Source organism: Parasphingopyxis marina, from assembly GCF_014237875.1.
GTDB classification, from domain to species: domain Bacteria; phylum Pseudomonadota; class Alphaproteobacteria; order Sphingomonadales; family Sphingomonadaceae; genus Parasphingopyxis; species Parasphingopyxis marina.
Genome location: NZ_JACJVJ010000002.1, coordinates 57,672 through 171,404, shown reverse-complemented (window position 1 = coordinate 171,404; position 113,733 = coordinate 57,672). Strand labels below are relative to the sequence as shown.

Sequence of the window (113,733 nt, the reverse complement as noted above, 5' to 3'; positions counted from 1 at the left end):
CGCCTGGGAGGTGGCTTTTTCGGCGGGGACGCGGGCTCGGCAATCCGCGGCGCAGCCCGGGAAATCGCCACCTATGCGGTCGACAATTTCGGCGGCCCATCGCAATAGCATGTTCGGGCGTCGGTTTTCGAACCGGCGCCCGGTCCTGCAGGGCTATCTAGCGGCTTGCCCGCGCAGCGCGCTCTGCCTACATGCCGCGCATGACATCGACCAACGATATACGCCGTTCCTTCCTCGATTATTTCGGGAGCAAGGGCCATGCGGTGGTGCCTTCGGCGCCGCTGGTTCCGCACAATGATCCGACGCTGATGTTCGTCAACGCCGGCATGGTGCCGTTCAAAAATGTTTTCACCGGGCTGGAAACGCGCGATTACTCGACCGCGACGAGTTCACAGAAATGCGTCCGTGCCGGCGGCAAGCACAACGATCTCGATAATGTCGGCTATACCGCTCGCCATCACACCTTTTTCGAAATGCTCGGAAATTTCTCGTTCGGCGACTATTTCAAGGACCATGCGATCGAGCTCGCCTGGGATCTGATCACGAAAGAATGGGGTATCAGCCCCGATCGGCTGACCGCGACCGTCTATCATACCGACGACGAAGCTTTCGATCTCTGGAAGAAGATATCGGGTCTTCCGGAATCGCGGATCATACGGATTGCGACCAAGGATAATTTCTGGGCGATGGGGGATACCGGCCCCTGCGGCCCCTGTTCGGAGATTTTCTATGATCATGGCGATCATATTCCCGGCGGGCCGCCCGGATCGCCGGACGAGGACGGCGATCGCTTCGTCGAAATATGGAATCTCGTCTTCATGCAATATGAGCAGGAAGACAATGAAATCGCCCGGGATCTGCCGCACCCGTCGATCGACACCGGCCTGGGGCTGGAGCGGATGGCCGCCGTCCTTCAGGGCACGCACGACAATTACGAGATCGACCTATTCCGCGCGCTGATCCATGAATCCGTCGAACTAACAGGGGCCAAGGCCGAAGGCGATGCCGCCGCCTCCCACCGGGTGATCGCCGATCACCTGCGCAGTTCGAGCTTCCTGATCGCCGACGGCGTGCTGCCGGCCAATGAAGGCCGTGGCTATGTGTTGCGCCGGATCATGCGACGCGCAATGCGCCATGCCCATATCCTTGGCGCCCGGGATCCGCTCATGCACCGGCTCGTGCCGTCGCTCGTTGCCGAAATGGGCGGCGCCTTTCCCGAATTGGTCCGCGCCCAGGCCCTGGTCGAGGAAACGCTGAAGCTGGAGGAAATCCGGTTCCGACGCACGCTCGACAACGGCCTCAAACTGCTCGACGAAGCGCTTGTCGGCATGGAAGAAGGCGGTACGCTACCCGGCGAAACCGCGTTCAAGCTCTATGACACCTTCGGCTTTCCTTATGATCTGACCGAGGACGCGCTACGCAGCCGCGGGCTAGGGGTAGACCGCGAAGGCTTCGATGCCGCAATGGCCGAACAGAAAGCCGCCGCGCGGGCCGCCTGGAAGGGATCGGGCGACGCTGCCTCGGACGCCGTCTGGTTCGATATTGCGGAGAGTCATGGCGGAACCGAATTCACCGGCTACACTGCCAGCGAAGGCGAGGGGCAGGTGATCGCCATCGTCAAGGAGGGCGAAAGCGTCGACACGGCATCGATCGGCGATACGGTCGCCATCCTGACCAACCAGACGCCCTTTTACGGCGAGAGTGGCGGCCAGATGGGCGATACCGGCACGATCCGCAGCGATAGCGGATTCGAGGCCAAGGTTTCCGACACGGCGAAACCGCTTGGCCGCCTCCATGCCCATCATGCCACCGTCACATCGGGCGAAATTGCCGTCGGCGATGTCGTCGCACTGGCGATCGATGCGGAGCGCCGTGACCGGCTGCGCGCCAATCACAGCGCGACCCATCTCATGCATGCTGCGCTGCGCCACCGGCTGGGCGAACACGTGACCCAGAAGGGCAGCCTCGTCGCCGAAGACCGGCTGCGCTTCGATTTCTCACATCCCAAAGCGCTGACCGATGAGGAAATCGCGTCGGTCGAGGCCGATGTAAACGCCCAGATCCGCGGCAACGCGCCGGTCGCCACCCGCCTCATGACGCCGGACGAGGCGATCGAGGCCGGCGCGCTGGCGCTGTTCGGCGAGAAATATGGGGATGAGGTCCGCGTACTCTCGATGGGCCAGTCGGGCCCGAAAGACTATTCGGTCGAATTGTGCGGCGGCACCCATGTTCGCGCACTCGGCGATATCGGCCTGTTCGTCATCATATCGGAAAGCGCCGTGTCGTCGGGCGTTCGCCGGATCGAGGCGCTGACCGGCGAAGCCGCGCGGCTCTGGTATCGCGGCCGGGAGGAAATCCTCACGACCGCCGCCGATGCCCTCAAGACGACCGCCGACGAACTGCCGGCGCGCGTCGCCGCGCTGGTCGACGAACGCAAGCGGCTCGAGCGCGAGCTCGCCGATGCGAAAAAGGCTCTCGCGATGGGCGGCGGCGGATCGCAACCGACCGCCGAGATCGAAGAAGCCGGAGGCATCAAGTTCATCGGGCAGGCGGTCGACGGGCTCGACGCCAAGGAATTGCGCGGGCTGATCGACGAGGCGAAGACCAAGCTCGGATCGGGCATCGCGGCGATTGTCGCGGTCAACGACGGTCGCGCGAGCGTGGCGGTTGGCGTCACCGACGATCTGACAGGCGATCTCGACGCCGTCGCGCTCGTGCGTGCCGCCGTCGAAGCGCTGGGCGGCAAGGGCGGCGGCGGGCGTCCGGACATGGCCCAGGGCGGCGGACCCGAAGGGGACAAGGCTGAGGCCGCCCTCGCGGCGATCCGCGACTCCATCGCGAGCGTTTCGGCCTAGCTGTTTTTCGAGTTTCTCAGCTTTTCGCGCGGCAGTTCCGGTAGGCGGTCGAGCTCGCCGAGTTTCATGATCGCCTCGCGCAGTTGCGCGCGTTTCTCATGGATCGAAGCGATCACGGGCCCCATCGGCACGCCGATATCGACGAGCGCGGCCTCTGAGAGCTGAAGCGAGGATTCCACGGTTTCGGGAACGGCGTCGGTGACGCCCGCGCGGTAAAGCTCTGCGGCATGATCCGGATCGCGGGCGCGGGCAACGATGGTGAGATCCGGATGCGCTTCCCGAACCTTGCGGGTGAGCTGAACCACGCTGACCGGATCGTCCATGGTAAGGATCAGCGCGCTCGCATTGTCGAGATCGAGATGTTCGATCAGTTGCGCCCGGGCGACATCGCCGAAAATAGTCGGGAAGCCGTCGCTCCGTCCCCGCGCGACGGTGTCTATGTTCGAATCCACGGCGACGAAGGGCTTGCCATGCTCGCGAAGCATCTCGGCGACGACACGTCCCACCCGGCCGAACCCGACGATAATAGCGCGTTCCTCCTGGTCGTCGTCCTGGCCTGGAATATGCACAACGGCCTCGCGCATCTCGACACGGCGGGCGGCGACGCGACCGGCCATTGCCAACAACGGCGTGATGGTAAGGCCGATCGCCGTCACGGTTTGCCAGAAAGCAGCGGTCGAGGCCTGGATGACACCGGCCTGAAACGCGGCCGCCAGCACGATCAACGTCGTTTCCGAAGGCGAGGCCATGAGCAGACCGGCTTCGGCCGCGGTGGCCCGGCGCGCACCCGAAAAGCGCAGCAGCAGTCCGGTCACAATCGTCTTCACGACCACGACGCCGACAACAGCAAGCAGCAGCGACGTCCAGTGCTGAAGAATCTGCACGAGATCGAGACTCATGCCGACGGTGATCAGGAACACGCCGAGCGCCAGCCCCTTGAACGGTTCGGTAATCACCTCGACTTCGCGATGATATTCGGTTTCTGCAATGACGAGCCCGGCGACCATCGCGCCGACGATGGGGGAAAGTCCTACCGCCGTCGTCGCCAGGCTGGCGAGGATGACGATGAGAAGGCTGGCGGCGAGGAATACCTCCGGGCTTTTCGTCCGCGCGGCCTGGGCGAAAAGGCGCGGGAGCAGTATGCGTCCGCCGACGAGCATCGCGAGGACGGTGGCTACCCCGTAAAGCAATGTCTGGCCAAGATCGGCGAGGCCGGCTCCAGCGGTCGGCGCCATCGCGCCGAGCAGGAAGATGATCGGCACGATCGCGACATCCTCGAACAACAACATGCCCAATGCGGCGCGGCCGACCGGGCTCTTCGTGCCGGACATCGGCAGAACGAGCGCCGTCGAGGAAAGCGCCAGCGCGAGCCCCAGTCCAAGCGCGCCGACGCTGTTCTGACCCATGGCGTAAAGCGCGCCTGCGATCAGGACGCCGCAAATGATCAGTTCGGCGGCACCGATCCCGAACACCATGACGCGCATCGCCCAAAGCCGCTTGAACGAAAGTTCGAGGCCGATCGAAAATAGCAGCAGCACGATACCGAATTCGGCGAAAGGCGCGATCGCCTCCGGATCGGAAATCGTAACGTGGTAAAGCCAGGGCACACGATCGACGAGCGAACCCAAACCTGCCGGACCGACCAGCGCGCCGACGATGATGAAACCGATAACCGGCGTGATCCGGAAGCGCGCGAACAGCGGAATAATGATCCCGGCCACGCCCAGAATGACGAGCGCATCGCTGAAACCTGTCGATTCGATGCCATGGTGCATACTTCACTTCTTAGCGGCAATGCTGGTAATGGGCAGGGGTGAAAGCGGATATACCCACGCAAATCTGCATTGTTGGCGGTGGGCCCGCAGGGCTTGTCGCCGGAATGCTGTTCGCGCGCGCCGGCGTGGAAACGCTGGTTCTGGAAAAGCATGCCGACTTCCTCCGCGATTTTCGCGGCGATACCGTCCACCCCTCGACGATGGAATTGTTCGATCAACTGGGGCTGCTCGACGAGCTGTTACAGCTGCCTCACAACAAGGTCGACCGCATCAGGGCGCGGGTTGCCGGCCGGTTCATCGAGATCGCCGATTTCAAGAGGCTGAAGACCCCCGCACCCTTCATCGCGATGATGCCGCAATGGGATTTGCTCGATTTCATCGCCGACAAGGCCAAGCGCTATCCGACCTTTCGGCTGATGTTGAGCAGCGAGGCGACGGGTATCGTCGCGGGTGAGGGGGGGCGGATCGCCGGCGTGACCCTTGCCGATGGCCGCACGATCGGTGCGAGCCTCGTCATCGCGGCGGACGGACGGCGTTCCATCCTGCGCCGGGAAGCCGCGTTACCCCTCGAGGAACTCGGCGCACCGATGGATGTCTTCTGGTTCCGCGTGCCCAAGCATCGGGAGGAGGAAACCTTCGGCGTTTTCGAGAACGGCCGGATCATCGTCCTCATCGATCGCGGGGACTATTGGCAATGCGCCTTCGTCTTTCCCAAGGGCGAGGGGGAGCGCGTGCGATCGCGACCGATCGAGGCGTTTCGCCAAGAGCTCTCCACGGCCGTGCCGTTGCTCGCGGAAGGCATCGGGGAGATCGCCAGCTGGGACGATGTGAAACTGCTCTCCGTCGGGCTCGACCGGCTTACCCGCTGGTACAAGCCCGGATTGCTGGCGATCGGCGATGCCGCTCATGCGATGTCTCCGATCGGCGGCGTCGGCATCAATCTGGCGGTGCAGGACGCGGTTGCCGCCGCGAATATCCTCGCTAGCCCGATGGCCAAGGGCGAAGCGCCCGACCCGCTTCTGGCCAAGGTCCAGGCGCGCCGATGGAAACCCACGGCGCGCATCCAGGGGCTTCAGAAGATAGCGCAGGATAATATCATCGCGCCGCTCGTCTCCGGGAAATCGGGCCTTACCAGGCCGCCCCTGCCGCTCCGTCTGTTCAACAGGTTACCGTTCCTGCGCTGGATACCGGCGCGCGTCATCGGGCTCGGCTTTGCGCGCGAGCGGATTGAAAGTCCCGACGCTTTCGGAACGGGCTAGCGGCCTATTGCCACTCGCCCATCGCGGTTTCCAGATTGGTGCGGATCGCTTCGAAGAATTGCTCGCTCGTCATCCAGGCCTGATCCGGGCCGATGAGGATCGCGAGATCCTTCGTCATCTGACCATTTTCCACCGTCTCGATACAAACCCGCTCCAGCGTCTCGGCGAAGCGCGTCACTTCGGGCGTTTCGTCGAACCGGCCGCGATAGATCAGGCCGCGCGTCCAGGCGAAGATCGAGGCGATCGGATTGGTCGACGTCGCCTTGCCCTGTTCGTGCATGCGGAAATGCCGGGTGACGGTACCGTGCGCCGCTTCGGCTTCGATCGTCTTGCCATCGGGCGCCATCAGCACCGATGTCATCAGGCCGAGCGAACCGAAGCCCTGTGCGAGCGTGTCCGACTGGACGTCGCCATCGTAATTCTTGCAGGCCCAGACGAATTTGCCCGACCATTTGAGCGCGCTGGCGACCATATCGTCGATCAGGCGATGCTGATATTCGATACCCTTGGCCTCGAAATCCGACTTGAATTCGGATTCGAACACTTCTTCGAAAAGGTCTTTGAAGCGGCCATCATATTTCTTCATGATGGTGTTCTTGGTCGACAGATATACCGGCCATTCGCGCTGCAGGCCGTAATTGAGGCTCGCGCGGGCAAAATCCCGGATACTGTCATCAAGGTTGTACATAGCCATCGCGACGCCGGGCGAGGGGAAGTCGAACACTTCGAGATCGATCGAGGTGCCGTCGTCGCCGTCATAAACGAGCCGCAGCTTGCCGGGGCCGGGGATCAGCGTGTCGGTCGCGCGATACTGATCGCCAAAGGCATGGCGGCCGATAACGATGGGATCGGTCCAGCCAGGCACGAGCCGGGGCACATTCTCGATCACGATCGGCTCGCGGAAAACGACGCCGCCCAGGATATTGCGGATCGTGCCGTTCGGCGATTTCCACATCTTCTTGAGATCGAACTCCTCGACACGGGCTTCGTCGGGCGTGATCGTCGCGCATTTCACGCCGACGCCATATTCCTTGATCGCATTGGCGGAATCGACGGTGATCTGATCGTCGGTTTCGTCGCGCTTCTGAATCGAAAGATCGTAATATTTCAGATCGATATCGAGATAGGGCAGGATCAGGCGCTCGCGAATCCATTCCCAGATGATCCGGGTCATCTCGTCGCCATCGATTTCTACGACAGGGGTCTTCACCTTGATCTTGCTGGCCATGCAGTTTGCTTTCCGAAATGGGGAGGAATCCGACTTTTCATGCCGTCTAGGGCGCAAAGGCCGCGCAATCAACCGGCGGGCAACCGGAAAATGCGCCGATTGTCACCCTCGCAAGCCGACTGTATCAAGCCCGTATGACAGAGCTTCAAAAGCCGCCGGGCGACGATCGCAATGTGCGATGGCAATGGCCGTCCGTCCATCCTGAAAGTTACAAATATCTGGCCGTCACCGGGGTCGCCATCATCATCTTTATGTGGCTTGGCTGGGGGCTGATCGCCTGGCCGCTGATCGGGCTCGCGATCTGGATCGCCACCTTCTTTCGCGATCCGGTGCGCGTGACGCCGACCGAAGAAGGCGTGATCGTCGCCCCGGCCGACGGATTGATCACCCTGATCCGCGAAGTGGCGCCGCCCCGTGAAATGGCCGGACCCGACGGGCTGGGCGACGAAGTGATGACGCGTGTCTCGATCTTCATGAGCGTATTCGACGTCCATATTAACCGCGCGCCGGTCGGCGGCACGATCCGCGAGGTCATCTATATTTCGGGAAAGTTCGTGAACGCCGATCTCGACAAGGCCAGCGAGGACAATGAACGCCAGCACATCCTGGTGGAAATGCGCGACGGCTCCCGGATCGGCTTTACGCAGATCGCCGGGCTGGTCGCGCGGCGGATCGTGCCCTGGGTGAAGCCCGGCGACATGGTCGTCGCCGGGCAGCGGATCGGCCTGATCCGCTTCGGCAGCCGCGTCGATGTCTACCTGCCTGCCGGCACGGCGCCGCTGGTCGCGCTCGGCCAGAAAACGGTCGCGGGCGAAACGATTGTCGCCCGGATCGGCCAGGACAGCCGCGCGTTCGGCGTCTCGCAGTGAAGCGTGTCCGCCCGAAGCGCGTGCGGCGCGGATTGCCGTTGCGCGCGATCATTCCCAACGCGATCACCGTGCTTGCGCTATGCATGGGATTGAGCGCGGTGCGTTTTGCGCTGGCCGGCCGCTGGGAGACGGCGGTGACCTTCATCGTCATCGCCGGCGTACTCGACGGTTTCGATGGACGGATCGCGCGGCTTCTGAACGGCGCGACACGATTCGGGGCGGAATTGGATTCCCTATCGGACGTAATCGCCTTTGGCGTCTCGCCGGGGCTTATCGTCTATCTCTGGTCGTTGCAGACGATGCCGCGTTACGGCTGGATCTTCGCGCTCGCCTTTGCGGCAGCCTGCGCCCTGCGGCTCGCGCGCTTCAATGCGCAAATCGATGTCGACGAGCAGCCGCATAAATCCGCGGGCTTTCTCACCGGCGTACCCGCGCCGACCGGCGCCGGGCTGTTGCTGTTGCCGATTTTTCTGTGGCTGGTGACCGAACAACCGATCCTGCGCGAATTCTATATCGTCGCGCCCTGGACGGGCTTTATCGCCTTCCTGCTGGTATCGAACATCGCGACTTTCAGCTGGTCGTCGATCCGGCTCCGGCGCGGCGTACGCTTCGGCGCGCTTGCGGCCATCGCCGGCATGATCGCGGCCGTGGTCACCATACCCTGGATCGCCTTTTCGGCGCTCGCCATCGCCTATCTCGCCAGCATGCCCGTCAGCATATTCAATTATGCCAAGGTCAGGCGACGGCGCGCGCAGACCGCGCAGGAGGCTGCGCCACGCGATGGCTGACCTGCCGTTCGCGCAGGCGGGCAGGGCGGTTATCGGGAATCGGTGCGACATAATGTTTGCCGGTCAGAGCATTGACGATCTGGAGCCAATGGCTTTCGAGGGTCAACACGATCACCGCGAGCGGGGCGACCAGCGCGACAACGAAGAACAGGGCGGCGGCTAACTGCAACATCTTTCGATCTCCTCTAGCGTCGATCTCAACGTCCAAAAGCCGCTGGCGATCCACAATCTTATCCACAAGGCCGCCAAATGGCTTTCCCTTGCGACGAGTGACTGTTGTTCACTATTTGTTCCGTAACTGTCAAGGGTTGATTTATCAGTCCGGCCCGCCTAAATGCGCGTCCATTCCACATGGAAGGCGTTTACATACCGGTGTCGGGGCCGAGCCCCGATCCTTGCTTTCCAGAGGTATAACCGGAAGGAGAAATATCATGGCGGACATTTCCGTCACCATGCAGCAATTGCTCGAGGTCGGGGCGCATTTCGGCCACCAGACCCATCGCTGGAACCCCAAGATGAAGCCGTATATTTTCGGCGATCGCAACGGGGTCCATATCATCGATCTCTCGCAGACGGTGCCGCTGTTCCAGCGGGCGCTCGATTTCGTCGGCCAGACGGTCGCCGGAGGCGGCAAGATCCTGTTCGTCGGCACCAAGCGCCAGGCGCAGCAGCCGATTGCCGACAGTGCGCGTTCGTGCGGCCAGCACTTCGTGAACCATCGCTGGCTCGGCGGCATGCTGACCAACTGGAAGACGATTTCCAACTCGATCCGCCGGCTGAAAAGCCTCGAAGAACTGCTTTCGGGCGACAAGGCGGGCCTCACCAAGAAGGAAATCCTCCAGCAGACACGCGAGCGCGACAAGCTGGAGCTGTCGCTGGGCGGTATCCGCGATATGGGCGGCTTGCCGGACGTGATGTTCGTGATCGACGCCAACAAGGAAGATCTTGCGATCAAGGAAGCCAACACGCTCGGCATTCCCGTGGTCGCCATTCTCGATTCGAATGTGAGCCCGGATGGCATTGCCTTCCCGGTTCCCGCGAATGACGATGCGGCCCGCGCGATCCGCCTCTATTGCGAAGCGATCGCCCAGGCCGCTGGTGCCGGTGCCGTCGAGGCCGCCGCCGCTTCGGGCGCGGATATCGGCGCTGCCGTCGAACCGCCGGTCGAACCGGCCGTCGCCGACGCGTAGCGGACTGCGCTTACCAGACAAAACGCCGCCGGGTCCGCAGCCCGGCGGCGTCTGAAAGACCCATTGCAAACCAATAAGGACGGACAGATGGCTGAATTTTCTGCCAAGGACGTGAAGGAACTGCGCGAGCGCACCGGCGCCGGCATGATGGATTCCAAAAAGGCGCTCGAGGAAAATAACGGCGACATGGAAGCCGCAGTCGATTGGCTGCGCACCAAGGGTCTCGCCGCTGCCGCGAAAAAGGCGAGCCGCACGGCTGCTGAAGGCTTGGTCGGCGTCACCGTCGACGGCGTCGAAGGCGCTGTCGTCGAGGTCAATTCGGAAACCGACTTCGTCGCCAAAAACGAGCAGTTCCAGGATTTCGTCGCCAAGGTGACGACGCTGGCGCTCGGTACCGAGCAGACGGTCGAGGCGCTGAAGGCCGCGCCCTATCCCGAAGGCGGCACGGTCGAGGAAAAGCTGACCGAGAACATCTCCACCATCGGCGAGAACCAGGGCATCCGCCGGGTCGCCAAGGTGGCCGTGGATAATGGCGCCGTGGTTTCCTACGTCCACAACGCCGCCGCGCCCAATATGGGCAAGATCGGCGTTCTGGTTGCGCTGGAGAGCGAAGCCGGGGCGGATGTACTGGAACCGCTCGGCAAGCAGTTGGCCATGCATATCGCCGCTGCCGCGCCGCTTGCGCTGACCGGCGAAGAGCTCGATCCGGAAACGGTCGAGCGCGAACGCGCCATCGCAACCGAAAAGGCCGCGGAATCCGGCAAGCCGGCGGAGATCGTCGAAAAGATGGTCGATGGCGCGATCGCCAAATATCGTAAGGAGAACGCGCTGCTCAGCCAGGTCTTCGTGATGGACAATAAAACCAAGATCGAAGACGTCGTCGCCCAGGCCGCCAAGGAAGCCGGTTCGCCGATCGCATTGAAGGCGTTCGTCCGCTTCCAGCTCGGCGAGGGCATCGAAAAGAAGGAAGACGATTTTGCGGCAGAGGTCGCCGCGGCTGTCGCGGGCTAATTCACATCCGCTCAATCAAATACTTGGCAGCGGCGTGCGCCCTTACTAGGGTGCGCGCCGCTTGCATATCCACCCTGAGGAAAGGCCGGACCGGCAATGTCGCGCCCGCGCTATAACCGCATACTCTTGAAGCTTTCCGGCGAAGCGCTGATGGGCGAAGGCCAGTTCGGCATCGACCCGGAAACGACCGCGCGCCTGGCCGGCGAAGTGGCGGCCGCCAAGGAGGCTGGCCATGAGCTCTGTCTCGTGGTCGGCGGCGGCAATATCTTCCGTGGGCTTGCCGCAGCGGCCAGGGGCTTCGATCGCACCAGCGCCGATTATATGGGCATGCTGGCGACAGTTATGAATGCGCTCGCCGTGCAGAATGCGCTCGAACAGATCGGTCAGGACACACGGGTGCTCTCGGCCATCCCCATGGATACGGTCTGCGAGCCCTATATCCGCCGCCGCGCCGTGCGGCATATGGAAAAAGGCCGGATCGTGATTTTCGCGGCGGGCACGGGCAATCCCTATTTCACAACCGACACCGCTGCCGCGCTGCGCGCCGCTGAAATGGGGTGCGATGCGCTGCTCAAGGGGACGAGCGTCGATGGCGTCTACGATGCCGATCCGCACAAGGTGGAAGGGGCGACGCGCTACGAAACCTTGAGTTACGACCGCGTTCTTTCCGATAATCTCAAGGTCATGGACGCGGCTGCCGTCGCGCTGTGCCGCGATAACACCATACCGATCGTCGTCTTCAACATCCGCGAACAGGGCAATCTTGCCAAGGTGCTCGCGGGAGGCGGAGTTTCGACGACCGTCGGAAGCTAGGGAGAGGCCTGATGGCACAATATGACAAGGGCGACGTCGAGCGCCGAATGGCTGGCGCTGTGGATTCGCTGAAAGGCGATCTGGGCGGTCTGAGGACGGGGCGGGCTTCGGCATCCTTGCTCGATCCCGTCACGGTGGAAGTTTATGGCGCAAATATGCCGCTCAACCAGGTGGCGACCGTCAATGCGCCCGAACCGCGCATGCTCTCGGTCCAGGTGTGGGACAGCTCCAACGTCCAGCCCGTCGAAAAGGCGATCCGCGCGGCGGGCCTCGGCCTGAACCCGCAACTGGACGGTACGACGATCCGCCTGCCGATTCCCGATTTGACCGAGGAACGCCGCAAGGAACTGGCCAAGCTCGCCGGCCAATATGCGGAAAAGGCCAAGGTCGCGGTCCGCAACGTCCGGCGCGACGGCATGGACGATATCAAGACCGACGAGAACAAGAAGGAAATCAGCGAGGACGACAAGAAGCGCCTAGAAGCCGAAGTCCAGAAGATGACCGACGACAAGATCGCCGAGATCGACGCCATCGCGACCGACAAGGAAAAGGAAATCCTAGAGCTGTGACCGCCGAACCGGCCCGACCCGTGGACGACGCGGCGGCCGGCAAGGGCGGTGGTGATACCGCTCCGCGCCACGTCGCGATCATCATGGACGGCAACGGACGCTGGGCGAAGCAGCGCGGCCTGCCGCGCGTCGCCGGCCACCGCAAGGGGATAGAAGCCGCGCGCGAAATCGTGCGGGCCGCAGGCGAACTCGGGATCGAAGTCCTGACGCTGTATGCCTTTTCTTCGGAAAACTGGAGCCGGCCGGCGGACGAAATCGCCGACCTGATGAACCTCTTGCGCCGCTTCATCCGCAAGGAGCTCGACGCGCTGGCGCGGGAAGGTATCCGTATCCGCGTCATCGGCGATTATCGCGCCTTCGATGCCGATGTCGTCGAACTGATAGACAATGCGGTCGAGCGCACGAAGAATAACGGGCTGGCAACGCTGGTGGTTGCGCTCAACTATGGTTCGCAGTTCGAGATCGCGAGCGCCGCGCGCACCATCGCCGAGGATGTGGCCGCGGGGCGTCTGACGGCGGATGCGGTGGACGGCGCGGCAATCGAGGAGCGGCTTGAAACCCACGGGCTGCCGCCGCTCGATCTCCTGATCCGCACGTCGGGCGAAAAACGGCTCTCCAATTTCCTTTTGTGGCAGGCGGCCTATGCCGAACTGCTGTTCACCGACACGCTCTGGCCCGATTTTGGCGGCGAGGCGCTTGCCGAGGCCGTCGCTGAATTCGGCCGGCGCGAACGCCGCTTTGGTGGCCTGTGACCGAAACCGCAGCGCGCAGCGATTTCCGTAACCTCTGGGTCCGCACCGCGACCGGCATCGTGCTGCTCCTGGTCGCCATCGGCGCGCTCTATGCGGGGAAGGGCGCCTTCTGGCTACTCGCCACCTTTCTCGCCGCCGCGATGATGGTGGAATGGGGCGGCCTGATGAGAGCCGGCGCTGCAAAATCGGTCATCGCCGCAGCGCTTATCCTGGCGCTGTTGATCTATGCCCATCCCTCGGTTCGGCTCATCGACATGACGACGCTGGCGGCGCTGCTGGGTGGTGCAATTGCGACCGCCGCAGTGACCATGAACCCCAAAATCGGGGGCGGATTTCTCTATATCGGGCTCGGCTCTCTCGCGATCGTCTTTCTGCGCGAACAAGGCGGCCTCGTGTTGACGCTCTGGGCGCTGGCGGTTGTCTGGGCGACCGATATCGGCGCCTATTTCTCGGGCAAGTCGATCGGCGGGCCCAAGCTCGCCCCGGCGCTCAGCCCCAACAAGACATGGGCAGGGTTGATCGGCGGCATGATCAGCGCCGTCCTCGTCAGCGCGATTTTCGCCTGGTTCGGCAGCATTCCGATGGCCTTCGTCCCATTCGCCGCCGGCCTTGCTGTCCTTGCCCAGCTTGGCGATCTATATGAGAGTTGGCTCAAAAGGCGCGCGGATGTGAAAGACAGCTCGAACCTCTTCCCCGGTCATGGCGGGGCACTCGACCGGCTCGACGGCCTGTTGCCGGTGGCGATCTGCGTCGCCGGACTGGCGGCCGCGGGAGCAATCGCATGAGCGCGCGCAAGAGCCTTACCATCCTCGGCGCGACCGGATCGGTGGGTCAGTCAACCCTCGATCTCGCCATGCGTAACCCGGACGCCTTCGAAATCGTCGCGCTGACGGCGCATTGCGACGTCGAAGGGCTCGCTGATGCGGCGCGCAAGACACGCGCCAAACAAGCGGTCATCGGCAATGTTGACCGCAAGGCCGCGCTCGAAGAAGCGCTCGCCGGCAGCGGCGTTGCCGTATCGGCGGGCGCGGAGGCGATCTGCGACGCTGCGGGGGCGGGGGCCGATCTCGTAATGGCGGCCATCGTGGGGGCGGCCGGCATTCGTCCGGTCATGGCCGCGATCGAGGCCGGCTCGACGATCGCGCTCGCCAACAAGGAATCGCTGGTGTCCGCCGGTTCGCTAATGACGGAAGCCGCGCGGAAAAAAGGCGTTACGATCCTGCCGGTCGATTCCGAGCATAATGCGATCTTCCAATGCTTCGATCATGACCGGCCGGAGGGTATTTCGAGCATCATCCTGACGGCATCAGGTGGCCCCTTTCGCGAATGGACGCGGGAGCAGATGCGCTCTGTAACGCCGGAACGCGCCGTTCAGCATCCGAACTGGTCGATGGGCGCGAAAATCTCCATCGATTCGGCGACCCTGATGAACAAGGGCCTGGAGCTGATCGAGGCCAAGCACCTGTTCGGCCTTCCGGCCGAGGATTTTCGCATTGTTGTCCATCGCCAGTCTGTGATCCATTCCCTGGTCGAATATCGTGACGGGTCGGTGCTCGCGCAGCTCGGCAGCCCCGATATGCGTATACCAATCGCCCATATACTGGCCTGGCCCGACCGGATGGAGACCCCGTGCGAGCGGCTGAATCTCGCTGAAATCGGGCGTCTCGATTTCGAGGAACCGGATACCGAGCGGTTTCCGGCGCTGGCGCTGGCACGTGCCGCCATGGAGGCGGGTGGCGCCCGTCCCGCGATCCTCAATGCCGCCAACGAGGAAGCGGTGGCCGCTTTCCTCGCCGGGCGCATCGGTTTCCTCGATATCGCAATGATTGTCGAAGCGGTGCTGGACGTCTATGACCCCGGCTCCCCCCAGCAGCTTGACGATATATTCGCGATAGACGGCGCCGCTCGCGCTTACGCCCAGGACCTTATGGAGAAGCAAGCCGCATGATCGAAAGTCCCGGTTTCCTTTTCACCGTCATGGCCTTTCTGCTCGTCATCGGGCCGCTCGTCTTCGTTCATGAAATGGGCCACTATCTGGTCGCCCGCTGGTTCGGCACCAGGGTCGAGAAATTCTCGATAGGCTTCGGACGCGAAATCGTCGGCTGGACCGACAAGCGCGGCACGCGGTGGAAAGTCGGCTGGATGCCGCTCGGCGGTTATGTACAGTTCAAGGGCGATATGAACGCCGCGAGCCAGCCCGACCCGGAGCTGGCGAAGCTTCCCGAGGCCGAGCGCGACGGCCTGTTCCAGTTCAAGCCGGTCTGGCAGCGTTTCCTGATCATCCTGGCGGGACCGATGATCAACCTCGTGTTCGCCTTCGTCCTCTTCATGGGCCTGCTCGGCACCTATGGTCAGGCGCAAAATCCGGCTGTGGTGACGGCATTGCAGGAAGGCCTGCCCGCCGACGAAGCCGGCTTCGAACTGGGAGACCGGGTCGTCGCCGTCGACGGCCGCGCCGTCGAGCGGTTCGCGGATCTTGCGACCTATGTCAGCTTGCGGCCCGGACAAGAGATGGCCTTCGACGTCGTTCGTGACGGTATGCCGGTGGAAATCGTGGCGACGACCCTGGACGTGACCGAAGCGGACCGGTTCGGCAACGAAGCCCGGATCGGCCGGATCGGAATATACGGCACGGCGATCGAGATGCAGCCGCTCGGCATTGCCGAGCTGCCCGGCGCAGCGATGGACCAGACCGTGGGCGGACTCGAGATGATCGTCGTCGGCCTCGGCCAGATCGTCAGCGGCCAGCGATCAATCGAGGAGCTTGGCGGCCCGCTCAAGATCGGCCAGATCTCCGGACAGGCGGCTTCGCTGGGCCTTTATGCCTTCCTCGTCTTCATGGCGATGATCTCGATTAATCTGGGATTCATCAACCTGTTGCCAATCCCCATGCTCGACGGGGGTCACCTGGTGTTCTATGCGGCCGAGGCTGTTCGCAGGAAACCGATAAAGCCAGAGGCACAGGAATGGGCTTTCCGCATGGGTCTTGCCGTCTTGCTCGGCTTCATGGTGATGGTGACGGTCATAGATCTGCGATCATTCGACCTGTGGTAAAGATTGAACGGCTTGATCGGCACGCGCCGATAGGGCAGGGCAGTCCGACATTTTTCGTGCCGGAACATAAGAATAAGGGCGGTATTGCGTGCATCTGAGTAACCCCAAAAAATCGAAGCAAAGGCGGCTGTCCGCGCTGATGCTGGGAACCATGCTGGGCGGCTTCAGCGCGCCCGTTTACGCCCAGGCCACACCGTTCGACACTTCGGCGTCTCCGGTGACCGAAAGCGAAGCCACGACCACGGCGGCGTCCGCCTTGCCCGTCATCCGCGCGATCGACGTCGAAGGCTCGCAGCGTATCGAACCCGATACAGTGCGCTCCTATATCGATCTGCGGCCCGGCAGCACCTATACACGCGCCCAGCTGGACGAATCCCTGCGCGACCTGTTCGAGACCGAGCTGTTCCGCGATGTCGAAATCCGCATCGACCCGGCAGACAATGCGCACCTGACGATCGTCGTCCAGGAAAATCCGGTTATCAACCGCATCCTTCTGGAGGGAAACCGCCGGCTGGAAGATGACGATATCCGGCAGGAAATCCGCCTTGCGCCGCGCCAGATCTTCACGCGCTCGCGCGTCCGGGCCGATGTCGCGCGCATCATCGAACTCTATCGCCGCCGTGGCCGCTTCGCAGCGATCATCGAGCCGCAGATGGTCGAGCTTGATCAGAACCGCGTCGATATCGTTTTCGAAATCAGCGAAGGGCCTGCCTCGCGCGTTCAGGCGATCAACGTCATCGGCAACGAGGTTTTCTCCGACGGCCAGCTGCGCTCGGAAATGGCGACGAAACAGTCCCGCTTCTTCCGTTTCTTCTCGTCGAGCGACACCTTCGATCCCGACAGGCTCGCCTTCGACCAGCAGCGTTTACGCCAATTCTATCTGACCGAAGGCTATGCCGATTTCCGCGTGATTTCCGCCGTCGCCGAACTGACGCCGGATCGCCGCGATTTCATCATCACCTATCTGGTCGAGGAGGGCGAACGCTATCGTTTCGGCGACCTCGAACTCGACAGCGATCTGCGCGATTTCGACGAAGCCCAGTTTTCGAACTATATCCCGATGCAGACGGGCGACTGGTATAACGCGCAGCAGATCGAAGACACGATCGACCGGCTGAACGAAACGGCCGGCTTGCTCGGCTATGCCTTCGCAGAAGCGCGTCCGGATTTCCGGATCAACCGTGAAGACCGGACGATGGCGGTCACCTTCCGCATCGAACAGGCACCGCGCGTTTATGTCGAGCGGATCGATATCAGCGGCAATACGCTCACTCAGGACAAGGTCATCCGCCGCGAATTCCGCCTGCGGGAAGGCGATGCGTTCAACAGCTTCTCGCTTCGCCGCTCGCAAAGCCGCATCCAATCGCTCGGTTTCTTCCAGGAAGATTTCGAGATCGATCAAACCCCGGGATCGGCGCCCGACCGGATCATCCTCACTGCGAATGTCGAGGAAAGCGCCACGGGGGAACTCCAGCTTTCGGCTGGTTTCTCCAGCCTCGAACGCTTCATCATCAATTTCTCCGTGCGCCAGCGCAATTTTCTGGGCCGGGGCCAGGAACTGCGGGCGGGCATCAATTATTCGAGCTATTCGAACTCGATCGAGCTCGGCTTTACCGAGCCCTATCTCTTCGATCGCAATATCGCGGTCGGTGTCGACGTGTTCCGCCGGGATTTCGACTCGTTCAACTTCATCGGGAACGAGCGCAACACGACCTATCAGCAGGTTTCCACCGGCTTCCAGATTCGCGCCGGCGTGCCGCTTACCGAATATTGGACGCTCGCGCTGCGTTATGGCCTCAACAATGAAGACGTGTCGCTCGATCAGAACACCTTCTTCATCAACGGCCAGTGCAGTCCGCTCCTGGCCGGCCGCTTCCTTTGCGACGCGATCGGCCAGCGGCTGATTTCGAGCGTCGGCTATTCGCTCGTCTACAACACGCTCGACAACAGCTTCCGTCCGAGCCGCGGACGCCGCGTGATCCTTAGCCAGGATTTCGCCGGCCTGTTCGGCGACGTCACCTATCTGCGCTCGCGGATCGATGCCGATCAATATTTCAACGTCGGATCGGGCTTCATTTTCAGCCTCAGCGCCGAGGCCGGCTATGTCCATTCGTTCGAAAATCGCGGCCTGGCGGGGGTCGACGACGTCCGCCTTACCGACCGCTTCTTCCTTGGCGAACCGCAGATCCGCGGTTTCGATATCCGCGGCGTCGGCCCGCGCGTCCAGCGCTTCTCCTACCAGCCCGGCACGAATACGCTGATTACCGACCAGCAGTTCGTTGTCGACGATGCCATCGGCGGCCGGGCTTATTATCTAGGACGCGCCGAACTTGAAATTCCGCTCGGGGCGGGCGCACGCGAACTCGGCTTCCGGCCGTCGATCTTCGTCGATGCGGGCGCGGTGTTCGGCGTCACGAACCCGACGCTCCAGACTTTCCCGTGCATCGATTCGACTGGCGCGACCGTTGGCCAGACGCCGTGCACCGGCGACAGCGTCCCGGGCCCGATTGTGATTCCGCTGCTCGACAATGCAGGCAACGCGCTGTTCATCGCGGCAGACGGAACCCTGACAACAGATCCGACAGATGGTATGGGCAACGCTAATACGGCGGCAAATCGTACCATCGCCCCGTTCCTCGAACGCTTTGTCGGCGATTCGCCTATGCCCCGTGTGACGATAGGTGCCGGTGTTTCGTGGAACTCGCCCTTCGGTCCGTTCCGGATCGACCTCGCCTATGCCCTTCTGTCCGAAGAAGGGGACGAGGAAAAACTTTTCTCATTCAACATAGGAACGCAATTCTGATGTTTTCAAAAACCAAAACCTTCTTCGCGGGCCTCTTGCTCGCGCTTCCGATGGTGGCAACGACGCCCGCCCATGCGCAGGCTCGCGGCGTCGGCGTAATCAGCGTCGATGGCGCGATCCAGGCCACGACCGCCTATCAGGCCGCCGTGGGCCAGATCCAGTCGACCTATGCAACGCAGATCCAGCAGGCCCAGGCTCGCGCCGTCGCCCTGCAGACCGAATTGCAGCCGTTGCAGACCGCGGCGCAGGCAGCGCAGGCGGCCAACACCAACCCGCAGGTAACGCCGCCCGCCGTGACAACCTTCGTCCAGCGCCAGCAGGCTGCCGAGCAGGAACTTGCCACGCTGAACCGTCCGATGGTCCTCGCGCGCCAGTATATCCGCGAACAGATTGGCATCCATTTCAACGATGCGATGACTGCGGCAATGACGGCTTCGAACGTCGATCTCGTGCTGTCGCCCGAAGCGATTACGAGCATCGCGCCGAACTCGCCGGCGAACATCACCGCCGCCGTAACCGCACAGCTCAACACGCGCGTGGCCAGCGTACAGGCGATTCCGCCGGCCGGTTGGAACCCCGGCGACACGCTTCGCGCCGCGCAGGCTGCCGAGCAGAGCACCGCGCAGCCTGAGGGCCGGTGAGCGAGCCCGAAATGACGGAAACGGCCGCTATCGGCCCGTTCGGTATCGAACGGGTGATGGCGGCCATTCCGCATCGCTATCCCTTTCTGCTCGTCGACCGGGTCGAGGAAATCGTCCCCGGGGAATCGATTACCGCGATCAAAGCGGTGTCGATGAACGAGGAATTCTTTCAGGGGCATTTCCCCGGCCGTCCGATCATGCCCGGCGTCCTTATCGTCGAGGCGATGGCGCAGGCGGCGGCAATCCTCGCGGTCGACGAGCTCGACCTGCTGGACAGCGGCAAGCTCGTCTATTTCATGGCGATAGACGGGGCGAAATTTCGCGCGCCGGTCGAACCGGGCTGCATGCTCAGCCTGAAGGTCGGTTTCGCGAAGAAGCGTTTCCCGGTGTGCAAGTTCGCCGGGCAAGCCTTTGTCGACGGCAAGCTCGTCGCGAGCGCCGATTTCACCGCGATGATCGCGGACCCACCGGAATCCTGAGCTTCCGGGCCTAGGCCCTTATCCAGAAATCCTGCTTCCGCCGGATACCGAACACGCGCTCGACGATCATGTCGGAGAGCGCTTCGGCCGGTGGCCCGTCGGCCGCGATCCGGCCATCCTCGATGACGATCACGCGGTCGCCGTGGCGTCGGGCAAGGTCGAGATCGTGGATCGACAGCGCAACAACCGCGCCGGCCTGCGCTTCGGCGCGGAGCCGGTCCAGCACAACAAGCTGCCATTTCGGATCGAGATTGGCGCAGGGCTCGTCGAGCAGGACGACGCCGGCGCCGGGAGCGAGCGCCCGGGCGATCATGATCCGCGACCGTTCTCCGGTCGATAACCGGTCCAGCCTGCGCGCGCCAAAACCTTCGGCGTCGACCAAGCCCAGCGCGCGTTCTACGCGATTCGGATCGGCCGACCCCATCAGGCCCAGCGCCACGAAATCGCGGGCCGACAAGGGCCAGCGAATATCGCGCGATGCCCCCAAGAAAGCGAGCCGGGCCGCGCGGCGAGAGGGCGGCAACGAACCAAGTGCTTCGCCGTCGATTTCAATATCTCCGTCGCCCCCGATCCCGGCGAGAACGCGCAATAGGCTCGTTTTTCCGGCTCCGTTCGGGCCGACGATCATCGTCATACATCCCGCCTCGAGAGCAAGATCGCAACGCTCGAGCCTGTCGCCGAGCGCAATCGCGGAAGCATGAAGCCGCGCCGTCATGGTTTCGCGTCCCAGCGCATGCGCGCGACAAGCCACAGGAAGAAGGGCGCGCCCAGCATCGCGGTGAGCACACCGACCGGAATGGACCGGTCGGGCGGCGCGAACCGGATCGCAAGATCCGCCGATAGCAGGAGCACTGAACCGATCAGCGCGGCGGGCAGGATGGCGCGGCCGGGATGCCCGGCCGTAAGTCTGCGCGCGAGCACCGGGCCGACAAGCCCGATAAAGCCGACCGCGCCGCACACCGAGACCGCAGCGCCAACTCCGAGCGCGGTCGCGGCTACGACGCCATATCGCAGGCCGGTGATGTCATGGCCCATCGCCGCCGCGGTATCTTCGCCAAGCGCCAGCGCATCGAGCGGCCGGGCGCGGGTCGCAAGGTAGACCAGGGCTGCCAGCGCGGGGACTGCGGCAAAAAGCAGCTGCGGCAGGCTACGGTCCACCAGCGATCCCATCAGCCAGTCATAGGCATCGTAAAAGGCGAAGGGCGACGGGGCGAGAGCGAGGGCGAGGGCCGTCGTCGCGCCGGTGATTGCGCTGATCGCGATACCGGCGAGGAGCAGTGTGGCCGTCTCGGCGCGCGGCCCGGCAAGCAGCAACAGCAGGCCGAGCGCCAGCCCGGCCCCAGTCACGCCACCCAGCGCGACCGCCACCGGTCCGGCCAGGCCCAATATATAGGCGGTGAAGACGGCGCCCAGCGCAGCGCCACCGGTGGCGCCGGTGATATCGGGCGAGGCGAGGGGATTGGCGAACAGTGCCTGGATCGCGGCGCCGCTCGCGCCAAGCACCGCGCCATAGACCAGCGCGAGCAGGGCGCGCGGCAGCCGCAGTTCGGTAATGACGATGCCCGCCAGCTCGGGATCGCTGCCCCACAGTGCAGGAAGCGATTGCAGCGGCAACAATAGCGCTGCCGCGAAAAGAGCCAGCACCGCCGCGGAGAAAGTGAAATACAGCCGGGGGTTCACAAGGCCAGCGCCTCTCTGATCCGCACGATTTCCGGCATCAGCGCAGGGCCGCCGCACGTCCAGCGGCGTCCGTCCGTCCAGATCGTCCGCGTGCGATGCGCATTTTCAATGAAACGATAACCCGGCCAGAAATGCCCCCGCGACGTTTGCGCTCGCCGATAATCGCTGCGGATGACGACAGATGGCGGCGCGACCAGCACGCGTTCCGCAGGCACCCGTCCTCCAAGATCGTCAGGTGCCGTCACACCCGCAAGTTCAAGCCACTGCGCGCCCAGGCTGCCGGGATAGTGCGTCTCGCCACCCCCGCTCAGAAACAGCGCCGGTATCGCGGCATCCGGCTTTGCGCTCCGCAACCGGTGAAGTGCCGCAACGAAATGGCGCCCCCGCTCCCGCCTCCCCAGCCGATCGGCGAGCGTCGTAACCGAGCGCTCGATATCGTCGAGGCTGGCGGGGAAGGGCAGGACCAGCAGATCCGCGCCCAAACGCCGGGCAAGTCTCTCGCGATCCCGCGCCAATCCCCCCATCGTCACGATCAGGTCGGGCCGCAATCCGGCCACCGACGCGACGCTGCTGTCGTTCGCCGGATAACGGCGCGCCGTTCGCCAGAAAGCAAATTCATGCGGGCTGCGCGCAAGATGCGTGACCGATACGACCTGTTCGGGCGCGGCGAGCAGCAACACCAACTCGTCGGTACACATGTTGAGCGAGACGACACGGCGGGGTGCCGCCGCATCGTCCGCTGCCACGGCCGTCACCGGACCGCTAATCGCCGAAACGAAAGCGCAGGCCCGCATAAGCAGCCATGCCCGGCGTCGAATAGCCGACCACATCCTGATACTCCTCGTCGAAAAGATTGGTGACGCGTCCATAGACCTCGATCCCCGGTATCACCGCATAGGCGATCCGCGCCGATGCGAGAACATAGGCGCCGAGCGTCACATTTTGCGCAGGGAAAAGATCGAAATCGGTATCCTGGCGTTTGCCGACATAGGCCATCGATCCGCCTATCGTCAGCCGGTCGCTTTGATAGTCGAAGGCAATGTTCGCACTATGACGGGGTCGGCGGACCTCGCGCAGCCGCGCGTCGCCCGAAACCTGCTGATCCTCGGCGTCCAGATAAGTGTAGTTTGCATCGATCCTCAAGCCGGGCAGCGGCGCGATGGCGAATGCCGCCTCGATACCGCGCCGCTTGCTCTCGCCCGTGGCATTGGCGGTCGAGGACAGGAAGGTCGCGGAATCGAACACCGAGACGATCTCGTTTTCGAGATTGCTCTCGAAGGCCGTCAGCGAGACGTGAAAATCGTCTTCCTGCCACGTGGCGCCGACCTCATATCCATGCGCCGTTTCGGCTTGGAGCGCCGGATTGCCGACGAAACTTCCGGGAAAGAAGCCGAACAGATCGAAGAAGCTCGGCTGGGCGATGCCCTCGCCATAGGAGGCGTGCAACGAAAGCTGTGCGCTCACCCTGGCGACAAACGTTCCGCGAATTGTCGTTGCATCCTCAAACGCCTCGAAATCATCGTGCCGGACTGCGATGTCGGTAGAGATCACCGGTCCCCAATGGGCGCGCCATTCGCCGACAAAACCGGTGCGGCCGCGATCCCGGTCCTGGTCGGTCGCACCGAAATATTGCTGGTCGCGCGCCTGGAAGCGTTCGTCCTCACGTTCGACGGCGGCGATCAATACATGGTCGGTAGCGCCAAGGGAAAGCCGCCGCTCCACTTGCCCGGAAAGGCGCCAACGCGACCCTTCCGTCCGGTTGAGCGGATTGCCGGCGTTGAGGTTGCGGTTTTCGCTCGACAGATATTGGGCTTCGGCCCGCACCGCCCAGGGGCTGTCGGGATCGATGCCGAGCGCGCCCCAGAGGCGCAATGCCGCCGTCTCGCTTTCCGACGTGTCGAGTGTGTCGGCGCGGGTGAAGGAGAGGGGATCGGAGCCGTCAAATTCGGATTCCGCCGCGATCAGCCGCGCGGCCAGTCCGATTTCGCCGTTGGCGCCGGGCCGGGCGACCGCAAGCAGGCCGGCGCTCGTATTTTCGAAACCGTCGCGGTCCCCGGTTCCGCCGCCGACAATATCGATGCCGTCGCTTTGCGCATGGCTTGCCGTCGCGGTGATGCCGTAACCATTGCCGGTCACGGTTGCCGAACCGCCGGCGCGGATGCTTTCATGCGCCCCATATTCGCCGAAGCCCGTTACGCGCGTACCCCCAAGCGGATCTGCGCTCGACATGGCGATCACGCCGCCCAGTGCTTCGGGGCCCCACAAGGCCGATTGGGGGCCACGAATAACCTCGATCCGCCCCAGGCCGTCGGCCGTCAGCGTTTCGAACCGCGATTCATTCCCCGAAGCGGGATCGGTGAAGGCAATGCCGTCGATGAAGACGAGCGAGTGGTTTGCCTCGCCGCCGCGGATCCGCAATTGCGCTTGGGTACCCCGCGCGCCGGAGACCGACACCGAGATGCCGGGCGTAAGCCGCAGAAGATCGATGGATTGGCTTTCGCCGAGCGCATCGATCCGGTTCTCATCGATCACCGTCGCCGAGACGCCGGCCTCTTCGGAGGAAATCGCCGCGCGCGACGCCGTCACGAGGATCTGGGGATTGGAGGAAGAGAGAGCGGCCGCTTCGGCCGTAATCAGCAATAACAGGGACATATAGAGCTCCTTCGTTCACGACACATGTCGTCACGAAGGAAGCTGTCGCTTCCCATGCTTACGGCTGGTCCCGGCCGGGCACGGACGACAGCAAAGGCAGGTCTCCTGACTTGCGGATCGATGCCCATTCCCCGCCTTCCCGAACCAGTTGGTCCAGTGGCGCAAGGGGAGGGGCTCACCGCTTACAGTTGCGGGCACAGCGCCGGATTTTCGCCGGCTTCCCTTTTCACCGCCCGTTACGGCGGCACCTTTGCTTGAGGCCGCGCTAGCCGCCGAAAACCGGCCTTGTCAAGCGGAGCCGTAACCGCTAGACGCGCGCCTTCGCTTGAAACGGCTGGTCGGTAACCAGCCCAAAGGAAAGCAAAGACAATGAAATCCGAGATTCATCCCGAATATCACATGATCACGGTCAAGATGACCGATGGCAGCGAATTTCAGACGCGCTCCACCTGGGGCGCCGAGGGAGAAACCCTCAATCTGGACGTCGATCCGAAGTCGCACCCGGCCTGGACCGGCGGCAATCGCAACCTGATCGATACCGGCGGCCGCATCGACCGCTTCAACAAGCGTTTCGGCGGCCTTACGCTCGGCAAGAAATAAGCGCTTTACGCGCTTTCGGGCATTTCCAAAAAGGATGAGGCCGCGTTTCCCCCGAGACGCGGCCTCAAACTCGTTTTGAACCGGGCGGACAGCCGCGCCGGTTCAGCGATCTTTCGCTACATGCACCAGGCGGATTTCTGAAGCGTCGCCATTTCCTCGGACGAAAGCGGGCGCTCGAACTCACAGCCTACAAGAATATCGTTGATCCAGATGACCCGCGCCACCATCGAATTCAGGCCGGGAAATTGCAGCAGAAGCAGGGTTCCGACCTCCACGGAGGAGTTGCGGTCGAGCATGAAGCCGGACGGTGAAAGATCGCGGACGGTCGCGAGCTTCGGCTTGCGCTCATATTGCGAGACGCGCGCCCATATGTCGATCGAGCCGGCCGCAACCGAACCGGTGCCTAGGCCTTCGTCACAATATTCTGTGCTCAATCGCATTCGAAGCATCCCCCCCGGAACTGCTGAAATCGGTCATTACGCGATGCATACTAAAGAAATCCGTACCGCCATGGTTAATCTGGGCCTAACGGTTCGGGCGGTCGGATTTGCCGCGCATCGCTAGGCCGCAATCGCGGAAGCGCGGTTCGCCCCGCCATTTTCGGCCAACATCTCGAAAGCGGTCGCCTCCATCGGCCGTCCGATGAAAAAGCCCTGGGCGATATCGCAGTCGAGCTCCTTCAGGGCTTCGAGGCATTCGAGATTCTCGATGCCTTCGGCCACCACTTTCAGGCCCAACTCATGCGCCAGCTCGATGGTCGAGCGGATCAGGATGCGATCGCTGGCATTTTCAGTCAGGCCCTGCACGAAGCTCTTGTCGATCTTGATCTCGTGTACGGGAAGTTTCCGCAGATACGTCAGCGTCGATTGGCCGGTGCCATAATCGTCGACCGAAAGCCGAATGCCGCGCTCCCGCAATTCGTTCATCGCCGCGATCGCCGCCTCGGGATCTTCCAGCGCGGCGGATTCGGTGATCTCGATGGTCAGCGCGTCCAGGCGCACCCCGGAGGATTCGATCTTTTCCCACATGGCGTCCAGGAAATCGCGCTTCTTGAGCAATGTCGCCGAGATGTTGACGGCAACGCTCATGTCGAGACCAACCCCTTGCCATTTGCGCAAGGCCTCGAGCGCGCGATCGACCGTGAACAGCGAAAGATCCGCAATCCGGCCGCGCTTTTCGACCAGCGGGATGAAGCTGTCCGGCGGGATCGGCCCGCGGACCGGGTGATTCCAGCGGATCAGTGCCTCCGCACCGAGGATACCGCCGGAAACGATATCGAGCTGGGGCTGGAAGGCGACCCACAGGGCCCCCGATCGCAGCGCTTCGTCAAGCTCTCCGAGCAACGCAATCCGCCATTTTCCGCCATCCTCGTCGCCCTCGAAATAGCGTTCCCAGCGATAACCGGCCTCGGTGGCGCGCGTCGCGGCCAATGACGCCCCCGAAATCAGGTGATGCGCGTCGGCGCCCTTGCCTTCGGCGACACCGAAGAACAGATTGGTGTCCACGCGCTGGCCTTCGACCGAGATCGGCGCCTTGAACAAGGCATCGATCGCGTCGAGATGATCGCCCAGCTCCTCATTGCCGAAACCGTCGCATAACCAGGCCAGGAGATTATCGTCGATCCGGTACAAGGTCGAATGTGTCGCGACCCCCAAACGGCGCGCAATTTCCCGGAAATAGGTTTTGATATCGCCGGCGGAAATGACCGTCGCAATGTCCGGATATTCGGCAATGCGAGCGATCACGAGCTGCGTATCGGGTTTGCGGCCCATGGCGCGCAGCAGCGCCGCGCGATTGTGCAGTCCCGATTCCCGTTCGAGCAGCGCCGTCCGCAGATATTTGCGCAGCACCATCGCGCAAAGTCCGGCCGACCCGGCCGCCGCCAGCATCGCCAGAGCCGGAGCGATTTCGTAGCTCGCATTGAAGCGCGATTCCGCGACGAGCGGGAGACCCAGGACGAAGAGGCCGCCAATAGCCGCCGAGACGCACCGTACCCAAAGCGTCCCCCGAGAAATCAGCAGCAGGACGCTGAGAAAGGCGATCCCGAGACCGGCAAGCGGCCCGAATTCACGCGGGATCCCCTGTGCCAGCAGGGTTTCCGCCGCTAACGCCTGGATGACCACCCCCGGGATTACGCCATGCCCCGGCACCGCGTAGCGATCCCCGAGCTCGATGGCGGTTGCTCCGACCATAACGGATTTTCCCTCGACCATCGTCAGGTCGGCCCGTCCGGCAACCACATCGGCATAGCTCAGCCGGGGAATGCTACCGGGATCGATCGAATAGTCGATGGGAAAGGAGGTATCCGCCGATCCGGTTACGCCCGATAGCATGGCGGGCAGGGAAGGGCGGGGCACACCGTCGGTATAAACGCCGAGAAGCGCCCGCCGCACCTGGCCGCTGGCGTCCGGCTGGATGTTGACTGCGGCCAGGAAAGAAGCTTCGCGCAGCGGCGCAATCGGTTCGCTCTCGATCACCTGCCTGCTGCCCGAACCGGCAAATTGCCGAAAAGCGGGAAGCAATATCAGCGAATGGCTCTCGGTGAGCGCGGCTGCGAAGGCTTGATCTTCAGCGGGATCGGACGCGCTGGAAAAATCGACGTCGAACGCGACCATATCGGCGCCGGCGGCTTCCAGCCGGCGCACGAGTGTCGCATGATTGCTGCGCGGCCAGGGCCAGCGGTCAATCTCGGCAAGACTGCGCGCATCGATTTCGACGAGGACGATGTCGCCGCTCGCCTCATGGGTTCGAATATTGTCCCTGACAATACGCAGTTGGTCGTCGAGGGGGGCCGCAACCTGTGTGGTGGACGCGATGGCGCCTGCCGCCAACGCGATCAGGAAAACCGCGATGCGATATCCTGGCCGATATCTGGCGAGAGAAGGGAGGCCCCACATCCCGCCAGTTTAGCGGCTATCGGTTACGATTGAGTAAGCCTCCAAGGCCGCCGCCCGAAGAGCCCGATCCGGATCCGGCGTTCAGATTGACATTGAGGCCACCGATCCCGATTCCCACGCCGCCGCCGCCTACTCCGACTCCAACATCGACACCGCCGCCGCCGACACCTACGCCGACACCGACATCCACGCCGCCGCCACCGACGCCTGCACCAACGCCGACATCAACACCGCTGCCGCCACCGACACTCGCGCCACCGCCAACACCGACATTCACACCGTTGCCGCCGCCGACACTCGCGCCGCCGCCAACACCGACATTCACACCGTTGCCGCCGCCAACGCTCGCGCCACCGCCGACGCCGACATTCACACCGTTGCCGCCGCCAACGCTCGCGCCGCCGCCGACGCCGACATTCACACCGTTGCCGCCGCCAACGCTCGCGCCGCCACCGACGCCGACATTCACACCGTTGCCGCCACCGACACTCGCGCCACCACCGACGCCTAAGCTGTTCCCCGGATTGCTCGAGTCGAACCCACCAGGATCGTTTCCGTGACCGTTGTTTCCGTCGCCAATACCGACACCGACACTCACGCCGCCTCCGACGCCGTTACCGCCACCGACACCGACATTCACGCCGCCTCCGACGCCGTTACCGCCACCGACACTCGCGCCACTGCCATCAACAAGATCGTTTCCGAGATTTCCGGCATCGAGCGATGCGTAGTCGGCTTCGGAGAATTCGGCGCGGATATCGTTCGCGCCGCCCACGATCCCGCCGGTCAACGCGCCAAGCTCGACCGGGTTTGCCCGAATTTCATCGACAATCTGATCCGCATATGGGCTGTCCGAAGGGGTAAGGAGGGCCGTCGTTACATGGCCCTGATCGTCGCCCGGTTCGGCCTCGCCGCCATTTTCGGGCGCGTTCGGAGAATCGATGACTTCGGTTCCATTGCCTTCGACCGTCAGCTGGTAACGATTGCCGGCCGCAACGAGCGCGACCGAGCCGGGCTCGACAAGCTGGGTCGCCCCGCCATCGAGCGTCGATACCTCGACAAGGCCTTCGAGGACCTGGACCGACGAGCCTTCCGGGCCGACAGTAACCGAGAAGGTCGTCCCTTTGACGACCGCCGCAAGATAGGGCGTTTCGACGCCGAAATGCTCATGATTTCTTCGCTGAACGTTGTAAACAACGTTTCCAACCTCTTCAATAATACGGGTTATTCCTCCCGCGCGGGTATCACCGGGAAGCCGCAAGCGGGTGCCCGGCGAAACGATCATATATTCTTCGCCGCGAGTCACGACCGCCCGGCCGCGATCGCCGGTGGCTACGATATCGCCCGAATAGAGCATGCTGCCGCGGGTCGCGGTGCGCGAAAGCCCGGACCGCATCACCTGCACATCTCCGCTCGTTTCGGTAACCCGCCAACGCGGTCCATCGGCTAGCGCCGCCTGACTGGAAAGGAGAAGCGCCGGAATGAGGCAATATCTGATGGTTTTCATGGGTAATATCCCCGGTCGTTATTCGCCCCCCTTTTTGTTCGGGCGATCTTCGACGTAAGGAATTAGTTGACACTGATTAGCGCTTTCCTTGCGAAAGCAGTTAACACCGTCTTTACGCGCCGCTCCAACGAAACCGAATATTAGCGATATCGGCTGTAGGGCCTCGGATCGAACCGTTTTTAGCTGTCCCGGCGGAGATCGATGCGCGCTTCCCCCCTCCTTATTGCCTTGAGCGGATTAACGATGCTTTGCCCGCCTGTTGCGGCGCAAAACGCGCTGGATCGCGCCGATCCGGCCATTGCGACCGAGAGTCTCGACATGCAATCCCCGTTCGAAAGGCCTGACGACGTCGCATTGCCGCCGACGTCGATTCCGGTCGATATCCGGGATATGGACGCCGATGACGGCGTGTTTGTGGGGGCCGTACGCGTCGAAAACACGGTATTGCCGGCCGCAAGCTTCGTTCCGGCCTATCAGGGCTTTGTAGGCCGAACGCTCTCGGCGGAAGATCTCCGGACCCTGACAACCGCGGTTGCGGCCGTGCTCCAGAACGAAGGCTATGTTTTCGCAACCGCCTGGATCGAGCGCCAACGCATCCAATCCGGCATATTGCAGATTTCCGTCGATCCGGGCGTGGTCGGTCAAATTCGCTATGTCGGCGATCGCAACAGCGCTGCCGAAGCGTTCATCGATGCATTAAGCGACGGTGAGCCCGTCACCCGGGCGCGGCTGGAGCGGCAATTGCTCCTCGCCGCCGATATTCCGGGCGTCCGGATCGCCAATCCCCAATTCTTCCGCCAGGAAGGCGAGGGCGTTCTCCAGGTGGCGATCGTCGAAGACGCCGTCGCCGGTTGGGCGCAGCTCGACAATAACGGCAGCGAATCCGTCGGTCCCTGGCGTGTCCAAGGCGGCGTACATCTCCGCAACATAGTCGGCGGCGGCGACCAGCTGTCCCTGTCAGCGGTCGCCACACCCTTCGAACCGGGCGATCTGGGCTTTGCAAGCGCCCGCTACGAGGCCGGTATCGGGCAGACCGGCACACGCTTTGCCCTTGGCGGCTTCTTCGCGCGATCGAACCCGGATATCAGGTCGTTCCGCGGCGATATCGAAGGCGACAGCCTCAGCGCCTATCTCACCATTTCTCACCCGCTGGTCCGTACCAGCGAAGCAAGTCTGTGGGGATATGCCAATCTGCGGTATCGGGAGACCACGCAGGACGCGGAAACCCTGCGTATCCGCGAGGATCGCGTGACCACCGCGGAGCTTGGCCTTAACGGCTATGCCTGGATCGCCGGCTCGCATCTGAGCGGGGGCGTTCAGCTGACCCAGGGAATCGCGATTTTCGACGCAACCCGAGGGAACGATCCACTGTCCTCGCGCTTCGACGGCAGCGGCGTGTTCACGAAAGTCCAGCTTTTCGCGCGCGTCTATCGGCCGCTGGGAAGCGGTTTCAGCGTCGAGGCCACCGGCCAGGCGCAGATGGCCTCGCGCCCGTTGCTGGCGGCCGACGAAATGGGGATTGGCGGCCCTGCTTATGGGCGGGGCTTCGATTTCTATGAACGCTCGGGCGAAAACGGCATCGCCGGGGCGATGGAGCTGCGATACGATATCGAAAATACTTCCGATAGCCTGGATGGCCTGCAAATTTACGGTTTCGTCGATGGTGCCGGGGTTCGCAATCGCGGGGCCGGACTGGGCGGAGGGCGCCTCGTTTCCGCAGGCGCGGGTGCGCGGGCTACGATTGCCGATCGGTTCCGCTTGGCCGTGGAAGCCGCCGCGCCGCTGAACGAGGACCGCTTCGACAGCGGCGATCGCTCCCCGCGCGTGCGGCTCGTTCTGGGAGCCGATTTCTAGGCCCCTTCGCCCCGGACGGCTTGTGCCGCTGCGCCTGCTCCCATATGCCGCGCAAAACTGCTCAGGAGCGCATCATGGACGATTGGGAACAGGACGCCGAGGGCAACCTCGTGATCCATGCGATTCACGGTTATCAGACGGCGACGTCGCCCGATCGGGTGTTGACCCGCATGACCTATTTCACGCCCGATTCCACCCTGCCGCCGAACACGCCGGAGGCGCTGCAGCTGCATATGACGCCGGCGCTGGCGCGAAAGCTGGGTGAAGACCTGATCGCCAACGCGGACCGGATCGAGAACAACCCGGGCGCATAACGCCTTCACCGTTAGTCCCGGCCGTAAATATCCGGGAAATAGCCGATGGTGCCGTCGGCCGCCGGTTCCGCCGTGAAATAGCCGATATAGACCGGGAGGGGGGCGTCGAAGGGCACGGTGCGCGTCTCGCCGACCGCGATCACCGCATCGACGCGTTCGCGAGTCCATTCGGGTTGGCGGGACAACAGCGTCGTCGCGAAACCCAGCGCGTCGTCGATCCGGACACAGCCATGGCTGAGCGCGCGATCCTCGCGATCGAATAGCTGCCGGCTGGGCGTATCGTGGATACCCACGCTGTGCGCATTGGGCATGTCGAGTTTCATCAGGCCCAGCGCGTTGCCGGGGCCGGGGCGCTGCCGATAGCGGCCGCCCTGTACGACATAACCGCGGCGACGCGCTTCGGCGGGGCGGTTGCGGACGAGCGCACCGACGCTTTCCGCGACGATGCTCGCGGGAATCTCCCACCAGGGGTTCAGGATCACGCCGCGCGCCTCGGTATGAAAGATGGGCGTCTGCGTGCGCGTCCGGCCGACGATCACGCGCCATTGCGAAACCGGGCTACCATCCTCCCACAGGGTCGCGCGGAATGCCGCCGCGTTCACGAGCAGATAGCGATCGCCAAGCCGGTGCGGCATCGCTTCCCAGCGCCGGATATTGGCCGCCAGGGTCGCCCGCCGGCCGGGGTCGGTCTCCTGCGCATAGGCGCGCTGCAGCGCCGCATAATGGGGATGGGCCGGGTGCGCAGGCTCGGCAGCGGGATCGGCGCCGGGCCATTGGGTCTCGGCAAAGGTGCATACCGGATCGACCTCCTCCTGCGCCACGGCAGGCGCCGAAAACAGCAAGATCAGGAGAAGGAGAAACTTTCTCATCCGATACACACCTTTAAACGCACCTTTGGCGGGTCTAGGTTAGGCTTTGGGGAAGACGTCGGCAATCTGCGCAATATATGCTAGGATCGCCACAATCGTGGAGTATCCGAAGTGACGAAGACCCCCACGCTATCCCGCCGCCAGATTCTTGCTGGATGCGGCATTATGGCGCTTGGAATGCCTAGCATCGCCAAGGCGACCGCCGCAGACCGTTCCAACCTTGCAGAGCCTCCTGAGGAGCTCGTTGCCCGTGCGATGGAGGCTTTTCGCCGGCATCGTGATCAGATCATCGCAACCGACGTTATCGGCATCGCCGATTATGCGGCCCATTCCCGGCTTCCACGCTTTTACATTCTCGATCCCGTTAGCGGCCGCAGCCAGACGCTGCTCGTCGCCCATGGTCGAGGATCGGACCCTGCCCATAGCGGCTTCGTCCAACAATTTTCGAACCGGCCCGGATCCGCCGCATCCTCCTCTGGCGCCTATCTGGCGGCGAACCGCTATGTCGGCTCGCACGGAGAGTCGCGACGTCTCGCGGGGCTCGATCCCCAAAACAGCAACGCGATGGACCGCGCCATCGTCATCCATCCCGCCTGGTATGTCGGGCCCGATATTGTCGCCCAACAGGGCAAGCTCGGCCGCAGCGACGGATGTTTCGCCTTTTCCGAAAGCGATATCGGCACGGTGCTGAACCGCCTTGGCGAAGGCCATCTAATTTACGCGGACAAGATCTAGGCAACTGGCGGACAGGGTGGGATTCGAACCCACGGTGAGCGCAAACCCACGCTGGTTTTCAAGACCAGTGCCTTAAACCACTCGGCCACCTGTCCGCTTCGAGTGCGCGCTTATCCTGCCAGCGCCCCCCCGTGCAAGACATGCGATGAAATGCCTTTCCCTTATTCCGGCGGCTATGGCAGGAAGAGCGGTGAAGGGAAGCATATGCGTATCATGTACAAGATGTTGGGAATATTGACCGCTTTCGCCGTTTTTGGAACAGCAGGAACGGCCCGTGCCCAGACGGATGAGGGCTTTCGTCAATATATGCAGCAGTTGAGGGCGCAGGCGATCGCCGAAGGCGTGAGCCCGCAGACGCTCGACCGCGTGATCCCGACGCTGACCTACAATCCGCGCGTCATCCAGCTCGACCGCAGTCAGCCCGGCGGCAGCTTCGATTCCCCGATCCCGCCTTTCGCGCCTTATCAGGCACGTCACGTCAATTCGACGCGGATCGCAGGTGGCCGCAGCACCTATAACCGGGTGCGCGCCCAGCTCCTCGATATCGAGCGGCGCACCGGCGTTCCCGGCAAGATCGCTATCGCAATTTACGGTCATGAGACGGGGTATGGCCGGATTACCGGCGATTTCGACCTTCCGCGTTCGCTGGCGACGCTGGCCTATGAGGGCCGCCGCCGCGATCTGTTCGCAGGCGAATTCATCGCCACGATGAAAATGATCGATCGCGGCGTACCGCGCGAACAGCTGGTCGGAAGCTGGGCCGGGGCCTTCGGCTATCCGCAGTTCCTGCCGAGCGTTTATCTGCGCCTCGCAATCGATGGCGACGGCGACGGACGTTCAGAAATCTGGCGCAGCGAGCCCGATGCGCTCGCCTCGATCGGTAACTATCTCCACAATGCCGGCTGGCGAGCCGGCGAGCCCTGGGGCATCGCCGTCAATGTGCCGTCCTCGCTCGATCGTAGCGCTGTCGCCAACCGCACGGACGCCGCGCGCTGCCCGCGCGTGATGGAACGACACAGCCGGTGGATGAGGATGGCCGAGTGGCGTGCGCTCGGCATCCGACCGCAATCGGGCGCCTGGCCCGACGACGACATTATGGCGACCCTGTTGGAGCCCGACGGCCCGGGCAGCACGGCCTATCTTCTCACCAACAATTATCGCGTGATCCTCGACTATAACTGCTCGAATTTCTATGCGCTGTCGGTGGGATTGCTGGCTGATGAAATCGTTCGATAAACGGATAACCCTTGCATTGGCGGCGCTTGTCGCACTGGCCGGGTGCGGCGGCGGCAATCTGGCGCCTGCGCCGCAAAGCGCGTCGACCGGGCAGGTTTATGGCGCCGCCGTGTCCGACACGCCCGTCATTATCGGCGATCCCTACACGATCGAGGACCGGACCTATGTGCCCGCCGATCCCCAGCATTATGACGAGGTCGGGCTCGCCTCCTATTATGGAAACGAGCTTTCGGGCCGTCCGACGGCCAATGGCGAGCGGTTCAATCCGTCGGGGATTTCCGCGGCTCACCGCACCTTGCCGCTTCCCTCCTATGTCGAGGTCACTGCGCTTCAGACCGGCCGGACGATCCTTGTCCGGATTAACGATCGTGGGCCGTTCGCGGGCAACAGGATCATCGACCTTTCGGTCGGCGCGGCGCGCCAGCTCGGAATCGTCGAACAGGGAACGGCGCCGGTGCGCGTCCGCCGCATATCGCCGGTCGAGAGCGACCGGGCGCGCCTGAGGATAGGGCAACCCGCCGAACCCCGACTGGACACCTCGCCGCAGCTTTTGACGGCGCTTCGCGCGCGGTTCGAACAGGGCGGTGGGGCTATTCCGCAAGCCGTGCCTTCTCCGGACGTTCCTGCCGCCGCCAATGCGGCCTATGCTCCGGCAGCGGCGCCTATTTCCACACCCGCACCGCCGTCTTCAGCAAATCCCGGTGTTACCTTTCAGGTCGAAGACGAAGCGCGGCCTGTACGGCCCACCCAGCCACGGCCTCCCGCCGCAAGCCCGCCGCCGGCCGCAAGCGGAACCTATTTCGTCCAGCTTGGGGCCTTTTCCAATGCGGCCAATGCCCGGCGGCTCGCCAATCGGGCCAGCGCACTCGGACAAATCCAGGTGACCACGATCGACAATATCCGGCGTGTGCGGATCGGTCCCTATCCCAGCGAAACGGCGGCGCGCGAAGCGCTGTCACGGGCGCATTCCGCCGGATTCGGCGATGCGCGGATATTCCGCGACACCGGTCGCTAGCAAACTCCCTGAAGGAAAGTCAGATGAAACGCGTATCCGTATTCCTGGCCCTCGCCGCAACGGCCCTTGCGGCCACGGGCTCGGCCGAAAGGCCGGTTTATGACGGCGAAGCGCCGGTCGCCTTCCTCTACGATATGAGTTCCGGCGCCGTGCTGTTCTCGCGCGATGCGGACCGGCGAATCCCTCCCGCCTCGATGGCGAAGATGATGACCGCGCACGTTGTGTTTGACCTGATCGACGAAGGCGAGCACGCGCTGGACGAAGAATGCACGGTGCGGCCGGAAACCTGGCGGCAATGGCACGGGCCTGCCGCCGGATCGACAATGTTCCTCTCTCCCGGCGAACGGGTAAGCATCGAAAACCTGCTCTACGGGGTCGTGACCGTATCGGGAAATGACGCCAGCGTCGTGCTGGCCGAGTGCATTTCCGGCACCGAAACCGCCTTTGCCGCGCTCATGAACCGCAAGGCCGAGGAACTGGGGCTGGAAAACAGCCATTTCGGCAATGCCACCGGCTGGCCCGACGAGGGCCGGTCCTTTGTGACGGCACGTGACCTTGCTCGGCTCGCCGCCGCGACGATCCGCCGTTATCCTGAACTCTACACGCAATTCTATGCGCGCCGCGAGTTCACCTGGGGCGAAACCATGGGCAATAACGAGCCCATCACCCAGCCCAACCGCAATCCGATCATGGGCCGTGTTGACGGCGCCGACGGCCTCAAGACCGGCCACACCCAGGAAGCGGGCTTCGGCTTCACCGGTTCCGCCGAACAGGAGGGCAGGCGGCTCGTCATGGTCGTCGCCGGGCTCGATTCGTTCAGCGAGCGGATCAGCGAAAGCGTGCGTTTCCTCGAATGGGGTTTCAATGCCTGGCAATCGCGCCGCCTGATCGCCGCAGGCGGGCAAGTCGGCACGGCGCAGGTACAGGGCGGGGATGCCAGCGAAGTGCCGCTCGTCGCGCCGCGCGATCTCGCCGTCACGACGCCCGCAGGCCTCGCGGGAGATCGTGAGGTCCTCATCCGCTATACTGGGCCGGTCCGCGCGCCGATTACTGAAGGCCAGCATATCGCCGATCTCATCATCCGCACGCCGGACATGCCGGAGCAGCAAATGCCGCTCGTAGCCGGCGAAGCGGTCGGCGAGCGCGGGTTTTTCGGACGAGTCTGGGCCGGGTTGCTGTCGCTGGTCGGGCTCGGGTGAGCGGAAAATTCATCTCGCTCGAAGGCGGCGAAGGGGCTGGAAAATCAACCCATTCGCGCCGGTTGGCGTCATGGCTTCACGAGCAGGAAATCGCCGTCGTCGCGACCCGGGAGCCAGGCGGCACGGCCGGCGCCGACGCGATCCGCGCGCTATTGCTCGATGACGACGTTCCGCTCTCCGCGATGGCCGAAGCGCATCTTTTCGCCGCTGCTCGCGCCGACCATGTCGAAAGCCTGATCCGGCCCGCCCTGGAAAAAGGGCAGTGGATCATCTGCGATCGCTTCGTCGATTCTTCGATCGTCTATCAGGGTATCGCGGGCGGGCTGGGCGCAAGCGTCGTGCGCGGGATCAACGAGACCGCGCTGAACGGCTGCTGGCCCGACTTGACCCTATTGCTCCGCACGGGCGCGCAAATCGGCGCAGAACGGGCATTGGCGCGCGACGGTGACGAGAATGACCGGTTCAGCATTCGCGATCTTTCCTTTCATGAGGCCGTAGCTGGGGGATTCGAGTTGGTTGCCGCCGCCGAACCCGAACGTTTTGCCATCATCGACGCCGAACAACCCGTTGACGCTGTTACGGAAGCGATCTGCAATGCGGTGCGAGAGCGGCTGTTGTGAAGCTTTTTGGCCACGATAGCGCCGTTTCAGAGTTCCGCGACGCGCTCGATTCCGGGAAACTCCATCACGCCTGGCTGCTTGCCGGGCCGCAAGGCGTCGGCAAGGCGCTGTTTGCCGATCTCGCCGCGAAACGCGTGCTTGCCCAGGCCGCGGCGCCCGAAACGCTGGGGGAAGGGCTCGCCGTCCCCGGCGGCCACCCCACGGCCCAGCTGATCGCCGCCGGGAGCCACCCCGATCTCCGTCGCCTCCAGCGGCTGCCGCGCGAGAGAAAACCCGATGAACTCGCGCGCAATGTCACCGTCGATCAGGTGCGCCGTATCCAGTCGCTCTTTTCGACGACACCGTCGATGTCGGACTGGCGCACCGTCGTCATCGACGCGATCGACGATCTCGAGCGTCCGGCTGCCAATGCGCTGCTCAAAAATCTCGAAGAGCCGCCGGCAAAATGCGTCTTCCTGCTCGTCTGCCACAGCCCCGGACGAATCCTGCCGACGATCCGTTCGCGCTGTAGAATGCTCAAGTTTTCAAGGCTTTCCGATGACGCCATGGCGTCAGCCATACGGCAGGCCGAGCCCGATCTCGATCCGCAGGAAATTACCGCCCTGGTCGGCATCGGCGGCGGAGCGCCGGGTCAAGCGCTGCGCTATGCCGGGCTGGAGATCGCCGCGCTCGATGACACGATCAGCGCGCTGATCCGCGAAGGGGATCGCGGAAATGCGGCTCGCAGCACGCTTGCGAAATCGCTGTCTCTCAAGGCGGCCCAACCGCGCTACGAAGCTTTCCTCGAACGCGCGCCCGCGGCGATCGTCGCCCATTCGAAAAATCTGAGGGGCAGGGCGCTTGCCCATGCGATTTCTACCTGGGAAGAGGCGCGTTCGCTGGCAGGCGGCGCGCAGCATCTCTCGCTCGATCCGCAGGGCACGGTTTTCGCGCTTGCCGGGCTGCTCGCTTCGCTGCATGAACCCCGGCCATGACCGCCGATTCCAAGCCTTTCTACATCACCACCGCCATCAGCTACCCGAACGGTAAGCCGCATATCGGCCATGCCTATGAGGCGATAGCGACCGACGCGATTGCGCGGTTTTTCCGGCTTTCGGGCCGCGACGTCCGTTTTCAGACCGGCGTCGACGAGCATGGTCTGAAAATGGTGAAAACCGCGCGCGAACGCGATATGGACGTGCGCGATTTCGCCAATGAAATGACACCGTATTTCATGGCAATGTGCGACGTTCTTAATGTATCTTATGATCGTTTCATTCGCACGACCGAGGAAGCAAACCATCTCGCCGTACAGGAGATCTGGCGGCGGATGGAAGCCAATGGTGACCTGTATCTCGATCGCTATGAAGGCTGGTACTCGGTTCGCGACGAGGCCTATTACGACGAAAAGGAGCTCGAAGACGGGGAAGGGGGCGAAAAACTCTCCCCGCAGGGCACTCCCGTCGAATGGACGGTCGAGGAAAGCTGGTTCTTCAAGCTCTCGGAATATCAGGACAAGTTGCTCGATCTGTACGCGCGCAACCCCGGCTTCATTCAGCCCGAGAGCCGCCGCAACGAGATCGCCAATTTCGTGGAAGGCGGGCTGCGCGATCTTTCGGTCTCGCGCACCAGCTTCGACTGGGGCGTGAAGGTTCCCGGCAGCGAAGATCACGTCATGTATGTCTGGGTCGATGCGCTGACCAACTATCTGACCGGGCTCGACTGGCCGGACGAGGATGGGCTTTATGCGCGCTATTGGGGCGAGGGCGCTGACGTCACCCATATCATTGGCAAGGACATCGTCCGCTTCCACACCATCTACTGGCCGGCCTTCCTGATGAGCGCCGGTCTGCCGCTGCCGGATCGCGTTTTCGGCCACGGCTTTCTGCTGAATCGCGGCCAGAAGGAATCGAAATCGGTCGGCAACGTCACCGATCCTATCGCGCTGGCCGAAACCTTCGGGGTAGATTCCGTCCGCTATTTCCTGCTGCGCGAGGTAAGCTTCGGCAATGACGGCAGCTATTCGGCAGAAGCCATCGTCACCCGCTGCAACGCTGATCTCGCCAACGATCTCGGCAACCTTGCCCAGCGCACGCTATCGATGATCGCCAAGAATTGTGACGGCACGGTGCCAGCGCCCGGTGAGGCCAGCGAGGCCGATGCCAAGCTTATCGCAACCCTTGAAGCCATTCCCGCCGAAGCCGCCGAAGCGATGGACGAACTCGCCATCCACCGCGCACTCGAAGCGATCTGGCGCGGGGCCGGGGAAGCCAATCTCTACATTTCGGAGGAACAGCCCTGGTCGGTGCGCAAGATCGATCCCGGGCGCGCCGACACGGTCCTCTATCGCTGCGCCGAGGCCGTGCGGCAGCTCGCGATCCTTGCGCGCTGGGCCATCCCGGAATTGGCCGATGCGCTTCTCGACCAGCTCAGCCAGGGCAAGGATGCACGCGATTTTGCTGCTCTCGCGACGCCGTTGGCGGCCGGGCTGACCTTGCCCCAGCCCCAAGGCGTCTTCCCGCGCCTGGAATTGCCCGCAGAGCAGGGTGACAGTTAGGGGCTGAACGCCTATTTCTGGCGCCATGTTTGTCGATAGCCATTGCCACCTCAATTATGAGGGACTTGCCGAACGTCAGAGCGAAGTGCTCGCCGCGGCGCGTTCGCGCGGCGTGTCGACGATGCTCAACATCTCGACCCGCGAGAGCGAATGGGACGATATCGTCAGCACGGCGGAACGCGAAGGCGACGTCTGGGCGTCGATCGGCATCCACCCGCACGAAGCCGACGCGCATCCCGATATCGATACCGCCAAGCTTGTCGCCCGGGCCGATCACCCGCGCGTCGTTGCAATCGGTGAAACCGGACTCGACTATTATTACGATCATTCGGACCGCGACCGGCAGCGCGCGAGCTTCCGCAGCCATATCGCCGCCTGCCGCGAATCCGGCCTGCCGCTGATCGTTCACACTCGCGAGGCTGAGGAAGACACCGCCGAAATCCTCGCCGACGAGATGGGGAAGGGGCCGTACAAGGGCGTCATCCACTGTTTCACCGCAAGCCAGGATTTCGCCGAAAAGGCGCTCGATCTCGGTTTCTACATCTCGATTTCGGGCATCGTGACCTTCAAGAATGCGAAGGACCTGCAGGAAAGCGCGAAGACGATACCCGCCGACCGGCTGCTGATCGAAACCGACGCACCATTTCTCGCGCCGGTGCCCAATCGCGGCAAGACCTGCGAACCGGCCTTCGTCGCCGATACTGCAGCGTTTCTCGCGGACCTGCGCAGCGAAAGCCTCGAGACGCTGGCGGACTATACGAGCCGCAACTTCCACACGTTGTTCGACAAGACCGTCCAGAAGACGCCAGCGTGAAGCTTCGGATCCTCGGTTGTGGAACATCCTCGGGCGTGCCCAGGATCGGTAATGATTGGGGCGCCTGCGATCCTCAAAATCCCAAAAATCGGCGGATGCGGTCTTCGATCCTGGTGTCGACTGCCGACACGCATATCCTTGTCGATACCGGGCCCGACCTACGCCAGCAGCTGCTCGACGCCGACAGCAAGCGCATCGATCATGTAATCTGGACACACGAACATGCCGATCACTGCCACGGTATCGACGAGCTGCGTCAGCTCTATTTTGCGCTAGGCGGACCGGTTCCATGCCATGCGCGGCCGGGTGCCCTTCGAGAAATCACCCAGCGCTTTGATTTCGCGTTCAAGGGAACCGGGCCCTATCCGTCTTACGCTCAGCCCTTTCCGCTCTCCGATAATTGTACGCTTGGCGGCATCACCGTGACCGCAGCCGATATGCCCCACGGCTCGATCACTTCGGCGGCCCTGCGTTTCGAATATGGCGGCGCGAGCGTGGCCTACACCACGGATTTCACCGGCCTCACCGCCAAGGCCATGGAATGCGTGAGCGATGTGGATATCTGGGTGGTCGACGCCCTGCGGCGGCGCGAACATCCGACTCATCCGCATCTTGCCCAAGTGCTCGGCTGGATCGAGAAAGCCCGGCCTAAACGCGCAATATTGACGCATATGGACCATTCTATGGACTATGACATGCTGTCCGGGGAACTGCCTGACGGAGTAGAACCCGGCTATGACGGGCTGGAGGTGGAAATCGGATGAACGAGGGGCAGGGCGTCAGCATCCTCTGGGCGATCGGCGCACTTACTCTTGTCGGCAGCGCCTTGTTCGCCCGCCGCATTCCAATGGGACAGGCGGCAAAAATGGCGCTGGCATGGATCGCGATCTTCGCAATCGGGCTCGTCATCTACGCATTTCGCAACGACATAAAGGCATTCGGCCAGCGTGTCTGGTCCGAGATCAGTCCGCCAGAAGCCGTTGTCGAAGGGGAGGCGCTGCGCATCCGCCAGTCACCCGACGGCCATTTCTGGGTCACGGCCCTAGTCAACGGCAATGAAGAACGCTTTCTGGTGGACAGCGGCGCGACGATCACCGCGCTCTCGGTGGGCGCCGCGCAGCGTTCCGATGTCGAAAGATCCGGCGGCTTTCCGATGGTGCTTTCGACGGCCAACGGCGTGATCAACGCAGATCGCGCCGAGGTCGCGACACTCGTCGTCGGGCCCATCCGGCGCGAGGCCGTTTCCGTTGTCATCGCCGAGGAATTTCAGGGCACCAACGTGCTCGGCATGAATTTCCTATCGTCGCTCTCAAGTTGGGGCGTCGAAGGGGAATGGCTCGTCCTCCAGCCCTAGGCTTTGCGGCTGCACGCTTTCGAGCAACAAAGTGATGCACGTCACTCCGAGATGGGCCGATAACGGCGAAAAACATTTCATCGCCCCCGATGGAGAATCACCCATGCGCTTTCACATTTTTGCCCTGATCGCACTGCTGGCAACGCCGCTGGTGCCTGTATCGGGTCAGGATGACGCGCCGCCGCCGCTACATCCGTTCGTACCGAGCGCCCCGGTTGTAACGACCGACAATATTGCCATTCCCGGCCATTTGCCCGCCGCGCTTCCGCGCAATCGCGCGAGAACCGGTTTGGCCGGCAGCAGCTCGCCCGGCGGCCTGCCGCCGGACGTCGATGTTCAGCGCGGCCCTTCGCCGACGGCGCCGATACCGATCCCATACCCGACGCTTTCGAGAACCGGCGCATCGAGCAATGCCCACATCTATCAGTCCCAACAATCCGATCTCGTTTTCGCCCGGCAGCGCGCCGGCCTAAGCGTAGGATCGGACCGGTCAATCAATATAGGCGCAAACCGCACGCGAACGCCTGGTGCCGATCAGCCGGTCGTGATCGGCCGGCTAGCAAACGGAACCGATCATCCGCCTCGGCCTCGATAGCCGCGACTTATCCCGCAGAAACGCAGCCCCAGCGGTTTGCCGGGGCGCTTTTTGCCGTTAGGGGCCTCGAGAGGGCCTTGGATCGTATAGGGACGTCTATTTTACATAATGTATATTATCGGGATTAAAGATCATCGCGTTCGATAACCCCCCTCGCACCGTTGAGCGACTTTCCGCCGCGATTTCGAGGCTTGCAGCCATCATGGAGCGGCTGCGCAATCCCGAATCCGGCTGCCCCTGGGATGTCCAGCAGACGTTCGCGACGATTGCGCCATATACGATCGAGGAAGCCTATGAGGTCGCCGACGCGATCGAGCGCGACGACATGGCCGCGCTCAAGGACGAACTCGGCGATCTTCAGTTCCAAGTCGTCTTTCATGCCCGCATGGCACAGGAATCCGGCGACTTTACGCTTGCTGACGTGATCGAAGGCGTTGCCGACAAGATGGTTCGTCGGCATCCGCATGTCTTCGGCGATGGCGATGCCGGGCCCGGCTGGGAAGCGATGAAAGCTGCGGAAAGGGCGCGAAAGGGCGATGAAAGCGCTCTCGATGGGGTAGCAAAGGCCCTCCCCGCGCTGCTCCGCGCCGAAAAGCTGCAGAAGCGCGCGGCCCGTACCGGTTTCGACTGGCCTGATGCCGCCGGCCCCAAGGCCAAAATCGCGGAAGAGCTTGCGGAACTCGAATCTGCCAAGAACGAGGTGGAGCGCATTGAAGAGATGGGAGATTTCCTGTTCGCAGCGGTTAATCTAGCGCGCCATCTCGGAATCGACCCGGAAGCGGCCTTGAGAGCGGCCAACGGCAAGTTCGAGCGGCGTTTCCGTTCGATGGAAGACCGCGCCGGCGCTTCATTTTCTGCGCTTTCCCTCGACGAAATGGAGTACCTGTGGGAACAGGCCAAGGCCGCAGAACGCTAGGCCGCAGCCTCCCTGCCCTGAAACCGCTCCCAGTCGATAGCCGAAAGCTTCACGGAAATTCGCATGATATCACCGTCAACATCCTGATCCAGAACGCTTCCATTACGGTGGAGCCAAGCCATGCTCTCCCCGTCGGATAGCGCAATTTCGACCTCATGGACGCTGCTACCTCTGTCGAGCGCCGTGACCATCAACTCGCGGAGGTCATCGACCCCTTCTCCGGTCAGCGCCGATACGGCGAGGACGTCGGCGCGCCGCTCGGCCGCGTTGCAGATCCGTTCACGCGTCGCAGGATCGAGCATATCGATCTTGTTCCAGGCTTCGATCAGGGGAGCACTCCCCTCCCCGGCACCCGCGCCGATCTCCTCGAGCACGGCCAACACATCGACGCGCTGCTCGTCGCTATCGGGATGCGCGATATCGCGGACATGGACGATTAGGTCGGCAGCATTCACCTCTTCCAGCGTCGCCCGGAAAGCGGCTACGAGCTGGGTCGGCAGATCGGAAACGAAACCGACCGTGTCCGACAGGATCGCCTTGTCGAGCCCGGGAAGCGAAATTTCGCGCATCGTCGGATCCAGCGTAGCAAACAGCAGGTCCGCCGCCATGACGCCACTTCCCGTCATCTCGTTGAAAAGTGTAGATTTTCCGGCATTGGTATAGCCGACAAGCGCGATGACCGGCCAGGGTGCCTTTTGCCGCCGTGCCCGGTGGAGGCCCCGTGTTTTCTTGATCTGTTCCAACTCCTTGCGCAACTTCGCCATGCGATCGCGGATCATCCGGCGGTCGGCCTCGATCTGCGTTTCACCCGGACCGCCAAGAAATCCGAATCCGCCACGTTGGCGCTCAAGGTGCGTCCAGGACCGAACGAGCCGTCCCGCCTGATAATCGAGATGCGCGAGTTCGACCTGAAGTCGCCCCTCGGCGGTGGCCGCCCTCTCCCCAAAAATTTCGAGGATCAACCCTGTCCGGTCGATGACCTTGACCTTGAGTTCATCTTCAAGCGTCTTTTGCTGAACAGGCGTAATCGCGGTATCAACGATGACCAGATCGGCCTCGGCGGTGCGAGCGTCGATTGCCAGACGTTCGACCTGCCCTTTGCCGAACAGACTGGCCGGACGCACTTGGCGGATTTTTACGGCCTTGCGGTCGGCAACCTCGATCCCGATGGCTTCGGCGAGCCCCGCCGCCTCGTCGAGCCGGGACGCATTGTCCCTGCCCTCCGCTTGGCCAATATCGGGAAAGACGACCAGCGCACGATCGCCGCGCGCGAAGCCATCACCCTCGTCGCGTTCGAAAACGCTCAAGAGTCGGCGTCGGGTTCCGCGCTACCCAGATCGAGCGCATGGGCCGGCTGGATGGTCGAAATCGCGTGCTTGTAGACAAGCTGCGACTGGCCGTCGCGGTTAAGCAAAAGGCAGAACAGATCAAACGCCGCCACTTCGCCCTGAAGCATCACGCCGTTGACAAGGAACATCGTCACCGGATCGCGTTCGCGTTTTACCGCATTGAGGAAGATTTCCTGCAGCAGCTTACCGGTTTTCTGCTGTTCGAACGCCGTCTCGATTTCCGACATGTCGATCGGCGCGCCGGGCATGATCGTCGAGATCGCGTGCTTGTAGACAAGCTGAGACTGGCCGTCGCGGCGCAACAGCACCGAGAAATTGTCGAACCAGGTGATAACGCCCTGAAGCTTCACGCCCTTCACCAGGAACATCGTGACCGGGGTCTTCGTCTTGCGCAGCGTGTTGAGAAACAAATCCTGAAGTATATTGACCTTTTCAGCCATTATTGGCCTCCGGTTCTTGGCGGGTCCATAGCCCGCTTGGCATCGTTGATCGACGTCTGTTCGATAAGGCGGCGGCGCCGCCTCACCGTCAGATGTAGGATGCAACGCGTACGATATCAATCAGTTGCTGTTTTTCTTCGTGTCGTGAAGCCCGAGCGTCTTCAGCTTGCGATGAAGCGCAGAGCGTTCCATACCGATAAAGGTCGCGGTTCGCGAAATATTGCCGGAAAAGCGCCGGATCTGGACGCGCAGATATTCGCGTTCGAAGGTTTCGCGGGCCTCGCGTAGCGGCGTTCCCATAATTGCACGAGCGCCGGTATCGGGCGTGATCTGCATTTGATCCTCGAGAATTTCTCCCGGCAGCATATCCACATCGATCCGCGCGATACGGTCGCCCGGCGCAAGAATGATCGTCCGTTCTACGATGTTTCGCAACTGGCGGACATTGCCGGGCCATTCATAGGCCTGCATGGCGGCGACTGCTTCCTCGGAAATTTCGGGATTGGGCACGCGCCGTTCGGCCGCATAACGGGCCGCGAAATGCTCGGCGAGCGGCGGGATATCTTCCCGGCGCTCAGCGAGCGGCGGCAAGTGAACGGGCACAACGTTGAGCCGGTAAAACAGGTCCTCGCGGAACCGCCCCTCCTCGATTTCCTTCTCAAGATCCCGGGCCGTCGCGGAAATCACGCGCACGTCCACATTCACCATACGCTGGCCACCAACCCGGCTGAACCGTTGGTCGGTCAGTACGCGCAGGATGCGAGCCTGGGTGTCGAGCGGCATGTCCCCGATCTCGTCGAGGAACAATGTCCCGCCATGCGCCTGTTCGAGAAGACCGGGGTGTGGTCCGTCGTCATCCTCCGTTCCAAACAGCTCTTCCTCGACCCGTTCGGGCGTCATCCGTGCCGCCGAAACGACCACGAAATTCGCATCCGTCCTGTTGCTCCAGCCGTGGAGCAGTCGCGCGGCGACCTCCTTGCCGACGCCGGCAGGTCCGGTAATGAGTACACGACTGCCGGTGCCGGCAACCCGCTTGAGGGTGGCGCGCACCGCGTTGATCGCGCTCGAATTTCCGGTCAGCTCATCTTCCTCGCCGATCCGGGCCCGGAGCGACTCGTTCTCACGCCGTAACCGCTGGGTTTCGGTCGCGCGCGCAACCAGATGTAGGAGCCGGGCCGCCTCGAACGGCTTTTCGATGAAATCGACGGCGCCACGGCGGATAGCGGCAACCGCGGTGTCGATATTGCCATGGCCCGAAATCACCAGCACCGGCAGACTGGGATCACGCCTTTTCAGCTCGTCGAGCAGATCGAGTCCGTCGAGCTTGGAGCCCTGCAGCCAAACGTCGAGCAAGACCAGCGACGGCCGTCGTTCTTCGATCGCCGCGATCGCATCGTCGCTATTCTGCGCGGTGCGCGTCTCATAGCCTTCATCCTCGAGCACCCCTGCCACGAGCTCGCAAATATCCGCTTCGTCATCGACCACCAAAATGTCGAGCGCCATGTCAGGCCGTCTCCTCGTTGCTTCTCGTTAATTGGGAAAGGCGAGCATCTTCCTCGCCGCTAGCGGGCACGGCATCCTTGAGCGGCGCCAACGTCTGGGCATCGAGCATGATTCGCACGCGCGTACCGCCATCGGATATGTCCGCGAAGGAAATCGTGCCGAAATGCTCTTCGATGATTTTCTTGACGATCGCGAGCCCAAGCCCGGTGCCGCGTTCGCGCGTGGTCATATACGGTTCGGTCAGCCGTTCGCGCTCTTCGGGAAGCCCTACGCCATTGTCTTCGACATCGATGCAGAAGCGCCCCTTCTCGAATGTGACGGCGAGCCGCACCTTGCCGCCGGATTCTCCCTCGCCGAATTTCTGCTCCACAGCCTCAACCGCGTTTTTGACGACATTGGTGAGCGCCTGGCCGAGCTGCCGCCGGTCGCAGACCAGCTGGGGAACGCCGTCGTCCACCGACTGATCGAACGCGATCTCCGGATGAGCCACCTCGTGCAGGAAAATCGCCTGCCGCGCGATATCCACCACGGATTCCTCGCGAAATACGGGCTTCGGCATCCGCGCGAAGGACGAGAATTCGTCGACCATGCGCCGTAAATCGCCGACCTGCCGGACAATCGTCCCGGTCAGTTTCGAAAAGGTGTCAGTGTCCGGATCGGCGGTGGCGCCAAACCGGCGCTGGAGCCGTTCGGCCGCGAGCTGGATCGGCGTCAGCGGGTTCTTGATCTCATGGGCAATCCGGCGCGCCACGTCCGACCAGGCGGCGCGGCGCTGATCGAGCAACTGCTCGGTGATATCGTCGAAGGTCAACACGTGGCCGCCCTGATCCTCGACGATATTGACTGCCAGAGTTCTCGGATCGCCGCCGCTCGCCATCTGGATCACCGCGTCGACCTTCCCGCTATCGAGCAGCCGGTCGAGCTCGGGCGCGATATCGGTCAGGCATTTCTCCATCAGGCCCGTTTCTTCAGCTTCTAGCAGTTCGGCCGCAGACCGATTGACGAGGCGGATGCGTCTGTTGCTGTCGACGGAAACGACGCCGGCCGACACGCTCGACAACACCGCTTCGGTGAAAGCGCGGCGGCTATCGAGCTGGTCGTTCGCGAGAACGAGCGCGCCCGTCTGCTCTTCGAGCCGCCCGGTCATGCTGTTGAACGCGTTGGCGAGTGTCCCGATCTCGTCCTTCGTCTCCGGTTCGGCCACGCGCGTCGAAAGATTGCCGTCTGCAACCTTGCGCGCCGCATCTACGAGCGCCTCCACGGGCCGCACGAGCCTGTCCGCGACCGTCAGCGCAATCCAGATCGCTGCAGCGACGATCAACAGCGAAATCAGCAGCAACGCCGCGTTGAACCGGAGTTGCATTGCCCGTCCGCGGCTCAGCAATTGATCGTAGTCGGCAAGAACCGCCTGGGCGCGTTCGGTCTGCAGTTGCATCTGCGGATCGGACACGCGCGAGGCATAGATAAGATATGGCGAATCCTCGCTGAAACGCGTCAGTGCCTCGAACCGGTCACCGGCATCGTTTACCGCCGATTGCGTGTTCGAATCGAGCCGCGCGAGCAGCGACGCGGTCAGCCTCGATTCGAGCGATGCGTCATCGGGATTGGCCAGCGCCTCAGTGCGCACCTCCCCTTCCTCACCAACCGTGAAGATCGCCGCGTCCGACAGTTCGCGCGCAAAAACCTGAAACGCAAAATTCTCGGCGAATTCGGGGCTATCGAAAGAATACGTCCGGGCGAGCGGGGCAAGGTCGACCGCCATCATCGTGGTTTCGGCGCCAACCTCTTCTAGGCTTTGCGCATAGAAATCCTCGGCCAAGCTCCCTGCATTTTCCAGCGTGTCCCGCGCGCGCTCCGAGAACCAGAATTCGACCCCATATTGGAACAGGAGCGACGCGAAAATCACCACGAGCAAGGTCGGCACCGCCGCGATTCCTGAAAACAGCGCGACCAAACGTACATGCAACCGCCCGTTGCCCCCGATCGGGGAGTGGGCAGCCCTGCTTTGGGCAATTCGGCGCGCGATCAACACCATCAAAAACATCGCCGGAACCAGCAATGCCACGAGCAGGAGCGCCGTCAGCAGCGGCGTCGGAAACAGGTCGTCGGGCGCGTTCTCTCGGGTGAGAATGAAATAGGTCAGCGCCAGCATCGCAAGGAAAATGCCGAGCGTGACGATCTCGATCGACGGCATGAACCAGCTCTTGCCGCGCAGCGCGCCGAGCCCTCGCTTGCCGTCCCTCGGCTCCGTCAAATCTTCGTCTCGCGCCATCGTTGCGCAACTAACACAGCGGCGTTGCAACGAAAACACAGTTTTCCAGTTTTGCCGGGAAATTGGGGCGCATCAAAGCCTCGCTTTGTCGCAAATACGCCATGGGCGCATCAGGCGGCGGCTTTCTCCAGCCATGGCCCGTAAAAATCGGCGAGCATCTGGAGCACTTGCTCGGGATCCCCTTCGGTGTTGGCGCGATGGCGGAACTCGGCCGAGCCGTGCAGGCCCTTGGTGTACCACCCGATATGCTTGCGCGCGAATTTAACACCGACATCCGCGCCATAGTGATCGAGCATGTCGCGATAGTGGGCGGCGATGACGCGATACTGTTCGTCGAGCGTCGGATCGGGCTTTCGCTCGCCGGTCGTGAACCAGTGCATCATCTGCGACAACAGCCACGGCCTTCCATAAGCGCCGCGCCCCACCATCACGCCGTCCGCGCCCGACTGTTTCAGCGCTTCCTCGGCATCGTCAATCGAGCAGATATCGCCGTTGACTATGACCGGGATGGAAATCGCCTGCTTGACCTGCGAGACGAAGTCCCAATCGGCATGGCCCTTATACATCTGGCAGCGCGTACGGCCGTGGACAGTGATCATCTGCACGCCGAGATCCTCGGCGATCTTCGCCAATTCCGGCGCGTTACGGCTATGATCGTCCCAGCCCGTACGCATCTTGACGGTCACGGGCACGCCAACGGCTTTCACCGTGGCTTCCATCAACTTCCTGGCGAGCGGCACTTCGCGCATCAGCGCGGATCCGGCGTTACCGCTGACGACCTTGCGGACTGGGCAGCCGAAATTGATGTCGATGATCGCCGCCCCGCGTTCCTCGCTGAGTTTCGCGGCTTCGCCCATCGACTCCGGATCGCAGCCGACCAGCTGCATCGATACCGGGTCCTCGATCGGGTCCCAGGCCGCTTTCTGGATCGACTGGCGGGTTTCGCGGATCGCCGCCTGGCTCGCCACCATCTCGGTGACGTTGAGGCCCGAACCGTAGCGCCGGACGAGGCGACGGAACGGCCGATCCGTCACGCCGGTCATCGGCGCGAGGATCACCGGGCAGTCGATCGTCAGCGGGCCGACGGAGATGGGGGCAAGTTTGATCATGATCGTTCGGCGCGCATCTAGTCATAAAGCCATTGGCGGGCAAGCTGCGGCTGGCTAAGGCGCATCGCATGGCAGACCGCCCGAAAGTCGCCGCGCTGATCGTCGCCGCCGGAAAGGGCGAGCGCGCGGGCGGCGTCATTCCCAAACAATATCGCGAGATCGGCGGGAATTCCGTGCTTTTCTTGGCCGCCAAGGCGCTGCTCGGCCATCCCGCCGTCGATCGGGCTCAAGTCGTGATCGGTGAGGGCCAGCGAGAAGCCTATGAAACGGCCGTAATGGGCCTCTCGCTCCCCGCCCCCATAATTGGCGGCGAAACCCGGCAGCAATCGGTGCGCAACGGCCTCGAAGCGCTCGCCGCCACGGAGAGCCCCGATATCGTGCTGATTCACGATGCGGCGCGCCCGGATACGCCCCCGGCGGTGATAGACCGCCTGCTGAGCGGCCTGGGGGCCCATATCGGTGCGATCCCCGCGCTGCCCGTGACCGACAGCCTCGCACGCACCGACGGTTCTACCGTCGACCGCAGCGCATTCGTCAGCATCCAGACCCCGCAAGCCTTCCGCTTCGAGGCAATTCTCGCCGCCCATCGCAGCTGGAGCGGCGCGGAACCAGCGACCGACGACGCGGCCATCGCCCGCGCCGCCGGCCATGAGATCGCGCTGATCGAAGGCGATGCGGCGCTACGGAAGCTCACCTTTGCCGAGGATTTCGCCATGTCCGCTGCCGGCCCAACCCCCTTCCCGCCGGTTCGCACCGGTTCGGGCTTCGATGTGCATGCCTTCGGGCCGGGCGACGCCGTGTGGCTCGGCGGCATCGAAATCCCGCATGACCGCGCGCTTTCGGGGCATTCGGACGCCGATGTTGCACTTCATGCGCTCACCGATGCGATCCTCGGAGCAGCCGGTGCGGGTGATATCGGCGACCATTTCCCACCATCGGACCCGCAATGGAAGGGAGCGCCTTCGCGTTGCTTCCTCGAACATGCCGCAACGTTGGCGCGCGGAGCGGCGTTTGAAATCTGGCATGTGGACGTCACGATCATATGCGAAGCACCCAAAATCGGGCCGCACCGCACCGCCATGCGGCAGAAAATCGCCGAAATCCTTGCGATCCCCGAAAATTCTGTCAGCGTAAAAGCAACCACCAGTGAAGGTTTGGGCTTTACGGGACGCAGGGAAGGCATCGCCGCGCAGGCCGTGGCGACATTGGGAAAGGGAAGGAACTGATATGCACGGTTTTGGGAAAATTGCTGTCGCGCTCGGCATGATATCGCTGCCGGTCCAAGCTTTTGCCCGCCCCCAATGCCTGACCCACGGCGAGGCAGAAGCCGTCGCAACGGCCTTCCTGCCTGCGCTCATCACCAATGTACGCGACCAATGCCGGCCACTGCTCCCCGTTGATGCCGCGCTCACCACACAAGGTCTCGAAATGGCCGAACGCTACAGCGGTCCGGCGCTGCGGGCGCGGGATGTCGCGAACCCGATCGTGACGCGGATGATTTTTTCGGGTGAAAACCCGCCGGCCGAGGCGAATTTCGATCCGTCGACGGCTCTCGATATGGTCGAGGCGGTTATCGCGGTCGAACTTGCCGGCGAACTCGATGCGGATGGATGCGCGCTCGCCAACAATATCTTTTCCGCGCTGGAGCCCCTGCCGGCCGCCAATTTCGCCCGGCTTTTCGTGATCTTTCTCGATATCGGCAGCCGCGACGATCCGGTGCCCGGTCCGTTCAGCCTTTGCCGCGAAGAGGAAGCTTGATTCCATGCCGCAGATCGACACACTGCTCCCGCCCAGGCTCGTCGACAAGGCCCGTCGCGTCGTCGAGGCCAATCGCAAGGCCGGCCGGCGCATCGCGCTGGCCGAAAGCTGCACCGGCGGCCTCGTCGGCGCCGCGCTTACGGAAATCCCGGGGTCCTCGGATGTCTTCGACGCGAGTTTCGTCACCTATTCGAACAAGGCCAAGGTCGAGCTACTCGGCGTGAATCAGGATGTTCTGGACACATTCGGCGCGGTTTCCCCCGCCGTCGCCTGGGCAATGGCGATAGGTGCGCAGGAAAAGACCGATGCGGATGTGGCGGTATCCATAACCGGCGTGGCCGGGCCGGGAGGCGGAACCGAGATGAAACCGGTCGGCACCGTGGTTTTCGCCCGGGCCAAGCGCGACGCCAATCCCGAACAGGTTGCGGCGGACCAGAAATGTTTCGAGGATGACGGCCGCGGCGGCGTCCGGCTTCAGGCCACGTTATGGGCGCTCGAACTGCTGCTGCCCGGCGCGCGGCTGGTGTCCGACGAAGAGGAATAAAGCGCCCCTGCCCGCGTTTCGAAGGCATCCGTCATCTTCCGCAGCGCTCGATCGAAAACTTGGCCCGCAAGGCTCTCGAAAACCCGGTTTCGAAAAGCAAAATCGACCGAAAAATCGATGATGCAACCAACGTCCCCGTCAGGCCGAAAATGCCATTCATTGTGGAGGAATTTGAGCGGGCCATCGACATAGTCGACGGCAATCCGGCCGGGCCGTTCTTTGTGGACGCGTGAGGTGAAGGTTTCCCGCAGCGACTTAAAGCCTGCAACCATGTCCGCGACCATTTCGGTTTCGCTGTTCGACCGTATCCGCGTTGCCACGACCCAGGGCAGAAATTCGGGATAGCGGGCGACATCCGCCACCAAGTCGAACATCTGGCCGGGCGTATAGGGAACCGAACGGGATTCACTGTGACGGGGCATCGCAGCGCGGCCGTCAGCCCTTGGCGAGTTGCGCTTCGCGAGCCGCGCGCATCTTCTCGAAATCATCGCCGGCATGATAGCTGGACCGCGTCAGCGGGCTCGACGCGACAAGCAGGAAGCCCTTGGCACGCGCGATGGCCGCATAGGCATCAAAGGCCTGCGGCGTCACGAAATCGGCGACTTTTGCGTGTTTCGGCGTCGGCTGGAGATACTGGCCCATGGTCAGGAAATCGACATCCGCCGAACGCATATCGTCCATCACCTGATGAACCTCCATCCGCTCCTCGCCGAGCCCCATCATGACGCCCGATTTGGTGAAAATCGAGGGATCAAGCCGTTTCACAGATTCCAGCAACCTTAGCGAGGCATAATAGCGCGCGCCCGGGCGGATCGTGGGATAAAGCCGCGGCACCGTTTCCAGATTATGGTTATAGACATCGGGCCGAGCTGAAACGATCGCTTCCACAGCGGCTTCCGCCTTGTTCCTGAAATCCGGCGTGAGGATTTCGATAGTGGTTTTCGGCGTCGTTTTCCGCAGCGCTTCGATCACCTTCACGAACTGGCTCGCGCCGCCGTCCGGCAAGTCGTCCCGGTCCACCGAGGTAACAACGATATGCTCCAGGCCGAGCTTGGCCGCGGCGTCTGCCGTGTGTTGCGGCTCCATCGCGTCAACGGCACGCGGCATGCCGGTTTTCACATTGCAGAACGCGCAAGCCCGCGTACACACATCGCCGAGGATCATCACGGTGGCGTGCTTTTTCGACCAGCATTCCCCGATATTGGGGCACGCCGCCTCTTCGCATACCGTGTTGAGATTGAGCTCGCGCATCAGCCTGCGCGTCTCGTTAAAAGTCTCGCCCACCGGGGCCTTGACGCGGATCCAGTCGGGCTTGCGGCGGCGCTCGACGTTCTTGAGGGGCAGCGGCTCGTTCATGCCGTCCAGATAGCGACGGAAAAGCGGGCTTGCTACCCCCTCCTCGCTCTGCCAGTCAGTCGCCATGACCCGATATGCCGATCTCGTCCAAGGTTATCGCCGCTTCCGGGAGAATGGCTGGAAGATTCAGCGCGATCGCTGGAGCGAACTGGCCAAGGGGCAGAGCCCGAAGGTGATGGTCTTCGCCTGTTCGGACAGTCGCGTCGATCCGGCCCAGATTTTTGATGTGTCGCCGGGCGAGATCTTCACCGTGCGCAACGTCGCGGCCCTTGTTCCGCCGTATGAAATAGGCGGCGGCTATCACGGCGTTTCCGCGGCGCTCGAATTCGCGGTCACCCAACTCGAGGTCGAGGAAATCGTCGTTATGGGCCATGGCCTATGCGGTGGCTGTCAGGCCGCACTTTCCGGCGCCTTCACCGGCACCGAGCCTGGCAAGGGCGGTTTCATCGCGCACTGGATCACCCTCCTCGACCAGGCGCGCGAAACCGTCGTCGGCCTCCATGGGCACGAAGGCGAGGAAGCGCTGCACGCAATGGAACATGAGGCCGTTAAGGCCAGCCTCGCCAATCTCCGCACCTTTCCCTTCGTGACCGAGCGGGAGGCCGGGGGAAAGCTCAAACTACACGGCGCCTGGTTCGCTATCAGCAGTGGCATGCTGCATCTGTTGGACGAGGAAAATGGCGAATTTGCACCAGCACGAGGCTGACGTCATGACGCCGCGCACGGCATAGCGAACGAAACATAAGAGGGAGGAAGTCAATGAATTGGAGTCCCATTCCGGCCAGTTGGTCGGCACCATTGCTCAGTGTTTTGCGGATCGTCGCCGGCCTGTTGTTCTTCGCCCACGGCGTTTCGAAAATTCTCGCTTATCCCCCTGCCCCTTTTCCGGTCGAAGGCCTTTCGCTGATGGCCGGCTATTTCGAACTGATCTTCGGCGCTCTGATCATTTTCGGCCTGTTCACGCGGATCTCTGCCTTCCTGATGTCGGGCCAGATGGCGATCGCCTATTGGCTCGTCCATTTCGCGATGGGACCGTTGCCCGTCGCCAATAATGGCGATGCTTCGATCCTGTTCTGCTTCATCTTCCTCTATATCGCCGCCGCCGGCCCCGGCCCGTGGAGCATCGATGCGGCGAGGAGCAAAACGCCATGAATCGCCTAGGAATAACCGCCCTCGCCATGATTCTGTCGACGGCGCCGGCCGCTCTCGCCGCACAGGAAACCGTGCCGCCGCTTGCGGACGCCGATTTCAACGCCGAAACCGAGGCGAACCGGACGATTATCGAACAGTTCGCCCGGCTGTTCTGGGTGGACCGCAACGTCCGCGAAGCATTCATGACCTATGTCCATCCGGACTATATCCAGCACAACCCGATCGCCGCCGATGGCCGTGACAATGCGATTACCGCGCTTTCCGGCTTCTTTGAAGCCGTTCCGACCTTGAATTACGAGATCCACCGGATCATCGTCGACGGCAATCTCGCGGCCGTCCACACCCGCATGCGGATGAACGAGGATGATCGCGGTTCGGCCGTGGTCGACATCTTCCGGATCGAAAACGGATTGATCGTCGAACATTGGGATGTGATCCAGGCGGTACCCGAGGAATCGGCCAACGATCACCCGATGTTTTAGACTTTCAGGACGGGAGCAGGAACATGAGCGGCAAGAATGTTTTCTGGATTGTACTTATCTTCGTCGCGGCATTCGTCGGGGCGTTTATAGGCCCTGCGCTGCTGGGTGATATGCCGATCGGCGTCGTAGCCCTTCTCCTCGTCCTCATACTGGGCGGTACGATCGGGTTTGTCGTCTATTCGCTTTCGGGCAATCGGGGCGGGGCCGCGGCATCCGGCGAAGAGCTGGCCAGTGCCCGCGCCTTCGCGCCGGCGGACGGCAAGGGCCGGATCTACATTATCCGTCGCGGTTTCGTGGCCGCGCTACAGGGCATGAATGTGGAGATCGACGGCGTCTTCTCGGGCCAAATCAAGTCTAAACAGTTCCTGATGGCCGAGCTCGATCCGGGCACCTACCGGCTTAGCGCGCAAATGGCGCGGGCGGCCAAGGCCAAAAACGCGATGGCGATCGAACTGCGCGCCGGAGAGGCGGTCGCCATCCAAGCCTTTATCGAGATGGGCGCGGTTTCCGGCAAAGTGATATTCGAGCGCGTCGAGCCACCCGTCGCCAAGGCGCAGGTCGCCACCATGAAAATGCTGCACTGGAGCGATACCGCTAGCGGTTAGCAGACGGGCTTTCACCTGCTAGAGCGCCCGGATGCAAACCGGACAGATTATCTCGCTCGCCCTGTATTTCGCCCTGATGCTCGGCATCGGGCTCTACGCCTGGTGGACCACCGACGAGGATGTCGAGGGCTATATGCTCGGCGGCCGCAAGCTCAGCCCCGCCGTCGCTTCGCTCTCGGCGGGCGCGTCGGACATGTCGGGGTGGATGCTGCTGGGCCTGCCGGGCGCGATGTACGTCACGGGGCTTTCCTCGGCCTGGATCGCGATCGGCCTGTTTATCGGCGCGCTGCTCAACTGGCTCATCGTCGCGCCGCGGCTGCGCGTCCACACGGTGGAAGCCGACGATGCGATCACCATCCCCGATTTCTTCGAGAAGCGCTTCGAGGACAAGTCGCACATGCTGCGCGTGATCTCCTCGGTCGTTATCGTCATCTTCTTCACCCTTTACACCTCGAGCGGCGTGGTCGCGGGTGGCAAGCTGTTCGAAAGCGCCTTCGGTGCGGACTACACCTTCGGGCTTTGGCTCACCGCGGGCGTCGTCGTGGCCTACACCTTGTTCGGAGGGTTCCTGGCGGTCAGCCTTACCGATTTCGTCCAGGGCTGCATCATGTTCGTGGCGCTGGTGCTCGTGCCGGTCGTGGCGCTGACGGATGTCGGCGGCTCTGGCGGGCTGGAAGCCACTATCGGAGGCATCGACCCCGGCCTGCTCGACCTGTTCGGCGGGATGACGCTGATTGGAATCATATCGGCCTTGGCCTGGGGCCTTGGCTATTTCGGCCAGCCGCATATCATCGTCCGCTTCATGGCGATCCGCAGCGTGAAGGAAGTGCCGAAGGCGCGCAATATCGGCATGACCTGGATGGGCGTCACCTTGATCGGCGCGCTCTCCACCGGGCTGATCGGCCTTGCCTATGCGACCGAGAACGGCATCGCGGTCGACGATCCCGAAACGATCTTCATCATCCTCAGCCAGATCCTGTTCCATCCGCTGATCGCCGGCTTCCTGCTCGCCGCGATTCTGGCCGCGATCATGTCCACCATCTCCTCGCAGCTGCTCGTCTCGTCGAGTTCAATGACCGAGGATTTCTATGGCATCTTCCTGCGCCGCGACGCGAGCCAGAAGGAACTAGTGCTTATCGGCCGCCTGTCGGTCGTCGCCGTAGCGCTGGTCGCGATCTGGCTCGCCTATGATCCGGACAACAATGTGCTCGGCCTCGTCTCCAACGCCTGGGCGGGCTTCGGCGCCGCCTTCGGCCCGATCGTGCTGCTAAGCCTCACCTGGAAGCGGATGACACGCAACGGCGCGCTGGCGGGCATGATCGCGGGCGCGGCGACCGTCTTGTTCTGGATCTATGCGCCGGTGCTCGCGAACGGCGCCACCCTTTCCAGCCTGCTTTACGAGATCGTACCTGGTTTCCTCGTCTGCGGCGCGGCCGCGATCCTTGTCAGCCTGGCCGGCAAAGAACCCGCAGCATCGATCACGGATACCTTCGACAGGGCGCAAGCCGCGCGGTAAAGGATAACCATGCCCAACGATCACGACCGCCACAGCCCGAACATCGCGCTGCTCATCGATTCGGACAATGCGTCTCCCCAGGGGCTCGATCCGGTGTTGACCGTCCTGGCCGAGCTCGGCACGGTCAATATCCGCCGCGCCTATGGCAATTGGCGCAAGCAGGCGCTCAAAAGCTGGGCCGATCTCGTCCATCGCTACGGAATAGAGCCGCAGCAACAGTTCGACCTGACCCGCGGCAAGAACGCCACCGACATGAAGATCACGATCGATGCCATGGACTTGCTGTTCAGCGGCCGGGTCGACGGCTTCGGGATCATGAGCTCGGACAGCGATTTCATGCCGGTCGCCATGCGTATCCGGCAGGACGGCCTACCCGTCTACGGCTTTGGCAGCGCCAAGACGCCCGAAGGCTTCAAACAGGCCTGCAGCCGCTTCATCGACGTCGACGCCCTGATCCGCGCGGAGAAGGAAAGGAATGGCGGCAGCAGCAAGAAAGGCGCGGTCGACGAAGAAGTCGTGGCCCTGCTGATCGACGCCTATGACGCCGCGAAGCGCGACGAAAAAGGTTTCGCCTCGCTCTCCGCGGTCGGCCAGCGCGCCGGCAACCGGTCAAGCTTCGACGTCCGCAACTACGGCTATTCCCGGCTTCAGGATCTGATCGACACGATCCCCAATTTCGCAACCGAACAGCGCGATAACGGCCAGGTGTTCGTCAAGAGGCTGCGCTAGGATCCATTCCCCGGACTAGCGGGCCTTGGCGACCGCCAGGGCAAACAGGTCCAGCAGCCTTTCATATTCGGGCGATGTGGAAGCCAGATCCTCCCGATTGCCCGGCGTTGGAGCAGAGAATAGCGCCTCTTCACCGGGAAAATACTCCTCCAATATCCTGTCATTCTCCTCGGCAAAGCCTGCCAAGACCTGCGATCGTTCGCTATCGGAAAGCAGGTCGGCGTTGCGGGAATAATAATCGAGATCCCGGAACTTGATCTGCAGGAAGCGCCGGTCGAGGGCTATTTTCCGGCGATCATAAATGTTGAACAGCCTGCAAATCTCGCTGCGTGGTGAGGGATTTGCGCGCCGTTCGAGCGGCGGGATCGCGATATCGCAGCCGACAATATCCATGAAGTCGTCGCAGATATCGGAAACGCCGCAGATCGGGTCCAGCCGCCGCACAACGATCCGCTCCCTTCCGAACGCGGCCTGCCAGGCCGTGATGGTCTCGTAATAGCAGAGAAGCTTGGCGGAAACCCGGCCCTGCCATTCCTGAAAGGAAAGCAGCATCGGCCTGCCTTTCACCTGTTGCTTGTACGCGCTCTCCAGTACCAGGTCCTGACGCCGGAGATAGATAACGATGTGAGTCTCGATCCCGTCGAGTTGCGCGGCGACCTCCGAGGGCTCGACGGGCCAGAGGCCTTCGGTACTGGCGATCACGGTGTCGCCGGGACGCGCATTGTCGCACGCCTTGCGCAGCCGCTGCCACGGGAAACGATCGATATCGGTCGCCGGGCCGTCCCACGTCCCCGCCCTTTCGAACTTGCCGGCCTTGTTGCCGACCAGCCCCACGCCGCAGCCCGCCAGCGCTTCTGTCTGCCGGGCCAATCGCTGTTGCAGCGCCGAGCTGCCCGCCTTGCGCCAGCCGATATGGAGGAAAAGTTTCGTGGCCACGTTTGTTGAGGGACCTTCTTCGCCCGTAAATTGTGATGGGGCCGCAAATGCGGAACTTCCGTCATTAAATCAATGTCCGGGCGACGGGAATGCGCGCCCGGCGATCGCAGCGCGGCAGGGCCCGCCCGTTCGCCAGAAAGCTGCCGGGAGGCGCAACATTGTTGCCATAACTTCACGAACTTCGCACACAGACGATCTTTTTTGGGCGATCTTTATCCGCCGATCCTTTTGGGCCTTTTCTCCCTGCCCGTGACTGGCCCATAGTGCCGCGCCGACGCCCTGGCTTCACAACCACCGCCGGCATTATCTCACAAGCGCTATCGTGTAGGACAGGAAAACATGATCGCCCGGCACCTCATCATTCATGGCCGCGTCCAGGGGGTCTTCTACCGCGACTGGACGGTCGAGACGGCACGCCGGCTGGGGCTAACCGGCTGGGTGCGCAATCGCCGCGACGGGACCGTGGAGGCTGTCGTGCAGGGCGAAGACGAGGCGGTGGAGCGGTTTATCGAGATGGCGAAGGATGGGCCGCCAAGGGCGGGTGTGAAGCACATCGACGCTGCACCGCTCCCCGCTGGCGGCTTCTCGCATTTCGAAAAGCAGGCCACCGCCTGAAAATCCGGCGCGTCAAAAAATCCCGTTCTCGTGCGGAAGCACGCCGGGGATTTCCTGCAGCACTTCCCAATGCTCGCGCACCTTGCCGTCTTCCATGCGGAATATATCCATGATCGACATATCCGGATCGCCGGGCTGGCCGATCGTATGAATATGGAAGATCGTGAAATCGCCATCGGCGAAGCTGGCGCGGATATGCATTTCGACATCGGCGAAGCGGTCCGCGCGATCCTCGAAAAAGGCGCGCAGCCCTTCCCTGCCGCCGGACGCCGCCGTGCTGTGCTGGATATAATCCGCATGGATGAACTCGTCGATATGGCTCGCATCGAAGGTCATCAGCATTCGCGATACATCCGCGTGCAGAAATCGAGGTTACGCTGTTCCTCTTCGGAGTAGGAAGTCCGATTGCGGGTCGAATACATTACCGTCTCGATTTAGGGCCAGAATTGCACAGCATATGCGCGATTTTGATGCGGACAATGGGTAATGTCCAACGAGTCGATCAGGCGAGGGCTGGCATGGGAGGGATTGTAGCGCTCCCCGCCTACGCAATTCCATCCCCGGCCAAACCAGTCAGGCATCCCGAGGACAAGAAGATCCCCATGAAATGAGTCGCGCTTGAAGTGGCCTTCCGCCCTCAGCTGCGTAAATTGTTCGGAAGTAAGGGCGAATTCGAGAAACAGGGTATAATGCGTCGCTTCATCAATGATATGTGCGCGAAGGACCGAACCGCCTTTCTCCATTAGTTCGGGCAGAGCTTGCTCGTAACGAACCGGATCTACCGGCCCTTCCGATGGTCCGAATGTCGACCACCACAAGATGCCGGAAGCGGCTATCGCCGCTCCAAATGTCAGCAGCCCGCGGTACCGTGGAGACACGCCGAATTTCGGTGCCGACCAATATGCCAGCGCGGAAAAGGCAACCGTTCCGCCAACGATGATGATGACAAAGAAAACGGTGAGGAACAGTATCACGGATCCGTTCCTCTACCTGGGCAGGCCCTACCGAGTCAGCTTCTTGTAGCTCATCCGGTGCGGGCGGTCGGCTTCGTCGCCGAGGCGCCGGCGCTTGTCTTCCTCATAGCTTTCGAAATTTCCCTCGAACCATTCGACATGGCTATCGCCCTCGAACGCCAGGATATGGGTGGCGAGGCGATCGAGGAAGAAACGGTCATGCGAGATCACGACAGCGCAGCCGGCGAAATTCTCGAGTGCATCTTCGAGCGCGCGCAGAGTTTCAACGTCGAGATCGTTGGTCGGTTCGTCCAAGAGCAGCACGTTGCCGCCCTCTTTCAGCATCTTGGCCATATGGACGCGGTTGCGCTCGCCGCCCGATAGCTGGCCGACCTTTTTCTGCTGGTCGGTGCCCTTGAAGTTGAACGCACCGAGATAGGCCCGCGTCTGCACCTCGTGCTTGCCGAAGCGGAAAATGTCCTGCCCGTCGGAGATTTCCTCCCAGACATTTTTCGACGCATCGAGCGCATCGCGGCTCTGGTCGACATAGCCGAGCTTCACCGTCTCGCCGATCTCGATCTTGCCGTTATCGGGTTCCTCGGCTCCGGTGATCAGCTTGAAAAGGGTGGTCTTGCCCGCGCCGTTCGCACCGATCACGCCGACAATGCCGCCGGGCGGCAGCGAAAAGGTCAGGTTTTCGAAGAGGAGCTTCTCCCCATAGGCCTTGGTCAGCCCCTCGGCCTCGATTACCTTGCCGCCCAGGCGTTCGGGCGTCTGGATGAGAATCTGCGCCTTGCCGGGGGTGCGGTTTTCCTGCGCTTCGACCAGTTCGTCGAACTTGCGGATACGCGCCTTCGATTTGGTCTGGCGGGCCTTGGGGCTCTGCCGGATCCATTCCAGCTCTTCGGAAATCGCCTTCTGCTTGCCCTTGTCCTCGCGCTCTTCCTGCTCGAGCCGCTTGGACTTCTTCTCCAGATAGGTCGAATAATTGCCTTCGTAGACAAAGTACCGGCCGCGATCGAGTTCGAGAATCCAGTTCACGACGTTATCGAGAAAATAGCGGTCATGGGTGACGAGGATGACGTTGCCCGGATAATCGACGAGATGCTTTTCGAGCCAGCCCACGCTTTCGGCATCGAGATGGTTGGTCGGCTCGTCGAGCAGCAGAATATCGGGCTTGTCGAGCAGCAATCGGCACAGCGCCACGCGGCGCCTCTCTCCGCCCGAGAGATTGTCGACCGAACTGTCACCGGGCGGACAACGCAGAGCATCCATCGCGATTTCGAGCTGGTTGTCGAGCGTCCACCCATCTACGGCGTCGATCTTTTCCTGAAGCTCGCCCATTTCCTCCATCAGCGCGTCGAAATCCGCGTCCTCGGGCGGATCGGCCATCAGGCCGGAGATTTCGTTGAACCGGTCGACAAGGTCGGCGACGGGACGCACGCCGTCCATGACATTTTCCTTGACAGTTTTCGTCTCGTCGAGCTGCGGTTCCTGCTCCAGATAGCCAACGCGGATGCCCTCGCCCGGCCAAGCTTCGCCCTGGAATTCGGTATCGATGCCGGCCATGATCTTCATCAGGGTCGATTTGCCGGACCCGTTGGGGCCAACAATGCCGATCTTGGCATCCTGGTAGAATTGCAGGTTGATGCCGTTGAGCACCGGTTTGTTGGCGCCCGGGAAGGTCTTGGTCAGGTCCTTCATGACAAAGCTGTATTGCGCGGCCATGGCTCGTTCGGTCTCCGGAAATGCGTGTGACTGTTCGCGCGCGATGTAGGGATGCGCGCCCGCGTTGGCAAACGCCAAAGCTGGAGTTAAGCCAAGCCGATGAGAAAGCTTGTCCTTGGCGCCGCCGCGCTCGCCATCACTCTTCCTGCCTCGCTTCCCGCCCAGCGTTCGATTCGGAACCAGAATATTTCGCTCGGCAGCACGCTGACCGAAGCCGACGCCGCCATCGCCTCGATGCGCGACGAAGCGCTCTCCAGCGACACTATCGCTTGGGACATTACCGAGGGACTGACGACCGAAATCGGCCAGCGGCTGGCCGGTACACCGGCCGAGGCCCGCGCCCGGGCATGGGCCGTCCAACATCTCAACGATCTCGGCTTCGCGAACGTTCGCATCGAACCCTTCACGATGAACACCTGGGTACGCGGCGAGGAACGCGCGCGGGTGGTCGGCGATTTCGAGCAGGATCTGGTGATCGCGGCGTTGGGCTCAAGCGGCGCCACGCCCGAAGAAGGCATCACGGCGGAGGTGATCGGCTTTGCGAGCGTGGCGGACCTGCGCGCTGCGCCGCTCGGCAGCCTTGCGGGCAAGATCGCCTATGTCACCCATCATATGGAACGCACGCAGGACGGATCAGGCTATGGCTTTGCCGGGCCGGCGCGCTGGATAGGCCCCTCGCTCGCCGCCGAACGCGGGGCCGTGGGGATCGTCATCCGCTCGGTCGGCACGGATAGCCACCGCAACCCCCATACCGGCGGTACGAGCTGGGCCGAGGGCGTTACGCCGATCCCGGCCGGTGCGCTCTCCAACCCCGATGCGGACAATCTGGAACGGATGCTGGCACGGGGCACCGTGCGGCTGCACCTGACGCTCACCCCGCGCTGGATCGGTCAGCAGCCTTCGGGCAATGTCATCGCCGAGGTGCCGGGCCGCGATCCGGAAGCCGGAATCGTCCTCATCGCCTGCCATCTCGACAGCTGGGACCTCGCCACCGGCGCCTTCGACGATGCCGCGGGCTGCGGGATCGTCGCGGCCGCCGCCCACCGGTTCCTCGAACGCGGCCAGCGACCCCGGCGCACGATCCGCCTGCTCTGGGCCGGCGCGGAAGAGGTCGGCGTGTTCGGAGGCGACGCCTATTTCGCCCGGCACGGCGGCGACAACCACGTCCTCGCGGCGGAATCGGATTTCGGGGCGGACCGCGTCTGGCGCGTCGATTTCCGCCTCCCCCCTGCGGCCGAAACGGAAAGCGGCCGGCTTGCCGCCCTGCTCGCCCCGCTCGGCATCGCGCGCGGACGCGGACGGGCCACCGGCGGCGCCGATACCGGGTCGATCGTGCGCGCGGGTACCCCCGCGATCGATCTTCGGCAGGACGGCACCCGCTATTTCGACCTTCACCACACGCCCGACGATACGCTCGACAAGATCGATCCCGCACAGCTGCGGCAGAATGTCGCAGCCTGGGCGACAATGCTCGCCGTGATGGCCGACAGTAGCGCCGATTGGGGTGCCTTCGGCAATGAAGAATAAACCCCGGGAAACAATGTTGCGTCGCAGCATTTTTGATGCCCGGATTCGGGACGGTCGCGCATTTCCGAGTTGACGTTCCGGAGAAGAACGTTATGTCGGCGCGCTGGGATTGGCGCAGAGCCAGTACCAAAATGTAATGCTATGGGAGCACATATAATGAAGAAGCTTAGCTTTGCGCTTGCCGCTACGAGCCTGATGGCCCTGGCTGCCTGCGGCGAAACCGCCACGGAAACCACCGACGAAGCCGTCGAAGCGACTGAAGAAGCCGCTGTGGCGACCGAAGAAGCCACCGAAGAGATGGCTGAAGACGTTGACGCGATGGCTGAAGAAGCCGGCGAAATGGCTGCTGAAGAAGCCCCGGCTGAAGAAGCTCCGGCCGAATAAGCCAGCTTTTCGGCGGTTTGCCCTCGGGCAGACCAAAGAATTGAAAAGGGCGTTCCCCCATGGGGAGCGCCCTTTTTCTTTGCGCGGTTTGAACCGCGTCGCAGTCGGCATCAGGCTGCTGTATTCGCCGGTTTGGGCTTGCGGCGAATCAACAGCAACAACGGAAAGGCTGCAATCGTCGCCAGCATCATCACCCAGAAATCGTCGAGATAGGCAATCATCATCGCCTGGCGGCTGACCTCGCTTTCGAGCATCTGAAGCGCCGACTGGCCGACAAATTGCCCCGGGGCGGCCAGCGATGGCGGCAGCGGCGGCAGGTCCGTCGCCGTGACGTTGGAGGTGAGCGCGGCGTGGCTGACCTGGAAATTGCGCCCGAGCAGCACCGTCACCAGCGAAATACCGATCGAGCCGCCGACATTGCGTGTCAGGTTGAGCAGGCTCGCTGCGCTAGTGCGATAGTGAACGCCCAGCGTTTCGAACGCCAAAGTCTGCAACGGTACGAAGACGAATCCGAGGCCAAATCCCTGGATTACGCCGCTCAGGATGATCGGCCGACGATCCATCTCCAACGTGAAGCCCGACATCTGCCATAGCGAAAGGGCCATCAGCGAGAGCCCGACGAGCAACAGCGTCCGGCTATCGACGCGGCTCGCGATCCGCCCAACAAGCAGCATCGAGACCAGCGTCCCGAGACCGCGCGGCGCGGTAAGCAAGCCCGATTGCAGGACCGAATATCCGAACAGCGTCTGAAGCAGCGGCGGGAGCAGGGACAGCCCGGCGAGCATGACCGCGCCCGTCATTAGCATGAAAAGCATGCCCGCCACAAAATTGCGATCCCTGAACATTTTCGGATCCACAAGCGGATCGCGCGCGGAAACCAGGTGAACGACGAACATCCATGCCGCCGCCAGCGCGACGAAACACTCGACCCAGATTTCCCAGCTCGCAAACCAGTCAAGCTGCTGACCCCGGTCGAGCATCAGCTGGAAGCTTGCCAGTGCCAGCCCCATCAACGCGAAACCGAACAGGTCGAAACGGCGCTTGATCGTCTTGCCCGACGGAAGATAGCGCCAGAGCATGACGGTCGCGACCGTCCCGACCGGCACGTTGACGAGGAACACCCAGCGCCAGCTGTAATATTCGGTCAGCCATCCGCCGAGCACCGGGCCGAGGATCGGACCGATCATCACCCCGCCCCCGAACAGCGCCATCGCAGACGCGTGGCGTTCGGGCGGGTTGATATCGAACAGGATCGCCTGCGCCAGCGGCACGAGAAATGCCCCGGCTATGCCTTGAAGAACGCGGAAGGCGACGATCTCGCCGATCCCCATCGCGGCGGCACAGAGCGCCGAGCTTGCGGTAAAGCCGATAGCGGCGGCAACGAACAGCGTCTTGCGGCCGATCCGATCGGCAAGCCAGCCGGTAATCGGGATCGCGACCGCGGAGGCGATGATATAGCTGGTCAGCACCCAGTTCACGGTTTCGCGGGTGGCGCCGAGACTTGTCTGCATATGCGGCAACGCGACGTTGGCGATGGTGGTGTCGAGCACCTGCAAAAGCGTCGCCGTCATCACCGCGATGGTGATCATCGTCCGCTGGAAACGGCTGAGAGCGATACCGTCGGTCATGGGATGGCCCGCTCAGCCGTTCACGGACGCGCGGCCGGCTGGTCCCCACCCGCCTGTGTCTGCGGCGGTCTTTCCTGGGTATCCACCGTCACCGTCGCCGAAAGGCCCGCGATCAGCGGCCGCTCGGGCGTCCCGTCGACCGCGATGCGAACCGGCACGCGCTGGGTGACCTTCACCCAGTTGCCGCTGGCATTCTGCGCCGGCAGGACCGAGAATTCCGAACCGGTGCCGACGCCGATGCTCGCGACATGGCCACGCACGACGGTCCCCGGATAGGCGTCGATATCGATTTCCGCGGGTTGGCCGACATACATGTTCTCAAGGTCGGTTTCCTTGTAATTGGCCTCGATCCATGTGGTTTCGCTGCGCACGATCGTCACGACCGGCACCCCGGTCACGACCGAATTGCCGACCTGAAGCCGGTCGGTCTGCGTCACATAACCATCAGCGGACGCGCGAACCTGCGTGCGTTCGAGATTGAGGAGCGCGGCATCTCGCGCGGCGATCGCCGCCTGCAGCACGGGCTGGTTGCCGAGGCCCCCGGGGGCCAGCGCCGCGCCGGCGGTGGTGGCGCTCGCCCGCGCATTGGCGAGGCGTTCGCGCGCCTCCTGCACGTCATGCACTGCATCGTCATAACGGGCCCGGCTCAGGAAGCCACGTTCGTGCAGGTCGCGATAGCGTTCGAAATTGCGCTCGGCGTATGCCAGATTGGCCTGCGCGCCGGCTATATCGCCGCTGGTTCCGGCCGATTCCGCTCTTAACGAGGCGAACTGGACCCGCGCCTGCGCAACCTGCGCCTCGGCATCGGCGAGAGCGACCCGATAGGGCTGGTCATCGATTTCGAAAAGTAGGTCGCCGCGGCGTACCTGCTGGTTTTCGGTTACATGGACGGCGACGATTTCGCCCGATACCTGACTTGTCACGGACACCATGTCACGCTGGACATAGGCATTGTCGGTAGAAACATAGCGCCCGGAAAACAGCCACATATAGCCGAGTATCAGCGCCAACAGTACGGGCACGGCCAGCAATATTGACCAGCGTCGGCGGCTCCTTCCGCTTTCTTCGGGCGCGGACGGCGCTTCCACGCGCGGAGCGCTTTCGGCGGTTTCCGGCTCGATATCGAGCGGCTGCCGCGTATCGCCCCTGAGGTCCGTCGGCCCATCGGTCATGACGCCTGCCTCTCGCTTTCGTCCATCGAGGCAAGGTTGCCGCGCAGCCGTTCGAGCGTCGCTACGGTCACCGCGAGATCGGCAGGTGCGATGCCCGCCAAGAGTTCGTCGGAAAAATTCTCGAACAGCGTGCCGAGATGATCGATGATCGGCTGCGCCTTGTCCGTCAGATGAATACGCCAGGCGCGCCGATCCTTCTTGTCGCGGCGCCGTTCGACGAGCCCCGCTTCCTCGAGCCGGTCGATCATCCGGCACAGGGTGATCGGCTCCACCTCCAGCGCTTCGGCGAGGTCGATCTGCCGCAGATCGTCGCCATGCCGGTGCAGGCGCACCAGAACCCGCCATTGTTCGCGCGTGGTCCCCAGCACGGCGGCGCGCCGGTTGAACCCGCGGCGCATCAACCGGGCGGTCTCTACAAGGTCATAGGGTAGCGTTTCCATGCGCCACATATAATAAGCCATGTTATTATCTGCAAGCTTATCGAAACTCTCGCCAAACGGTACCGTGTTCGGCAAATCGTAACCTAATTTCTTATAAGATCGGTCCATGTTGGGACTAAAGAGATCTGGACGCGATTCCGGCACAGGAACCCTCGCCCGAGGGTCTCTCAGCCCGGTACTGTGGGCCGCGACCATTTCCCTACTCATCGGCCTTACAGGGTTCGGGGAACCGCTCGATCTCGCCCTGTCCGGCCTGCGCAACAAGATGCGCAGTCAGCCCGTTTCCGGGGAGATCGTGGCCGTCGGCATTGATCGGCGTGCCCTGCGCGACATCGGCGGCTGGCCTTGGGACGGAGAAACGATCGCCGCGCTGAACGATTCCTTGTTCGAAGCCGGGGCCCGGCGGGTTTATTATAATTTCTATTTCCAGTCGGGTGAGGTCCGGAACGAACCAGCGCTGATCGATTCCGTCGGCCGATTTCCCGGTCGGGTATTCGTCGCCAGTTCGGTAAGCCCCGATCCTAGGGACCGCAGCTTCGTCAATCCCAGCGAAGCCATCGCCGAACAGGTCGAGGTCGTGTCGATCAGCAAGTGGATCACTTTCTGGAACGGCGTGGAATCGGTTCCCTATCGAATGCGGATCGCCGGCGTCTCCCGTCCATCGATGGAGGCCGCGATCGCCGACATATCCGGCGAAGAAGGCGAACTCTTCCGGGTCGATTATTCCTATTCGGTCGCCTCGATACCCTATTGGAGCGCCGAGCACTTCGTGCAAAATGAAGGGCCTCTGCCCGATCTGACCGGCCGCGACGTGGTCGTCGGTGGCAACGACGAAACGGTGAGCGATTATTACTCGGTTCTCGGCCAACGGCCCGCCGCCGGATTGTTCGTCACGATCCTCGGTGCCGAGACGTTAAAAGCCGGGCGCCCGGCCTTTCTTGGCTGGATATCCTATTGGGCCTTTTGCTTCGCGCTGTTTCTCGCCTGGCGAAACCAGCTTTGGAGCATGCGCACGATCCTGACCTGTCTGGCGCTTCTGCCGGTAACCTTTCTCGGCACCACGCTGCTCGAAACGATCAATATCTCTGCCGAACTCGCGCCGACGATCGCCTTTGTCCTGATCATGCTCGTATGGGGTATCTGGGCGCGGATGGGGCGCCGGAAAAAATCGGAGGGCACGATCAATCCGATCTCCGGATTGCCGACCTTCAACGCGGCGCTTCACGACGAACCGCTCAACCGGCATGTCGTGGTGGGCGCCCATTTCGACACACTCGCTGAAATCGTGAGCGCCCTGCCTGCGCATCTCGAGGCCGAGGTTACGAGCCAGGTCGTCAACCGGCTGCAACTTGGCATCGGCAACACGGCGCTGATGCACGGCGACGACGGCAATTTCTGCTGGTTCGTGCCGGCGGAGGATTTCGACCGCGCTGTCACCCAGTTTTCCGGCATCCATGCGCTGTTTCGCAATCCCGTCCTGGTGGACGGCAAGCAGTTTGATACCAATGTGACCTTCGGGATCGACCGCGATCCCGCCATGCCGCTTTCCCACCGCATCACCAGCGTTCTGGCCGCCGCGCGCGAAGCCATGAGCAGCGGCGTCCTGTGGATCGAGCATGACCGGGAAGCCCGTCCGCAAAAGGAATGGGGCCTGGCGATGATCGGCGAACTGGAATCCGCGATCAGCCGCGGCGAGATGAGGACCGTTTTCCAACCCCAGATCGACCTGCTGGACGGCCGGATCATGAGCGCCGAAGCGCTGGTTCGCTGGAAGCATCCCGTTCGCGGGGAAATCGGCCCCGGCGAATTCATCGCGCTGGCGGAACAGCGCGGCCGGATTAAGCATCTGACGACCTTCGTGCTCGATCAGGCGCTGGAATTCGTTGCCGAGGCACGGAAATCCAATCCGGACTTCACGGTAGCGGTCAATCTCTCGGTCAGCCTGCTCAACGACGACTCGCTCATCGAACTGGTGCTAGGCGCGATCCGCCAGCGCGACCTTTCGCCCTCTTGCCTGACGCTGGAAATCACCGAGACCGCGCCCTTCAAGGACAAGGGCCGGGCGGCTGAGCTGCTCGCCCGATTGACACAGATGGGCGTCCGTATCGCGATCGACGATTACGGCGCCGGCCAGTCGAGTCTCGATTATTTCCGGGAATTGCCGGTGCACGAAATCAAGATCGACCGCAGTTTCGTCCAGAAGCTGCCGGGCTCCGAGGCGGACGAGGTTCTCGTAAAATCTATCATCGATCTGTCACACGCCTTGTCCAAGTCGGTCACCGCCGAGGGCGTGGAGGAGGAAGAAGCGTTGGAGCTTCTGAAACAATTCGGGTGCGACAGGGCGCAGGGCTATCTGATCGGCTTTCCGATGAGCCCGGGCGAATTACTGGACACCCTCTCACCCGGAGGCAATCGCGCGAGCGCATGATGCTTAACGGTTGTTAACCGTGTTCATTAATGATAATCCATGCGGCACAGCGTTTTTCTGTGATCGTGAGGAATATCGAGATGAGCAAGCCCAACCCGATGGACGAAGCCCGCGCTCCGCGCCAGAATCAGCCGGTTCGCGGCTTTTGGGATTGGCTCTTCGGCGGCGGCTGGGGCAGCACCCGATAACGGCTTCGCCCCCTTCCCCGCCATTTGAACAGCACCGGCGGAGGATTTCGAGCAAGCGAGCCACCCCACAAGGGTCGAGCGCACAGGACTTCATATAGCCCGATCGATTAGCGGCGGCGAAGCGTCCCGGGCCTTAAGGTATTTCGCTGGGAACTTCGACCACCCCGCAGCATGCGGTCTCAGAGCCGGATCCGTCTCACCACCCGATAGCTAAAAAGGCCGAAAACCCCCGCACCGCCCTCGACCGGAACTGCGTGAAACTGCGGGGCGCTACCGAAACCCCAACCAGTCCTCCTTGCCCCCGGCATTGCAGGAAACCCGCCGGACTGGCATCATTATCCGATCGCTAAGGCCAAGGGTCGCTTTAGCGGTTGGGGACAGTATGCTCGAAACATCCGAAAAGTCGGATCTTACGCCGCTTCAGCGTGCCCAAGGACTGTTGTCGGAGAGAAAGTCTCACGAAGCGCTGCAGATCGTGAACCAAGTGTTGCGGGCTACGCCGGGCAGCTGGTCCGCGCATATGCGGATGGCCAGGATCAGGGAATGGCTCGGCCAGTTCGACAAGGCCGTCGAAGCGCTGGATCGCGCAGGAGAACTCGGCGCGCCCGCGACAGCCGTGCGGGAATCGAAACGGCGGATCGATACGACCCAGGCGCTGGTGGAAAAGGCGAAGTCGGCCCTGAACCAGGGGACCGCCGAACTGGCGCTGGAAGATTTGCAAGCGGCGCGGAAAATGCGGTCGTCCGGGATCGTCGAACTGCATCTGGCGCGCGCCTTGCGGGCAACCGGCGATATCGGACAGGCGCTCGAGCTGATCGACGGCTTTCTCGCGGAGCGCCCCCGGCATAGCCTTGCGATACGCCTGCGTACCGAAATCGGGAAAGACCTTCCCCTCCCTGCTCCTGGCCATGCCAAGACAAGAGAAACGCGGAAGAAGGCCGCAGCCTCCGAGGCGAAGCCGAGCAGGCAGAAAAAACCGGTATCGGATTTCGATTCAATGCTGGCCGAGAGAATCGCGAAAATCGAAGCCGCCCTGCCCGAGCGAGCCCGGCCCGAACGCATGGCCGAACTGCGCAAGCATATTCGCTGGATCAAGGGCCAGGCCGAGAAGATCGAAGATCGCAACTGGGCCAATGACGTCGTCTATGCCAAGGCCGCATATTTCCTGAACGCCCCGACCCCCAAACCAGCGATCGACAATTATGATTCCGATCTGATCGCGAAATCTGTCGAATACGGGTATATCATCTGGCCCCGACGCATCCGGGCCTATATCCGCCACGGCAAAGTGCTCGATATCGGCTGCGGGTTCGGCGCGTTCGGGAACGGCTTTCTAGTGGCAGGCGCCGCCGACTATGTAGGCATCGACCCGAAGATGCCGCTCGATTCCAGTGCGGTGAAGAACAAGCGCAAACGGATCAAGGCCGATCTTGGCATCACGCCGCGGGATATCATGCGGAAATGCCCCAACATCCGGCTGATCAACGGCGTTGTCGAAGATCTTGGTGCCAGCGAGCAATTCGATGTCGTGGCGTTGCATAATGTCACCGAACATCTGGCGAATATCCGGGAAATCATTCCCGATATCCGCAAGCTGCTCAAGCCGGGCGGGCGGCTGATCTATCACCATCACAATTTCTATTGCTGGAACGGCCATCACCAGGCGCCCAACCAGCCCCAGAACTACACGCCGGGCGTCGCGGAGCAGGACCGGATGGCGGACTGGAACCACATCATCGCCGCACCGGACATGCCGGCAGATCATTATGTGAACGCCGGCCTCAATCACATTCGGCTCAACGAGATAAAAGCGGCGACGGAGCGGCACTACGCGCTGGAAATCTGGAAAGAAATCGACTCGCCTGCTGCCGTGACGAAAAGGCTAAACCATTCTGTTCTTGCAAAGATCCAGAATTTCGATCCCACCCTTACGAAGCGCGATCTCACGGTGAATGCCGTGCTTTGTGTGGCGACCCCAAAATAGGACGACCGCACCCGTGCAAACAGACGCCTTCGACATATTGGAGTTTCCCTCGCTGGCGGCGTTCACATCGGACATGCCCCATGCCGGCCTGCGCGTCCTAATCGCTACCGAAGAAATTATCGGCCCGGTACGTAACGGCGGGATCGCCTCCACCTATTATCATCTTGCCCGCGGCTTGGTTGCCAAAGGCCATGAAGTGACGGTTTTATGCCTGAAAGGCCCGGTCGTCGAAAACGAGACGCCCGAACACTGGATCGCGCATTACCGTACCTTCGGCATTGACCTGGTCTATCTGCGGCAGCTCGACGAAAACATCGCGGCCGCGAGCGGCAAGTGGCAGGGGCGATGGCTCGCCTTTTATCGCTGGCTCAAGGCGAATGACCGCTTCGATGTCGTCCACAGTTCCGAATGGCGGGGCGGCGCCTTTTATGCGCTGCAGGCCAAGCGGCTCGGCCTCGCCTTTCAGGACACGCTCTTCATCATGAAGGCCTCATCGCCCCACGTCTGGAATCGGCACTATCAGATGCGGCCGATTGAAAAACATGATCTCGTCGTCGCAAGTTTCGCCGAGCAGAAATGCGTCGAATGGGCGGACATGGTCGTGGGCGGCAGCGCGCATCTCCTCAGCTTCATGGGCCATATCGGCTATACGCTGCCCGAAGGCCGCACCTATGTGCAGCCCAACATCGTCGATTTCTCGGAAGTGCTGGTCGAGGATCGGCGCCCCAAACGCACAACCGGCGATATCGTAAAGGCCCGCGAACTTGTTTTCTTCGGCCGGCTGGAACCGCGCAAGGGGCTCGACCTCTTCGTCCACGCCGTGGACATGCTGGTCGCGGAGAATATGGCGATCGAGCGTGTCACCTTTCTCGGCAAGGAAGGGGAAAAAATCCTCAAGCAGACAAAGTCGCTGGACTTCATCCAGGAACACGCCGCACGCTGGCCCTTTCCCGTCGATATCGTCACCGATCTCAACCAGCCCGAAGCGCTCTCGCTTATGTGTTCGCGCGACATGATCGCCGTCATGCCCTCGCTGATCGAGAATTCGACGATGGCCGTCTATGAGGCACTCGTCCATCACATCCCGTTCGTCGCGACGGCCGTCGGCGGCACGCCCGAACTAATCGCACCTGAATATCGCGCGGCGACCCTCGTCGGTCCAAACGTGCAGGAGCTGTCCGTCCGGCTTTCAACCGTACTGGAAGGCGGGCAAGTAATTGCGGGACCCAGTTTCGAGAACGGCGCCAATTTGGAGACATGGTATGGTTTCCATCATTTCCTCGCCGACAAGGGCGTAGCCGACTGGTCAGTGCCGTTATCAGAAGCCATCGAAGAGCAGTCTATTGCCTGCATTTCGGTGCCCTCCAGCCCGGTGGAGCTAGCTCGGATTGTTCATTCGCTCGACGTACAACCCGATACGGTAGAGACGGTCATTTGCATCGCTTTCCCTCCTGCGGACGCCGATCAGGGACTCATCCGCGACGCTGCGGCCAAGGGCGCGCGCATTATCCAGGCGTCGGGATGCTCGATCGGCGAATGTTTCAACCGCGCCTATGCGGAAACAGACAGTGCCATCTGCATATTCGCCGGAACCGACGGCATTGCGCTGAGCCCCGCCTTTTTCGAAGCTGTAGGGCGCGCGCTCACCGCGCGGCCCGACGATTTCGTGACCAGCCTGTTCCGATTTGCATCCGAAGACACGGCTATCGATACGCTCTTCGCGCCGCTGGGCGGCGACCCGGCGACCCAGACATTGACCCGAGATGCCTATGGCGTCGAACTCGTGGCGGGCACGCGCAAGGCTTTCAAAGACGCGGGACTGTTCGAGCCATATCGTGTCAGCGCGGGGACGATATTCGAGTTTCTGGGCAGGATCGCGGCCGAGGGCCGCGAGCTGTTCGCGATCCCCGAACCGCTGTTCGAATTTTCCGGAAATTATGACGCCATCACGCGGGCCGAGGCGCATAGCGACTATCTGATCCGCAAGACGATGCTGCAAACCACCGATCTCGCCGTGAGGAAGCTCCTACTGATGGGTGTCGGCAATATGGAACGGCAGAAGCAAAAAAATGCCGGGCCGCTCGTAATGGCCGGTGCGCACCGCAAGGCGGGAAGCATCGCGTGGCTGACCAATGTCGAACGGCAGGGCCGTCTCGACGAAACGGTGCCGTACAACCATTCGATCTTCCTCGGCTTCGAGCGCGAGCGGAATATATTGCGGATCGCCGTCCGGCATACGGGTGCACTCGTCGTGCTCCTGAACAACGAGGTCTTGCGAAGCGACGAGAGCTTCGACAGCCGGGAGGAACTCGAAATTCTCGAATTTCCGGTGCTCGATTTTCTCGAAACCAGGCCAAAGGCGCATTTGCGGATCGAACTGATAAACGAGAATATCAAGGCCGCCGGGGTGGCCATTCAGCGCCTCGAGGAGAACATCCACTATCTGAGTTCCCATCGGCCGATCTACTGGGGAAGCGATTTCGACGCGATACTCGAAATAGTGGAAAGCCTGCGAGCCGAACGCCTGCGCAAAAAGGCTCTTGCGCGGAACGGCAACGGCGCAACAGCGATCAAATCTTCAACCGGCAAACGGGGCATTACGGAACCCACCGTAACGATCGATCCCGGCGCGATGGGCTTGCTCGGCCGCGTTCGCAGGCGATTGGGAATGCGGTTTCGCCCAGACTAGCGTTTCCGTCGCCAGCGGTGGTCTTTTCGATCAGGACACTCTGAGGATTGCATCGTTTCTAATCTGCCGGCGCGCGCGTTCCACGCGAAACCGCGCGTTTCTGGCATCCCGCATATTGTCTTTCGAGGCGATATAATCCGCATGCCGAGCTTGGGTATCGTCGAGCATTGCCAGCGCCTCCTCCTTGCGATGCAAAAGCGCGACCAGATAGGTGCGGGAGAGCGCCATGAGAAAATCGACGCCCTCGTCCTCAAAGGGCAGATCGACGGCGCGATCATGATATTCGAGACAGCGCTCGTCCCGCGCCGTCCAGGGATCGTAATCGGCGACCGCTTGCGGCACCTGCTTCTTGCAAACATAAATCGAGCTGGAATGAACCCGGCCGCGCCATTCGAAATAATCGGCGAGATATCCCATCGTGATCTTGATCCATGGCAGCCGATCGAAGAAAAAATCCTGGTTTACGAGGATTTTGCCGGGAAGGATGTGTGGCAGGAATTCTCGGCCCACATGCGCGTTCAACGCGGCGCTCTTGCAGACATCGATGAAGCAGAATTCGATGGGATCGCCACTCCACCGCTCTTCCAGAAGATCGCCGACGTGTAGCTGGACTAGGTCTTCATAGGGCAGAACCGCATCTTCCAATATCGGAACGAAGCTTTCGCCCATCCGGTAGGACACGTCCCTGAATTGTCTGATTGCGCCATTGCCCGGTAAAAAGCCGCGCTCATAGGCGTGGATCGTCGGCGCGTCCGCGCCCCTTTCGCGGAGCGCCTCCGCGGCGGCCACGGTGGAGGACCCGAGAAAGCTTCCGCCATCGACAACAAGACCGGCATCTTCGAAATTGTTTCGCAAATAGCCATAGATCAAACGCCGCTCGCCCAGCGAGAGCATGCCGGGCGCATCTTGAACCCGCAGGGGCAGCTGGAGCGTTCGATAGTCGAATTCGGGCTGGACGGCGATACCGGTCGAAATGGCGAGGCTCATGCCCCTGCCCTGCCTCGTGCCGGGGATCGTGGCAAGTGTGTCGCGGTCCGGCCGGATCGGTCGATCCCATCCGGCGGGAACGTCAAGCCCGATGGTGCGTAGACCCTGGACGGTTTGCCGGGTTTCGGCATGAATAACGGCCCGGAGCTGCTCCGAAAGCTCGTATCCGGGACTCGGATTGGGTATTTTTTCGGCAGCGGCCATGCAGCCTGGCTCAAAGTCGAGATCGGCAAAATCAAGCGCAGCCGCGACGACCTCTTCCGGCTTCTCGCGAATATCGTCGAACCAGACGATCCGCAGACGCTCCGGCGGAACATTGTCCAGAAGGCGCCGGGTTTCTTCGACCGCGCGGCCATCGTCTAAGACGAGCCGAGCAAAGACGAGGCGCTCGTTTTCACTCCAAGCGTTCCAGTCGAGGCCCTGTCGCGCAATCCTCTGCCGGATGCCAGAGAGCGTCCGCTCATAGGGATCGCGTAACAACAGCAGAAACCGGCTTTGCTCTGCTACCGACAGGAGGTGTCGCAGGCCCTTTTCGGGCAATCGGTAATAGGCTGGCGTAGAATCGAGACACCAGTCGCCCGGGCCGTCAGCAAACAGGTCTGCATACCATTGGTCGCTCGAGGCGAATTCATAAATATAATGGCGTATGTCGCGCCGCTGCCTCTCCAGCCGCACCTTCCGTTTGCCATCGGCCGATGCGAGGTCTTGGTCGATGCGCGCCAGGCGCGCTTCGGCCTGGGCCCGGAGAAAATCGAAACGCCCGGCCACACGGCTTTCGTCGCTCGGAAGCAGGCTTATATCGCCGGCATGAACATGATCGAAATAATGGATTTCCTTTATCTGCCCCAGTGCGCGCACCATGCGGCTGTGTCGGCACAATCGCTGGTGCAACCATGTGGTCCCGCTGCGTGGCATGCCGATAATGGCGAAAAGGCGATCGATCGTTGCCATCGTGGCGATGCCGCCTCAAATATGACCCATGGGGACAATTCGCGATCGATCGACTATCCGGTGCATGGATTTTACTTCCCTGGCGGCCTGCTATGCTTTTGATATCCTACCGTGTTGGAGCGCGAAGTGAACTCAAAACCTTTGGGCGTGCAGCAGCGCGAGCAGGCGAAGCGCTTTAGAGAGCTCGCCGCGGCAAAAGACTGGCCGGGTTATATCGCCGCGCTTTCGCCCGATCACGACGAACCGGTCAAACGCATTGCCCGAAGCGTGTTGCGCACCGCGCTTATGCGTTCGAAAGAGGGAATCGCGGACGACATCCTCGTGGGGCTGACGCCCGATGCAATCCTGGCGCTGGAGCTCCCGCTGGCCGAAGTCCGCGGCTATGCCGAAGCGCTGATGCACGCCCATGACATGGAACGCCTCGAAGCCTTGCTTGCCGATGCCGCGGAGGTCGCGCCTGACGACCCCGTCATTGCCGGGCTTCAGCTTCGCCTCCTAGGGCGGCTGAACAGGATCGGCGCGATACGGCGGATCATGCGGCTTCGCCCCCGCGCCTTCGAAAATCCCGAGGCGCTGCTCGCCGCCAGCGATTATGTCGGCATGAAATCGGACGATCACGAGCGGCTCGTCTCCTATCTGGAGGACTTGCCGGCCGAAAGCGGCACCGCGATCAAGCTCCAAGGAATTCGCTGGCTGTACCGGGCCGGCGAAGAGGATCGCGCGGTTCTTCTGGCGCGCCGATATCGCGGCAATGCCGAGACCAGCGATTTCGATGGCATCCTGGACATGCTGACCAATGTTCCGGCGTGTCAGCCGCGTCTCGAAGCGTCAGGCCTTACGCCCAATGTCATGGTCGGGCATAGCGAGGGAGATCGCGGCGCCCTGATCTTTTTCAACGGCTTCGGGATACCCGGCCGGGGCCGCAGCGAAGGCAGCGTACTGGACCGATATATTTCCGATCTCGGCCTCACCACAATCACGGTCAAGGATCCGAGCCACCTGCTGTGCCTGAAAGGCATTCCCGACTTTGCTGAATCCATCGAGGAAGCCGCCGCTGGCCTCAGGGAAATCGTGACGGATCTCGGTCTGGAGAAAATCTACACGATGGGCGGATCGGCGGGCGGCTATTCGGCAGTTGTCTACGGGCTTCACCTGCGGGCGGAAGCGGCTCTGCTGTTCGGTTCGCCGACCGATTGCGGGCCCGGCAATGCCAATGTTGATTTTCGCGCTCAGGTAGTTGCCCGCAAACTGCAACGCAATTTCGATACCGCGACGCTCGACATGCTTTCCTGGCTGGACGCGTTCGATGATTCCCTGCCGATCACCCACTATTATTCCGCCGATAACGGCATCGACAGCTGGCACGCCGCGCGGATCGCCGACAGGCCCGGCGTGCATTCGATCGCGCTGAAGGGTCAGGCCTCCCACCAGGTCATGGTCGAAGCGGCAAAGGGCCGAACATTGGGCCAAGTGCTCCGCGAGGGCCTATCGCTCACGGAGCGCGGCCGCTCCGAAACGGTCAGGCGGTAGCGGGAATGGCGGCCTTGGCGTGATGGCCGCCCTGTTCCTTGTAAAAATCTTCGCGCCGTTGTTCGTCGACAAGCCTGGCAAAAGTGTCGTGATCGAGCTTTTGCCCCTTGTACAAGACATGGTCGAGCGGCGCCGCGTCGGGATAGAGCCGGTCCATATAGGAGTTCATCCGGTTCATCGTCCGGGTGTCGGTCATCGTGATGTCGGTCGGTCGGGCATGGAGCGTGATATTCTGGTCCATGAACATGATCTGCCCGTCTTCCCAGTCCCGCGTATAGATATATTCGGGCCGGTTGAGCAGCGACCATAAATGGTCCCGATAGGCCAGGCTCTCTTTCTTCGACATCCCCCGGAAATGGCTGAAGCAATGGCTTGGGAAACGAATGCCCTTGCGGCCCGTCGCAGTCTCATCGAGCAGCGGATTCTCCATCTCCGGCAGCGGCACCGTGTTGTAGCGAATGATTTCCTTTTGCGAATCGATCAGGTCGCCGCCGAGTTCGCCACCGTCCCAGGCCCAGACCGAGTGGAGCTCCTCCACCATCGTCCGGTCTTCATGGTTCAGCGCCTCATAGGCCGGCGCCGTGCACAGGAAGACGGTCTGGCTGCCCTTCGACCCCCAAAGGCTCATCAGACCGACCACGCGCTGGCTTTCATGATAGCTTTGCTGGTCCGAATGCCAGTCTAGTTTGCCGTTGGTAAAAATGCCGGTCGGCTTGCCCTTCTTATTCAAGATGGGGCTGACGCGCGACATACCGCCCTTTTCGGCGAACCCATCGACGGCATTCGAGATATGGCCCAGGTTCAGCAGCAGGCTGCGCCAATGCGTTCCGGAGAGCTTCCGTTCGCCGACATAGCGGTGGATGATCGCCCGGCACGGCTGGCCCCATAGCGATTGAATTTCGTGGAGCCGCGGCTCGGACACCTTGTCATCAACGAAAACCACGCATTCGTGCGCGACAAGCCGACCGAGTTCGCGGCACTGCTCGTCGTCCTCCAGATCGATGTCGGAAACCTGGATCGCGTTGCAAAGTTGCTTGATCTTCATACTACTACCCCCCCTGGGCAAGATACGAACTATGCCAAAAACGGCAGGATTGTCCATGATTTACTGAACACGGCCACCCAAATCGGGAGGCTGGATTTCGGGCTCCAGCCAATCGGTTCGGTCATGCGCTTCGAGCCAGTCCTGTACATCGCCGGGATTCTCGAACCGCTGCAGAAAATCTTCGCTATTGTTCTTCACGAGCGTCGTGTCGCCGCCAAGCGCCGGATCGACGCCGATAAATTCCCAGAGTTCGGCCGCGCCATCCGCGGTGCGCGCGCGCGCATAATCGATCTCCTTCCCGCCACGCTCGGCGATCAACCCGGACCAGAGCCGGTCATGATGCTCGCGGGCGCAGATGTGTTTTTCGAACTGGCCGGCATCGAAAGCGACCTTCGGCTGTTCTCGCGCCGCTATCGTGCGACGGTTATTCCAGCCCTTCTGGAGCGCGATCTGCGCCGAGGAATAGGTGGCAAGGTGATTGCGCCGGACGAGCGAGATGAGGCGAACGTCCGGATCCGCGAGCAGGCCCTGCGTAGCGGCCTTCGGCCCGTTGATATGCTGCTTGATACCCATCGCCTTGCAGGGCGGCGTGCCGGCGACGACGTCCGCCATGAACGCCGCGTATTTTTCATGGCGGTCCTCCCACACGTCCCATCCAGAAAGAGCGTCGCGAAGCGCGCGGGTCGGGGGGTGATCGGTGGCGAAAAATTCGCGCTTGCTGAACAGGGCGAGATAGCAGGTCACGTCCGGATGACTGCCGAGCTTCTCGACAACCATCGTCGATCCGGTGCGCGGCATGGAGAGGACGGCGAACCGGATCATCGGCGGCCGCACCGATACAGCAATTCCCGGATATTGGCGTTGGCGCGATAGGTTTCCATCGCCTCGACCTGCCAGCCCGCGCCTTCGAGCAGCTGCAGGAATTCGCGGTTGTCATAGGCGTTGATCCAGCCACGTTTCTCACGAAGCCCGGGATCGCCGCCTTCGCATGGATGGCAATAGCTGACGATCAGCCGCCGCGCCGTAGCGGCTGCAAGGGCGAGGACACCGGCCGGGCCCGACAGATATTCGATCAGGCCGAGCATTGCGGCAACGTCATAGTCGCCATTCGGAAAATCGCCGGTGTCGAGGTCCATCGCGATGACTTCATCGCTCCAACTACGCTGATCGAGCCCTTGATAGATGCAGCCCGGCGGTAGTTTCTCCTTGAGCGACAGCCGTGCTCCGCACCCGAGGTCGAGCACGTGCGATCCCGCGGCGATCCAGCGGGCGGCCATTCCAGCGCGATCGTCCCAGTCCGCGCGATAGGTGCCGGCGTCGAGCCAATGGTCCTTGGTCACCTTTGCGGAGGCTCGCGGTTCCAGACCGGGGATCGGCTCGAGGTCCCGGGCATAGATTTGCCATTGCTTCTGACAACGGACCTGGGTTTTCATCCACGGTTTGCGCGCTCCCACCCAGTGAAGCAGCGCAGCGTCGGGATCGATGTCGAATTGCGGTATGCTGTTCCAGCGGGCGGGCAAGGCGGCATAGCCCTGGAGGCTCGAGAAGTTGAGCGCGTCCTGATCGTGCAGGCCGAAGCGATGGACGAGATCGAGCGCGCAGTCGATCGTCCCGTTGGCCCGCAGCGTATCGAGCGACATTACAAGTACCCCCGCGTTGAACCCGGGTTGCCGAAGATCGATCTCGCGCGCCAGGCGCAGCCGCAGGGCGCGTGCCTCGTCGGCGGGCATGCCGGCGGCCCGGCGTTCGAGCATCTCGGCGATTCGCGCAACGTTGGGATTGGGCGTCGGCCGCGCGGCGAGGCCCGCAGGCCCCGGATCATGGTCGGCAAGCTCGCCGATATCGCCAAGCACGATGGTGTCGCAATCGATATATACGATTCGGTCGAGATCGGGGAGCGCGTCGACCAGGAACAGGCGGTCCATCGTCGAGATCGTGATCGCCTGCGACAATTCGACTTCGGCGCCTTCGAGCCGCTCGTCCATGGGGATGATCCGCGTCTCCACCGCATCGGCCGCGCACGACAACGGCGCGAGTTGGCGATCCTCCAGCTCGCGGACTAGCAGTACGAGCCGGATCGGACGCTGGCTGTTGGCACGGATCGAAGCGAGCACCGCCTGGGCGCGCGCCGCATAGGCCGCGTCGAAAGCCATGACGAGGGTCACCATGCCACCATCCGTCCCCGGCGCGACGCTCACCGGTTCGACGCAGCCGAGACGCGGTGGCGGTTCCTTGCCGAACAGCTCGGCCTTCGCTGCGACGGCGAGCGGCGCCGTCATGGCGCGCCACCGCTCATAGACGGTATCGGGTGTCTGTCCGGCAAGAATCTGCGTAAACATCTCGCGCAGCAGCTCGGTTATGCGATCCCGCAGCCCGAACCGGTCGTCGTCGGCGATCCCAACCAGCCCCTCGAAGCGGCGATCAGCGTCCTTGCCCGGCACGAAGCGGACCGGCGTGCCGAGCGCCTCGCAGGGAAGCAGGCAATGTAACCGGCCCGTTTCGACCATTTCGAGCCCGGCATAATGGTCGAGCCGGTCCACAGCCTTTTCAATACTTTCGGCAAAGGCCGCTGTGCGCAGGTCGGGATAGTGGTGGGTCAGTGTTTCCCAGCCCTGCCCCTCACCCGTCTTCTCTATATCGACCCGGCAGCGGCCGCAGCGTGGCTCGTCGGGATTGATCGCCGTGGCGAGCGTCATCGTTGGGCAGCCCGAAAGAAAGGCATCGATCCCCTGGTTCAGCAGCCAGCGCATCGTGTTCCTGTCGCGGCAGCCGATCGGCGCGTAGCGGCGCAGCCAATCGAGCAGAGGCTGGTCCAGGTCCGACGGACGCCACAGATGGAAGCCGAGGGGTATCGGGCACAGATTGTCAGGCGGCGGAAAGGCATCGTTCTTGCCGAACTGCCGGTGATAGAACCAGCCGTTATAGACGGCCCAGACCGGCCGCCCCGGAAAGCGCAAGGCGACCGATTGCGGCGCATCGCGATCGAAGATGGCGAGATAGGCATCGCCGGGCATCGCAACACGATCTTCCTCGGACCAGCTATCGGCGAGCCGGCGCAGCGAACGGTGAATCCGCTGCTGGTCGCAGACCAGCCTTGCCCCCCGGAAACGGGCGATGTGGCGCAGGATCGCGGCCGTCTGGATGAAGTCGCCGAGATTGGCGCTGGCGAAGGAAAGGTCGGGGCCCTTATAGTCGAACAGGCCGATGATCGGCATGTCGGCCTCAGGGCTTTGCTGCCAGCGCTTAACAAGCGCGCGATTGACGAGCCAGTCCCCTTCGCGCGGGTCGCCGGCGATCGCATCGAAATAAGCGGACATCCAGCGAAGGTCGCGGGTCGCGCGTTCACTCAACCCTTTTTCGGCCCGCGCCTGGTCAGCAGCCCGACGGGCCAGACGGGAGGCGCGGGCATAGTCTCCCGCGCGCCACGAAGCCTTCGCCCCCAAGACCGCGGTCTCGCGATCGAGAGCGCCCGCCCCTTCGATGCGATCGACATAAGCGATCACTGCGAGATAATCGTCAGACAACCACGCAATACGCGCCTGCGCGGCTGCGATTCTCGAATCCCCGGCAACGCCGCGCAGCGCCTCGCGCGCGAATTCGGGATTTCCGCCGCGAATACCCGCTTCGGCCAGCAACAGTGTCGATTCCACCGGATCCGGCTCGGCGAGTGCCTGTTCGATGAGTTCAACCGGGCGTCGCGCCATTCGAACTCCCTTTTGTGATCAGAACGACAAGCGATCCCGCTTATATGGATTGCCGCCCGATGAGAAAGGGCAAAGCGGGCGACAATCGTCGGTCAGCGCGTTTCCTCCTATCGCCGCCCAACCGATGATTATCCGTGGACCGATAGAACAAGGGTCCGCGGGGCCCGGCATCGCGGGATGGTCGGAGGCCATGCGGCGCTGGTCGCCCGAAGCCGGATCTTGAATGGTCGGGGAGACTGGATTCGAACCAGCGACCCTCTGCTCCCAAAGCAGATGCGCTACCAGGCTGCGCCACTCCCCGACATTTTCAACCCCTGAGACGGGGCCTTTCAGCGTAACTATACCACCGCGCTATCGCTCGGCGAGTTTTGCCCCCAAAATACGCCCCGCGTATTTTCCCGATAGGCAAAACTGGTGGGCCCGGCAGGACTCGAACCTGCAACCAAGCCGTTATGAGCGGCCGGCTCTACCATTGAGCTACAGGCCCCACCCGTTCGGCGGCATCGCCCTGCCAAAGCGCACCGGCCAACGCAAGCGCCTATTCGGCAAGGCGGACAGCGTCGGCAGCGGCAACGATCTCCGCGGCGCGCGCGGCGGTCACGCCGCGGCGGGCGAAAAGATCGAAAACGCCATCCCACCAGGCGTAAAAGGCCTTCAGATCGGCGGCGTCGCGGACATAGGGCGTGTGCCCCGGCACCACCGAGGGCGAATGATAGGACAGGCTGAAGACTGCGAGGCCGTCGTCGAGCAATCGCTCGATCGCCTCGAGCGCCTGCGGCAGCGGATAATCTTCAGGCGTCAGCGCAATCCGCTGGATCATGCCCGTCCGCGCCATGATCGTACGCCACAGGCTGATCCGATCACCGAGCGGGAACAGTCGCTCGCCCCATTGCCGCAAGGTACCGATAAAGGTGGCGGTCAGGGGCAGCTCCAACAGCGTACGCCCGGGGCCGCCCCAAAAGGCCTGGGTCTCGAAGCCGGAAAAATCCGGGCCGCCCTGCGCGCCATAGTCGAACAGTGCGCGGACCGAAGCATCCATCCGATAGCCTTCGGCTTCCAGCAGCGCCGCCGTCTGCTTGCCGATGCCGTAGCGCCCGGCGCGATAGAGGGTCGGCCGCACGCCGATCCGTTCCCCGATCCGCGCGGTAAGCCGCTGGAGCTTCGCGCGTTGCAAATCGACCGGAAGATTGCCGGTGAAGCTGTTATAGGCCGTGACCGCCTCGTCGAACGGCGGGTTGACCCAGGGATGGAGCTGGGTGCCGATCTCGCAGCCGTCCCGCGCGTGCATTTCGGCGAGAATCGCCGCGGAGCGATCGTCGTCGACCGTCGGCCAGTCGCACATATAAATGGGGAGCGCGCCGGCCTCGCGAAAGAAACGCTGCGCCGCGGGCAGTTCTTCCATCGCCGTGACGGCGGTGTTTTCGCGCCGCAGCGGCTTTTCCCAGTCGAATTGCTCTTCGGTATCGACGAAAATCGCGAAACGTTTGCCGAAATCGCGGGGCAGACGGGCATGGGCGCGGGCATCGGGCGGACGATCTATCCGCCCCATTCGCCTTTCTTCCCCGGAATAGGCGTCCTCGACGTCCGGCTTGTCGCTGTTATCGGCCCCGCTCACCGGGCAAGGCGCTAGCATCTTTTGCCGGCAGGTGCAGGACAAATTTCTGCGGTGCGATATCGAGGCTGCCTTGCGCTTCCTGCGCGATATTGCGGACGAGCCGCAACGCGAAGCCCAGCCCCAGCGCCGGCGCATCGGGCCAGTCGCCCTCGGGCGAAAAGCCGGGATCGAGAAGTTCGGCCTCGTCCTTGCCCGCCAGCATCGCCGGCCGGGAAAAGGCGATGGCCGCCGTGTCCGGCGCAGCGCCGCGCATGCAGAATACCGTGATCACTTCTCCCGACGCCGCCAGGCCGACCGTCGCCGAAAGCAGCCGCTCGATCATCCGTTCGGTCGCGATCGGATCGGCGGCGAGTGGCGGCAGCCCCTTTTCGATGCGGATCGTCAGCTCTACGCCGCGCGCCTCCGCCTGACCCAGATAATTGTCGTGCAGCCGCTTGAGGATCTCCGCGACATCCACCTGCTGGGGCACCAGCGCGAGCTGGTCGCTCTCGGTGCGCGCGGCGGTATCGATATCCTCGACGGATCGGAGCAGGCCCGCCGCTTCCCGGCCGATCGCCATCGCGCGTTCGCGATAGGCGGCCGAGACCGGACCCAGCAACTGGCCCTCGATCATCTCGGAAAAGCCGATAATCGCGTTGAGCGGGGTGCGCAGTTCATGGATCAGCTGGCGCAGGGAATCGGGCTGGAGGCTCGATCCGAAAAGCCCAGCGGGCGGGGCTGGCGGCGGCGCGGCCTCCTCGTCGCGGCGCGGCCGCCTGGCCATGCCGCGATAGCCCTCGAACCGGCCATCGGCGTCGCCGAAAAAGGGTACCGCCGAAATCCGCCAGGCGCCGGCCGCAGGCCCCTCCCCCGCCACCATCAGCCGGGCGTCGCGAAACGGCGCGCGGCCGCGAAAGGCGCCGGCCGCATGGCCATCGACCCCGAAATCGAGCGCATCGGCGCTGAACGCGATGGTCTGGCCGACGATGGGCCCGCGCGGCGCGCCATCGATCCAGCGGATGACGCCGTCCGGCCCGGTTTCGAAACGGAATTCGGTGCAGGCCCCGGATTCCCCGGCTTCGGGCTCGGGCGGCGGCCGGTTGCGGCGATACGCCTCGATCCGTTCGACGAGATTGCGAATCTGCCGGAAATCCTGCGCGATCGAACCCTGATCGGGAAGTTCCGGAACGATCGCAGCTTCTTCGAGCTCGAGAATCTCCCCGGCCGCATCCGCCTCCACCGCGGCATCGGCGGGTTTATCGAGAATCATGTCCGCGGCGCCGAAGCGATCGAGCGCGGCGCGGACCTCCTCGTCGAGATCGGAGCGATGCCGCATCAACGCCCGCGAACTGGGCCGCATCCGGGGCAGGATATCGAGCCAATCCCCGGTATCGAGCTGCGCGCCGGACAGCAGGGGCTGCGCGATATCGGGCTTTTCCTCGGCGAAATGGGCAACCAGCCAGGCCGGCACGAACCGGCCGGAGAGCGAGCGCGCCGTTTCCAGCTTGATCGCGTCGGGTACGTCGCGCTGCCACTCGTCGAGCAGCGCAAAGGCCGGGATATGGTCGGGATTGGCGGCGACATCCTCTCGCTGGGCGAGCACATCGACCAGCTGGCGCCACTGCGATATCCGTGCGGCAGGGGTATCGCGCGGCTGCGCCAGTACCGTTGCCAGCATATCGTCGAATCGCATCGTCGCCCTTCACTCACGAATCCGCGCGAGGACCGCGCAAACCCCTGATTTTTCGATAGACCGAGGAAATGGTTAACGGAAGCCGACTATTCCATCCGTACGGTATTGGGACAATTGCTTTTCCAAGACATATAATTATAACCAAGGCTGGTTTTGTGAAGGATTAGACTATGAAGACGTCTTCGCCCGCTCTGGACGATATCGACCGGTTGATTCTTTCCACGTTGCAGGACGAGGGAAGAATTACCAATGTCGAGCTTGCCCGGCGCGCGGGATTGACGGCTCCGCCCTGCCTGAGGCGGGTGCGCGCGCTCGAGGAAGCGGGCGCGATAGAGAGCTATCATGCCAAGCTCAACCCCCGGGCGTTGGGCTATGGCATCACCGTTTTCGCCATGGTCAGCCTCAAGAGCCAGGCCGAAGACGATCTGCGATCCTTCGAACAGCATATCACCACGCTCTCGCTTGTCCGCGAATGCCATATGCTGAACGGCGAAATCGATTTCATCCTGAAAATCGTCGCCCGCGATCTCCAGCATTTCCAGGATTTTCTGACCTCAAGCCTGACGACCATCCCGAACGTCGAAAGCGTAAAGACCTCGCTGACGATCCGGACGTCGAAAGCGCTGCCCGGCGTGCCGGTCGACTAGCTGGCCGGATCTGCCGGTGCCGCCACGGGAGCAGCGGCCGGTGCCGGACGCGTATCGACATAAGCCCGCCAGAGCCGCGCCACCGAAGCCCGGGGCCCGGTGACCAGATCCAGCGCCGCCCGCGCGCCTTGCGCATCGCCGCTCATCGCAAGAGCGATGCCGAGCCGCAGATTGGCGAGTTCGGCATCCACCGACCCTTTTTCGAGCGCCGTGCGATAGAGCGGCGCGGCGCCGTCATAGCCGCCGAGCGACAGGTAATCATTGGCAGCGGCCATCGCGTTTTCGCCGGTCGCGGCACTCGCGGCCGCCTGGGCGCGCGCCGGCAATCCGTTGCGCAATGCCTCTGCGGCCCGCGTCGTTCCGCGATCGAGCGTCGCAATTTCCGAATTGCCGCCGTCAAGGATGTTGGCCGCCCGCCCCGCCTGGACGATGCGCTCGATCTCGGACGGAAGCCCGACGGCATGGGCGGCCCGCGCATAATCGCGATAGTCGAACTCACCGGTCAGCGCGCCGGCCGCAGCCTGCAAGCGCCACAGATCCATGATCGACCCCGGATCGGCGGCATAGGCGGCGCGGTGCTCGATCGCCACGTCGCGCCAGTTGCGCCGGGTCGGATAGGCCGCGACCATCATCTGGCCGAGCTGGAGCACGCGCGGCTGCTGGCCGGTTTGCTGGGCGAAATGGATCGCCCGGCGATACCAGTCGGCGGGCGTCGCGATCCCGGCAGTCTGATGGATGGCAAGCGCGCGATCGAACATCGCCAGTGCGCCGGCATTGTCGCTGCGATCGCTGAGCAGGCTCGACATCGCGATGAAGATCCGCGGATTGCTGGTGCCGCGGTCGATCGCGGCCTGCAGGTCGGCGCGCGCCGCTTCCACATTCTGCAGATGATAGGAAATCCGCGCGCGATGATAATAGAGATCGGCCGCCTGGTCGGCGGGGAGCAGCGGGCTCGCCAGCAGCGCGTTGATCGCCGCCACCTGGGCGGCGGTGTTGAAGGTGCGGTTGGCGATATCGAGTTGCAGCCGCGCGATCACGAAGCGATCGCTGTCGGTGCGGATCTGGGCGGCCGCCTGGTTCAGCGCGGCGGAGGCGGCCGGAAAATTGCCCGCCCCAATTGCCGTCTGTGCCTGTTGCGCCGCTTCGCGGATATCCCGGGTCAGCTGGAAACTCGATACATCCTGCGCCGCCACCGGCGGTGCAAGGGCCAGCGCCGCGACGGCACAGGCAAGGGAAGACAACCCCTTCGCTTTACTCAACATCCTCGCCCTCATTCCCGTTTACGCGACATTCTCCTGCCGCATAAAGACATAGGGGCGGCGAAACCATATCGCCGCCCCCAGAACCGCTTCCATCTGCCTTACTCAGCGGGCTCTTCGGCGCTAGCGGGAGCCGACGCGGCCGTACGCTGGTCGATAAGCTGCAACCAGAAGGCCGCATGGCCGGCACGATCGCCGGTTACCGCTTCGAAGGCCTGCCGGGCTTCGTCCATCCGGCCCAGATTGAACAGCACGTTGCCGCGGTGCAGATTGACCGTGCCGGCATCGACCCCGCCCTTTTCCGCCGCGACGGCATAGAGTTCGAGCGCTTTCTCGTTCTGGCCGTAGGAAGCGAAGGCGTCGCCCGTGTTGAGCGCGATCCGGCCATTGGCCGCGCTGCGCGCCTGGGCTTCGGATTCGCCGAGGCTCGAGCGATCGGCCGGAATATCGGCGTCGAGTTCGCTGGCGATCGTCGGATTGGCCGGGATCGCGTTGCCGGCAACCGCGGCATCATAGACAGTCTTGGCTTCGTTCGGCAGACCGCGGCGCGCCGCGATCTGGATATATTCGTTGACGCTGGCGGCATCGAAAGCATTGGCGGCGCGCATCAGGCGCAGCGCATCCAGATTGCCGGCATCGTCGAACTCGCCGACGGTCTGGAAAACGCGGATAACCTCGTTCCAGTTGGTCGCGCTCGGCTGTTCCTTCACATATTCGGTGCCGAATTCGATCGTCCGCGCCATGTCGCGCGTTTCAAAGGCGAACCGGAACGGCACGCTTAGCCAGGACGAATCGATCGCGCCGCCATCGGCCCGGGCGACACGGAAAGCATCGCGGGCATGCTGATATCCGGCAGGGTGATCGCCGGCGTTGAAGCTGGCCAGCGCGACCTGGATATGCGCATCGGCATTGTTGGGATCATAGTGCAGCGAGTTGCGAAAGCCTTGCAGCGCAGTAGCGGAATCGCCGGCGGCATTGGCAGCGCTTGCCACGACCTGCCAATAGATGCCGCGGCGATCCAGCGTCACGCGGTCGCTGTCGAGCGAAAGGCGAAGCCCGCGCGCCTGGGTGGCGGTCACCTGCGCGGCATCCATGCCCTGTTCCTGCATCTTGGCGGCCAGCGATACGAAGAGCTGCCCGACGATGAAGCGCTCGTCGTCATTCTGGATCAGGTCCTGTGCCTGTTCCAGCTCGCCCCGCACGGCGGCGATATCGACCGGCGCACCTTCGGCGTTCATCGCCGCCTGGGCGCTGCCGATCAGCCCGCGAAGCTCGTCGCCAAGCTCGCCCTGATCGAATTCAGCCACCACATCGCTGGGCTGGTAGGCGGCGGCCGGAACGGCTGCGCCAAAAGCCAGAGCGGCGGCCATGGTGAAAAGCGAAACCCGTTTCATAAAATTCATTCTCCTAAATCTTCTTTTGCGCGCCCAACGGCGCAGAACCGGTTTGAAGCCCTGCTACTAACGGACGGCGTCCAGAACAAGTTGCGATGGATGGGTTTTTCATAGCGCCCGGGCGCTGAACGCACCTTGAACCGTCGGTTTTGCCGTTGAAAGCCGCTTTTGACGTGCCCGGTGAGAGAGGCTAACGGGGCGCCCATGCTAGCCGTTATATCTCCCGCAAAATCGCTCGATTTCGAAAGCGAAACCCCTTCGATTCCCGCGACAGACGCGCGTTTCCCGGTGGAAACCGATCGCCTCGTCTCGGCCGCGTCGAACCTCAGCAAGAAGAAGCTGAAGGCGATCATGCCGGTTTCCGACAAGCTGATCGACCTCAATCACGGCCGGTACCAGAATTTCTGGACGCAGCCGGAACGCCACGCGATCTACGCCTTCAACGGCGACGTCTATACCGGTTTCGAAGCGAAGAGCCTGGGCGAAGAAGCGATCCGATTCGCGCAAGATCACCTGCGCATCCTTTCGGGGCTCTACGGTCTGCTGCGGCCGCTGGACCGGATGCGGCCCTATCGGCTGGAAATGGGCACCCGCTGGGCGCCGCGGTACAAGAAGCTCACCGATTTCTGGGGCGACAAGATCGCGGCCCTGCTGAGCGAGGATCTTGGCCGGGAAGGATCGGACACGGTCATCAACCTCGCCAGCAACGAATATTGGGCGGCGGTCGACGGCGCGAAGCCGATCGCCGGAAAGCGCGTCATCGCCGTCGATTTCCGCGAGCACGGCCCGGACGGCCTGCGCTTCAACAGCTTCGAGGCCAAGCGCGCTCGCGGCCTGATGGCCCGCTATCTGTGCGAACACCGGATCGACGATCCCGAGGCGCTCAAAGCCTTCGATTCGGACGGCTATCGCTACGTTTCGGGCGACTCCGAAGAGAACCGCTGGCGGTTCGTCCGCGGCTAGCCTCGCACTGCCGTAAAGTCCGGTTTTTCAACAATTTTCCAATGTGGATAAGTGCCCCCTGAAATTGGCCTTTCGGGTGCCTATTTGCTAGTCTCGAAGCCCAGAAAACACAGCAGAAAGTACCGCCTTGAGCGACGACGAAACCATTCTCGCCGGCCCGTCGGACATCAGTCCGGTCAACATCGTCGACGAGATGAAAACCAGCTATCTCGACTATGCGATGAGCGTCATCGTCAGCCGCGCCCTGCCCGATGTGCGCGACGGCCTGAAGCCCGTCCACCGGCGGATTCTCTACGCCTGCGACGAAGGCGGTTTCGTCGCGGGCCGCCCCTACCGCAAATCGGCGAAGATCGTCGGCGACGTGATGGGCAACTATCACCCCCATGGCGACAGCGCGATCTACGATGCGCTCGCGCGGATGACGCAGGATTGGTCGCTGCGCGTGCCGCTGATGGACGGCCAGGGCAATTTCGGCTCGATGGACCCCGATCCCCCGGCCTCGATGCGCTATACCGAGGCGCGGCTCGCCAAGGTCGCGATGACGCTGCTCGACGATCTCGACAAGGACACCGTCGATTTCACCCCGAACTATGATAGCTCGCGCGAAGAGCCTCAGGTCCTGCCCGCGCGCTTTCCCAATTTGCTGGTCAACGGCGCCGGCGGCATCGCCGTCGGCATGGCGACCAACATCCCTCCGCACAATCTGGGCGAGGTCCTGAATGCCTGCCGCGCCTTCATCGACAATCCCGCGATCACCAATGAAGAGCTGATCGAGATCGTCCCCGCCCCCGATTTCCCGACCGGGGCCCTGATCCTCGGGCGTTCGGGCGCGCGTTCGGCCTATCAGACCGGTCGCGGCTCGATCATCATGCGCTCGCGCCACGTGATCGAGGAAAAGCGTGACCGCGTCGCCATCGTGCTTACCGAGACGCCCTTCCAGGTCGGCAAGTCCGGGCTGGTCGAGAAGATCGCCGAAGCCGCCAAGGACGAGCGGATCGAGGGCGTTTCCGACATTCGCGACGAATCCAACCGCGAAGGCGTGCGCGTCGTCATCGAACTCAAGAAGAACGCCTCGCCCGACGTCGTGCTGAACCAGCTCTGGCGGCACACGCCCGCCCAATCCAGCTTCCCGGCGAACATGCTGGCGATCCGCGGCGGCCGCCCCGAAACCTTGATGTTGCGGGATATTATCGAGGCCTTCGTCAAATTCCGCGAAGAAGTCATCACCCGGCGCGCGAAATTCCTGCTGTTCAAGGCCCGGGAGCGCGCGCACATCTTGCTTGGCCTCGTCGTCGCGGTCACCAATATGGACGAGGTCGTCCGCATCATCCGCGGATCGGCCAACCCGGCGGAAGCCCGCGCATCCCTGCTCGCCCGCGAATGGCCGATCAGCGAGATCCGCTCCTATATCCAGCTCGTCGAAGCCGTCGAAACGGCGATCGAAGGCGATGTTTACCGGCTCTCCGAAGCCCAGGTGAAGGCGATCCTCGACCTGCGTCTCCACCGCCTCACCGCGCTCGGCCGGGACGAAATCGGCGACGAACTCAAGGAACTGGCGGTCACCATCGCCGAGCTGCTCGAAATCCTCGGCGACCGGGCCAAGCTCTACCAGGTGATGCGCGAGGAATTCGACGAGATTTACGAGCAATATGTCACACCGCGGCGCTCGGAGATCACCCAGGGCGATTTCGATATCGAGGACGAGGACCTGATCGCCCGCGAGGAGATGGTCGTTACCGTCACCCATGCAGGCTATATCAAGCGCACGCCGCTCGATACCTTCCGGGCCCAGCGGCGCGGCGGCAAGGGGCGCGGCGGCATGGCGATGAAGGACGAAGACGTCGTCACCCGCCTGTTCGTCACCTCCACCCACACGCCGGTCCTGTTCTTCTCCAACAAAGGGCAGGTCTACCGGATGAAGGTGTGGAAGCTGCCCGAAGGCGGCCCGGCGACGCGCGGCCGACCGATGCAGAACCTGCTGCCGCTGGCCGAGGACGAATATATCCGCACCGTCCTTCCCCTCCCCGAGGACGAGGAGGAATGGCACAAGCTCCACGTCATGTTCGCGACCGCGCAAGGCAATGTCCGCCGCAACTCGATGGACTCGTTCGAGAATATTCCGTCCAACGGCAAGATCGCGATGCGCTTCGCAGACGGCAGCGACGACAAGCTGGTCGGCGTGGCCCTGCTCGAAGAGAGCGACGACGTGCTGCTCGCCACCCGCAACGGCAAGGCGATTCGTTTTGCCGCAACCGATGTCCGCGCCTTCCAGAGCCGCACCGCGACGGGTGTGCGCGGGGTTACGCTCAAAAAGGATGACGAGGTCATTTCGCTCTCGATCATGGGCGCCGCCGACACCAGCATCGAGGAGCGCGACGCCTATCTGCGCGCCGCGCCGTGGAAGGAAAATGAGAACGATCCGGAACTTTCCGGGGATCGCATGGCCGAAATGGAGGCGGTCGAGGAATTCATCCTTACCGTTTGCGCCAACGGCTATGGCAAGCGTTCGAGTTCCTACGAGTATCGCCAGACCAAACGCGGCGGCCAAGGCGTTTCGAACATCGACAATATCAAGCGCAACGGCAAGGTCGTGGCCAGCTTCCCGGCGAGCAACGAAAGCCAGGTGATGATCATCACCGACCAGGGCAAGCTCATCCGCATGGCCGTTTCCGATACCCGCGTCATGGGCCGCAGCACGGCGGGCGTCCGCCTGCTCGACGTCGCCAAGGACGAAAAGGTCGTCGGCGTCGCCCTGATCGACGAAGAGGAAGAGCCGGAAGATGCCGCGGAAGAGGCCGTGGCCGCGGAGATCGCCGAGAATGTGGAGCCGCCGGCCGCCGATCCGGACGAATGAGCGCCGCCGCCTTCAAGATCCTGACCGGCCCGGAATGGGCGGCGTTCGAACGCGACGGCGTGTTCCGCGGCGCGCCGATCGATCTCAAGGACGGGTTTATCCACCTGTCCACGGCGGAGCAGCTCGAGGAAACTCTGGCCCTGCATTTTGCGGATCAAACCGGGCTGGTCATCGCCGAAATCGATCCGGCGCCTTTCGGCGATGCGCTGCGCTGGGAAGCCTCGCGCGGCGGGCAGCTGTTTCCGCATCTCTATGCCGATCTCCCGCTGAGCGCCGTAAAGGTCCATAGCCGGCGCGATTGACGCGGCGTTATCCGGGGCGCAGCATCCCATCATGGCATTGACCATCACTCCATCGGAACAAGCCTGCGGGGCCACCGTTACCGGCGTCGATCTGGCGCAGCCATTGTCCGACGATCTCGTCGCCGAAATCCGCGCGGCCTGGCTGGACCATCATGTCCTCGCCTTTCCCGGGCAAAAGCTCACCGACGACGATCTCGAACGCTTCACGCTCGCCTTCGGCCCATTCGGCGAAGACCCGTTTATTGCGCCGATCCCGGGCCGCGAGCATATCATCGCCGTCAAGCGGGAGGCGGACGAGACCGCGCCTTTGTTCGCCGAAAACTGGCATACCGACTGGAGTTTCCAGGACCAACCGCCCGCGGGCACCTGCCTTTACGGGATCACCATTCCGCCTGCTGGCGGCGATACGCTCTATGCGAACCAGCACGCGGCGCTCGACGCGATGCCGGCCGAACTGCGCGCGAAAATCGAGAGTCGGCAAGCGATCCATTCGGCGAAGAACGCCTATGCGCCGACCGGCTCCTATGGCGATGCCGACCAGCGAACCGATCGCTCGATGGATATCCGTCCGTCCGAAGAGGCCGAAGCGACCCGGCTTCACCCGATCATCCGTCGGCATCCCGAAACCGGCCGCGAAGGGCTTTACAGCTGTCTCGGCTATATCGTCGGGATCGAAGATATGGCGCAGGAAGAGGCCCTGCCGCTGCTGATGGAGCTCCATCAATGGCAGACGCGGGACGCATTCGTCTATCGCCACCGCTGGGAGCAGGGCATGCTGGCGATGTGGGACAACCGCTCCGTGCTCCACCGCGCAACCGGCGGCTATGAAGGCCATGCCCGGCTGCTCCACCGCACCACGATCGGCGCATATCCCGCCTAGACGAGCTCGGGTTCCTCGATCGGCGGCGGCACCGCGCCGCGCAGCCGATCCTCTTCGAGCGTACGAACGACGCCGATAGCGATCATCGCCTGCCCCGTGAAATAGAGCGGCCAGATCAGCAGGCCCGGTATCATCGAACCGGCAAGCGGCCCCATCCGCGCGAAGATCAGCAGGTCCGATATCACGAACAACATCGCGCCAAGCCCGGTCCAGTAGCGCGGGAAGCGGCTGATCCAGGCCGTCGCGGCCATGAAAGCGAGCGGCGTGGCATAGATGGCGATATCGATGGCGATGCGCCGATCCGCCGGCAAGGCCCAGCCGAGCCAGATGACGATCGGCACGAGCAACAGCGCCAGCAGCTTCTGGCTGAAGCTCATCGCAAAGCGCCGATTGCGCGAATAGAGAAACACCGCGACGACATGGCCGGCCATGAAGAATACGCCGCCCGCATTGGCGCCCGCAAGATCCAGCGCCACATCTCCCGCCGCGCCGAGCGCCAGCACCACGCCGATCAACCACCCATCGAAATTCCGCGCCTGAAGGAACGCCCAGATCGCGAGCAGCCCGACGCCAAGCCCCTTCCAGGCAATGATCGCGGGCGCGGAAGGATCGGTCATCCGGCTCACCACCCAATAGGAAAGCCCCGCGAGCAGCGCGAGGACGAACAGCGCGCCGATCAGCGTTCCGGATTTCGAAGTGGCGGTCTCGTTCATGCTGTCCTACAGGCCCCCTCTTGCGCTATGGCCGCTTGGCGCGATCTTGGTGGCGCGGTTTGCGCGCAACCCTATTTCAAATGCCGGACATTTGTCTTCACAGACGGTCCGCAACCTTCGTTACCTTGAGCTATGACAGATTACCAAATCCATATCATCGGCGGCGGACTTGCGGGTTCGGAGGCGGCCTGGCAGCTCGCCGAGCAGGGCGTGAAGGTGCGCCTTTCGGAGATGCGCGGGGCACCCGAGGAAAAAGGCGGCGAGATGACGCCCGCGCACCAGACCGACGGGCTGGCCGAGCTTGTCTGTTCGAACAGTTTCCGCTCCGACGATGCCGAACGCAATGCCGTGGGCCTGCTCCACCGGGAAATGCGCGATCTCGGCTCGCTGATCATGGCTATGGGCGACAAGCACAAGGTTCCGGCCGGATCGGCGCTGGCGGTCGACCGCGACGGTTTCAGCGAGAGCGTGACGCGGGCGTTGGCGGAACATCCCAATATCGAACTGACTCGCGAACGGATCGACGCGCTGCCCTCCGAAGGCCCCACCATCGTAGCGACCGGGCCGCTGACCGCGATGAGCCTCGCGAAAAGTATCGGCGCGGCGACCGAAGCCGATGCGCTCGCCTTTTTCGATGCCATCGCGCCCATCGTCCATGTCGAGAGCATCGACATGGATATCTGCTGGAAGGCCTCGCGCTGGGGGAAATCCAACGACGAAGGCGGCGATGGCGACGATTATATCAACTGCCCGATGACCGAAAAACAATATCTCGCCTTCCACCAAGGGCTGATCCACGGCGAGAAGACGAGCTTCAAGGAATGGGAAAAAGACACGCCCTATTTCGACGGCTGCATGCCGATCGAGATAATGGCCGAACGCGGGCTCGATACGCTGCGCTACGGCCCGATGAAGCCGGTCGGGCTGGACAATCCGCATAGCGCCACGCCCGAACATCCCGAGGGGCGCTGGCCGCACGCCGTCGTTCAGCTGCGCCAGGACAATGCGCTCGGAACGCTCTGGAACATGGTCGGCTTCCAGACCAAGCTGAAACATGGCGCGCAGGTCGAGCTGTTCCGGACGATTCCGGGGCTGGAAAAGGCCGAATTCGCGCGGCTGGGCGGGCTGCACCGCAACACCTTCATCAATGCGCCGAAGCTGCTCGATAGCGAGCTGCGGCTCAAAACCGCGCCGCATATCCGCTTTGCCGGACAGATTACGGGCTGCGAGGGCTATGTCGAAAGCTCGGCGGTCGGGCTCATCGCCGGGCGGATGGCGGCGGCGGAACTGCGCGGCGAGATGCTGCCCCCCCTCCCGGCCGAAACCGCCTTCGGGGCGCTGATCGGCCATATCACCGGCGGTGCGGACGCCGATTCCTATCAGCCGATGAACGTCAATTTCGGGCTGTTCCCGCCGCTCGACGAAAAGGTCCATAAGAAGCAGCGCAAGGAAGCGATGACCGGCCGGGCGCGCGAAGCGATGCGCGGCTGGCTCCGGGCCATCGGCGAGGAAATTCGCGACGCGGCCTAGTCGGCGGCCAGCCCCGCTTCGGCGAGCAGGATCGTCAGTCCGCGCACGGTGCACGGCACCACGCTTTCGTCGTCGACCCAATATTCGCCAAGCGAATGCGCGCCGTCTCCCGATCCGCAGCGGCTGATCGTGATCGCCGGAATGCCCATCGAGATCGGGATGTTCGCATCGGTGGAGGAGGCTGCGGTATCCGCTTCCAGCCCCGAAGCGCGCAGCGCCGCCAGCGCCCGCTGGACGAGCGGCATCGAGACGTCGCCCTGCCCCGCGGGGCGCAAACCGATGGGTTCGATCTCGACCGTCAGCCGGTCGCCTTCGCCCATCGCGTCGTTCTCGGCCGCGAGCCCTGCCTGCATCGCGGCCTGGAACGCTTCGTCGAGCAGCGCGAGCCGCTCGGGATCGCCGGACCGCATATCGACTTCCATCCAGCTTTCGAACGGGATCGAGTTGACCGACGTCCCGCCGCCGGTACGCCCGATATTGAAGCTGGAGCGGTTCCCCTCGAGCGTGATCGGCCGCGCGGCTTCGGCGAACAGCGTCACCGCGCGGGCCGCCGCATGGTGCGGATTGGGATCGCCAAAATCACCCCAGCTATGACCGCCGGGGCCGTGGAACGTCACGCGGTAGCGGTTGGAGCCAATCGCGCCCGTCACGAGCCGGGTTTCGTCGCCGCCGTCGATCGCGATCATCGCGTCGGGATGGTCGGCGCCCTCGCGGAACAGGTGGCGGACGCCGCGCAGATCGCCCAGCCCCTCCTCGCCGACATTGCCGACGAGTATGAGGTCGGCCTCGGTCTCGATATCAGCCGCCGCGATCGCCGAGGCGAGCTCCAGCAGCATGACCGCGCCCCGCGTATTGTCGCCGATGCCGGGCGCCGCATAGCGGTTGCCCTCGATCGTCACGGTCACGTCGGTTTCCGCCGGGAAGACGGTATCGATATGCGCGACCATCGCCACGGCGCGATCGCCGGAGCGGCCCGGCCGAACCGCTACGACATTCCCGACTTCGTCGATGGAAACCTCGCCAAAGCCGGTCGCCCGCATCATTTCCGCATAGGCGGCGGCGCGGGTTTCCTCGGCAAAGGGCGGTGCGGGAATCTCGGTCAGCGTGACGAGATCTTCGAGCCGCGCGGCGTGCTGGGCGCCGATATGGTCGGCGGCCACGGTGAAGGCGGGCGCAGCCCGGATCGCGGCGATCTCGGCATCATAGGTTGCCGGTTCCTGCGCGAAAATGGCGGTCGGAGCGAGCGGAAGCGCCATCGCGAGGGCGCCGGTAAGGACTGTCTTGTTCATGCGCCGAGTTAGGGGCGTCGCGCGCGCCGCGTCAACCAAAGACCATCAGCAATTGCAGCGCGTTCGGCTGCTGGCGGAGCGCCGCTGGCGTGTCGTCGCGAACTCGGCCGGTGTCAGCGCGCCCGACCCGTCCGAATCGGCGCCGGCAAACCGTTCGCTGGTTCGCACCGCCCATTCCTCGAAAGTAAGGTAATTGTCGCCATTGGAATCGAGATCGCGAAAGGCATCGGTACGGCTCGCCATCATCTCGGCACGGGTAATCATGGTGTCGCGGTTGCGGTCGTAGCGGTAGAACCGCCGCTGCTCCCGGGTCAGCTCGGTGGCCTCCGGCGGCGGCGGACCGATCCGGCCCGGATCGCCCGCGGCCATCGGATCGTAGCGCGGCGCTTCGGGCGGAGGCGGCGCGGGCGGCGGCGGCGCTTCCTGCTGCGCCACGCCCTGCCAGACGAAGATCCCCGCCAGCATCAGCAGCATCGCCGAGATCACCCCTGCAATATAGCGGCCCATCCCCTGCCTCCTTGCCGATATTCTACGCGCCGCGGGTGCCACGGCAATATGCGGATAAAAAAATCGTGAAGCCGGCATTTACCATAGTTGCGAGGTACTAATTTACGCGCATCGACGAAAATAGACGGGCGACCGTGACAGCTCGTTGTCGACGCTCGTGGAGACGTTCAGAAAAAATGGACAGAAAAGGGGGGCGCAGCGTGCTGCGTTCGTTGGATCGCCAGCCGGGCGTACTCGTTCGGCTGCGAAAAAACTCGTCCGGCAACACGTTGGCGATGGCGGGGGCCGCGCTCGTTCCGATTGCCGGGATTATCGGATCCGGACTCGATCTGAGCCGCGCCTATATGGCGCAAGCCAAGATGCAGAACGCCTGCGATTCCGCGGCCCTCGCGGCGCGGCGCACAATGGCCGGCAACAACTGGACATCGAACGCGGAAGATGAAGGCGAACGCTTTTTCGACTTCAATTTCCCGTCCGATACGATGCGGGCCCAGAACATGGTGCGCACCGTATCTCAGAATATCAGCGACCCGACCCAGGTAAGGGTTTCGGCGAGCGCCGACATTCCGACGACAGTGATGTCGCTATTCGGGCGGGAAACCATTCCGATCGCCGTCTCGTGCACGGCCGACGAAGATTACGGCAATAACGACATCATGGTCGTGCTCGACGTCACCGGATCGATGAACGATTGCCCGGGCGGCGGCAATTGCAACGGCAATTCCAATTCCAAGATCGCCCGGCTCCGCACCGGCGCCGTCGGCCTGTATCGCGCGCTTCAGGGCGCCAGCAACACCCGTACCCGATACGGGTTCATGCCCTATTCGGTCACCGTCAATGTCGCGCGGGATCTCAACACCGGCTGGGTGCGCAACCCCGCGTCGTACCAGCAGTGCCAGAGCTACAATAACAACGGGTCGTGCCGAACCTCGAGCCTGGTTTCGGTGAACCACAGCAATTCCTGGATCACCAACACCTGGCGCGGCGGCGGCAGCTATACGAGCCAGACCGGCAATGGCTGTGTCGAGGAACGCGCCAGCATCGGCCAGAGCGGTTCGCCGGTCCGCATCCTGACCAGCGTAAGCCAGGCGGACGTCGACACCGTATCGACATCCACGACCGCCTATAAATGGACGCCCTATGATACGAGCGCGGTAACCGCCGAAAGCGGCACGGCCTGCCCTCGCCCCGCCCGCCCGCTTGCGCAATATTCAAGCGAGAGCAGCTATTCGTCGATGGTGAACACCGTCACGCAAGGCGTGGGCGGCAACACCTATCACGATACCGGTATTCTATGGGCCACGCGCTATCTGTCGCGGACCGGCATGTTCGCATCGAACAATCCGGAAGAATATAACGGCGTGCCGGTCACCCGGCATATCGTGTTCCTCACGGACGGTCTCATGCAGCCGAGCTCGACGGTCTATTCCGCCTTCGGGGTCGACAGCTTCGACAACCGGCTTCAGGGATCGGGATCGTTGACCAACCGGCATATCGCGCATTTCCAGTCGGCCTGTAACCGGGCGAAATCGATGGGAATTACCATCTGGGTGATTGCGCTCGATGTCACCGATACCAGCGCGATCGAACCTTGCGCCACGAGCTCAGGCCATTTCTACGTCAGTAACGGCAGCGATCTCGAACAGATATTCACCCAGATCGGACAGGGCATCGGCCGGTTGCGGCTGACGCGCTAGACGATCGCGTCACCGAAGACAGTATCGGCTTACCGGTTCGCCCTACCGGCCGGTAAGCCGGTGCCAGGCCATCCGCGCGACACGGCCGGGCGATCCTTGGCGGCGACGCGTTTCTCCGGCCAGCGCATCGCGGCGCGCCAGAACCGTCAGCGCGCCCAGCGGCCGCAGTGCGCGCGGCCAGCGCGATTTGTCGGGAAAGACGGCTGCGGCGCTCGCCCGCGCCTCGGCCGCCACCCCGCTATCGGTGATACGGTAAGCAAGGTCGGTTAACGCCCAGCCCTGCCCCTCTTCCTCGAGGCCCGCCCAGTCGGTGACGCCCAGGATTGTCGCCGAGAGCGAAAACAGCCGGCCACCGCGTTCCCGGGCGAAGCGCGCCAGTTCCGCCGCTTCGATCGGTTGCTGGAGCAGCGCATGCCAGCCCTCTGCCATCGCCCCCCATTCGGCGCCGGAGATCCCGGTTTCGCGCAGGGCCGTCACCGCCGCCTCGACAAGGGGTTCGGCGCGCGCGCTTGGCGGCGCTTCCGTTAGGGCATCGCGCCACCACAGCAACCGCATCTCGCCGATCGCGGCTTCGGTCGTGCCCGCCACGATTGCGCCGAATCGCTCGTCGACCGTCCAGAGCGCGCGCAGATGGGGCCGCGCTTGCCGTTCCGCATAGCTCAATGCCAGTTCGCGTTCGGGATCGGCCAAACAATCTGTCATGCGCGCCTCTCCTAAACTCACCGCCGCTTATGGCAAACGCGATGTTAACCTTGTCCCGAGAGGACTGTTTAACAGCGCTTGGTCATAAACCACTCGAATCTGGGTCGGAATTACCTGCAGGGGGTAGGGGAACACAATGCGAGACTGGGAAAAATACGGAGAATCCCGCGGAGTCGCACACAAAGGCTCCTTCCTTTCACGGCTGCGCAAAAACACGCAGGGCAACACGCTGGCCATGGCCGGCGCGGCTCTCGTGCCGATTGCGGGCATCATCGGATCGGGCCTCGATATCAGCCGCGGCTATCTGGCGCAGGCCAAGCTTCAGAACGCTTGCGACGCCGCTGCGCTTGCCGCGCGGCGCACGATGTCCGGCAACAGCTGGACGACCGACGCCCGCACCGAAGGCGAACGCTTCTTCGATTTCAACTTCCCATCCGACACGATGAGCGCGGAAAACCTCACGCGCACCGTTGCCCAGAGCTCTACCGATTCCTCCAGGGTCACCGTGACGGCCAGCGCCGACATTCCGACGACCGTCATGAGCCTGTTCGGCAATGACGAAATAGAGATCAGCGTCTCCTGCGACGCCGACCAGGATTATGGCAACAACGATATCATGGTCGTGCTCGACGTCACCGGTTCGATGAACAACCGGCCGAGCGGATCGGGATACCCGACCAAGATCGATCGCCTTCGTTCCGGAGCGATCGGCCTTTATCGGGCTCTTGAAGGCGCCACCAACACGCGCACGCGGATGGGCTTCATGCCCTATTCGATGACCGTCAATGTCGGTCGCGATCTTCGCAACCAAGACATCCTCGATACGACCTATTATTGGCAGGAACGCCGCGTTTGTACGCGTTACCGGTCCAACGGATCTTGCCGCGAATATGGCAATGTGTACGACCTTTGGGACGTTCCCTTGTCCGACACCAGCTGGTCGAGCATTTCCTCGTGGCGCAACAGCAGCGATGCTTGCATCGAAGAGCGGCCGACTATCGGCAATCCGGATCATGAGATCGAAATCGAACAGTCGGTCAGCCGGGCCGATATCGACGCGATTGCCGCGAACAGCAGCGACAGGGCCCTGCAATGGGGCCGTTATGTTCCCTCGGAAGTCGAGGATGACGACGGCGACAATGTAGGCACCTATGCCTGTCCCGCCCGCGCCAGCCGCCTGCGGACATATTCGAGTGAAACCGCCTATCAAAGCGCCATCGACGCCGCCACGTCTCGCGTGGGCGGCAACACCTATCACGATATCGGTTTGATGTGGGCCGCCCGCTACCTCTCGTCGACGGGCATGTTCGCCGCGGACAATCCGGAAGAATTCAACAATGTGCCGGTTTCCAAGCATATCGTTTATCTCACGGATGGACTGCTTCAGGTTAGCACGAGCGGCTATTCCGCCTATGGCTATGAGCGCGAGCGCCGTCGTCTGCAGGGCAGTCAGTCGCAGAACCAACGCCATGTGAATCACTTCCTGGCGTCGTGTAACCGGGCAAAATCGATGGGTATGACGATCTGGGTCATCGCCCTGGATGTCGCCGACACCAGCGACATCGAGCCGTGCGCGACCAGTTCCGGCCATTTCTATATCAGCGACGGCAATGACCTCGAAGAGGTGTTCGCCCAGATCGGCGCCGGTATCGGCCGCCTGAGGCTGACCCAATGAGCCGGCTCCGCTCGCTCCGCCATCGCCTGTCGCGCGAAACGCGCGGCATGGCGATCGTCGAATTCGGCTTCGTCGTGGTGCCGCTGATGATCGTGCTGCTCGGCGCGTTCGATCTCGGTTACCAGCAATATGTGAAGTCGCAGCTCCAAGGCGTGCTCGATCGCGTTGCGCGTACGGCTTCGGTCGAGAACCCTTCGTTCAGCGAAGACGGCGATACCGTTGAAGAGCAGATCGAGAATGCGGTCCGGGAGCGCGTCAATCGCATCGCCCGCAGCGCGACCTACGATATCCAGCAAACCAATTACTATCAGTTTTCCGGCGTCGGCCGCTCGGAGAAACTCGTCACCGACAACGATGGCGACGGTACGTTCGACTATGACGACGGCGATTGCTGGGAAGACCTCAACGCCAATGGCAGCTTCGACGAAAACGCCGGTCGCACGGGCCAGGGCGGCGCCGACGACGTCGTCTTCTACGAGGTGACCGTGACGATGCCGCGCATCGTTCCCGTGATGTCGCTGATCGGGGTTCCGGACGAATATAATATCATTGCGCGCACGGCTATTCGAAACCAGCCCTTCGCCGACCAGGCCGTTCCGCCGGTCGAATGCGGCGTAGTCCCCTAGAAAAAGGCGAACAATATGAGAAAACTCATGCCTTTGAACAGCTTGCGCGACAACACCAGCGGTGTCGCGTTGACCGAGTTCGCCTTCTCGCTGCCGATCCTGCTTTCGCTCATCTTCGGCGGCCTCGAGACTGCGAACTATGCGCTCGCGCATATGCGCGTCAGCCAATTGGCAATGACCGTCGCCGATAATGCCGGCCGCGTCAGCACGACGATCGACGAATCCCAGATCTACGAGATCTTCGCGGGCGCCGCTCTTGTCGGTGAATCGCTCGACTTCGAACCCAACGGCCGGATCGTCCTGTCTTCCCTGCGGGAAAATGGCGAAACCGGGTCCAATGCGGGCCAGGAAATCAATTGGCAGCGTTGCTGGGGCGATCTGACCAGCGTGACGCCGGCCTATGGCGTGCAGGGTACGGGCAGCACCAACGACGATCTCGAAGACGGGATGGGCCCGCCAGGCAACCAGATCCAGTCGGCGCCCGGCACGGCGGTCATGTTCGTCGAGGTTACCTATGACTATCAGCCGCTCGTCGAGCAGCTCAACCTCCTCGGCACGCGCCAGATCCGCTACGAAAGCGCGTTCAACGTGCGTGAACGGACCAACCAGAACATCACGAATACGCAGGGGCTGGCCGTCAACGGCTGCTAGCCCGGCAGAGGTGCGCGCGCGGAGGTTAGTTGCGGGACCAACCGCTTCTCCTTAGCGGTAGCAAACGGCCTTCGCCGCGCCGACCACCTTGTCCGAATTCACCAGCGCAAGCTTTTCGAGATTGGCCGCATAGGGCATCGGCACATCCTCGTTCGTCACCCGCATGACGGGCGCGTCGAGATCGTCGAAACCCTCCTCCATGCAGATCGCCGCTATCTCCGAAGCGATCGAGCAGGTCGCCCAGCCCTCTTCGACGACGACCATCCGGTTCGTGCGTTTCAGGCTTTCCAGCACCGCCGCCTTGTCGAGCGGCCTCAAGGTGCGCAGGTCGATGATATCGGCCTCTATCCCCTCGCCAGCCAGCTTTTCCGCGGCTTCCAGCGCGATGCCCACGCCGATCGAATAGGTGACGATGGACACGTCGGCGCCTTCGCGCACACGCCGCGCGCTGCCGATCGGGATCGAATAATCGTCCAGCACCGGCACTTCGAAGCTGTGCCCGTAAAGCAGTTCGTTTTCGAGAAAGACGACCGGATCCATCGAGCGGATGGCCGATTTCAGCAGACCCTTGGCATCGGCCGCCGAATAGGGCGCGATGACGACAAGGCCGGGTATCTGGGCATACCAGGGCGCATAATTCTGGCTGTGCTGCGCGCCGACGCGGCTGGCCGCGCCATTGGGGCCCCGGAACACGATCGGGCAGCGCATCTGCCCCCCCGACATGTAATTCGTCTTGCCCGCCGAATTGATGATATGGTCGATCGCCTGCATCGCGAAGTTGAAGGTCATGAACTCGACGATCGGGCGAAGCCCAGCCATCGCCGCGCCCGTGCCGATACCGGCAAAACCATATTCGGTAATCGGCGTGTCGATCACGCGGCGACCGCCGAATTCCTCGAGCAATCCCTGGGTGACCTTATAGGCGCCCTGATATTCGGCGACCTCTTCGCCCATCACGAAAACACGCTCGTCAGCGCGCATTTCTTCCGCCATCGCATCGCGCAGCGCCTCGCGGACCGTGAGTTTCGCCATCTCGGTGCCTTCGGGCACGTCGGGGTCGACGCGCAGGCTTGCAGGCTTGCTGTCTTCCTTGGCGATCGTGTTGGCAGCAGCCGTCTTGGCGGGTGGCGGGTCGTCCGGCTGCGATTCCGCAGGCTCGTCCTTGCTCGTCTGCGGCGAAGCCTCGATATCGGCAGCGTCTTCGCCTTCCTCGGCGAGCATCGCGATTACCGTACCGACTTTCACCTCGTCCGTACCTTCGGGAACAAGGATCTTGGCGATCGTCCCCTCATCGACCGCTTCGAATTCCATCGTCGCCTTGTCGGTTTCGATCTCGGCCATGATATCGCCGGCGGAAACCTCGTCGCCTTCCTTGACCAGCCATTTGGCCAAAGTGCCCTCTTCCATCGTCGGCGAGAGCGCCGGCATCTTCAATTCGATCGGCATCAATATTGCTCCACCAGCACGTCGGTGTAGAGTTCATCGGGGTCCGGCTCGGGCGAGCTTTCGGCGAAATCTGCTGCCTCGCCGATGATCGCCTTGATCTCCTTGTCGATGGCTTTCATCTCGTCCTCGGAAATGCCGGCGGCTTCGAGGTCCTTCTTCACGCCCTCGATCGGATCGGATTTCTCGCGCACCGACTGGACTTCTTCGCGGGAGCGATATTTGGCCGGGTCGGACATCGAGTGGCCGCGATAGCGATACGTCTTGAGTTCCAGCAGGATCGGCCCCTTCCCTGCCCGCACCCAATCGAGCGCGACCGTCGCCGCGCCCCGCACTTCGAGCACGTCCATGCCGTTCACCTGCAGGCCCGGAATGCGGAAGCTTTCGCCGCGCCGATACAGCTGGTCTTCGGCCGACGAACGGTTGACGCTGGTGCCCATTGCGTACTGGTTGTTCTCGATCACGAAGATGATCGGCAGTTTCCACAGCTCGGCCATGTTGAAGGCTTCATAGACCTGGCCCTGGTTCGCCGCGCCGTCGCCGAAATAGGCGAGCGTCACGCCGCCATCGTCGTTATATTTCTGCGCAAAGGCGAGCCCCGCACCGAGCGGCACCTGCGCGCCGACGATGCCGTGCCCGCCATAAAAGCCCTTCTCGACCGAAAACATGTGCATCGACCCACCCTTGCCCTGCGCAATACCCGCAGCGCGGCCGGTGAGCTCGGCCATGATCACCTTGGGATCGAGGCCGTAGGCGAGCATATGACCATGATCGCGATAGCCGGTGATGACCTTGTCCTTGTCGCCATCCAGCGCCGATTGAAGGCCGACGGCGACCGCTTCCTGGCCGATATAGAGATGGCAGAAACCGCCGATCAGGCCCAGGCCGTATAGCTGGCCGGCCTTTTCCTCAAAGCGGCGGATCAGCAGCATCTGGCGATAATATTCGAGCAGCTGTTCCTTGGTCGCCTCGAACCGTTGGGGTTCGTCAGGCCGTTCACGGTTAGGCTGAGGCGGCGGCGCGGATTTTCGCGCCGTGGATTTGCCAGCCGGTTTGCTTGCTGTCTTGCGTGCAGGCGTTTTACGTGGTGCCGGTGCCTTGGCCAAAGCGGGCCCCTTTCTTCAGAACGTTAGCGTGCCGGAGATATGGAGGAGCGTTGCCGATTCCGCAATCAAGAAGCGCGGTTTTCCAGCATTTCCTATCGCGAATTCGGGATAGTTATGGGCCGGGTTACGGGCGAGCGGGCGGATCGAGCAGGATGAGATGCTCGTCTTCGCGAATTTCACCGGTGTTGCGGCGAACCAGTTCGTCGGCAAAGTCCGGATCGACGCTGCCGGGATCGAGCAGTTCGACCCGGTTGGCGAGCCGCGCGCGTTCGTCGACCAGCTGGACGAGTTCGACCTGGCGCTGTTCGCGCATCCGCGCATAGTCGCCCCAGGCGAACAGGCCGTTCGGGCCGAGCAGCGCATAGCCTGCGAAATTCGCGATCACGAGCACCGCCAGCGCCGGAGCGGCGGCCGAACGGAGCAAATGGGCAAAGGATCGCGGGCTGGTCAGCGTCATTGCGCCCTTGAATCACAGCCGACTCGTGGATTCAAGCGCGATTCATCACTTTGCGACGAACCGAATCAGGCTGTGGATAAGATGAGTCCCGGGGATAACTTTCCGCTACCGCAGAATTCCGCGGCCTGCATAATGCGCGCTATCCCCAAGCTCCTCCTCGATGCGGATCAGCTGGTTGTATTTGGCGAGCCGGTCCGAGCGGGCGAGGCTGCCGGTTTTTATCTGGCCGCAATTGGTGGCAACCGCCAGATCGGCGATCGTCGCATCCTCGGTTTCGCCCGAGCGGTGCGACATGACGGCGGTATAATTCGCGCGGTGCGCCATATCGACGGCTTCCAGCGTCTCGGTCAGCGTGCCGATCTGGTTGACCTTGACGAGCAGCGAGTTGGCCAGCCCCTTTTCGATGCCCATGGCAAGGCGTTCGGAGTTGGTCACGAAGAGATCGTCACCGACGAGCTGGACGGTATCGCCGATCTTGTCGGTCAGCGCCTTCCAGCCCTCGAAATCGTCCTCGGCCATCCCGTCCTCGATCGACAGGATCGGATATCTGCCGGCGAGGTCCGCGAGATAATCGGCCATCTCGACCGGGGAGAGCGTCGTCCCCTCGCCCGCCATGACATATTTTCCGTCCTTGAAGAATTCGGTCGCCGCGCAGTCGAGCGCGAGCATGACATTGTCGCCGGGCGCGTATCCGGCCTTCTCGACCGCGGCAAGAATGAAATCCAGCGCTTCGGTGGTCGAACCGATATTGGGCGCGAAGCCGCCCTCATCGCCAACCGATGTCGAATGGCCGGCGGCGCTCAGTTCCTTTTTCAGCGTGTGGAATATCTCCGAGCCCCAGCGCACGGCCTCGGCGACGCTTTCGGCACCGACCGGCATCACCATGAATTCCTGGATGTCGATCGGATTGTCGGCATGTTCGCCGCCGTTGACGATGTTCATCATCGGCACCGGCAGCACGCTCGCTGAGGTACCGCCGACATAGCGATAAAGCGGCAGGCCGCGCGCTTCGGCCGCCGCCTTCGCGACGGCAAGGCTGACGCCGAGGATCGCGTTGGCACCGAGATTGGCCTTGGTGGGCGTCCCGTCCAGATCGATCATCGCCCGGTCGATCGCCACCTGTTCCTCGGCATCGGCGCCGCGAAGCGTATCGGAAATGACCCCGTTCACAGCCTCGCATGCCTGCAGCACGCCCTTGCCGAGATAACGGTCCTTGTCGCCATCGCGCTTCTCGTTCGCTTCATAGGCGCCGGTCGATGCGCCCGAGGGCACGGCGGCGCGGCCGAAGCTGCCGTCCTCCAGGGCGACATCGACCTCGACGGTCGGGTTGCCGCGGCTGTCGAGTATCTCACGGGCGCGAATGTCGGCGATGGCAGTCATCGAAAACCTTTCTTACAGGAAATGCCGGATTTACCTTTTGGCTCTATCCTTGCTGCGCGCGCGAAGCAAATGCTGTAGGAAAGACCCGACAGGCGGAACTCAATTGCCTTTCACACGCTTATTTATGATGAAGTGGCAATTCGTTACGGAGTTAGAATGATGGCTGCAAAGACAGAAAAACTGCCCGAAGGCACCGACAGCGTGATCGACACGCTCGAGGAAGAGGAAGGCGGCACGGTCGCCAAGGCCAAGGCTCGGATCAAGGAAGAAGCCGTGACCCTGAAATCGCAGGCTACGGGCAAGGCCCGAGACTATGCGCGCGACGGCAAGGAGAAGGCCACGGGCACGATCCGGGAAATCTCGGCTGCGATGGACGACGCCGCGCAATCGGTCGACCAGCGCCTCGGCGAAGATTATGGCGAATATGCACGCTGGGCCGCCGGCGCGATTTCGAGCTTTGCCGAAAAGATCGAAGCCAAGGATGTCGACGATTTGCTGGATGACGCCAAGGCGCTCGTCCGCAAGAGCCCGGTCGTCGCAATCGGCATTGCCGCGGTTGCCGGCTTCGCGATCGCCCGCCTCGTCAAATCGGGGCTTGGAGATCGGGACGAGGCATGAGCGATAACGGGCGCGAGGACATTGCCTATGGCGAATTGCTCGCCCGCCTGTTCGAGGACGGCGAGCGGTTCGCCCGGGCGCGCCTGAAGCTTTACCGCGCGCTGATCTTCTATCGCATTTCGCAGGCCCGGATGTCGGCCCTGCTGATGCTCAGCGCCGTGCTGATCGCCGCAGCCGCCTGCGTGGCGCTGATGCTGGCGCTGGTCGTCAGCCTAGCGCAATATACCGGACCATTTCTCGCTGGCATCATCGTCGGCGGCGGCGGCCTCGCCATCGCCGTTGGGCTCGGTTATGCGGCCGTTCGCCGCTTTCCCGATCTCGACGATCAATTGCTCGACAATGACGACCTGCCCTGGCTTCCCGAGGATCCCGTTCCCGACGAGCTGACGACCGGCGCGCCGGCAGTGGAGAAAGTCGACGCATGAAGACCGCCGAACAACGCCTGGCCGATGCGAAGATCGAGGAACGCCTGGCGCGATCCCGCTGGTTCGATTCCGTCGAAACCGCACAGGCGCGCGCCACGCCCGCCAACATTGCCGATGAGGCGTTCGAACAGGTGAAGGAACATGCCGCCCGGGCGGCGGCGCAGATGGGCAATGCGGTGCGCAAACGCCCCGGAACCCTGATTGCCGCCGGAACCGCCATCGGGCTTTTGCTGTTCCGCAGGCCGATCGCAAAGGCAGTCACGAAAACCCTTCGCAGCCACCGGGAAAAGCGCGCGGAAACACGCGCCCAGGCAGCCAAGAAACCGAAAGGCGTCCGGCCGCGGCCCGATCCGACGCCCAAGCAGATATCCGAGGAGGTATGACGATGAGTGTTAAGGACAGCGCAAAAAAAGCCGGCGACACGGTTCGCGAATCCTATCGCGCAACGCGCGCCAAGGCCGAAGAAGCTTATGAGAGCGCCGCAGCGCGAACGAGCGAATATTATGCCAGCGCCCGTGAGCGCGCCTCCGATGCGCGCCGCGTGACGGCGGAAACCGTCGACGGCAATCCGCTCGCCGCGCTGGTCGGCGGGCTCGGCATCGGGATGCTGATCGGCGCCTTGCTGCCGCGCACCCGCCGGGAAACCGAATTGCTCGGCCCTTACGGCCACCAGATCACCGATCGCGCCCGAGAAGCGGCCAAGGCGGCCCGCGCGGTCGGGGAAGAGAAGATCGACGGCCTCGGCTTCGTGAAAGATACCGCCCGCGACACGGCCAAAAAAGTGATCGACGAGGCCAAGATTGCCGCCAGCGAAGCCGGTTCCGCCGCTGCGAAGAAAGCGCGTGGCGACGAATAGCGCGGCGTTTGCGGTCAGTTCAATTGCCGTTCATCCGCCTTCCGCTATACAGTTAACACGCTGTAATAGCAGGATATTGAGGTAAAAAATGTTGCGTATTTCCAAGCTCGCTTTGGGTGCCATGCTTTCCGCAGGCATCGCCGCCCCGGCTCTCGTTACGCCGGCCTCCGCGGCTGTCAGCCAATCCAATCCTTCGGCCTTTGTCGAAACATTGGCTTCCGACGGACTCGCCGTTTTGCGGTCCGGCAGCGAAGCCCAGCGCCGCGGTCAGTTCCGTTCGCTGCTCGGCCAGCATTTTGCGGTCGAGGCGATCGGAGACCAGCTGCTCGGCCGCTGGCGCAACCAGATCACGCCGGCCCAATATTCGGCCTATCGCCGCGCGCTGCCGGGCTTCATCCTTGGCACCTATGCCGACCGGCTTTCCAGCTATTCGCGCGCCAATGTCGAGGTGATCAACGCCCGCCAGCAGGGTAGCAGCTATCTCGTCCAGACGCGGATCACCAATCCCGGCTCGCGCCCGGTTTCGGCGATCTGGTATCTGACGCGTTCGGGCAGCCGCTATCAGGTGTACAATATGCGCGTCGCCAATATTAACCTGACGCTTAACCAGCGGCAGGATTTCGACGCCTATATCCAGCGCCGCGGGTTCGATCAGCTCGTTGCCTTCATGGAATCGCGGGGCGCCTGACACGCGCATTCCGGGGCATTTTCGCAAGCAGCGCGTAGGAAGTGGCTGGCATTGGCCGCGCCTTTCGATTAAGGCGCGCGCCATGAGCGACAACAATCTCCACCTCGTGTTCGGCGGACGCGTTTCCGACCCGCAAACCCTTGATTTCAACGATTTCGATTCGATGGATCTTGTTGGCATCTTTCCCAATTACGAGGAAGCCGAAGAGGCCTGGCGCGCAAGGGCGCAGCAGACGGTAGACGATGCGGAGATGAAATATGTCGTCGTCCACCTGCACCGGCTTCTGGAACCGGAACAGATCAGACGCGCCAGGAAATAGCCTCTAACTAGGCGTTGCGATAACGCCAGAGCAACAGCGGCCGCGCCAGCGCGAGGCCCGCGATAAACCCGAAAATATGCGCCATGATGGCGACCGGTGCCGGCGATCCCAGCGTCGTCAATGCGATCAGCAACTGGATGAAAATCCACGCCCCCGCCAGCGAAGCGACATGCTGCCAGCCGCCGACGCCGTTGCGCGGCTTCGAATAGAGCAGAGCATAGGCGCCGATTACGGCCGATACCGCGCCGCTCGCCCCGATCATCGGCGCGGCGCTATCCATGTTGAAAAGATAATGCCCGGCCGCCGCGACATAGGCGCCGACGATATAGAGCGCGAAAAGCCCGGTGCCGCCGATCAGTTTTTCGACTCCCCTGCCGCAAACGAACATCAGCAGCATGTTGAAGGCGACATGCAGGAAATCCGCATGAAGCAAGGTCGCCGACAGCGGCGTCAGCACGGCAGGCAGCGCGCCCGGGACGTCCAGCCCGTCGAACCGCAGCGGCACGAAACCGCCAAAACCGAAGGCCCATAGCTGCAGGCGGAACAAGGCGATCACCGCCCAGCACAGGATGGTGACGCCGATGATCCGTTCGGTCGGCGATGAATGGGCGAGGCGCGTCTGCCAGTTCATGAAAGACCCTCCTCGCCCGCGCCTAGACGAACTCGATCTTCTCGATCAGATAATATTTGTCGCCGGCGGGCACGGTGAACTCGATCTCGTCGCCCTTGTTGCGGCCGATAAGCGCCCGCGCCAGCGGCGAACTGTAGGAGATCTTGCCCGATTTGGCGTCCGCCTCGATCTCGCCGACGATCTGGTATTTGATCTTCTTGTCGTCCTCGTCGAGCAGGTGGACGGTCGCGCCGAACACGACCTTGTCGCCCGAAAGCTCTTTCGGGTCGATCACCTGGGCACGCGTCAGCCGGTCTTCATAATCGCCGATCTGCGCCTCGATCTGGCCCTGCCGCTCTTTCGCCGCATGATATTCGGCGTTCTCGGAAAGATCGCCATGGGCGCGCGCTTCCTCGATCGCGTCGATCACCGCGGGGCGTTCGATTTCCTTCAGGCGCTTCACTTCCGTGCGCAGCCAGTCATAGCCTTCCAGAAGCATCGGCATTTTTTCGATAGTCGCCATTGCCCTACCTTTCGTCAAAACATTGCCGTGCGGCGGTCCTTTCGGGTCCGCCTGCTTTTTCCGCACAAATTGTCGGGATCAGCGATCGGCGACCGGATAATAAGCCTGAAGCGGCTTCACTTCAAGTTCTGTTGTCCTCAAGGCACCGATCGCCCTGACCGCGGCCGCGCTGGCGGCAGCCGTCGTGAAATAGGGAATCCGGCTGGAAACCGCCGATTTCCGGATGGAAGCGCTGTCCTTGAGCGATTGCCAACCCTCGGTCGTATTGAAAATTAGGGCGATATCGCCATCGACAATGGCGTCGACGATATGCGGCCTGCCCTGCGCGACCTTGTTGATGCGCTCCGCCGCAACGCCGTTTTCGATCAGGAAATCCGCGGTGCCGCCGGTCGCGACGATCGCGAAGCCATAGCTGGCAAGGGCCTTGGCGGGTTCGAGGATATGATCCTTGTCGCCCTGCTTGACCGAAATGAAGACCTTGCCGCCGGTGGGCAGGGTCACTCCCCCCGCAAGCTGGGACTTGGCAAAGGCGATCGCGAAATCATTGTCGATGCCCATCACCTCGCCCGTCGATTTCATCTCGGGGCTCAGCACCGGATCGGTGCCCTGGAAGCGCGCAAAGGGGAAAACCGCTTCCTTCACGGCGATATGATCAATCGCGCGGTCTATCACGGGCAGGTCGGCCAGCATCTCGCCCGCCATCACCCGCGCGGCAATCTTCGCTACCGGATGGCCGATCGCCTTGGCGACGAAAGGCACGGTGCGGCTGGCGCGCGGATTGACCTCGATCAGATAGACCTCGCCATTCTTGATCGCGAACTGGACGTTCATCAGGCCGCGCACGCTGAGGGCGCGGGCCAGCGCATCGGTCTGCCTTTCGATCTCGGCGATGATCTCCGGCGGCAGGCTGTAGGGCGGCAAGGTGCAGGCGCTGTCGCCCGAATGAACGCCGGCTTCCTCGATATGCTGGAGCACCCCGGCCACCACGACATCGGTGCCGTCGGCAATCGCGTCAACATCCACTTCAATAGCGTCGCGCAGATACTGATCGATCAGTACCGGGCTGTCACCCGACACCTGCACGGCGGTTTCGATATAATCCTCGAGCTGGGCGTCGCTGTCGACAATCTCCATCGCCCGACCGCCCAG

General features: G+C 62.8%; 107 protein-coding genes, 3 tRNA genes and 1 riboswitch (2 of these 111 running past the window's edge). Of the genes, 63 read left to right on the top strand and 47 right to left on the bottom strand.

Features of this window, described 5'->3' with window-relative positions:
- Together H6P80_RS09545 and alaS are read left to right on the top strand one after the other, a co-directional pair.
- Positions 1-108, top strand: partial view of a DUF4410 domain-containing protein gene (locus H6P80_RS09545; protein ID WP_185801170.1) — the 3' end only. It extends 402 nt beyond the left edge of the window; only the last 108 of its 510 coding nucleotides appear in the window; the start codon falls outside the window, past its left edge; its stop codon occupies positions 106-108.
- Between the two features lie 92 nt (positions 109-200).
- A complete protein-coding gene (alaS, locus tag H6P80_RS09540) occupies positions 201-2,855 on the top strand; it encodes an alanine--tRNA ligase (protein WP_185802084.1) in 2,655 nt (884 codons plus the stop codon).
- Here alaS and H6P80_RS09535 read toward each other — a convergent pair.
- Positions 2,852-4,630: a cation:proton antiporter domain-containing protein gene (locus H6P80_RS09535; RefSeq protein ID WP_185801169.1), complete on the bottom strand. Its 1,779-nt coding sequence runs from the start codon at positions 4,628-4,630 to the stop codon at positions 2,852-2,854. The two genes, alaS and H6P80_RS09535, sit on opposite strands and share 4 nt — an antisense overlap.
- A 38-nt stretch (positions 4,631-4,668) precedes the next feature.
- Here H6P80_RS09535 and H6P80_RS09530 point away from each other — a divergent pair, with 38 nt between their 5' ends.
- Entirely contained in the window at positions 4,669-5,889 is a 1,221-nt protein-coding gene (locus tag H6P80_RS09530) for an FAD-dependent oxidoreductase (RefSeq protein ID WP_328804977.1), read from the top strand.
- 4 nt (positions 5,890-5,893) lie between these two features.
- On the opposite strand, the gene H6P80_RS09525 is transcribed toward H6P80_RS09530, so the two are convergent.
- Entirely contained in the window at positions 5,894-7,117 is a 1,224-nt protein-coding gene (locus H6P80_RS09525; protein ID WP_185801168.1) for an NADP-dependent isocitrate dehydrogenase, read from the bottom strand.
- Between the two features lie 134 nt (positions 7,118-7,251).
- On the opposite strand from H6P80_RS09525, the gene H6P80_RS09520 reads away from it, so the two are divergent.
- Both H6P80_RS09520 and H6P80_RS09515 read left to right on the top strand, forming a co-directional pair.
- Positions 7,252-7,986, top strand: coding sequence for a phosphatidylserine decarboxylase (locus tag H6P80_RS09520; RefSeq protein ID WP_185801167.1), 735 nt, complete (start codon positions 7,252-7,254; stop codon positions 7,984-7,986).
- Positions 7,983-8,774: a CDP-alcohol phosphatidyltransferase family protein gene (locus H6P80_RS09515; protein WP_185801166.1), complete on the top strand. Its 792-nt coding sequence runs from the start codon at positions 7,983-7,985 to the stop codon at positions 8,772-8,774. Before H6P80_RS09520 ends, H6P80_RS09515 begins: the two co-directional genes overlap by 4 nt.
- Here H6P80_RS09515 and H6P80_RS09510 read toward each other — a convergent pair.
- Positions 8,722-8,946, bottom strand: a complete 225-nt coding sequence (locus H6P80_RS09510) for a hypothetical protein (RefSeq protein ID WP_185801165.1) — start codon at positions 8,944-8,946, stop codon at positions 8,722-8,724. The genes H6P80_RS09515 and H6P80_RS09510 overlap by 53 nt on opposite strands.
- 259 nt (positions 8,947-9,205) lie before the next feature.
- Here H6P80_RS09510 and rpsB point away from each other — a divergent pair, with 259 nt between their 5' ends.
- From rpsB to fabZ, 11 genes are all read left to right on the top strand, one after another.
- Positions 9,206-9,964 (top strand): 30S ribosomal protein S2, encoded by a 759-nt coding sequence (gene rpsB, locus H6P80_RS09505; protein ID WP_185801164.1) that lies wholly within the window; start codon positions 9,206-9,208, stop codon positions 9,962-9,964.
- Between the two features lie 87 nt (positions 9,965-10,051).
- On the top strand, positions 10,052-10,975 hold the full coding sequence (gene tsf / locus H6P80_RS09500) for a translation elongation factor Ts (RefSeq protein ID WP_185801163.1): 924 nt from the start codon (positions 10,052-10,054) through the stop codon (positions 10,973-10,975).
- Positions 10,976-11,071: 96 nt separating this feature from the next.
- Positions 11,072-11,788, top strand: coding sequence for a UMP kinase (gene pyrH, locus H6P80_RS09495; protein WP_185801162.1), 717 nt, complete (start codon positions 11,072-11,074; stop codon positions 11,786-11,788).
- Between the two features lie 11 nt (positions 11,789-11,799).
- Entirely contained in the window at positions 11,800-12,357 is a 558-nt protein-coding gene (gene frr, locus H6P80_RS09490; protein ID WP_185801161.1) for a ribosome recycling factor, read from the top strand.
- 83 nt (positions 12,358-12,440) lie between these two features.
- Complete coding sequence (locus tag H6P80_RS09485) at positions 12,441-13,109, top strand: isoprenyl transferase (protein ID WP_185802082.1); 669 nt, start codon at positions 12,441-12,443, stop codon at positions 13,107-13,109.
- Positions 13,106-13,894: a phosphatidate cytidylyltransferase gene (locus H6P80_RS09480; protein WP_185801160.1), complete on the top strand. Its 789-nt coding sequence runs from the start codon at positions 13,106-13,108 to the stop codon at positions 13,892-13,894. The genes H6P80_RS09485 and H6P80_RS09480 overlap by 4 nt, the downstream gene beginning before the upstream one ends.
- Entirely contained in the window at positions 13,891-15,057 is a 1,167-nt protein-coding gene (locus H6P80_RS09475; RefSeq protein WP_185801159.1) for a 1-deoxy-D-xylulose-5-phosphate reductoisomerase, read from the top strand. Before H6P80_RS09480 ends, H6P80_RS09475 begins: the two co-directional genes overlap by 4 nt.
- Positions 15,054-16,163: an RIP metalloprotease RseP gene (gene rseP / locus H6P80_RS09470; RefSeq protein WP_185801158.1), complete on the top strand. Its 1,110-nt coding sequence runs from the start codon at positions 15,054-15,056 to the stop codon at positions 16,161-16,163. The genes H6P80_RS09475 and rseP overlap by 4 nt, the downstream gene beginning before the upstream one ends.
- A 139-nt stretch (positions 16,164-16,302) precedes the next feature.
- On the top strand, positions 16,303-18,966 hold the full coding sequence (bamA, locus tag H6P80_RS09465) for an outer membrane protein assembly factor BamA (protein WP_185801157.1): 2,664 nt from the start codon (positions 16,303-16,305) through the stop codon (positions 18,964-18,966).
- Positions 18,966-19,607, top strand: coding sequence for an OmpH family outer membrane protein (locus H6P80_RS09460; protein ID WP_185801156.1), 642 nt, complete (start codon positions 18,966-18,968; stop codon positions 19,605-19,607). The genes bamA and H6P80_RS09460 overlap by 1 nt, the downstream gene beginning before the upstream one ends.
- An 11-nt stretch (positions 19,608-19,618) precedes the next feature.
- A complete protein-coding gene (gene fabZ / locus H6P80_RS09455; protein WP_185801155.1) occupies positions 19,619-20,086 on the top strand; it encodes a 3-hydroxyacyl-ACP dehydratase FabZ in 468 nt (155 codons plus the stop codon).
- 10 nt (positions 20,087-20,096) lie between these two features.
- Here fabZ and H6P80_RS09450 read toward each other — a convergent pair whose 3' ends face one another.
- From H6P80_RS09450 to H6P80_RS09435, 4 genes are read right to left on the bottom strand one after another with little or no spacing between them, the layout of a single operon-like run.
- Positions 20,097-20,801 (bottom strand): ABC transporter ATP-binding protein, encoded by a 705-nt coding sequence (locus H6P80_RS09450; RefSeq protein ID WP_185801154.1) that lies wholly within the window; start codon positions 20,799-20,801, stop codon positions 20,097-20,099.
- Positions 20,798-21,766, bottom strand: a complete 969-nt coding sequence (locus H6P80_RS09445) for a FecCD family ABC transporter permease (protein WP_328804976.1) — start codon at positions 21,764-21,766, stop codon at positions 20,798-20,800. Before H6P80_RS09445 ends, H6P80_RS09450 begins: the two co-directional genes overlap by 4 nt.
- A complete protein-coding gene (locus H6P80_RS09440; protein WP_185801153.1) occupies positions 21,763-22,521 on the bottom strand; it encodes an ABC transporter substrate-binding protein in 759 nt (252 codons plus the stop codon). The genes H6P80_RS09445 and H6P80_RS09440 overlap by 4 nt, the downstream gene beginning before the upstream one ends.
- Positions 22,522-22,528: 7 nt before the next feature.
- Positions 22,529-24,418: a TonB-dependent receptor plug domain-containing protein gene (locus H6P80_RS09435; protein ID WP_185801152.1), complete on the bottom strand. Its 1,890-nt coding sequence runs from the start codon at positions 24,416-24,418 to the stop codon at positions 22,529-22,531.
- Positions 24,419-24,496: 78 nt separating this feature from the next.
- Positions 24,497-24,685: riboswitch (cobalamin riboswitch) on the bottom strand.
- Positions 24,686-24,787: 102 nt separating this feature from the next.
- Between H6P80_RS09435 and rpmE the strand changes: the two genes are divergently transcribed.
- Entirely contained in the window at positions 24,788-25,018 is a 231-nt protein-coding gene (gene rpmE, locus H6P80_RS09430) for a 50S ribosomal protein L31 (RefSeq protein WP_185801151.1), read from the top strand.
- A 116-nt stretch (positions 25,019-25,134) separates the two neighbouring features.
- On the opposite strand, the gene H6P80_RS09425 is transcribed toward rpmE, so the two are convergent.
- The 3 genes from H6P80_RS09425 to H6P80_RS09415 form a co-directional block, all read right to left on the bottom strand.
- The gene (locus H6P80_RS09425; protein ID WP_185801150.1) at positions 25,135-25,458 is read right to left on the bottom strand and encodes a PilZ domain-containing protein; all 324 of its coding nucleotides are present in this window, start codon (positions 25,456-25,458) and stop codon (positions 25,135-25,137) included.
- Positions 25,459-25,578: 120 nt separating this feature from the next.
- Entirely contained in the window at positions 25,579-27,915 is a 2,337-nt protein-coding gene (locus H6P80_RS09420; RefSeq protein ID WP_185801149.1) for a putative bifunctional diguanylate cyclase/phosphodiesterase, read from the bottom strand.
- A gap of 16 nt (positions 27,916-27,931) precedes the next feature.
- Complete coding sequence (locus H6P80_RS09415) at positions 27,932-29,422, bottom strand: FecR family protein (protein ID WP_185801148.1); 1,491 nt, start codon at positions 29,420-29,422, stop codon at positions 27,932-27,934.
- Between the two features lie 243 nt (positions 29,423-29,665).
- On the opposite strand from H6P80_RS09415, the gene H6P80_RS09410 reads away from it, so the two are divergent.
- Both H6P80_RS09410 and H6P80_RS09405 read left to right on the top strand, forming a co-directional pair.
- Entirely contained in the window at positions 29,666-31,276 is a 1,611-nt protein-coding gene (locus H6P80_RS09410; RefSeq protein ID WP_185801147.1) for a ShlB/FhaC/HecB family hemolysin secretion/activation protein, read from the top strand.
- A gap of 74 nt (positions 31,277-31,350) precedes the next feature.
- Complete coding sequence (locus tag H6P80_RS09405; protein WP_185801146.1) at positions 31,351-31,590, top strand: hypothetical protein; 240 nt, start codon at positions 31,351-31,353, stop codon at positions 31,588-31,590.
- Positions 31,591-31,601: 11 nt separating this feature from the next.
- Here the strand turns inward: H6P80_RS09405 and H6P80_RS09400 are convergent, their stop codons facing one another.
- Entirely contained in the window at positions 31,602-32,459 is an 858-nt protein-coding gene (locus H6P80_RS09400; RefSeq protein ID WP_185801145.1) for a L,D-transpeptidase family protein, read from the bottom strand.
- A gap of 177 nt (positions 32,460-32,636) precedes the next feature.
- Between H6P80_RS09400 and H6P80_RS09395 the strand changes: the two genes are divergently transcribed.
- Complete coding sequence (locus H6P80_RS09395) at positions 32,637-33,194, top strand: murein L,D-transpeptidase catalytic domain family protein (RefSeq protein WP_235973853.1); 558 nt, start codon at positions 32,637-32,639, stop codon at positions 33,192-33,194.
- Positions 33,195-33,199: 5 nt separating this feature from the next.
- Here H6P80_RS09395 and H6P80_RS09390 read toward each other — a convergent pair.
- Positions 33,200-33,289 (bottom strand) — tRNA-Ser (locus H6P80_RS09390).
- A gap of 127 nt (positions 33,290-33,416) precedes the next feature.
- Here H6P80_RS09390 and H6P80_RS09385 point away from each other — a divergent pair.
- From H6P80_RS09385 to mazG, 11 genes are all read left to right on the top strand, one after another.
- Positions 33,417-34,430 (top strand): lytic murein transglycosylase, encoded by a 1,014-nt coding sequence (locus H6P80_RS09385; RefSeq protein ID WP_407947254.1) that lies wholly within the window; start codon positions 33,417-33,419, stop codon positions 34,428-34,430.
- Positions 34,414-35,445: a septal ring lytic transglycosylase RlpA family protein gene (locus tag H6P80_RS09380; RefSeq protein WP_185801143.1), complete on the top strand. Its 1,032-nt coding sequence runs from the start codon at positions 34,414-34,416 to the stop codon at positions 35,443-35,445. The genes H6P80_RS09385 and H6P80_RS09380 overlap by 17 nt, the downstream gene beginning before the upstream one ends.
- Positions 35,446-35,468: 23 nt before the next feature.
- The gene (locus H6P80_RS09375; protein ID WP_185801142.1) at positions 35,469-36,644 is read left to right on the top strand and encodes a D-alanyl-D-alanine carboxypeptidase family protein; all 1,176 of its coding nucleotides are present in this window, start codon (positions 35,469-35,471) and stop codon (positions 36,642-36,644) included.
- Entirely contained in the window at positions 36,641-37,264 is a 624-nt protein-coding gene (gene tmk, locus H6P80_RS09370; RefSeq protein ID WP_185801141.1) for a dTMP kinase, read from the top strand. The genes H6P80_RS09375 and tmk overlap by 4 nt, the downstream gene beginning before the upstream one ends.
- Positions 37,261-38,238 (top strand): AAA family ATPase, encoded by a 978-nt coding sequence (locus H6P80_RS09365; RefSeq protein ID WP_185801140.1) that lies wholly within the window; start codon positions 37,261-37,263, stop codon positions 38,236-38,238. The genes tmk and H6P80_RS09365 overlap by 4 nt, the downstream gene beginning before the upstream one ends.
- Complete coding sequence (metG, locus tag H6P80_RS09360; RefSeq protein ID WP_185801139.1) at positions 38,235-39,800, top strand: methionine--tRNA ligase; 1,566 nt, start codon at positions 38,235-38,237, stop codon at positions 39,798-39,800. The genes H6P80_RS09365 and metG overlap by 4 nt, the downstream gene beginning before the upstream one ends.
- Before the next feature lie 25 nt (positions 39,801-39,825).
- A complete protein-coding gene (locus H6P80_RS09355) occupies positions 39,826-40,614 on the top strand; it encodes a TatD family hydrolase (RefSeq protein ID WP_185801138.1) in 789 nt (262 codons plus the stop codon).
- Positions 40,611-41,378 carry an MBL fold metallo-hydrolase gene (locus H6P80_RS09350; RefSeq protein WP_185801137.1) on the top strand — a complete coding sequence of 256 codons (768 nt, stop codon included), beginning with the start codon at positions 40,611-40,613 and terminating at the stop codon, positions 41,376-41,378. Before H6P80_RS09355 ends, H6P80_RS09350 begins: the two co-directional genes overlap by 4 nt.
- The gene (locus H6P80_RS09345; protein ID WP_185801136.1) at positions 41,375-41,968 is read left to right on the top strand and encodes a retropepsin-like aspartic protease family protein; all 594 of its coding nucleotides are present in this window, start codon (positions 41,375-41,377) and stop codon (positions 41,966-41,968) included. Before H6P80_RS09350 ends, H6P80_RS09345 begins: the two co-directional genes overlap by 4 nt.
- A gap of 34 nt (positions 41,969-42,002) precedes the next feature.
- The gene (locus tag H6P80_RS09340) at positions 42,003-42,563 is read left to right on the top strand and encodes a hypothetical protein (protein ID WP_185801135.1); all 561 of its coding nucleotides are present in this window, start codon (positions 42,003-42,005) and stop codon (positions 42,561-42,563) included.
- Positions 42,564-42,765: 202 nt separating this feature from the next.
- Complete coding sequence (gene mazG, locus H6P80_RS09335) at positions 42,766-43,479, top strand: nucleoside triphosphate pyrophosphohydrolase (RefSeq protein WP_185801134.1); 714 nt, start codon at positions 42,766-42,768, stop codon at positions 43,477-43,479.
- Here mazG and hflX read toward each other — a convergent pair.
- The 5 genes from hflX to dusB form a co-directional block, all read right to left on the bottom strand.
- Positions 43,476-44,786 (bottom strand): GTPase HflX, encoded by a 1,311-nt coding sequence (gene hflX / locus H6P80_RS09330; RefSeq protein ID WP_185801133.1) that lies wholly within the window; start codon positions 44,784-44,786, stop codon positions 43,476-43,478. The genes mazG and hflX overlap by 4 nt on opposite strands.
- Entirely contained in the window at positions 44,783-45,373 is a 591-nt protein-coding gene (gene hfq, locus H6P80_RS09325; protein ID WP_268938902.1) for an RNA chaperone Hfq, read from the bottom strand. The genes hflX and hfq overlap by 4 nt, the downstream gene beginning before the upstream one ends.
- A gap of 15 nt (positions 45,374-45,388) precedes the next feature.
- Positions 45,389-46,771, bottom strand: a complete 1,383-nt coding sequence (gene ntrX, locus H6P80_RS09320) for a nitrogen assimilation response regulator NtrX (protein WP_185801131.1) — start codon at positions 46,769-46,771, stop codon at positions 45,389-45,391.
- Between the two features lies 1 nt (position 46,772).
- Positions 46,773-48,965 carry a sensor histidine kinase gene (locus H6P80_RS09315; protein ID WP_185802079.1) on the bottom strand — a complete coding sequence of 731 codons (2,193 nt, stop codon included), beginning with the start codon at positions 48,963-48,965 and terminating at the stop codon, positions 46,773-46,775.
- Positions 48,966-49,153: 188 nt separating this feature from the next.
- Positions 49,154-50,152, bottom strand: a complete 999-nt coding sequence (gene dusB, locus H6P80_RS09310) for a tRNA dihydrouridine synthase DusB (protein WP_185801130.1) — start codon at positions 50,150-50,152, stop codon at positions 49,154-49,156.
- A 68-nt stretch (positions 50,153-50,220) separates the two neighbouring features.
- On the opposite strand from dusB, the gene H6P80_RS09305 reads away from it, so the two are divergent.
- The 3 genes from H6P80_RS09305 to H6P80_RS09295 are packed head-to-tail and all read left to right on the top strand — an operon-like array spanning position 50,221 to position 52,454.
- Entirely contained in the window at positions 50,221-51,378 is a 1,158-nt protein-coding gene (locus H6P80_RS09305; RefSeq protein WP_185801129.1) for a bifunctional 2-C-methyl-D-erythritol 4-phosphate cytidylyltransferase/2-C-methyl-D-erythritol 2,4-cyclodiphosphate synthase, read from the top strand.
- Between the two features lies 1 nt (position 51,379).
- Positions 51,380-51,910 (top strand): hypothetical protein, encoded by a 531-nt coding sequence (locus tag H6P80_RS09300; RefSeq protein WP_185801128.1) that lies wholly within the window; start codon positions 51,380-51,382, stop codon positions 51,908-51,910.
- Positions 51,911-51,914: 4 nt separating this feature from the next.
- Entirely contained in the window at positions 51,915-52,454 is a 540-nt protein-coding gene (locus tag H6P80_RS09295) for a CinA family protein (protein WP_185801127.1), read from the top strand.
- Here the strand turns inward: H6P80_RS09295 and H6P80_RS09290 are convergent.
- Positions 52,385-52,876, bottom strand: coding sequence for a type II toxin-antitoxin system RatA family toxin (locus tag H6P80_RS09290; protein WP_185801126.1), 492 nt, complete (start codon positions 52,874-52,876; stop codon positions 52,385-52,387). The genes H6P80_RS09295 and H6P80_RS09290 overlap by 70 nt on opposite strands.
- 13 nt (positions 52,877-52,889) lie before the next feature.
- Positions 52,890-53,810 (bottom strand): lipoyl synthase, encoded by a 921-nt coding sequence (gene lipA / locus H6P80_RS09285; RefSeq protein ID WP_185802078.1) that lies wholly within the window; start codon positions 53,808-53,810, stop codon positions 52,890-52,892.
- Positions 53,811-53,874: 64 nt separating this feature from the next.
- Between lipA and H6P80_RS09280 the strand changes: the two genes are divergently transcribed.
- Genes H6P80_RS09280 through H6P80_RS09255 form a run of 6 tightly spaced genes read left to right on the top strand, consistent with a single transcriptional unit; the run spans position 53,875 to position 58,294 of the window.
- Positions 53,875-54,516, top strand: a complete 642-nt coding sequence (locus H6P80_RS09280) for a carbonic anhydrase (RefSeq protein ID WP_185801125.1) — start codon at positions 53,875-53,877, stop codon at positions 54,514-54,516.
- A gap of 53 nt (positions 54,517-54,569) precedes the next feature.
- Positions 54,570-54,962: a DoxX family protein gene (locus H6P80_RS09275; RefSeq protein WP_185801124.1), complete on the top strand. Its 393-nt coding sequence runs from the start codon at positions 54,570-54,572 to the stop codon at positions 54,960-54,962.
- A gap of 26 nt (positions 54,963-54,988) precedes the next feature.
- Entirely contained in the window at positions 54,989-55,444 is a 456-nt protein-coding gene (locus H6P80_RS09270) for a nuclear transport factor 2 family protein (protein WP_185801123.1), read from the top strand.
- Between the two features lie 23 nt (positions 55,445-55,467).
- Entirely contained in the window at positions 55,468-56,049 is a 582-nt protein-coding gene (locus H6P80_RS09265) for a DUF2846 domain-containing protein (RefSeq protein ID WP_185801122.1), read from the top strand.
- A gap of 31 nt (positions 56,050-56,080) precedes the next feature.
- Complete coding sequence (putP, locus tag H6P80_RS09260; protein WP_185801121.1) at positions 56,081-57,565, top strand: sodium/proline symporter PutP; 1,485 nt, start codon at positions 56,081-56,083, stop codon at positions 57,563-57,565.
- Positions 57,566-57,574: 9 nt separating this feature from the next.
- Positions 57,575-58,294, top strand: a complete 720-nt coding sequence (locus tag H6P80_RS09255) for an NYN domain-containing protein (protein ID WP_185801120.1) — start codon at positions 57,575-57,577, stop codon at positions 58,292-58,294.
- A gap of 15 nt (positions 58,295-58,309) precedes the next feature.
- Here the strand turns inward: H6P80_RS09255 and H6P80_RS09250 are convergent, their stop codons facing one another.
- Positions 58,310-59,230, bottom strand: a complete 921-nt coding sequence (locus tag H6P80_RS09250; protein WP_185801119.1) for a hypothetical protein — start codon at positions 59,228-59,230, stop codon at positions 58,310-58,312.
- Between the two features lie 339 nt (positions 59,231-59,569).
- Here H6P80_RS09250 and H6P80_RS09245 point away from each other — a divergent pair, with 339 nt between their 5' ends.
- A complete protein-coding gene (locus H6P80_RS09245; protein ID WP_185801118.1) occupies positions 59,570-59,845 on the top strand; it encodes an acylphosphatase in 276 nt (91 codons plus the stop codon).
- Positions 59,846-59,857: 12 nt separating this feature from the next.
- On the opposite strand, the gene H6P80_RS09240 is transcribed toward H6P80_RS09245, so the two are convergent.
- From H6P80_RS09240 to ettA, 3 genes are all read right to left on the bottom strand, one after another.
- On the bottom strand, positions 59,858-60,187 hold the full coding sequence (locus H6P80_RS09240) for a nuclear transport factor 2 family protein (protein WP_185801117.1): 330 nt from the start codon (positions 60,185-60,187) through the stop codon (positions 59,858-59,860).
- A 92-nt stretch (positions 60,188-60,279) separates the two neighbouring features.
- The gene (locus tag H6P80_RS09235) at positions 60,280-60,819 is read right to left on the bottom strand and encodes a hypothetical protein (protein ID WP_185801116.1); all 540 of its coding nucleotides are present in this window, start codon (positions 60,817-60,819) and stop codon (positions 60,280-60,282) included.
- Positions 60,820-60,846: 27 nt separating this feature from the next.
- Positions 60,847-62,526 carry an energy-dependent translational throttle protein EttA gene (ettA, locus tag H6P80_RS09230; RefSeq protein WP_185801115.1) on the bottom strand — a complete coding sequence of 560 codons (1,680 nt, stop codon included), beginning with the start codon at positions 62,524-62,526 and terminating at the stop codon, positions 60,847-60,849.
- 99 nt (positions 62,527-62,625) lie between these two features.
- Here ettA and H6P80_RS09225 point away from each other — a divergent pair, with 99 nt between their 5' ends.
- Positions 62,626-64,053, top strand: a complete 1,428-nt coding sequence (locus tag H6P80_RS09225; protein ID WP_185801114.1) for a M20/M25/M40 family metallo-hydrolase — start codon at positions 62,626-62,628, stop codon at positions 64,051-64,053.
- Between the two features lie 156 nt (positions 64,054-64,209).
- A complete protein-coding gene (locus H6P80_RS09220; RefSeq protein WP_185801113.1) occupies positions 64,210-64,437 on the top strand; it encodes a hypothetical protein in 228 nt (75 codons plus the stop codon).
- Between the two features lie 110 nt (positions 64,438-64,547).
- On the opposite strand, the gene H6P80_RS09215 is transcribed toward H6P80_RS09220, so the two are convergent.
- The 3 genes from H6P80_RS09215 to H6P80_RS09205 are packed head-to-tail and all read right to left on the bottom strand — an operon-like array spanning position 64,548 to position 67,698.
- Positions 64,548-66,065: a DHA2 family efflux MFS transporter permease subunit gene (locus H6P80_RS09215; protein ID WP_185801112.1), complete on the bottom strand. Its 1,518-nt coding sequence runs from the start codon at positions 66,063-66,065 to the stop codon at positions 64,548-64,550.
- Positions 66,066-66,085: 20 nt separating this feature from the next.
- A complete protein-coding gene (locus H6P80_RS09210) occupies positions 66,086-67,237 on the bottom strand; it encodes an HlyD family secretion protein (RefSeq protein WP_185801111.1) in 1,152 nt (383 codons plus the stop codon).
- A complete protein-coding gene (locus H6P80_RS09205) occupies positions 67,234-67,698 on the bottom strand; it encodes a MarR family winged helix-turn-helix transcriptional regulator (RefSeq protein WP_235973850.1) in 465 nt (154 codons plus the stop codon). Before H6P80_RS09205 ends, H6P80_RS09210 begins: the two co-directional genes overlap by 4 nt.
- An 85-nt stretch (positions 67,699-67,783) precedes the next feature.
- Between H6P80_RS09205 and H6P80_RS09200 the strand changes: the two genes are divergently transcribed.
- From H6P80_RS09200 to H6P80_RS09190, 3 genes are all read left to right on the top strand, one after another.
- Positions 67,784-70,105: an EAL domain-containing protein gene (locus H6P80_RS09200; RefSeq protein WP_185801110.1), complete on the top strand. Its 2,322-nt coding sequence runs from the start codon at positions 67,784-67,786 to the stop codon at positions 70,103-70,105.
- A gap of 570 nt (positions 70,106-70,675) precedes the next feature.
- Positions 70,676-72,277, top strand: coding sequence for a class I SAM-dependent methyltransferase (locus H6P80_RS09195; RefSeq protein ID WP_185801109.1), 1,602 nt, complete (start codon positions 70,676-70,678; stop codon positions 72,275-72,277).
- 13 nt (positions 72,278-72,290) lie between these two features.
- Positions 72,291-74,966: a glycosyltransferase family 4 protein gene (locus H6P80_RS09190; protein ID WP_185801108.1), complete on the top strand. Its 2,676-nt coding sequence runs from the start codon at positions 72,291-72,293 to the stop codon at positions 74,964-74,966.
- Between the two features lie 30 nt (positions 74,967-74,996).
- Here H6P80_RS09190 and H6P80_RS09185 read toward each other — a convergent pair whose 3' ends face one another.
- A complete protein-coding gene (locus H6P80_RS09185; RefSeq protein WP_185801107.1) occupies positions 74,997-76,904 on the bottom strand; it encodes a sulfotransferase in 1,908 nt (635 codons plus the stop codon).
- Positions 76,905-77,030: 126 nt separating this feature from the next.
- Here H6P80_RS09185 and H6P80_RS09180 point away from each other — a divergent pair, with 126 nt between their 5' ends.
- The gene (locus H6P80_RS09180) at positions 77,031-78,434 is read left to right on the top strand and encodes a hypothetical protein (RefSeq protein WP_185801106.1); all 1,404 of its coding nucleotides are present in this window, start codon (positions 77,031-77,033) and stop codon (positions 78,432-78,434) included.
- On the opposite strand, the gene H6P80_RS09175 is transcribed toward H6P80_RS09180, so the two are convergent.
- The 7 genes from H6P80_RS09175 to H6P80_RS09145 all read right to left on the bottom strand — a co-directional run bounded on the left by H6P80_RS09175 (position 78,424) and on the right by H6P80_RS09145 (position 86,470).
- Positions 78,424-79,479 (bottom strand): TauD/TfdA dioxygenase family protein, encoded by a 1,056-nt coding sequence (locus H6P80_RS09175; protein WP_185801105.1) that lies wholly within the window; start codon positions 79,477-79,479, stop codon positions 78,424-78,426. The genes H6P80_RS09180 and H6P80_RS09175 overlap by 11 nt on opposite strands.
- A 60-nt stretch (positions 79,480-79,539) precedes the next feature.
- Positions 79,540-80,301 carry a hypothetical protein gene (locus H6P80_RS09170; RefSeq protein WP_185801104.1) on the bottom strand — a complete coding sequence of 254 codons (762 nt, stop codon included), beginning with the start codon at positions 80,299-80,301 and terminating at the stop codon, positions 79,540-79,542.
- Positions 80,298-83,183: a glycosyltransferase gene (locus H6P80_RS09165; protein ID WP_185801103.1), complete on the bottom strand. Its 2,886-nt coding sequence runs from the start codon at positions 83,181-83,183 to the stop codon at positions 80,298-80,300. The genes H6P80_RS09170 and H6P80_RS09165 overlap by 4 nt, the downstream gene beginning before the upstream one ends.
- Positions 83,184-83,407: 224 nt before the next feature.
- Positions 83,408-83,484, bottom strand: a tRNA-Pro gene (locus tag H6P80_RS09160).
- Between the two features lie 111 nt (positions 83,485-83,595).
- A tRNA-Ile gene (locus H6P80_RS09155) sits at positions 83,596-83,670 on the bottom strand.
- 51 nt (positions 83,671-83,721) lie between these two features.
- A complete protein-coding gene (locus H6P80_RS09150; RefSeq protein WP_328804974.1) occupies positions 83,722-84,798 on the bottom strand; it encodes a polysaccharide deacetylase family protein in 1,077 nt (358 codons plus the stop codon).
- Entirely contained in the window at positions 84,782-86,470 is a 1,689-nt protein-coding gene (locus tag H6P80_RS09145; protein ID WP_185801102.1) for a sensor histidine kinase, read from the bottom strand. The genes H6P80_RS09150 and H6P80_RS09145 overlap by 17 nt, the downstream gene beginning before the upstream one ends.
- A gap of 170 nt (positions 86,471-86,640) precedes the next feature.
- Here H6P80_RS09145 and H6P80_RS09140 point away from each other — a divergent pair, with 170 nt between their 5' ends.
- Positions 86,641-87,117: an Lrp/AsnC family transcriptional regulator gene (locus H6P80_RS09140; protein ID WP_185801101.1), complete on the top strand. Its 477-nt coding sequence runs from the start codon at positions 86,641-86,643 to the stop codon at positions 87,115-87,117.
- Here H6P80_RS09140 and H6P80_RS09135 read toward each other — a convergent pair.
- Entirely contained in the window at positions 87,114-88,379 is a 1,266-nt protein-coding gene (locus tag H6P80_RS09135) for a tetratricopeptide repeat protein (RefSeq protein WP_185801100.1), read from the bottom strand. The two genes, H6P80_RS09140 and H6P80_RS09135, sit on opposite strands and share 4 nt — an antisense overlap.
- Positions 88,380-88,477: 98 nt before the next feature.
- Complete coding sequence (locus H6P80_RS09130; protein ID WP_185801099.1) at positions 88,478-89,770, bottom strand: hypothetical protein; 1,293 nt, start codon at positions 89,768-89,770, stop codon at positions 88,478-88,480.
- Between the two features lie 204 nt (positions 89,771-89,974).
- Between H6P80_RS09130 and H6P80_RS09125 the strand changes: the two genes are divergently transcribed.
- The 4 genes from H6P80_RS09125 (at position 89,975) to H6P80_RS09110 (ending at position 94,769) form a co-directional block, all read left to right on the top strand.
- Positions 89,975-90,733, top strand: a complete 759-nt coding sequence (locus tag H6P80_RS09125) for a YaaA family protein (protein ID WP_185801098.1) — start codon at positions 89,975-89,977, stop codon at positions 90,731-90,733.
- A gap of 127 nt (positions 90,734-90,860) precedes the next feature.
- Positions 90,861-93,587: a DNA gyrase subunit A gene (gene gyrA / locus H6P80_RS09120; protein WP_185801097.1), complete on the top strand. Its 2,727-nt coding sequence runs from the start codon at positions 90,861-90,863 to the stop codon at positions 93,585-93,587.
- Entirely contained in the window at positions 93,584-93,889 is a 306-nt protein-coding gene (locus tag H6P80_RS09115) for a DUF952 domain-containing protein (protein WP_185801096.1), read from the top strand. The genes gyrA and H6P80_RS09115 overlap by 4 nt, the downstream gene beginning before the upstream one ends.
- Before the next feature lie 31 nt (positions 93,890-93,920).
- Positions 93,921-94,769 (top strand): TauD/TfdA dioxygenase family protein, encoded by an 849-nt coding sequence (locus H6P80_RS09110; RefSeq protein WP_185801095.1) that lies wholly within the window; start codon positions 93,921-93,923, stop codon positions 94,767-94,769.
- Here the strand turns inward: H6P80_RS09110 and H6P80_RS09105 are convergent.
- Complete coding sequence (locus H6P80_RS09105; RefSeq protein WP_185801094.1) at positions 94,766-95,482, bottom strand: lysoplasmalogenase; 717 nt, start codon at positions 95,480-95,482, stop codon at positions 94,766-94,768. The two genes, H6P80_RS09110 and H6P80_RS09105, sit on opposite strands and share 4 nt — an antisense overlap.
- Before the next feature lie 132 nt (positions 95,483-95,614).
- Here H6P80_RS09105 and trmFO point away from each other — a divergent pair, with 132 nt between their 5' ends.
- Entirely contained in the window at positions 95,615-97,012 is a 1,398-nt protein-coding gene (gene trmFO, locus H6P80_RS09100) for a methylenetetrahydrofolate--tRNA-(uracil(54)-C(5))-methyltransferase (FADH(2)-oxidizing) TrmFO (protein WP_185801093.1), read from the top strand.
- Here the strand turns inward: trmFO and H6P80_RS09095 are convergent.
- The gene (locus H6P80_RS09095) at positions 97,009-98,301 is read right to left on the bottom strand and encodes a M20/M25/M40 family metallo-hydrolase (protein WP_185801092.1); all 1,293 of its coding nucleotides are present in this window, start codon (positions 98,299-98,301) and stop codon (positions 97,009-97,011) included. The two genes, trmFO and H6P80_RS09095, sit on opposite strands and share 4 nt — an antisense overlap.
- A 45-nt stretch (positions 98,302-98,346) precedes the next feature.
- The gene (locus H6P80_RS09090; RefSeq protein WP_185801091.1) at positions 98,347-98,808 is read right to left on the bottom strand and encodes an EF-hand domain-containing protein; all 462 of its coding nucleotides are present in this window, start codon (positions 98,806-98,808) and stop codon (positions 98,347-98,349) included.
- A gap of 200 nt (positions 98,809-99,008) precedes the next feature.
- On the opposite strand from H6P80_RS09090, the gene H6P80_RS09085 reads away from it, so the two are divergent.
- Positions 99,009-100,505 carry a TadE/TadG family type IV pilus assembly protein gene (locus H6P80_RS09085; RefSeq protein WP_185801090.1) on the top strand — a complete coding sequence of 499 codons (1,497 nt, stop codon included), beginning with the start codon at positions 99,009-99,011 and terminating at the stop codon, positions 100,503-100,505.
- A 42-nt stretch (positions 100,506-100,547) separates the two neighbouring features.
- On the opposite strand, the gene H6P80_RS09080 is transcribed toward H6P80_RS09085, so the two are convergent.
- A complete protein-coding gene (locus H6P80_RS09080) occupies positions 100,548-101,207 on the bottom strand; it encodes a squalene/phytoene synthase family protein (protein WP_185801089.1) in 660 nt (219 codons plus the stop codon).
- Positions 101,208-101,343: 136 nt separating this feature from the next.
- Between H6P80_RS09080 and H6P80_RS09075 the strand changes: the two genes are divergently transcribed.
- From H6P80_RS09075 to H6P80_RS09065, 3 genes are read left to right on the top strand one after another with little or no spacing between them, the layout of a single operon-like run.
- A complete protein-coding gene (locus H6P80_RS09075) occupies positions 101,344-102,882 on the top strand; it encodes a TadE/TadG family type IV pilus assembly protein (protein WP_221892983.1) in 1,539 nt (512 codons plus the stop codon).
- On the top strand, positions 102,879-103,508 hold the full coding sequence (locus tag H6P80_RS09070) for a TadE/TadG family type IV pilus assembly protein (protein ID WP_185801087.1): 630 nt from the start codon (positions 102,879-102,881) through the stop codon (positions 103,506-103,508). Before H6P80_RS09075 ends, H6P80_RS09070 begins: the two co-directional genes overlap by 4 nt.
- 15 nt (positions 103,509-103,523) lie before the next feature.
- Entirely contained in the window at positions 103,524-104,159 is a 636-nt protein-coding gene (locus H6P80_RS09065) for a TadE/TadG family type IV pilus assembly protein (RefSeq protein ID WP_185801086.1), read from the top strand.
- A gap of 51 nt (positions 104,160-104,210) precedes the next feature.
- On the opposite strand, the gene H6P80_RS09060 is transcribed toward H6P80_RS09065, so the two are convergent.
- From H6P80_RS09060 to eno, 4 genes are all read right to left on the bottom strand, one after another.
- Entirely contained in the window at positions 104,211-105,605 is a 1,395-nt protein-coding gene (locus tag H6P80_RS09060) for a pyruvate dehydrogenase complex E1 component subunit beta (RefSeq protein ID WP_185801085.1), read from the bottom strand.
- Complete coding sequence (gene pdhA / locus H6P80_RS09055) at positions 105,605-106,708, bottom strand: pyruvate dehydrogenase (acetyl-transferring) E1 component subunit alpha (protein WP_185801084.1); 1,104 nt, start codon at positions 106,706-106,708, stop codon at positions 105,605-105,607. The genes H6P80_RS09060 and pdhA overlap by 1 nt, the downstream gene beginning before the upstream one ends.
- 124 nt (positions 106,709-106,832) lie before the next feature.
- Positions 106,833-107,165: an FtsB family cell division protein gene (locus tag H6P80_RS09050; RefSeq protein ID WP_185801083.1), complete on the bottom strand. Its 333-nt coding sequence runs from the start codon at positions 107,163-107,165 to the stop codon at positions 106,833-106,835.
- A 105-nt stretch (positions 107,166-107,270) separates the two neighbouring features.
- The gene (eno, locus tag H6P80_RS09045; RefSeq protein ID WP_185801082.1) at positions 107,271-108,545 is read right to left on the bottom strand and encodes a phosphopyruvate hydratase; all 1,275 of its coding nucleotides are present in this window, start codon (positions 108,543-108,545) and stop codon (positions 107,271-107,273) included.
- 159 nt (positions 108,546-108,704) lie between these two features.
- Here eno and H6P80_RS09040 point away from each other — a divergent pair, with 159 nt between their 5' ends.
- From H6P80_RS09040 to H6P80_RS09015, 6 genes are all read left to right on the top strand, one after another.
- Positions 108,705-109,163, top strand: a complete 459-nt coding sequence (locus H6P80_RS09040; RefSeq protein ID WP_185801081.1) for a hypothetical protein — start codon at positions 108,705-108,707, stop codon at positions 109,161-109,163.
- Positions 109,160-109,588, top strand: coding sequence for a phage holin family protein (locus tag H6P80_RS09035; protein ID WP_185801080.1), 429 nt, complete (start codon positions 109,160-109,162; stop codon positions 109,586-109,588). The genes H6P80_RS09040 and H6P80_RS09035 overlap by 4 nt, the downstream gene beginning before the upstream one ends.
- Entirely contained in the window at positions 109,585-109,971 is a 387-nt protein-coding gene (locus tag H6P80_RS09030; RefSeq protein ID WP_185801079.1) for a hypothetical protein, read from the top strand. The genes H6P80_RS09035 and H6P80_RS09030 overlap by 4 nt, the downstream gene beginning before the upstream one ends.
- Before the next feature lie 2 nt (positions 109,972-109,973).
- The gene (locus H6P80_RS09025; RefSeq protein ID WP_185801078.1) at positions 109,974-110,444 is read left to right on the top strand and encodes a DUF883 family protein; all 471 of its coding nucleotides are present in this window, start codon (positions 109,974-109,976) and stop codon (positions 110,442-110,444) included.
- Positions 110,445-110,532: 88 nt separating this feature from the next.
- Positions 110,533-111,132 (top strand): MlaC/ttg2D family ABC transporter substrate-binding protein, encoded by a 600-nt coding sequence (locus H6P80_RS09020; protein WP_185801077.1) that lies wholly within the window; start codon positions 110,533-110,535, stop codon positions 111,130-111,132.
- Between the two features lie 82 nt (positions 111,133-111,214).
- Positions 111,215-111,451, top strand: coding sequence for a DUF4170 domain-containing protein (locus H6P80_RS09015; protein ID WP_185801076.1), 237 nt, complete (start codon positions 111,215-111,217; stop codon positions 111,449-111,451).
- A gap of 7 nt (positions 111,452-111,458) precedes the next feature.
- On the opposite strand, the gene H6P80_RS09010 is transcribed toward H6P80_RS09015, so the two are convergent.
- The 3 genes from H6P80_RS09010 to carB all read right to left on the bottom strand — a co-directional run.
- A complete protein-coding gene (locus H6P80_RS09010; RefSeq protein ID WP_185801075.1) occupies positions 111,459-112,082 on the bottom strand; it encodes a rhomboid family intramembrane serine protease in 624 nt (207 codons plus the stop codon).
- 22 nt (positions 112,083-112,104) lie between these two features.
- Complete coding sequence (gene greA / locus H6P80_RS09005) at positions 112,105-112,584, bottom strand: transcription elongation factor GreA (protein WP_185801074.1); 480 nt, start codon at positions 112,582-112,584, stop codon at positions 112,105-112,107.
- A 78-nt stretch (positions 112,585-112,662) separates the two neighbouring features.
- Positions 112,663-113,733, bottom strand: the end of a protein-coding gene (gene carB, locus H6P80_RS09000; protein ID WP_185801073.1) for a carbamoyl-phosphate synthase large subunit. The gene runs 2,334 nt beyond the window's last position; 1,071 of the gene's 3,405 nt are visible here — the last part of the coding sequence; the start codon falls outside the window, past its right edge; its stop codon occupies positions 112,663-112,665.

Excerpts from the sequence above, each read along its gene's own strand:
- alaS (WP_185802084.1), top strand. The coding sequence starts at position 201 with ATGACATCGACCAACGATATACGCCGTTCCTTCCTCGATTATTTCGGG.
- H6P80_RS09535 (WP_185801169.1), bottom strand. The coding sequence starts at position 4,630 with ATGCACCATGGCATCGAATCGACAGGTTTCAGCGATGCGCTCGTCATT.
- H6P80_RS09525 (WP_185801168.1), bottom strand. The coding sequence starts at position 7,117 with ATGGCCAGCAAGATCAAGGTGAAGACCCCTGTCGTAGAAATCGATGGC.
- H6P80_RS09520 (WP_185801167.1), top strand. The coding sequence starts at position 7,252 with ATGACAGAGCTTCAAAAGCCGCCGGGCGACGATCGCAATGTGCGATGG.
- H6P80_RS09510 (WP_185801165.1), bottom strand. The coding sequence starts at position 8,946 with ATGTTGCAGTTAGCCGCCGCCCTGTTCTTCGTTGTCGCGCTGGTCGCC.
- rpsB (WP_185801164.1), top strand. The coding sequence starts at position 9,206 with ATGGCGGACATTTCCGTCACCATGCAGCAATTGCTCGAGGTCGGGGCG.
- tsf (WP_185801163.1), top strand. The coding sequence starts at position 10,052 with ATGGCTGAATTTTCTGCCAAGGACGTGAAGGAACTGCGCGAGCGCACC.
- pyrH (WP_185801162.1), top strand. The coding sequence starts at position 11,072 with ATGTCGCGCCCGCGCTATAACCGCATACTCTTGAAGCTTTCCGGCGAA.
- frr (WP_185801161.1), top strand. The coding sequence starts at position 11,800 with ATGGCACAATATGACAAGGGCGACGTCGAGCGCCGAATGGCTGGCGCT.
- H6P80_RS09485 (WP_185802082.1), top strand. The coding sequence starts at position 12,441 with ATGGACGGCAACGGACGCTGGGCGAAGCAGCGCGGCCTGCCGCGCGTC.
- H6P80_RS09475 (WP_185801159.1), top strand. The coding sequence starts at position 13,891 with ATGAGCGCGCGCAAGAGCCTTACCATCCTCGGCGCGACCGGATCGGTG.
- rseP (WP_185801158.1), top strand. The coding sequence starts at position 15,054 with ATGATCGAAAGTCCCGGTTTCCTTTTCACCGTCATGGCCTTTCTGCTC.
- bamA (WP_185801157.1), top strand. The coding sequence starts at position 16,303 with ATGCTGGGAACCATGCTGGGCGGCTTCAGCGCGCCCGTTTACGCCCAG.
- H6P80_RS09460 (WP_185801156.1), top strand. The coding sequence starts at position 18,966 with ATGTTTTCAAAAACCAAAACCTTCTTCGCGGGCCTCTTGCTCGCGCTT.
- fabZ (WP_185801155.1), top strand. The coding sequence starts at position 19,619 with ATGACGGAAACGGCCGCTATCGGCCCGTTCGGTATCGAACGGGTGATG.
- H6P80_RS09450 (WP_185801154.1), bottom strand. The coding sequence starts at position 20,801 with ATGACGGCGCGGCTTCATGCTTCCGCGATTGCGCTCGGCGACAGGCTC.
- H6P80_RS09435 (WP_185801152.1), bottom strand. The coding sequence starts at position 24,418 with ATGTCCCTGTTATTGCTGATTACGGCCGAAGCGGCCGCTCTCTCTTCC.
- rpmE (WP_185801151.1), top strand. The coding sequence starts at position 24,788 with ATGAAATCCGAGATTCATCCCGAATATCACATGATCACGGTCAAGATG.
- H6P80_RS09425 (WP_185801150.1), bottom strand. The coding sequence starts at position 25,458 with ATGCGATTGAGCACAGAATATTGTGACGAAGGCCTAGGCACCGGTTCG.
- H6P80_RS09420 (WP_185801149.1), bottom strand. The coding sequence starts at position 27,915 with ATGTGGGGCCTCCCTTCTCTCGCCAGATATCGGCCAGGATATCGCATC.
- H6P80_RS09415 (WP_185801148.1), bottom strand. The coding sequence starts at position 29,422 with ATGAAAACCATCAGATATTGCCTCATTCCGGCGCTTCTCCTTTCCAGT.
- H6P80_RS09410 (WP_185801147.1), top strand. The coding sequence starts at position 29,666 with ATGCTTTGCCCGCCTGTTGCGGCGCAAAACGCGCTGGATCGCGCCGAT.
- H6P80_RS09405 (WP_185801146.1), top strand. The coding sequence starts at position 31,351 with ATGGACGATTGGGAACAGGACGCCGAGGGCAACCTCGTGATCCATGCG.
- H6P80_RS09400 (WP_185801145.1), bottom strand. The coding sequence starts at position 32,459 with ATGAGAAAGTTTCTCCTTCTCCTGATCTTGCTGTTTTCGGCGCCTGCC.
- H6P80_RS09395 (WP_235973853.1), top strand. The coding sequence starts at position 32,637 with ATGCCTAGCATCGCCAAGGCGACCGCCGCAGACCGTTCCAACCTTGCA.
- H6P80_RS09385 (WP_407947254.1), top strand. The coding sequence starts at position 33,417 with ATGTTGGGAATATTGACCGCTTTCGCCGTTTTTGGAACAGCAGGAACG.
- H6P80_RS09380 (WP_185801143.1), top strand. The coding sequence starts at position 34,414 with ATGAAATCGTTCGATAAACGGATAACCCTTGCATTGGCGGCGCTTGTC.
- H6P80_RS09375 (WP_185801142.1), top strand. The coding sequence starts at position 35,469 with ATGAAACGCGTATCCGTATTCCTGGCCCTCGCCGCAACGGCCCTTGCG.
- metG (WP_185801139.1), top strand. The coding sequence starts at position 38,235 with ATGACCGCCGATTCCAAGCCTTTCTACATCACCACCGCCATCAGCTAC.
- H6P80_RS09355 (WP_185801138.1), top strand. The coding sequence starts at position 39,826 with ATGTTTGTCGATAGCCATTGCCACCTCAATTATGAGGGACTTGCCGAA.
- H6P80_RS09345 (WP_185801136.1), top strand. The coding sequence starts at position 41,375 with ATGAACGAGGGGCAGGGCGTCAGCATCCTCTGGGCGATCGGCGCACTT.
- H6P80_RS09340 (WP_185801135.1), top strand. The coding sequence starts at position 42,003 with ATGCACGTCACTCCGAGATGGGCCGATAACGGCGAAAAACATTTCATC.
- mazG (WP_185801134.1), top strand. The coding sequence starts at position 42,766 with ATGGAGCGGCTGCGCAATCCCGAATCCGGCTGCCCCTGGGATGTCCAG.
- ntrX (WP_185801131.1), bottom strand. The coding sequence starts at position 46,771 with ATGGCGCTCGACATTTTGGTGGTCGATGACGAAGCGGATATTTGCGAG.
- H6P80_RS09315 (WP_185802079.1), bottom strand. The coding sequence starts at position 48,965 with ATGCCGTCGATCGAGATCGTCACGCTCGGCATTTTCCTTGCGATGCTG.
- dusB (WP_185801130.1), bottom strand. The coding sequence starts at position 50,152 with ATGATCAAACTTGCCCCCATCTCCGTCGGCCCGCTGACGATCGACTGC.
- H6P80_RS09305 (WP_185801129.1), top strand. The coding sequence starts at position 50,221 with ATGGCAGACCGCCCGAAAGTCGCCGCGCTGATCGTCGCCGCCGGAAAG.
- H6P80_RS09300 (WP_185801128.1), top strand. The coding sequence starts at position 51,380 with ATGCACGGTTTTGGGAAAATTGCTGTCGCGCTCGGCATGATATCGCTG.
- H6P80_RS09295 (WP_185801127.1), top strand. The coding sequence starts at position 51,915 with ATGCCGCAGATCGACACACTGCTCCCGCCCAGGCTCGTCGACAAGGCC.
- H6P80_RS09290 (WP_185801126.1), bottom strand. The coding sequence starts at position 52,876 with ATGCCCCGTCACAGTGAATCCCGTTCGGTTCCCTATACGCCCGGCCAG.
- lipA (WP_185802078.1), bottom strand. The coding sequence starts at position 53,810 with ATGAACGAGCCGCTGCCCCTCAAGAACGTCGAGCGCCGCCGCAAGCCC.
- H6P80_RS09280 (WP_185801125.1), top strand. The coding sequence starts at position 53,875 with ATGACCCGATATGCCGATCTCGTCCAAGGTTATCGCCGCTTCCGGGAG.
- H6P80_RS09275 (WP_185801124.1), top strand. The coding sequence starts at position 54,570 with ATGAATTGGAGTCCCATTCCGGCCAGTTGGTCGGCACCATTGCTCAGT.
- H6P80_RS09270 (WP_185801123.1), top strand. The coding sequence starts at position 54,989 with ATGATTCTGTCGACGGCGCCGGCCGCTCTCGCCGCACAGGAAACCGTG.
- H6P80_RS09265 (WP_185801122.1), top strand. The coding sequence starts at position 55,468 with ATGAGCGGCAAGAATGTTTTCTGGATTGTACTTATCTTCGTCGCGGCA.
- putP (WP_185801121.1), top strand. The coding sequence starts at position 56,081 with ATGCAAACCGGACAGATTATCTCGCTCGCCCTGTATTTCGCCCTGATG.
- H6P80_RS09255 (WP_185801120.1), top strand. The coding sequence starts at position 57,575 with ATGCCCAACGATCACGACCGCCACAGCCCGAACATCGCGCTGCTCATC.
- H6P80_RS09245 (WP_185801118.1), top strand. The coding sequence starts at position 59,570 with ATGATCGCCCGGCACCTCATCATTCATGGCCGCGTCCAGGGGGTCTTC.
- H6P80_RS09240 (WP_185801117.1), bottom strand. The coding sequence starts at position 60,187 with ATGCTGATGACCTTCGATGCGAGCCATATCGACGAGTTCATCCATGCG.
- ettA (WP_185801115.1), bottom strand. The coding sequence starts at position 62,526 with ATGGCCGCGCAATACAGCTTTGTCATGAAGGACCTGACCAAGACCTTC.
- H6P80_RS09225 (WP_185801114.1), top strand. The coding sequence starts at position 62,626 with ATGAGAAAGCTTGTCCTTGGCGCCGCCGCGCTCGCCATCACTCTTCCT.
- H6P80_RS09220 (WP_185801113.1), top strand. The coding sequence starts at position 64,210 with ATGAAGAAGCTTAGCTTTGCGCTTGCCGCTACGAGCCTGATGGCCCTG.
- H6P80_RS09215 (WP_185801112.1), bottom strand. The coding sequence starts at position 66,065 with ATGACCGACGGTATCGCTCTCAGCCGTTTCCAGCGGACGATGATCACC.
- H6P80_RS09210 (WP_185801111.1), bottom strand. The coding sequence starts at position 67,237 with ATGACCGATGGGCCGACGGACCTCAGGGGCGATACGCGGCAGCCGCTC.
- H6P80_RS09205 (WP_235973850.1), bottom strand. The coding sequence starts at position 67,698 with ATGGCTTATTATATGTGGCGCATGGAAACGCTACCCTATGACCTTGTA.
- H6P80_RS09200 (WP_185801110.1), top strand. The coding sequence starts at position 67,784 with ATGTTGGGACTAAAGAGATCTGGACGCGATTCCGGCACAGGAACCCTC.
- H6P80_RS09195 (WP_185801109.1), top strand. The coding sequence starts at position 70,676 with ATGCTCGAAACATCCGAAAAGTCGGATCTTACGCCGCTTCAGCGTGCC.
- H6P80_RS09185 (WP_185801107.1), bottom strand. The coding sequence starts at position 76,904 with ATGGCAACGATCGATCGCCTTTTCGCCATTATCGGCATGCCACGCAGC.
- H6P80_RS09175 (WP_185801105.1), bottom strand. The coding sequence starts at position 79,479 with ATGAAGATCAAGCAACTTTGCAACGCGATCCAGGTTTCCGACATCGAT.
- H6P80_RS09170 (WP_185801104.1), bottom strand. The coding sequence starts at position 80,301 with ATGATCCGGTTCGCCGTCCTCTCCATGCCGCGCACCGGATCGACGATG.
- H6P80_RS09165 (WP_185801103.1), bottom strand. The coding sequence starts at position 83,183 with ATGGCGCGACGCCCGGTTGAACTCATCGAACAGGCACTCGCCGAGCCG.
- H6P80_RS09145 (WP_185801102.1), bottom strand. The coding sequence starts at position 86,470 with ATGCGATTCGACGATATGCTGGCAACGGTACTGGCGCAGCCGCGCGAT.
- H6P80_RS09140 (WP_185801101.1), top strand. The coding sequence starts at position 86,641 with ATGAAGACGTCTTCGCCCGCTCTGGACGATATCGACCGGTTGATTCTT.
- H6P80_RS09135 (WP_185801100.1), bottom strand. The coding sequence starts at position 88,379 with ATGTTGAGTAAAGCGAAGGGGTTGTCTTCCCTTGCCTGTGCCGTCGCG.
- H6P80_RS09130 (WP_185801099.1), bottom strand. The coding sequence starts at position 89,770 with ATGAAACGGGTTTCGCTTTTCACCATGGCCGCCGCTCTGGCTTTTGGC.
- H6P80_RS09125 (WP_185801098.1), top strand. The coding sequence starts at position 89,975 with ATGCTAGCCGTTATATCTCCCGCAAAATCGCTCGATTTCGAAAGCGAA.
- H6P80_RS09115 (WP_185801096.1), top strand. The coding sequence starts at position 93,584 with ATGAGCGCCGCCGCCTTCAAGATCCTGACCGGCCCGGAATGGGCGGCG.
- H6P80_RS09110 (WP_185801095.1), top strand. The coding sequence starts at position 93,921 with ATGGCATTGACCATCACTCCATCGGAACAAGCCTGCGGGGCCACCGTT.
- H6P80_RS09105 (WP_185801094.1), bottom strand. The coding sequence starts at position 95,482 with ATGAACGAGACCGCCACTTCGAAATCCGGAACGCTGATCGGCGCGCTG.
- trmFO (WP_185801093.1), top strand. The coding sequence starts at position 95,615 with ATGACAGATTACCAAATCCATATCATCGGCGGCGGACTTGCGGGTTCG.
- H6P80_RS09095 (WP_185801092.1), bottom strand. The coding sequence starts at position 98,301 with ATGAACAAGACAGTCCTTACCGGCGCCCTCGCGATGGCGCTTCCGCTC.
- H6P80_RS09090 (WP_185801091.1), bottom strand. The coding sequence starts at position 98,808 with ATGGGCCGCTATATTGCAGGGGTGATCTCGGCGATGCTGCTGATGCTG.
- H6P80_RS09080 (WP_185801089.1), bottom strand. The coding sequence starts at position 101,207 with ATGACAGATTGTTTGGCCGATCCCGAACGCGAACTGGCATTGAGCTAT.
- H6P80_RS09075 (WP_221892983.1), top strand. The coding sequence starts at position 101,344 with ATGCGAGACTGGGAAAAATACGGAGAATCCCGCGGAGTCGCACACAAA.
- H6P80_RS09070 (WP_185801087.1), top strand. The coding sequence starts at position 102,879 with ATGAGCCGGCTCCGCTCGCTCCGCCATCGCCTGTCGCGCGAAACGCGC.
- H6P80_RS09065 (WP_185801086.1), top strand. The coding sequence starts at position 103,524 with ATGAGAAAACTCATGCCTTTGAACAGCTTGCGCGACAACACCAGCGGT.
- H6P80_RS09060 (WP_185801085.1), bottom strand. The coding sequence starts at position 105,605 with ATGCCGATCGAATTGAAGATGCCGGCGCTCTCGCCGACGATGGAAGAG.
- H6P80_RS09050 (WP_185801083.1), bottom strand. The coding sequence starts at position 107,165 with ATGACGCTGACCAGCCCGCGATCCTTTGCCCATTTGCTCCGTTCGGCC.
- eno (WP_185801082.1), bottom strand. The coding sequence starts at position 108,545 with ATGACTGCCATCGCCGACATTCGCGCCCGTGAGATACTCGACAGCCGC.
- H6P80_RS09040 (WP_185801081.1), top strand. The coding sequence starts at position 108,705 with ATGGCTGCAAAGACAGAAAAACTGCCCGAAGGCACCGACAGCGTGATC.
- H6P80_RS09035 (WP_185801080.1), top strand. The coding sequence starts at position 109,160 with ATGAGCGATAACGGGCGCGAGGACATTGCCTATGGCGAATTGCTCGCC.
- H6P80_RS09030 (WP_185801079.1), top strand. The coding sequence starts at position 109,585 with ATGAAGACCGCCGAACAACGCCTGGCCGATGCGAAGATCGAGGAACGC.
- H6P80_RS09025 (WP_185801078.1), top strand. The coding sequence starts at position 109,974 with ATGAGTGTTAAGGACAGCGCAAAAAAAGCCGGCGACACGGTTCGCGAA.
- H6P80_RS09020 (WP_185801077.1), top strand. The coding sequence starts at position 110,533 with ATGTTGCGTATTTCCAAGCTCGCTTTGGGTGCCATGCTTTCCGCAGGC.
- H6P80_RS09015 (WP_185801076.1), top strand. The coding sequence starts at position 111,215 with ATGAGCGACAACAATCTCCACCTCGTGTTCGGCGGACGCGTTTCCGAC.
- H6P80_RS09010 (WP_185801075.1), bottom strand. The coding sequence starts at position 112,082 with ATGAACTGGCAGACGCGCCTCGCCCATTCATCGCCGACCGAACGGATC.
- greA (WP_185801074.1), bottom strand. The coding sequence starts at position 112,584 with ATGGCGACTATCGAAAAAATGCCGATGCTTCTGGAAGGCTATGACTGG.